113 protein-coding genes and 1 riboswitch (2 of these 114 only partly in view) are annotated in these 112,915 nt (G+C 68.7%); of the genes, 86 read left to right on the top strand and 27 right to left on the bottom strand.

Features of this window, described 5'->3' with window-relative positions:
* The 38 genes from EOV43_RS12315 to rplQ form a co-directional block, all read left to right on the top strand.
* A protein-coding gene (locus tag EOV43_RS12315) for an MFS transporter (RefSeq protein WP_128221551.1) crosses the window boundary here: on the top strand, positions 1-92 show its 3' portion. Its footprint begins 1,165 nt before the window's first position; the window shows 92 of its 1,257 coding nt (coding positions 1,166-1,257); its start codon lies beyond the left edge, outside the window; its stop codon occupies positions 90-92.
* 158 nt (positions 93-250) lie between these two features.
* A complete protein-coding gene (gene rpsL / locus EOV43_RS12310) occupies positions 251-625 on the top strand; it encodes a 30S ribosomal protein S12 (RefSeq protein WP_128221550.1) in 375 nt (124 codons plus the stop codon).
* Positions 625-1,095, top strand: a complete 471-nt coding sequence (rpsG, locus tag EOV43_RS12305) for a 30S ribosomal protein S7 (RefSeq protein ID WP_128221549.1) — start codon at positions 625-627, stop codon at positions 1,093-1,095. The genes rpsL and rpsG overlap by 1 nt, the downstream gene beginning before the upstream one ends.
* A 75-nt stretch (positions 1,096-1,170) precedes the next feature.
* Positions 1,171-3,285, top strand: a complete 2,115-nt coding sequence (gene fusA / locus EOV43_RS12300) for an elongation factor G (protein WP_128221548.1) — start codon at positions 1,171-1,173, stop codon at positions 3,283-3,285.
* A gap of 67 nt (positions 3,286-3,352) precedes the next feature.
* A complete protein-coding gene (gene tuf, locus EOV43_RS12295; protein ID WP_128221547.1) occupies positions 3,353-4,546 on the top strand; it encodes an elongation factor Tu in 1,194 nt (397 codons plus the stop codon).
* 190 nt (positions 4,547-4,736) lie between these two features.
* On the top strand, positions 4,737-6,002 hold the full coding sequence (gene ilvA / locus EOV43_RS12290; RefSeq protein WP_128221546.1) for a threonine ammonia-lyase IlvA: 1,266 nt from the start codon (positions 4,737-4,739) through the stop codon (positions 6,000-6,002).
* Between the two features lie 111 nt (positions 6,003-6,113).
* The gene (trmB, locus tag EOV43_RS12285) at positions 6,114-6,860 is read left to right on the top strand and encodes a tRNA (guanosine(46)-N7)-methyltransferase TrmB (RefSeq protein WP_128221545.1); all 747 of its coding nucleotides are present in this window, start codon (positions 6,114-6,116) and stop codon (positions 6,858-6,860) included.
* A gap of 480 nt (positions 6,861-7,340) precedes the next feature.
* Positions 7,341-7,649 (top strand): 30S ribosomal protein S10, encoded by a 309-nt coding sequence (gene rpsJ / locus EOV43_RS12280; protein WP_008360994.1) that lies wholly within the window; start codon positions 7,341-7,343, stop codon positions 7,647-7,649.
* Positions 7,650-7,659: 10 nt separating this feature from the next.
* The gene (rplC, locus tag EOV43_RS12275) at positions 7,660-8,319 is read left to right on the top strand and encodes a 50S ribosomal protein L3 (protein WP_128221544.1); all 660 of its coding nucleotides are present in this window, start codon (positions 7,660-7,662) and stop codon (positions 8,317-8,319) included.
* A gap of 2 nt (positions 8,320-8,321) precedes the next feature.
* Complete coding sequence (rplD, locus tag EOV43_RS12270; protein WP_128221543.1) at positions 8,322-8,945, top strand: 50S ribosomal protein L4; 624 nt, start codon at positions 8,322-8,324, stop codon at positions 8,943-8,945.
* The gene (gene rplW / locus EOV43_RS12265) at positions 8,942-9,247 is read left to right on the top strand and encodes a 50S ribosomal protein L23 (RefSeq protein WP_128221542.1); all 306 of its coding nucleotides are present in this window, start codon (positions 8,942-8,944) and stop codon (positions 9,245-9,247) included. The genes rplD and rplW overlap by 4 nt, the downstream gene beginning before the upstream one ends.
* Before the next feature lie 35 nt (positions 9,248-9,282).
* Positions 9,283-10,119 carry a 50S ribosomal protein L2 gene (gene rplB / locus EOV43_RS12260; RefSeq protein WP_128221541.1) on the top strand — a complete coding sequence of 279 codons (837 nt, stop codon included), beginning with the start codon at positions 9,283-9,285 and terminating at the stop codon, positions 10,117-10,119.
* Positions 10,120-10,124: 5 nt separating this feature from the next.
* Positions 10,125-10,406 carry a 30S ribosomal protein S19 gene (gene rpsS / locus EOV43_RS12255; protein WP_128221540.1) on the top strand — a complete coding sequence of 94 codons (282 nt, stop codon included), beginning with the start codon at positions 10,125-10,127 and terminating at the stop codon, positions 10,404-10,406.
* Positions 10,407-10,441: 35 nt separating this feature from the next.
* Positions 10,442-10,861, top strand: a complete 420-nt coding sequence (gene rplV, locus EOV43_RS12250; RefSeq protein WP_128221539.1) for a 50S ribosomal protein L22 — start codon at positions 10,442-10,444, stop codon at positions 10,859-10,861.
* Complete coding sequence (rpsC, locus tag EOV43_RS12245; protein ID WP_128221538.1) at positions 10,861-11,676, top strand: 30S ribosomal protein S3; 816 nt, start codon at positions 10,861-10,863, stop codon at positions 11,674-11,676. The genes rplV and rpsC overlap by 1 nt, the downstream gene beginning before the upstream one ends.
* Positions 11,677-11,681: 5 nt before the next feature.
* The gene (rplP, locus tag EOV43_RS12240) at positions 11,682-12,101 is read left to right on the top strand and encodes a 50S ribosomal protein L16 (protein ID WP_128221537.1); all 420 of its coding nucleotides are present in this window, start codon (positions 11,682-11,684) and stop codon (positions 12,099-12,101) included.
* Positions 12,101-12,349, top strand: coding sequence for a 50S ribosomal protein L29 (gene rpmC / locus EOV43_RS12235; RefSeq protein ID WP_128221536.1), 249 nt, complete (start codon positions 12,101-12,103; stop codon positions 12,347-12,349). Before rplP ends, rpmC begins: the two co-directional genes overlap by 1 nt.
* Positions 12,346-12,606, top strand: a complete 261-nt coding sequence (gene rpsQ, locus EOV43_RS12230; protein WP_128221535.1) for a 30S ribosomal protein S17 — start codon at positions 12,346-12,348, stop codon at positions 12,604-12,606. Before rpmC ends, rpsQ begins: the two co-directional genes overlap by 4 nt.
* 104 nt (positions 12,607-12,710) lie before the next feature.
* The gene (rplN, locus tag EOV43_RS12225; RefSeq protein ID WP_128221534.1) at positions 12,711-13,079 is read left to right on the top strand and encodes a 50S ribosomal protein L14; all 369 of its coding nucleotides are present in this window, start codon (positions 12,711-12,713) and stop codon (positions 13,077-13,079) included.
* On the top strand, positions 13,079-13,444 hold the full coding sequence (gene rplX, locus EOV43_RS12220; protein ID WP_128221533.1) for a 50S ribosomal protein L24: 366 nt from the start codon (positions 13,079-13,081) through the stop codon (positions 13,442-13,444). The genes rplN and rplX overlap by 1 nt, the downstream gene beginning before the upstream one ends.
* A 1-nt stretch (position 13,445) precedes the next feature.
* Complete coding sequence (gene rplE, locus EOV43_RS12215) at positions 13,446-13,997, top strand: 50S ribosomal protein L5 (protein ID WP_128221532.1); 552 nt, start codon at positions 13,446-13,448, stop codon at positions 13,995-13,997.
* Position 13,998: 1 nt separating this feature from the next.
* A complete protein-coding gene (locus EOV43_RS12210; protein ID WP_011757321.1) occupies positions 13,999-14,184 on the top strand; it encodes a type Z 30S ribosomal protein S14 in 186 nt (61 codons plus the stop codon).
* A gap of 101 nt (positions 14,185-14,285) precedes the next feature.
* Positions 14,286-14,693 carry a 30S ribosomal protein S8 gene (gene rpsH / locus EOV43_RS12205; RefSeq protein WP_128221531.1) on the top strand — a complete coding sequence of 136 codons (408 nt, stop codon included), beginning with the start codon at positions 14,286-14,288 and terminating at the stop codon, positions 14,691-14,693.
* A gap of 27 nt (positions 14,694-14,720) precedes the next feature.
* Entirely contained in the window at positions 14,721-15,263 is a 543-nt protein-coding gene (gene rplF, locus EOV43_RS12200; RefSeq protein ID WP_128221530.1) for a 50S ribosomal protein L6, read from the top strand.
* 3 nt (positions 15,264-15,266) lie between these two features.
* Positions 15,267-15,650 (top strand): 50S ribosomal protein L18, encoded by a 384-nt coding sequence (rplR, locus tag EOV43_RS12195; protein WP_128221529.1) that lies wholly within the window; start codon positions 15,267-15,269, stop codon positions 15,648-15,650.
* A 28-nt stretch (positions 15,651-15,678) separates the two neighbouring features.
* Complete coding sequence (gene rpsE / locus EOV43_RS12190; RefSeq protein ID WP_128221528.1) at positions 15,679-16,281, top strand: 30S ribosomal protein S5; 603 nt, start codon at positions 15,679-15,681, stop codon at positions 16,279-16,281.
* A complete protein-coding gene (gene rpmD, locus EOV43_RS12185; protein ID WP_128221527.1) occupies positions 16,281-16,463 on the top strand; it encodes a 50S ribosomal protein L30 in 183 nt (60 codons plus the stop codon). The genes rpsE and rpmD overlap by 1 nt, the downstream gene beginning before the upstream one ends.
* 2 nt (positions 16,464-16,465) lie before the next feature.
* A complete protein-coding gene (rplO, locus tag EOV43_RS12180) occupies positions 16,466-16,909 on the top strand; it encodes a 50S ribosomal protein L15 (protein WP_239022113.1) in 444 nt (147 codons plus the stop codon).
* Positions 16,910-17,246: 337 nt separating this feature from the next.
* Positions 17,247-18,548, top strand: coding sequence for a preprotein translocase subunit SecY (gene secY, locus EOV43_RS12175; RefSeq protein ID WP_128221525.1), 1,302 nt, complete (start codon positions 17,247-17,249; stop codon positions 18,546-18,548).
* A 1-nt stretch (position 18,549) separates the two neighbouring features.
* Complete coding sequence (locus tag EOV43_RS12170) at positions 18,550-19,122, top strand: adenylate kinase (protein ID WP_128221524.1); 573 nt, start codon at positions 18,550-18,552, stop codon at positions 19,120-19,122.
* A 7-nt stretch (positions 19,123-19,129) separates the two neighbouring features.
* A complete protein-coding gene (gene map / locus EOV43_RS12165; RefSeq protein WP_128221523.1) occupies positions 19,130-19,954 on the top strand; it encodes a type I methionyl aminopeptidase in 825 nt (274 codons plus the stop codon).
* A gap of 257 nt (positions 19,955-20,211) precedes the next feature.
* Positions 20,212-20,433, top strand: coding sequence for a translation initiation factor IF-1 (gene infA, locus EOV43_RS12160; protein ID WP_026145687.1), 222 nt, complete (start codon positions 20,212-20,214; stop codon positions 20,431-20,433).
* Between the two features lie 29 nt (positions 20,434-20,462).
* Entirely contained in the window at positions 20,463-20,576 is a 114-nt protein-coding gene (gene rpmJ, locus EOV43_RS12155; RefSeq protein WP_004008316.1) for a 50S ribosomal protein L36, read from the top strand.
* Positions 20,577-20,758: 182 nt separating this feature from the next.
* The gene (gene rpsM / locus EOV43_RS12150) at positions 20,759-21,130 is read left to right on the top strand and encodes a 30S ribosomal protein S13 (RefSeq protein WP_128221522.1); all 372 of its coding nucleotides are present in this window, start codon (positions 20,759-20,761) and stop codon (positions 21,128-21,130) included.
* Between the two features lie 67 nt (positions 21,131-21,197).
* Entirely contained in the window at positions 21,198-21,593 is a 396-nt protein-coding gene (rpsK, locus tag EOV43_RS12145) for a 30S ribosomal protein S11 (RefSeq protein ID WP_128221521.1), read from the top strand.
* Positions 21,594-21,643: 50 nt separating this feature from the next.
* Complete coding sequence (gene rpsD, locus EOV43_RS12140) at positions 21,644-22,252, top strand: 30S ribosomal protein S4 (protein ID WP_128221520.1); 609 nt, start codon at positions 21,644-21,646, stop codon at positions 22,250-22,252.
* A gap of 119 nt (positions 22,253-22,371) precedes the next feature.
* Complete coding sequence (locus EOV43_RS12135) at positions 22,372-23,388, top strand: DNA-directed RNA polymerase subunit alpha (RefSeq protein WP_128221519.1); 1,017 nt, start codon at positions 22,372-22,374, stop codon at positions 23,386-23,388.
* A 182-nt stretch (positions 23,389-23,570) separates the two neighbouring features.
* Positions 23,571-24,056 carry a 50S ribosomal protein L17 gene (rplQ, locus tag EOV43_RS12130; RefSeq protein WP_128221518.1) on the top strand — a complete coding sequence of 162 codons (486 nt, stop codon included), beginning with the start codon at positions 23,571-23,573 and terminating at the stop codon, positions 24,054-24,056.
* Positions 24,057-24,156: 100 nt separating this feature from the next.
* Here the strand turns inward: rplQ and EOV43_RS12125 are convergent, their stop codons facing one another.
* Positions 24,157-24,720 carry a TIGR03086 family metal-binding protein gene (locus EOV43_RS12125; RefSeq protein WP_164878671.1) on the bottom strand — a complete coding sequence of 188 codons (564 nt, stop codon included), beginning with the start codon at positions 24,718-24,720 and terminating at the stop codon, positions 24,157-24,159.
* Between the two features lie 101 nt (positions 24,721-24,821).
* Between EOV43_RS12125 and truA the strand changes: the two genes are divergently transcribed.
* The 3 genes from truA to EOV43_RS12110 are packed head-to-tail and all read left to right on the top strand — an operon-like array spanning position 24,822 to position 27,777.
* On the top strand, positions 24,822-25,673 hold the full coding sequence (gene truA / locus EOV43_RS12120) for a tRNA pseudouridine(38-40) synthase TruA (protein ID WP_128221517.1): 852 nt from the start codon (positions 24,822-24,824) through the stop codon (positions 25,671-25,673).
* A 33-nt stretch (positions 25,674-25,706) separates the two neighbouring features.
* Positions 25,707-26,342: a class I SAM-dependent methyltransferase gene (locus tag EOV43_RS12115; protein ID WP_164878672.1), complete on the top strand. Its 636-nt coding sequence runs from the start codon at positions 25,707-25,709 to the stop codon at positions 26,340-26,342.
* Positions 26,343-26,346: 4 nt separating this feature from the next.
* Positions 26,347-27,777 (top strand): FAD-dependent oxidoreductase, encoded by a 1,431-nt coding sequence (locus EOV43_RS12110; protein WP_128221516.1) that lies wholly within the window; start codon positions 26,347-26,349, stop codon positions 27,775-27,777.
* A gap of 31 nt (positions 27,778-27,808) precedes the next feature.
* Here EOV43_RS12110 and EOV43_RS12105 read toward each other — a convergent pair whose 3' ends face one another.
* The 4 genes from EOV43_RS12105 to EOV43_RS12090 all read right to left on the bottom strand — a co-directional run bounded on the left by EOV43_RS12105 (position 27,809) and on the right by EOV43_RS12090 (position 32,310).
* On the bottom strand, positions 27,809-29,119 hold the full coding sequence (locus EOV43_RS12105) for a cytochrome P450 (RefSeq protein ID WP_128221515.1): 1,311 nt from the start codon (positions 29,117-29,119) through the stop codon (positions 27,809-27,811).
* Positions 29,120-29,193: 74 nt separating this feature from the next.
* Positions 29,194-30,435, bottom strand: coding sequence for an acyl-CoA dehydrogenase family protein (locus EOV43_RS12100; protein ID WP_128221514.1), 1,242 nt, complete (start codon positions 30,433-30,435; stop codon positions 29,194-29,196).
* Positions 30,435-31,547 carry a phosphotransferase family protein gene (locus EOV43_RS12095; RefSeq protein WP_128221513.1) on the bottom strand — a complete coding sequence of 371 codons (1,113 nt, stop codon included), beginning with the start codon at positions 31,545-31,547 and terminating at the stop codon, positions 30,435-30,437. The genes EOV43_RS12100 and EOV43_RS12095 overlap by 1 nt, the downstream gene beginning before the upstream one ends.
* 10 nt (positions 31,548-31,557) lie before the next feature.
* Complete coding sequence (locus EOV43_RS12090; protein WP_128221512.1) at positions 31,558-32,310, bottom strand: SDR family oxidoreductase; 753 nt, start codon at positions 32,308-32,310, stop codon at positions 31,558-31,560.
* 74 nt (positions 32,311-32,384) lie between these two features.
* Between EOV43_RS12090 and EOV43_RS12085 the strand changes: the two genes are divergently transcribed.
* Complete coding sequence (locus EOV43_RS12085; RefSeq protein ID WP_239022112.1) at positions 32,385-33,017, top strand: TetR/AcrR family transcriptional regulator; 633 nt, start codon at positions 32,385-32,387, stop codon at positions 33,015-33,017.
* A 145-nt stretch (positions 33,018-33,162) separates the two neighbouring features.
* Here the strand turns inward: EOV43_RS12085 and EOV43_RS12080 are convergent, their stop codons facing one another.
* Both EOV43_RS12080 and EOV43_RS12075 read right to left on the bottom strand, forming a co-directional pair.
* Positions 33,163-34,743 (bottom strand): S1C family serine protease, encoded by a 1,581-nt coding sequence (locus EOV43_RS12080; RefSeq protein WP_128221511.1) that lies wholly within the window; start codon positions 34,741-34,743, stop codon positions 33,163-33,165.
* Positions 34,744-34,921: 178 nt separating this feature from the next.
* Entirely contained in the window at positions 34,922-36,256 is a 1,335-nt protein-coding gene (locus EOV43_RS12075) for a citrate synthase (RefSeq protein ID WP_128221510.1), read from the bottom strand.
* Positions 36,257-36,583: 327 nt separating this feature from the next.
* Here EOV43_RS12075 and rplM point away from each other — a divergent pair, with 327 nt between their 5' ends.
* The 3 genes from rplM to glmM all read left to right on the top strand — a co-directional run bounded on the left by rplM (position 36,584) and on the right by glmM (position 39,104).
* Positions 36,584-37,027, top strand: coding sequence for a 50S ribosomal protein L13 (rplM, locus tag EOV43_RS12070; protein ID WP_128221509.1), 444 nt, complete (start codon positions 36,584-36,586; stop codon positions 37,025-37,027).
* A gap of 27 nt (positions 37,028-37,054) precedes the next feature.
* Positions 37,055-37,567 carry a 30S ribosomal protein S9 gene (gene rpsI / locus EOV43_RS12065; RefSeq protein WP_128221508.1) on the top strand — a complete coding sequence of 171 codons (513 nt, stop codon included), beginning with the start codon at positions 37,055-37,057 and terminating at the stop codon, positions 37,565-37,567.
* Positions 37,568-37,760: 193 nt separating this feature from the next.
* Positions 37,761-39,104 carry a phosphoglucosamine mutase gene (glmM, locus tag EOV43_RS12060; protein WP_128221507.1) on the top strand — a complete coding sequence of 448 codons (1,344 nt, stop codon included), beginning with the start codon at positions 37,761-37,763 and terminating at the stop codon, positions 39,102-39,104.
* A gap of 119 nt (positions 39,105-39,223) precedes the next feature.
* Here the strand turns inward: glmM and coaA are convergent, their stop codons facing one another.
* Positions 39,224-40,219, bottom strand: a complete 996-nt coding sequence (gene coaA, locus EOV43_RS12055) for a type I pantothenate kinase (protein ID WP_128221506.1) — start codon at positions 40,217-40,219, stop codon at positions 39,224-39,226.
* Here coaA and glmS point away from each other — a divergent pair.
* From glmS to tsaD, 10 genes are all read left to right on the top strand, one after another.
* Complete coding sequence (gene glmS, locus EOV43_RS12050; RefSeq protein ID WP_128221505.1) at positions 40,218-42,062, top strand: glutamine--fructose-6-phosphate transaminase (isomerizing); 1,845 nt, start codon at positions 40,218-40,220, stop codon at positions 42,060-42,062. The two genes, coaA and glmS, sit on opposite strands and share 2 nt — an antisense overlap.
* A 21-nt stretch (positions 42,063-42,083) precedes the next feature.
* Positions 42,084-42,452 (top strand): holo-ACP synthase, encoded by a 369-nt coding sequence (locus EOV43_RS12045; RefSeq protein WP_128221504.1) that lies wholly within the window; start codon positions 42,084-42,086, stop codon positions 42,450-42,452.
* Positions 42,453-42,572: 120 nt separating this feature from the next.
* On the top strand, positions 42,573-43,343 hold the full coding sequence (locus EOV43_RS12040) for a hypothetical protein (RefSeq protein ID WP_128221503.1): 771 nt from the start codon (positions 42,573-42,575) through the stop codon (positions 43,341-43,343).
* A gap of 31 nt (positions 43,344-43,374) precedes the next feature.
* Positions 43,375-44,811 (top strand): NAD(P)H-hydrate epimerase, encoded by a 1,437-nt coding sequence (locus tag EOV43_RS12035; RefSeq protein ID WP_128221502.1) that lies wholly within the window; start codon positions 43,375-43,377, stop codon positions 44,809-44,811.
* 5 nt (positions 44,812-44,816) lie between these two features.
* Positions 44,817-46,055 carry an alanine racemase gene (gene alr / locus EOV43_RS12030; protein WP_128221501.1) on the top strand — a complete coding sequence of 413 codons (1,239 nt, stop codon included), beginning with the start codon at positions 44,817-44,819 and terminating at the stop codon, positions 46,053-46,055.
* A gap of 27 nt (positions 46,056-46,082) precedes the next feature.
* The gene (locus EOV43_RS12025; RefSeq protein WP_128221500.1) at positions 46,083-47,264 is read left to right on the top strand and encodes an alpha/beta fold hydrolase; all 1,182 of its coding nucleotides are present in this window, start codon (positions 46,083-46,085) and stop codon (positions 47,262-47,264) included.
* Between the two features lie 131 nt (positions 47,265-47,395).
* A complete protein-coding gene (gene tsaE / locus EOV43_RS12020) occupies positions 47,396-48,331 on the top strand; it encodes a tRNA (adenosine(37)-N6)-threonylcarbamoyltransferase complex ATPase subunit type 1 TsaE (protein WP_128221499.1) in 936 nt (311 codons plus the stop codon).
* A gap of 56 nt (positions 48,332-48,387) precedes the next feature.
* Positions 48,388-49,026: a tRNA (adenosine(37)-N6)-threonylcarbamoyltransferase complex dimerization subunit type 1 TsaB gene (tsaB, locus tag EOV43_RS12015; RefSeq protein WP_128221498.1), complete on the top strand. Its 639-nt coding sequence runs from the start codon at positions 48,388-48,390 to the stop codon at positions 49,024-49,026.
* Complete coding sequence (locus tag EOV43_RS12010; protein ID WP_128221497.1) at positions 49,023-49,556, top strand: GNAT family N-acetyltransferase; 534 nt, start codon at positions 49,023-49,025, stop codon at positions 49,554-49,556. Before tsaB ends, EOV43_RS12010 begins: the two co-directional genes overlap by 4 nt.
* Positions 49,549-50,625 carry a tRNA (adenosine(37)-N6)-threonylcarbamoyltransferase complex transferase subunit TsaD gene (tsaD, locus tag EOV43_RS12005; RefSeq protein WP_128221496.1) on the top strand — a complete coding sequence of 359 codons (1,077 nt, stop codon included), beginning with the start codon at positions 49,549-49,551 and terminating at the stop codon, positions 50,623-50,625. The genes EOV43_RS12010 and tsaD overlap by 8 nt, the downstream gene beginning before the upstream one ends.
* Positions 50,626-50,959: 334 nt before the next feature.
* On the opposite strand, the gene EOV43_RS12000 is transcribed toward tsaD, so the two are convergent.
* Complete coding sequence (locus tag EOV43_RS12000) at positions 50,960-52,168, bottom strand: class I SAM-dependent methyltransferase (RefSeq protein ID WP_422386142.1); 1,209 nt, start codon at positions 52,166-52,168, stop codon at positions 50,960-50,962.
* A gap of 236 nt (positions 52,169-52,404) precedes the next feature.
* Between EOV43_RS12000 and groES the strand changes: the two genes are divergently transcribed.
* The 4 genes from groES to EOV43_RS11980 all read left to right on the top strand — a co-directional run bounded on the left by groES (position 52,405) and on the right by EOV43_RS11980 (position 56,402).
* A complete protein-coding gene (gene groES, locus EOV43_RS11995) occupies positions 52,405-52,701 on the top strand; it encodes a co-chaperone GroES (RefSeq protein WP_128222305.1) in 297 nt (98 codons plus the stop codon).
* 104 nt (positions 52,702-52,805) lie between these two features.
* Positions 52,806-54,443, top strand: a complete 1,638-nt coding sequence (gene groL / locus EOV43_RS11990) for a chaperonin GroEL (RefSeq protein WP_128221494.1) — start codon at positions 52,806-52,808, stop codon at positions 54,441-54,443.
* Between the two features lie 214 nt (positions 54,444-54,657).
* Complete coding sequence (locus tag EOV43_RS11985) at positions 54,658-55,776, top strand: S-(hydroxymethyl)mycothiol dehydrogenase (protein ID WP_128221493.1); 1,119 nt, start codon at positions 54,658-54,660, stop codon at positions 55,774-55,776.
* Complete coding sequence (locus tag EOV43_RS11980) at positions 55,773-56,402, top strand: MBL fold metallo-hydrolase (protein ID WP_128221492.1); 630 nt, start codon at positions 55,773-55,775, stop codon at positions 56,400-56,402. Before EOV43_RS11985 ends, EOV43_RS11980 begins: the two co-directional genes overlap by 4 nt.
* A 92-nt stretch (positions 56,403-56,494) precedes the next feature.
* On the opposite strand, the gene EOV43_RS11975 is transcribed toward EOV43_RS11980, so the two are convergent.
* Positions 56,495-58,078, bottom strand: coding sequence for a hypothetical protein (locus EOV43_RS11975; RefSeq protein WP_128221491.1), 1,584 nt, complete (start codon positions 58,076-58,078; stop codon positions 56,495-56,497).
* A gap of 173 nt (positions 58,079-58,251) precedes the next feature.
* Between EOV43_RS11975 and guaB the strand changes: the two genes are divergently transcribed.
* The 6 genes from guaB (at position 58,252) to guaA (ending at position 68,208) form a co-directional block, all read left to right on the top strand.
* Positions 58,252-59,754: an IMP dehydrogenase gene (gene guaB, locus EOV43_RS11970; protein ID WP_128221490.1), complete on the top strand. Its 1,503-nt coding sequence runs from the start codon at positions 58,252-58,254 to the stop codon at positions 59,752-59,754.
* Between the two features lie 127 nt (positions 59,755-59,881).
* On the top strand, positions 59,882-60,988 hold the full coding sequence (locus EOV43_RS11965; protein ID WP_128221489.1) for a GuaB3 family IMP dehydrogenase-related protein: 1,107 nt from the start codon (positions 59,882-59,884) through the stop codon (positions 60,986-60,988).
* 140 nt (positions 60,989-61,128) lie between these two features.
* Positions 61,129-62,841: a glycerol-3-phosphate dehydrogenase/oxidase gene (locus EOV43_RS11960; RefSeq protein ID WP_128221488.1), complete on the top strand. Its 1,713-nt coding sequence runs from the start codon at positions 61,129-61,131 to the stop codon at positions 62,839-62,841.
* An 85-nt stretch (positions 62,842-62,926) separates the two neighbouring features.
* Positions 62,927-64,543: a succinic semialdehyde dehydrogenase gene (locus EOV43_RS11955; RefSeq protein ID WP_128221487.1), complete on the top strand. Its 1,617-nt coding sequence runs from the start codon at positions 62,927-62,929 to the stop codon at positions 64,541-64,543.
* A 3-nt stretch (positions 64,544-64,546) separates the two neighbouring features.
* Positions 64,547-66,289, top strand: coding sequence for a GMC oxidoreductase (locus EOV43_RS11950; protein WP_128221486.1), 1,743 nt, complete (start codon positions 64,547-64,549; stop codon positions 66,287-66,289).
* A gap of 344 nt (positions 66,290-66,633) precedes the next feature.
* The gene (gene guaA / locus EOV43_RS11945; RefSeq protein ID WP_128221485.1) at positions 66,634-68,208 is read left to right on the top strand and encodes a glutamine-hydrolyzing GMP synthase; all 1,575 of its coding nucleotides are present in this window, start codon (positions 66,634-66,636) and stop codon (positions 68,206-68,208) included.
* A 91-nt stretch (positions 68,209-68,299) separates the two neighbouring features.
* Here the strand turns inward: guaA and EOV43_RS11940 are convergent, their stop codons facing one another.
* A complete protein-coding gene (locus tag EOV43_RS11940) occupies positions 68,300-69,127 on the bottom strand; it encodes an NYN domain-containing protein (RefSeq protein ID WP_128221484.1) in 828 nt (275 codons plus the stop codon).
* 100 nt (positions 69,128-69,227) lie between these two features.
* Between EOV43_RS11940 and EOV43_RS11935 the strand changes: the two genes are divergently transcribed.
* Complete coding sequence (locus tag EOV43_RS11935; protein WP_128221483.1) at positions 69,228-69,782, top strand: hypothetical protein; 555 nt, start codon at positions 69,228-69,230, stop codon at positions 69,780-69,782.
* Between the two features lie 3 nt (positions 69,783-69,785).
* On the opposite strand, the gene EOV43_RS11930 is transcribed toward EOV43_RS11935, so the two are convergent.
* Complete coding sequence (locus EOV43_RS11930; protein ID WP_128221482.1) at positions 69,786-70,196, bottom strand: phage holin family protein; 411 nt, start codon at positions 70,194-70,196, stop codon at positions 69,786-69,788.
* A gap of 9 nt (positions 70,197-70,205) precedes the next feature.
* The gene (locus EOV43_RS11925) at positions 70,206-71,330 is read right to left on the bottom strand and encodes an ATP-binding protein (protein ID WP_128221481.1); all 1,125 of its coding nucleotides are present in this window, start codon (positions 71,328-71,330) and stop codon (positions 70,206-70,208) included.
* A 182-nt stretch (positions 71,331-71,512) separates the two neighbouring features.
* On the opposite strand from EOV43_RS11925, the gene EOV43_RS11920 reads away from it, so the two are divergent.
* The 4 genes from EOV43_RS11920 to EOV43_RS11905 all read left to right on the top strand — a co-directional run bounded on the left by EOV43_RS11920 (position 71,513) and on the right by EOV43_RS11905 (position 76,517).
* Complete coding sequence (locus EOV43_RS11920) at positions 71,513-72,211, top strand: GAP family protein (RefSeq protein WP_164878673.1); 699 nt, start codon at positions 71,513-71,515, stop codon at positions 72,209-72,211.
* 95 nt (positions 72,212-72,306) lie between these two features.
* Positions 72,307-74,925: a LuxR C-terminal-related transcriptional regulator gene (locus EOV43_RS11915; RefSeq protein WP_128221479.1), complete on the top strand. Its 2,619-nt coding sequence runs from the start codon at positions 72,307-72,309 to the stop codon at positions 74,923-74,925.
* A 158-nt stretch (positions 74,926-75,083) separates the two neighbouring features.
* Positions 75,084-76,025, top strand: a complete 942-nt coding sequence (locus EOV43_RS11910; protein ID WP_128221478.1) for a DUF1214 domain-containing protein — start codon at positions 75,084-75,086, stop codon at positions 76,023-76,025.
* A gap of 24 nt (positions 76,026-76,049) precedes the next feature.
* On the top strand, positions 76,050-76,517 hold the full coding sequence (locus EOV43_RS11905) for a hypothetical protein (RefSeq protein ID WP_128221477.1): 468 nt from the start codon (positions 76,050-76,052) through the stop codon (positions 76,515-76,517).
* 54 nt (positions 76,518-76,571) lie between these two features.
* On the opposite strand, the gene EOV43_RS11900 is transcribed toward EOV43_RS11905, so the two are convergent.
* The 3 genes from EOV43_RS11900 to EOV43_RS11890 all read right to left on the bottom strand — a co-directional run bounded on the left by EOV43_RS11900 (position 76,572) and on the right by EOV43_RS11890 (position 80,132).
* The gene (locus EOV43_RS11900) at positions 76,572-78,347 is read right to left on the bottom strand and encodes a SulP family inorganic anion transporter (protein ID WP_128221476.1); all 1,776 of its coding nucleotides are present in this window, start codon (positions 78,345-78,347) and stop codon (positions 76,572-76,574) included.
* Between the two features lie 54 nt (positions 78,348-78,401).
* Positions 78,402-79,190: an HdeD family acid-resistance protein gene (locus EOV43_RS11895; RefSeq protein ID WP_128221475.1), complete on the bottom strand. Its 789-nt coding sequence runs from the start codon at positions 79,188-79,190 to the stop codon at positions 78,402-78,404.
* Between the two features lie 126 nt (positions 79,191-79,316).
* Entirely contained in the window at positions 79,317-80,132 is an 816-nt protein-coding gene (locus EOV43_RS11890) for a hypothetical protein (RefSeq protein WP_128221474.1), read from the bottom strand.
* 601 nt (positions 80,133-80,733) lie between these two features.
* Between EOV43_RS11890 and EOV43_RS11885 the strand changes: the two genes are divergently transcribed.
* Positions 80,734-81,795: a substrate-binding domain-containing protein gene (locus EOV43_RS11885; RefSeq protein ID WP_128221473.1), complete on the top strand. Its 1,062-nt coding sequence runs from the start codon at positions 80,734-80,736 to the stop codon at positions 81,793-81,795.
* Between the two features lie 19 nt (positions 81,796-81,814).
* On the opposite strand, the gene EOV43_RS11880 is transcribed toward EOV43_RS11885, so the two are convergent.
* The 4 genes from EOV43_RS11880 to EOV43_RS15875 form a co-directional block, all read right to left on the bottom strand.
* On the bottom strand, positions 81,815-83,710 hold the full coding sequence (locus EOV43_RS11880) for an AMP-dependent synthetase/ligase (RefSeq protein ID WP_128221472.1): 1,896 nt from the start codon (positions 83,708-83,710) through the stop codon (positions 81,815-81,817).
* Positions 83,711-83,919: 209 nt separating this feature from the next.
* Entirely contained in the window at positions 83,920-84,960 is a 1,041-nt protein-coding gene (locus EOV43_RS11875) for an LLM class F420-dependent oxidoreductase (protein ID WP_128221471.1), read from the bottom strand.
* 273 nt (positions 84,961-85,233) lie between these two features.
* Positions 85,234-85,539: a hypothetical protein gene (locus EOV43_RS11870; protein ID WP_128221470.1), complete on the bottom strand. Its 306-nt coding sequence runs from the start codon at positions 85,537-85,539 to the stop codon at positions 85,234-85,236.
* Positions 85,540-85,541: 2 nt separating this feature from the next.
* The gene (locus tag EOV43_RS15875) at positions 85,542-86,975 is read right to left on the bottom strand and encodes a PspC domain-containing protein (RefSeq protein ID WP_128221469.1); all 1,434 of its coding nucleotides are present in this window, start codon (positions 86,973-86,975) and stop codon (positions 85,542-85,544) included.
* Positions 86,976-87,149: 174 nt separating this feature from the next.
* Between EOV43_RS15875 and EOV43_RS11860 the strand changes: the two genes are divergently transcribed.
* From EOV43_RS11860 to pcrA, 4 genes are all read left to right on the top strand, one after another.
* Positions 87,150-88,445: an ATP-binding protein gene (locus EOV43_RS11860; protein ID WP_239022110.1), complete on the top strand. Its 1,296-nt coding sequence runs from the start codon at positions 87,150-87,152 to the stop codon at positions 88,443-88,445.
* Positions 88,445-89,101, top strand: coding sequence for a response regulator (locus EOV43_RS11855; protein ID WP_128221467.1), 657 nt, complete (start codon positions 88,445-88,447; stop codon positions 89,099-89,101). The genes EOV43_RS11860 and EOV43_RS11855 overlap by 1 nt, the downstream gene beginning before the upstream one ends.
* Before the next feature lie 42 nt (positions 89,102-89,143).
* Positions 89,144-89,503: a hypothetical protein gene (locus tag EOV43_RS11850; protein ID WP_128221466.1), complete on the top strand. Its 360-nt coding sequence runs from the start codon at positions 89,144-89,146 to the stop codon at positions 89,501-89,503.
* A gap of 157 nt (positions 89,504-89,660) precedes the next feature.
* Positions 89,661-92,165: a DNA helicase PcrA gene (gene pcrA / locus EOV43_RS11845; RefSeq protein ID WP_128221465.1), complete on the top strand. Its 2,505-nt coding sequence runs from the start codon at positions 89,661-89,663 to the stop codon at positions 92,163-92,165.
* A gap of 16 nt (positions 92,166-92,181) precedes the next feature.
* On the opposite strand, the gene EOV43_RS11840 is transcribed toward pcrA, so the two are convergent.
* Both EOV43_RS11840 and EOV43_RS11835 read right to left on the bottom strand, forming a co-directional pair.
* Entirely contained in the window at positions 92,182-92,820 is a 639-nt protein-coding gene (locus EOV43_RS11840) for a hypothetical protein (RefSeq protein WP_128221464.1), read from the bottom strand.
* 223 nt (positions 92,821-93,043) lie between these two features.
* Positions 93,044-94,174, bottom strand: coding sequence for a M23 family metallopeptidase (locus EOV43_RS11835; RefSeq protein ID WP_128221463.1), 1,131 nt, complete (start codon positions 94,172-94,174; stop codon positions 93,044-93,046).
* 404 nt (positions 94,175-94,578) lie between these two features.
* On the opposite strand from EOV43_RS11835, the gene sucC reads away from it, so the two are divergent.
* Together sucC and sucD are read left to right on the top strand one after the other, a co-directional pair.
* Positions 94,579-95,745 carry an ADP-forming succinate--CoA ligase subunit beta gene (gene sucC / locus EOV43_RS11830; protein WP_128221462.1) on the top strand — a complete coding sequence of 389 codons (1,167 nt, stop codon included), beginning with the start codon at positions 94,579-94,581 and terminating at the stop codon, positions 95,743-95,745.
* Positions 95,746-95,762: 17 nt separating this feature from the next.
* A complete protein-coding gene (gene sucD, locus EOV43_RS11825; protein WP_128221461.1) occupies positions 95,763-96,644 on the top strand; it encodes a succinate--CoA ligase subunit alpha in 882 nt (293 codons plus the stop codon).
* 191 nt (positions 96,645-96,835) lie between these two features.
* Here sucD and EOV43_RS11820 read toward each other — a convergent pair whose 3' ends face one another.
* A complete protein-coding gene (locus EOV43_RS11820; protein WP_128221460.1) occupies positions 96,836-98,710 on the bottom strand; it encodes an RNA polymerase sigma factor in 1,875 nt (624 codons plus the stop codon).
* Between the two features lie 142 nt (positions 98,711-98,852).
* Here EOV43_RS11820 and EOV43_RS11815 point away from each other — a divergent pair, with 142 nt between their 5' ends.
* The 5 genes from EOV43_RS11815 to EOV43_RS11795 all read left to right on the top strand — a co-directional run bounded on the left by EOV43_RS11815 (position 98,853) and on the right by EOV43_RS11795 (position 104,538).
* On the top strand, positions 98,853-100,799 hold the full coding sequence (locus EOV43_RS11815) for a cell division protein PerM (RefSeq protein WP_128221459.1): 1,947 nt from the start codon (positions 98,853-98,855) through the stop codon (positions 100,797-100,799).
* A 9-nt stretch (positions 100,800-100,808) separates the two neighbouring features.
* A complete protein-coding gene (gene purN / locus EOV43_RS11810) occupies positions 100,809-101,435 on the top strand; it encodes a phosphoribosylglycinamide formyltransferase (protein WP_128221458.1) in 627 nt (208 codons plus the stop codon).
* 8 nt (positions 101,436-101,443) lie between these two features.
* A riboswitch (ZMP/ZTP riboswitch) is annotated at positions 101,444-101,533 on the top strand.
* A gap of 29 nt (positions 101,534-101,562) precedes the next feature.
* Complete coding sequence (gene purH / locus EOV43_RS11805; RefSeq protein WP_128221457.1) at positions 101,563-103,188, top strand: bifunctional phosphoribosylaminoimidazolecarboxamide formyltransferase/IMP cyclohydrolase; 1,626 nt, start codon at positions 101,563-101,565, stop codon at positions 103,186-103,188.
* A 26-nt stretch (positions 103,189-103,214) separates the two neighbouring features.
* The gene (locus tag EOV43_RS11800; RefSeq protein ID WP_128221456.1) at positions 103,215-104,075 is read left to right on the top strand and encodes a bifunctional methylenetetrahydrofolate dehydrogenase/methenyltetrahydrofolate cyclohydrolase; all 861 of its coding nucleotides are present in this window, start codon (positions 103,215-103,217) and stop codon (positions 104,073-104,075) included.
* Between the two features lie 49 nt (positions 104,076-104,124).
* Positions 104,125-104,538, top strand: coding sequence for a DUF3017 domain-containing protein (locus EOV43_RS11795; protein WP_128221455.1), 414 nt, complete (start codon positions 104,125-104,127; stop codon positions 104,536-104,538).
* A gap of 20 nt (positions 104,539-104,558) precedes the next feature.
* On the opposite strand, the gene EOV43_RS11790 is transcribed toward EOV43_RS11795, so the two are convergent.
* Both EOV43_RS11790 and EOV43_RS11785 read right to left on the bottom strand, forming a co-directional pair.
* Positions 104,559-105,020 carry a hypothetical protein gene (locus EOV43_RS11790; protein WP_128221454.1) on the bottom strand — a complete coding sequence of 154 codons (462 nt, stop codon included), beginning with the start codon at positions 105,018-105,020 and terminating at the stop codon, positions 104,559-104,561.
* A gap of 75 nt (positions 105,021-105,095) precedes the next feature.
* The gene (locus tag EOV43_RS11785) at positions 105,096-106,097 is read right to left on the bottom strand and encodes a malate dehydrogenase (protein ID WP_128221453.1); all 1,002 of its coding nucleotides are present in this window, start codon (positions 106,095-106,097) and stop codon (positions 105,096-105,098) included.
* Positions 106,098-106,255: 158 nt separating this feature from the next.
* Here EOV43_RS11785 and EOV43_RS11780 point away from each other — a divergent pair, with 158 nt between their 5' ends.
* Complete coding sequence (locus tag EOV43_RS11780; protein ID WP_128221452.1) at positions 106,256-107,002, top strand: hypothetical protein; 747 nt, start codon at positions 106,256-106,258, stop codon at positions 107,000-107,002.
* 42 nt (positions 107,003-107,044) lie between these two features.
* On the opposite strand, the gene EOV43_RS11775 is transcribed toward EOV43_RS11780, so the two are convergent.
* Both EOV43_RS11775 and EOV43_RS11770 read right to left on the bottom strand, forming a co-directional pair.
* Positions 107,045-107,806, bottom strand: a complete 762-nt coding sequence (locus EOV43_RS11775; RefSeq protein ID WP_164878675.1) for a spermidine synthase — start codon at positions 107,804-107,806, stop codon at positions 107,045-107,047.
* A gap of 64 nt (positions 107,807-107,870) precedes the next feature.
* Positions 107,871-108,650 carry an MIP family channel protein gene (locus EOV43_RS11770; RefSeq protein ID WP_128221451.1) on the bottom strand — a complete coding sequence of 260 codons (780 nt, stop codon included), beginning with the start codon at positions 108,648-108,650 and terminating at the stop codon, positions 107,871-107,873.
* Between the two features lie 160 nt (positions 108,651-108,810).
* Between EOV43_RS11770 and EOV43_RS11765 the strand changes: the two genes are divergently transcribed.
* The 3 genes from EOV43_RS11765 to trpS all read left to right on the top strand — a co-directional run.
* Positions 108,811-111,000 carry an NADP-dependent isocitrate dehydrogenase gene (locus EOV43_RS11765; protein WP_128221450.1) on the top strand — a complete coding sequence of 730 codons (2,190 nt, stop codon included), beginning with the start codon at positions 108,811-108,813 and terminating at the stop codon, positions 110,998-111,000.
* 155 nt (positions 111,001-111,155) lie between these two features.
* The gene (locus tag EOV43_RS11760) at positions 111,156-112,451 is read left to right on the top strand and encodes an MFS transporter (protein ID WP_128221449.1); all 1,296 of its coding nucleotides are present in this window, start codon (positions 111,156-111,158) and stop codon (positions 112,449-112,451) included.
* A gap of 127 nt (positions 112,452-112,578) precedes the next feature.
* Positions 112,579-112,915: the 5' end (the start) of a tryptophan--tRNA ligase gene (trpS, locus tag EOV43_RS11755; protein ID WP_128221448.1), read on the top strand. Its footprint extends 713 nt past the window's final position; only the first 337 of its 1,050 coding nucleotides appear in the window; it begins with the start codon at positions 112,579-112,581; its stop codon lies beyond the right edge, outside the window.

Here is a 112,915-nt window from a genome sequence, read left to right as displayed (position 1 = left end):
CGGTGGTCGGTGTTCTCGTGGCCGCGGTCCTTTACCAGATCGCTGCGAAGTCGCGTAAGCCCATTTTGACCCCTGCGACAGCCAGCGAGTAGCCTCGGTATCTGTGTCTGGCATATCCAGACCCCGCGCGCGCCCGGATGCCTCTTGGCCCTGATCGCACGCTGATCTCAGGCACATGCAACAAGCAACAACTCCGAGCCCGGCAAAGTGCCGAGCCGTGAAGAGTCAACAAAGAAGGGGAACCACCAAGGTGCCCACCATTCAGCAGTTGGTCCGCAAGGGCCGCCAGGACAAGGTGTCCAAGAACAAGACGCCTGCCCTCAAGGGTTCGCCGCAGCGCCGTGGCGTCTGCACCCGCGTCTACACCACCACCCCGAAGAAGCCGAACTCCGCCCTTCGCAAGGTCGCCCGCGTGCGCCTTTCGTCCGGCGTCGAGGTCACCGCTTACATCCCGGGTGTGGGCCACAACCTGCAGGAGCACTCCATCGTGCTCGTGCGCGGTGGTCGTGTGAAGGACCTTCCGGGTGTCCGTTACAAGATCATCCGCGGAACCCTTGACACCCAGGGTGTCAAGAACCGCAAGCAGGCTCGTAGCCGCTACGGCGCGAAGAAGGAGAAGGCCTAATGCCTCGTAAGGGTCCCGCCCCCAAGCGTCCTCTCGACGTCGACCCGGTCTACGGTTCGCAGATCGTCACCCAGCTCGTCTCGAAGGTCCTCCAGGACGGTAAGAAGCAGGTTGCCCAGCGCATCGTGTACACCGCCCTCGAGGGTTGCCGCGAGAAGACCGGCACCGACCCGGTCCTGACCCTGAAGCGCGCGCTCGACAACGTCAAGCCCGCCATCGAGGTCAAGTCCCGCCGCGTCGGTGGCGCCACCTACCAGGTCCCGGTTGAGGTCAAGCCCAACCGCCAGACCACGCTGGCGCTCCGCTGGCTCGTCGGCTACGCCGCCGACCGCCGCGAGAAGACGATGGCTGAGCGTCTCATGAACGAGATCCTCGACGCCTCCAACGGCCTCGGTGCCGCTGTGAAGAAGCGTGAGGACACTCACAAGATGGCCGAGTCCAACAAGGCCTTCGCTCACTACCGCTGGTGATCATTCGGGGCGCACGTCTACGGACGTGCGCCCCGAACCCGCCAACCGCAATCTTCTCGAAGGAACTGAACTTCAGTGGCCGTTGACATCACCACGGACCTCTCCAAGGTCCGCAACATCGGCATCATGGCCCACATCGATGCCGGTAAGACCACCACCACCGAGCGCATCCTCTTCTACACCGGTATCAACTACAAGATCGGTGACACGCACGAGGGCTCCGCCACGATGGACTGGATGGAGCAGGAGCAGGAGCGTGGCATCACGATCACCTCTGCTGCGACCACCTGCTGGTGGAACAACCACCAGATCAACATCATCGACACCCCGGGTCACGTCGACTTCACCGTCGAGGTGGAGCGTTCGCTCCGCGTCCTCGACGGCGCCGTTGCCGTGTTCGACGGTGTTGCGGGCGTCGAGCCCCAGTCGCAGACCGTGTGGCGTCAGGCCAACAAGTACTCGGTTCCGCGCATGTGCTTCATCAACAAGCTCGACCGCACCGGTGCTGACTTCTACTACGTCCTCAGCACCATCGTGGACAAGCTGAAGGCCACCACTGCTGTTCTCCAGCTGCCGATCGGCGCCGAGGGCGACTTCATCGGCGTCGTCGACCTGGTTGAGCAGAACGCCAAGGTCTGGCGCGGCGAGACCGTCCAGGGTGAGGACTACGTCGTCGAGGAGATCCCCGCGGACCTCGTCGAGAAGGCTGCCGAGTACCGCGAGAAGCTCATCGAGACCGTCGCCGAGACCGACGACGTCATGATGGAGCGCTACCTCGAGAACGGTGACGACTTCACCGTCGAGGAGCTCAAGGCTGCCATCCGTCGTGCCACCCTGGCTGGCGACATCAACCCGATCCTCACCGGTACCGCGTTCAAGAACAAGGGCGTCCAGCCCCTGCTCGACGCCGTTGTCGACTACCTCCCGTCGCCCCTCGACGTCGAGGCCATCGTCGGCCACAAGCCGAACGACGAGGAGGTCGAGGTCCTGCGCAAGCCGGCCGACGACGAGCCCCTCTCGGCCCTGGCGTTCAAGATCGCTGCTGACCCGCACCTGGGTCGTCTGACCTTCGTCCGCGTCTACTCGGGCAAGCTCGAGGCCGGCGGCACCGTGCTCAACGCGTCCAACGGTCGCAAGGAGCGCATCGGCAAGGTCTACCAGATGCACGCCAACAAGCGCGAGGAGATCGCGTCGGTCGGTGCTGGCCAGATTGTCGCCGTCATGGGTCTCAAGGACACCAAGACCGGCCACACCCTGTCCGACAACGCCAAGCCGGTCGTGCTCGAGTCGATGACCTTCCCCGCTCCGGTGATCGAGGTCGCCATCGAGCCGAAGACGAAGGGCGACCAGGAGAAGCTGGGCACCGCCATTCAGCGTCTCTCGGACGAGGACCCCACCTTCACCGTCAAGACGGACGAAGAGACCGGTCAGACGATCATCGCCGGTATGGGTGAGCTTCACCTCGAGGTCCTCGTCGACCGCATGAAGCGCGAGTTCCGCGTCGAGGCGACCGTCGGCAAGCCGCAGGTTGCCTACCGCGAGACCATTCGCCAGAAGGTTGCCGGTCACGGTTACACCCACAAGAAGCAGACCGGTGGTTCGGGTCAGTTCGCAAAGGTCGTCATCGACCTCGAGCCGAACATCAACCCCGAGACCGGTCTGGGTGCTGGCTACGAGTTCGTGAACGCCGTTTCCGGTGGTCGCGTTCCCCGCGAGTACATCCCGTCGGTTGACCAGGGCGGCCAGGAGGCCATGGCCTTCGGTGTTCTCGCCGGCTTCCCGATGGTGGACGTCAAGTTCACCCTCCAGGACGGTCAGTACCACGACGTCGACTCCTCGGAGCTCGCGTTCAAGATCGCTGGAAACCAGGCGTTCAAGGAGGCTGCGCGCAAGGCCAAGGCCGTGCTGCTCGAGCCCATGTTCGCCGTTGAGGTCACCACCCCGGAGTCGTTCCTCGGCACCGTCATCGGTGACATCAACAGCCGTCGCGGCCAGATCCGTGCACAGGAGGAGCGCTACGGCGACATCGTCGTCCAGGCCCTCGTCCCGCTGTCCGAGATGTTCGGGTACGTTGGAGACCTGCGGTCCAAGACCTCGGGTCAGGCCTCGTACTCGATGGAGTTCGACTCGTACGCCGAGGTTCCCTCGAACATCGCCGACGAGATCATCAAGAAGGTCCGCGGCGAGTAATTCGCCCCGGATCCTCGGCAGTACCACACCATTCACGAGTCAGTAACAACAACAGGAGGAGCCACCAGTGGCTAAGGCGAAGTTCGAGCGGACCAAGCCGCACGTGAACATTGGCACCATCGGTCACATTGACCACGGAAAGACGACGCTCACCGCGGCGATTTCCAAGGTGCTTCACGACACCTACCCGGACCTGAACGAGGCGTCGGCTTTCGACACCATCGACAAGGCTCCCGAAGAGCGCCAGCGCGGCATCACGATCTCGATCGCTCACATCGAGTACCAGACCGAGTCGCGCCACTACGCGCACGTTGACTGCCCCGGTCACGCTGACTACATCAAGAACATGATCACCGGTGCCGCGCAGATGGACGGCGCGATCCTGGTGGTTGCCGCGACCGACGGTCCCATGCCCCAGACGCGTGAGCACGTGCTGCTCGCTCGCCAGGTTGGCGTGCCGGCCATGGTTGTTGCGCTCAACAAGTGCGACATGGTCGACGACGAGGAGCTCATCGAGCTCGTCGAGATGGAGGTGCGCGAGCTCCTCAGCGAGTACGACTTCCCGGGCGACGACGTCCCGGTTGTCCGCATCGCCGCACACCCCGCCCTCATGGGCGAGGAGAAGTGGGCCGACACGATCCGCGAGCTCATGGCAGCCGTGGACGAGTACATCCCGCAGCCGCAGCGCGCCACCGACCAGCCCTTCCTGATGCCCGTTGAGGACGTCTTCACGATCACCGGTCGTGGAACCGTCATCACCGGTCGCATCGAGCGCGGCATCGTCAAGGTCGGCGAGGAGGTCGAGATCATCGGCATCCGCGAGGCCTCGCAGAAGACCACCGTCACCGGTGTCGAGATGTTCCGCAAGCTCCTCGACGAGGGCCAGGCTGGCGAGAACGTCGGTCTGCTCCTCCGTGGCACCAAGCGCGAGGACGTCGAGCGCGGCATGGTTGTTGTCCACCCGGGCACCACCACCCCGCACACCGAGTTCGAGGCTTCGGTCTACATCCTGTCGAAGGAGGAGGGTGGCCGTCACACCCCGTTCTTCAACAACTACCGCCCGCAGTTCTACTTCCGCACCACGGACGTGACCGGTGTCGTTACCCTCCCCGAGGGCACCGAGATGGTCATGCCGGGCGACAACACGGAGATGAACGTCGTTCTGATCCAGCCCATCGCCATGGAGGAGAACCTCAAGTTCTCCATCCGCGAGGGTGGCCGCACCGTTGGTGCCGGTCGCGTCACCAAGATCACCAAGTGACGTTCTGATTCAGAACTGATCTAGCTCGTCCCCGGACGAGTGATCACGCTCAGGGCCCCGAACTTCGGTTCGGGGCCCTGAGTCATTTCCAGGCGACGCCCAGGCGTGAGCGTGACGCGACGCCGTCACACTGATCGTGTACTGATATACGATTAAACAGTTTTGTGACCTCAGTTCTACGGTTCGGTGTATGAGCACCGTTGAGTTGACCGCTGCCGGAGTCGAACGCGCCGCCGAGGTCCTCGACGGAATCATTCACACCACGCCGCTCGAGTTCAGTCAGCGCCTCAGTGACAAGGTCGGTTCGCCGGTCCTGCTCAAGCGCGAGAACCGTCAGGTCGCCCGCTCGTACAAGACGCGCGGCGCCTACCACGCCATCTCCGGGCTCACCCCTGAGGAACGAGATCGAGGTGTCGTCTGCGCGTCGGCCGGCAACCATGCCCAAGGTGTGGCTTTCGCCTGTGCGCAGCTCGGTATCAAGGGCCGCATCTACGTCCCGGGCAACACCCCGCGCCAGAAGCGCCAGCGCATCCTCAGCCTCGGCGGCGAGCACGTCGACCTGATCGTCACCGGTTCCACCTTCGACGCCGCCGCGGCCGCCGCTGCCGAGGACGCCGCCGAGACCGGTGCCGTCTTCGTGCACCCCTTCGACGCCGTGCCGACCATCCTGGGTCAGGGCACCGTCGCTCTCGAAGCGATCACCCAGGCCGAGGCGATGGGCCACACCGTCCACACCGTCGTCGTTCCCGTCGGAGGAGGCGGGCTGCTCTCCGGCATCGCCGTCTGGATCAAGGAGCGTCGACCCGACGTCCGGATCATCGGCGTCGAGCCGGCCGGGGCTGCCTCCATGACCGCTGCCCTCGCTGCGGGGGAGCCGGTCAAGCTCTCCAGCATCGACACCTTTGTCGACGGCGCCGCCGTCGCACTGGCGGGAATGACCACCTTTGCCGTCGTCCGCGACCTCGTCGACGAGATGCACACCGTCGAGGAGGGTGCGATCTGCACCGAGATGCTCGAGCTCTACCAGGTCGAGGGTGTCATCACCGAGCCTGCAGGAGCGATGGCCAGCACCTACGCCCTGGAGCTCGCCGGCCAGGTGCCCGCCGACCAAGCAGTGGTGTGCATCGTGTCGGGCGGCAACAACGACGTCTCCCGTTACGGGGAGATCGTCGAGCGATCCGCCCTGCACGAGGGACTGCGTCACTACTTCATGGTGACCTTCCCCCAGGAGCCCGGTGCGCTCCGTCACTTCCTGGAGAAGGTGCTGGCCGACGGAGAGGACATCGTCCTGTTCGAGTACGTCAAGAAGAACAACCGTGAGACCGGCCCGGCGCTTGTGGGCATCGAGCTCGACAGCGCCGACCTCCTGCCCGGCCTGCTGGCCCGGATGGCGGAGAGCCCGATGGGCATCGAGCAGGTCGAGCCCGGTTCGCCGCTGTTCTCCTTCTTCTCCTGAGCAGGTCCCCGAACCCTGAGATCGCGTCGCCACCGGCTGGTTCCGGAGGCGGCGCGATCGTCTTCTCCACCGACTTGGGGTCGGGGGAGTGGCTGCGTACGCTTGATGATCGTGTCTGACTCCGTGCGCCCCGCCCGCCCCCACCAGAAACTGACCGAGGACGGTCGGCGTCTCGCCGAGGTCCTGAGCTACTCCCGACGCGGCAGCCGCTTCACTCCGAAGCAGGCAGAAGCGTGGGACGCCCACCACGAGGCCTGGGTCATTCCCGACGAGGCCGTCGACGTCAACGACTTCGACCTCGACGCCTGGTTCGGTCGCAAGGCCCCTCTCGCCATCGAGATCGGTTCGGGCGTGGGCGAGGCGACCGCGGCCCTGGCTGCCTCGCGTCCCGACATGAACGTGCTCGCGCTCGAGGTGTGGGTGCCCGGTGTGGCCGACTCCCTGCGTCGCCTCGACGAGGCCGGAGTCAACAACGTCCGGTTCTGCTCGATCGACGCGGTCTGGTTCTTCGAGAACATCCTGGGTCCCGACGCGATCACGGAGCTCTGGACGTTCTTCCCTGACCCGTGGCACAAGAAGAAGCACAACAAGCGTCGTCTGGTGAACCCGGCGTTCGCTGACCTCGTCTCCCGTCGACTGGTCCCGGGAGGGGAGTGGCGCCTCGCCACCGACTGGCTCGAGTACGCCGAGCAGATGCAGGAAGTCCTCGACGCCTCGCCCTCCTTCGCCGGCGGAGTCGTCCCGCGCTGGGACGAGCGCCCGGTGACGAAGTTCGAGCGCAAGGGGCTGGCCAAGGACCGCGTCATCACCGACCTCCTCTACCGCACTGTGGCCGCGCCGCAGGGCGAGCAGGCCTGAGCCTTCCGGGCTGACCGGATCCGGACGGGCGTCGGTGGGTGTTCGGCACCCGCCGACGTCTCGGTGATCGAGATCACGGCCATTTCTCGGCCCCGATTTGGCTTCCGGGCAGCCTCGATGACAAACTGATCAAGTTGCTCCGGCGGGTCGCCGGGGTACCGCACAACTTTGACTCCTGAATCGCGTCTCCCGATAGCCCTCTTGGCTGTTGAGTTTCCTGACTTTGGCGTCCTTGCGTGTGTAGTACCACCCTGAGCCATCAGGACCGAGACCCGATCGGCCCACCGAACCCTGGTGGGTGCCACAGACAGTCAGTCGAGACCTTCGGTCGTTCGTTGCGAAGCATTCGCGACACGCCCGACCGCGGGGGTCGATGATGACGAGGAGAGCAAGGCGGTGCGGACCCACCCGGGACCCGCGTCGAAAGACAGATATGGACGCGGCGCCCCCAGGGGTGCGAGAGAAGGACGAGAGAGACCTATGGCGGGACAGAAGATCCGCATCAGGCTCAAGGCCTATGACCACGAGGTGATCGACACCTCGGCGCGCAAGATCGTGGACACCGTCACCCGTACGGGTGCAAAGGTCGCCGGCCCCGTGCCGCTGCCGACCGAGAAGAACGTGTACTGCGTCATTCGCTCGCCCCACAAGTACAAGGACTCGCGCGAGCACTTCGAGATGCGCACGCACAAGCGCCTCATCGACATCATCGACCCGACCCCGAAGACGGTCGACTCGCTGATGCGTCTCGACCTGCCTGCCGGTGTCGACATCGAGATCAAGCTCTGAGGTCTGAGACATGAGTGCTTTCGAACGTAACGTGAAGGGCCTGCTGGGCACGAAGCTCGGCATGACCCAGTTCTGGGACGAGAACAACAAGCTCGTTCCCGTCACCGTTGTCGCAGCGTCGACCAACGTCGTGACCCAGGTTCGCACCCCCGAGACTGATGGCTACAACGCCATTCAGGTCGGCTTCGGTGAGATCGAGGCCCGCAAGGTGAACAAGCCGGAGTCCGGCCAGTTCGCCAAGGCTGGCGTGACCCCGCGTCGCCACGTGGTTGAGATCCGCACCGCGGATGCAGCCACCTACACCGCTGGCCAGGAGCTGGCCGTCGAGACCTTCGCCGCTGGCGATGTCATCGACGTGACCGGTACCTCCAAGGGTAAGGGCACCGCTGGTGTCATGAAGCGCCACGGTTTCGCCGGTGTCGGCGCCTCCCACGGTGCTCACCGCAACCACCGCAAGCCCGGTTCCATCGGCGCCTGCGCCACCCCGGGTCGCGTCTTCAAGGGCACGCGCATGGCTGGCCGTATGGGTAACGACACCGTCACCACCCAGAACGTCACCGTGCACGCCGTGGACGTCGAGAAGGGCCTGATCCTGCTCAAGGGTGCCGTTCCCGGCAACAAGGGCGGTCTCGTGGTGCTGCGTTCCGCTGCCAAGAAGACGGAGGCCTGAGCATGGCTACCAAGACCGTTAAGGTTGCCCTTCCCGCCGAGATCTTCGACGTCGAGGTCAACGTTCCGCTGATCCACCAGGTCGTCGTCGCCCAGCAGGCTGCTGCCCGCCAGGGAACGCACAAGGCCAAGTCCCGCGGCGAGGTTCGCGGTGGTGGACGCAAGCCGTACAAGCAGAAGGGCACCGGCCGCGCCCGTCAGGGCTCGACCCGCGCTCCGCAGTTCGCCGGTGGTGGCGTCGTGCACGGTCCCGTGCCGCGCGACTACTCGCAGCGCACCCCCAAGAAGATGAAGGCCGCCGCTCTCAAGGGCGCCCTGTCGGACCGCGCCCGTAACGGCCGCGTCCACGTCGTCAACGAGCTCGTCAAGGGTGACAAGCCCTCGACCAAGGCCGCCATCGTGGCGCTGACCGCTCTCACCGAGCGTTCGCGTTACCTGGTCGTCCTCGAGCGCACCGACACCGTCACCTGGCTCTCGCTGCGCAACGCGCCGCAGGTCCACATCGTTGCTGTTGACCAGGTCAACACCTACGACGTGCTGGCTTCCGACGACGTCGTGTTCACCAAGGGTTCGTACGAGGCCTTCGTCGCCGGCAAGACCAAGACCGCCGAGGAGGACACCAAGTGAGCACCCTGTACAAGGACCACCGCGACGTCCTGTTGGCCCCGGTCGTGTCCGAGAAGAGCTACTCGCTCCTCGACGCGAACAAGTACACGTTCCTCGTGCACCCGGACTCCAACAAGACCGAGATCAAGATTGCCGTTGAGAAGATCTTCAACGTCAAGGTCTCTTCGGTGAACACGATCAACCGCAAGGGCAAGACCCGTCGCACCAAGTCTGGTCTGGGCAAGCGCAAGGACACCAAGCGCGCCATTGTCAGCCTCGCCGAGGGTCACCGCATCGACATCTTCGGAGGTCCGGTCTCCTGACCGGATCTGTGAAGGCGAAGAAATAAGGACAGACTATGGCTATCCGCAAGTACAAGCCGACTACCCCGGGCCGTCGTGGCTCCTCGGTGGCCGACTTCGCTGAGATCACCCGGACCACGCCGGAGAAGTCGCTGACGCGCCCGCTGCCGAAGACCGGCGGCCGCAACAACCAGGGACGCATCACCACGCGTCACAAGGGTGGCGGTCACAAGCGTGCCTACCGCATCATCGACTTCCGTCGTTACGACAAGGACGGCGTGCCGGCCAAGGTCGCTCACATCGAGTACGACCCGAACCGCACCGCCCGCATCGCGCTCCTGCACTTCGCAGACGGCGAGAAGCGCTACATCATCGCGCCCAAGGGTCTGACCCAGGGCACCGTGATCGAGTCCGGCGTCAACGCCGACATCAAGGTTGGCAACAACCTGCCGCTGCGCAACATCCCGGTTGGTTCCACCATCCACTGCATCGAGCTCCGCCCCGGTGGCGGCGCGAAGATCGCCCGCTCCGCCGGCATCTCCGCCCAGCTCGTCGCTCGTGAGGGCACGAAGGCCACCCTTCGCATGCCGTCCGGTGAAATGCGTTTCGTCGACGTTCGCTGCCGCGCCACCATCGGTGAGGTCGGCAACGCCGAGCAGTCGAACATCAACTGGGGCAAGGCCGGCCGCATGCGCTGGAAGGGCGTCCGCCCGACCGTGCGTGGTGTCGTCATGAACCCGGTCGACCACCCGCACGGTGGTGGTGAGGGCAAGACGTCCGGTGGACGTCACCCCGTCTCCCCGTGGGGCAAGCCCGAGGGTCGCACTCGCAAGCGCAAGGCCAGCGACTCCCAGATCATCCGTCGCCGCAAGTCCGGCAAGGGTAGGAAGTAAGTCATATGCCTCGTAGCCTGAAGAAGGGCCCCTTCATCGACGGCCACCTCCTCAAGAAGGTGGAAGCCGAGAACGAGAAGGGCACCCAGAACGTCATCAAGACCTGGTCGCGCCGTTCGATGATCCTGCCGAACATGATCGGTCACACGATCGCCGTGCACGACGGTCGCAAGCACATCCCCGTCTTCGTGACCGACTCCATGGTCGGCCACAAGCTGGGCGAGTTTGCCCCGACCCGCACCTACCGCGGGCACGTGAAGGAAGACCGGAAGGGTCGCCGTCGCTGACGCGGCGCGATCTAGGAAACTGGAGATAACGAGCAATGAGCGTTACTGAGCGTGTGCGCACCAGCGCCCGTCGCGAGTCGCTGCTCGGCGACCAGCCGGGCGCCTTCGCGAGCGCGCGATTCGTGCGAATCACCCCGATGAAGGCTCGCCGTGTCGTTGACATGGTTCGCGGCCTTCCCGTCGACGAGGCCCTGGCGCTGCTGCAGTTCGCACCGCAGGCCGCCTCGGAGACCATCTACAAGGTGCTCGAGAGCGCCGTCGCCAACGCTGTGACCACGGAAGGCCTCAACAAGGCTGACCTGATCATCAGCAAGGCCACGGTCGACGAGGGCCCCACCATGAAGCGTTGGCGTCCGCGTGCGCAGGGTCGTGCGACCCGCATCAACAAGCGCACCAGCCACATCACCCTGGTTGTCCAGCCGGCTGATGTCGCCACGAACGGAAAGGGTGCCTGATGGGCCAGAAGATCAACCCGAACGGCTTCCGTCTCGGCATCAGCACCGACCACGTGTCGCGCTGGTACGCGGACAAGCTGTACAAGTCCTACGTTGGTGAGGACGTTGCGATCCGCAAGCTCCTCTCCAAGGGCATGGACCGCGCCGGCATCTCCAAGGTTGAGATCGAGCGCACCCGTGACCGCGTCCGTGTGGACATCCACACTGCGCGTCCCGGCATCGTCATCGGTCGCCGTGGCGCCGAGGCCGACCGCATCCGCGGTGAGCTCGAGAAGCTCACCGGCAAGCAGGTTCAGCTGAACATCCTCGAGGTCAAGAACCCCGAGATCGACGCTCAGCTTGTTGCCCAGGGTGTTGCTGAGCAGCTCTCTGGTCGTGTGCAGTTCCGCCGTGCCATGCGCAAGGCCATGCAGACCGCGATGCGTTCGGGCGCCAAGGGTATTCGTATCCAGTGCTCCGGTCGTCTGAACGGCGCTGAGATGTCGCGCACCGAGTTCTACCGTGAGGGTCGCGTTCCGCTGCACACCCTCCGCGCCGACATCGACTACGGCTTCTACGAGGCCAAGACCACCTTCGGTCGCATCGGTGTCAAGGTCTGGATCTACAAGGGTGAGGTGTCCGGTACTCGTGCCGAGCGCCAGGCCCAGCAGGCCGCTCGCGCCGGTGCCCCCGGCCGCGGTGGCCGTCCGGCCCGTGGCGGCGACCGCCCGAACCGTGGTTCGCGCGGCGACCGTGCTCCCCGCAACGAGGCTCCGGCCCAGGCTGAGGCTCCGGCCGCTGCCCCGGCCGAGGCTGCTACCGGACAGGAGGGCTGAGTTCCATGTTGATGCCCCGCCGCGTCAAGCACCGCAAGCAGCACCACCCCAAGCGGACTGGTGTTGCCAAGGGCGGTACCTCGCTGGCTTTCGGTGACTTCGGAATCCAGGCTGTCGAGGGTCACTACGTGACCAACCGTCAGATCGAGTCGGCTCGTATTGCCATGACTCGTCACATCAAGCGAGGCGGAAAGGTCTGGATCAACATCTACCCGGACCGTCCGCTGACCAAGAAGCCCGCCGAGACCCGCATGGGTTCCGGTAAGGGTTCGCCCGAGTGGTGGGTGGCTAACGTCAAGCCCGGCCGCGTCATGTTCGAACTTTCCGGTGTTTCTGAGGACATCGCTCGCGAAGCCATGCGCCGCGCGATGCACAAGCTCCCCATGAAGTGCCGGTTCATCTCCCGCGAGGCTGGTGAATTCTGATGAGCGACAAGCTTTCCGCCGTCGCCCTGGACGACCTGTCCGGTGCTGACCTCGAGGCCAAGCTGCGTGAGGCCAAGGAGGAGCTCTTTAACCTCCGTTTCCAGGCGGCCACTGGCCAGCTGGAGAACAACAGCCGACTGCGCACGGTCAAGAAGGACATTGCCCGGATCTACACCGTGGTGCGTGAGCGCGAGCTCGGTATTCGTACCGCCCCGGGTGCCGAGAACAAGGAAGAGGCAACCGCATGAGCGACGTGCGCAACGCCCGCAAGGTCCGCGAGGGCCTGGTCGTCAGCAACAAGATGGACAAGACGATCGTCGTCTCCGTCGAGGACCGTGTGAAGCACGCCCTCTACGGCAAGGTCATGCGCCGTACGTCCAAGCTCGCGGCTCACGATGAGTCCAACGAGTGTGGCATCGGTGACCGCGTCCTGATCATGGAGACCCGACCGCTGTCCGCGACCAAGCGCTGGCGCCTGGTCGAGGTCCTCGAGAAGGCCAAGTGATCCTTCGCCCCACCCGGCGAACCACGATTTCCAACCACTAGTTCGGCAAGGCTCGCCCGCCTGAGAAGGCGGGCGAGAACCGGCTCGACAACCAGGAGAAACCAATGATCCAGCAGGAGTCGCGACTCAAGGTCGCCGACAACACCGGTGCGAAGGAAATCCTTTGCATCCGTGTTCTCGGTGGCTCGGGTCGTCGCTACGCGGGTATCGGCGACACCATCGTCGCCACCGTTAAGGACGCGATCCCCGGTGGCAACGTGAAGAAGGGTGACGTCGTCAAGGCCGTCGTCGTGCGCACCAAGAAGGAGCGCCGCCGTTCCGACGGTTCCTACATCAAGTTCGACGAGAACGCCGCTGTCATTCTCAAGAACGATGGTGAGCCCCGAGGAACCCGCATCTTCGGCCCGGTGGGCCGCGAGCTGCGCGAGAAGAAGTTCATGAAGATCATCTCGCTCGCGCCGGAGGTGCTGTGATGGCTAAGAAGGCACCCAGCGTGAACATCAAGAAGGGCGACACCGTCAAGGTGATCGCTGGCAAGGACAAGGGCGCAACCGGCAAGGTCATTCGTGTCCTCCGCGAGGAGGAGCGTCTGGTCGTCGAGGGTGTGAACCGCATGAAGCGTCACACCAAGGTCGTCAACGACGGTTCGGGCAACACCGGTGGCATCATCACCGTTGAGGCTCCGATCCACGTCTCCAACGTGATGCTCGTCGAGGGTGACGGCGTCACCCGCATCGGTTTCCGTCGCGACGAGGTGACCAAGCGTCGCCCGGACGGTTCGACCTACCAGGCCGAGCGCAGCGTCCGTATCTCGCGCAAGACCGGTAAGGAGATCTGAGATGACTGAAACCCCGCGTCTCAAGACCCGCTACCGCGAGGAGATCCTCCCCGCGCTGCAGTCCGAGTTCGAGATCAAGAACGTCATGCAGGTCCCCGGCCTGACCAAGATCGTGGTCAACATGGGTGTCGGCGAGGCGGCTCGTGACTCGAAGCTCATTGAGGGTGCCATCAAGGACCTGACCGCGATCACCGGTCAGAAGCCGATGGTCACCAAGGCCCGCAAGTCGATCGCGCAGTTCAAGCTGCGCGAGGGCATGCCGATCGGCGCGCACGTCACCCTGCGCGGCGACCGCATGTGGGAGTTCCTGGACCGCCTGCTCTCGATTGCGCTTCCGCGTATTCGTGACTTCCGTGGTCTGTCTTCCAAGCAGTTCGACGGCCGTGGCAACTACACCTTCGGTCTCACGGAGCAGGTCATGTTCCACGAGATCGACCAGGACCGTATCGACCGTGTCCGCGGTATGGACATCACGGTCGTCACCACCGCCACCAACGACGACGAGGGCCGTGCGCTGCTGAAGCAGCTCGGCTTCCCGTTCAAGGAGAACTGACATGGCGAAGACTGCTCTGAAGGTCAAGGCGGCCCGTAAGCCGAAGTTCGCTGTCCGCGGTTACACCCGCTGCCAGCGCTGCGGTCGCCCGAAGGCCGTCTACCGCAAGTTCGGCCTGTGCCGTATCTGCCTGCGAGAGATGGCTCACCGCGGCGAGCTGCCCGGTGTGACCAAGTCCTCCTGGTGAACTCCCACCACCGCTGACCAAACAACCGCTGAAGGTCGTTCCTCTCCCTCACCTGGTGGGGGAGAGGGGCGAAACCACAGAGAGAAAGGGCCGATTAGGCCATGACCATGACTGACCCGATCGCAGACATGCTCACTCGTCTGCGCAACGCCAACCAGGCGTTCCACGACACGGTGTCGATGCCGTACAGCAAGCTGAAGGCTGGCGTCGCCGAGATCCTCAAGCAGGAGGGCTACATCGCCTCCTTCGAGGTCAAGGAGCCCACCGAGGGCGAGGTCGGCAAGACGCTGACCCTCACCCTGAAGTACGGCCGCAACCGCGAGCGCGCGGTTGTCGGACTTCGCCGTGTCTCCAAGCCCGGTCTTCGCGTCTACGCCAAGAGCACTGCTCTTCCCAAGGTCCTCGGCGGCCTCGGCGTTGCGATCATCTCCACCAGCCAGGGCCTCCTGACTGACCGCCAGGCGAACCAGAAGGGCGTGGGTGGGGAAGTCCTCGCCTACGTCTGGTAACGACGAGACCGAGAGAGGAAACAAGCAATGTCGCGTATTGGCAAGCTCCCCATCACGGTCCCGTCCGCCGTCGACGTTCAGATCGTCGGCGCCGAGGTGACCGTCAAGGGCCCCAAGGGCACCCTGTCCCACACCGTTCCCGCTCCCATCACCGTTGTGAAGGACGAGGACGGCACCCTGCAGGTCGAGCGTCCCGACGAGCACCGCGTTTCGCGTTCGCTCCACGGCCTCACCCGCACCCTGGTGAACAACATGGTCGTCGGTGTCACCGACGGCTACGAGAAGAAGCTCGAGATCGTGGGCGTCGGTTACCGCGTGCTCCCCAAGAGCCCGGTGCAGCTGGAGTTCCAGCTCGGCTACTCGCACCCGATCATCTTCGATGCTCCTGAGGGCATCACCTTCACCACGGACGGTCCGACCAAGGTCGCCGTCCTGGGCATCGACAAGCAGCTCGTCGGTGAGACCGCTGCGAAGATTCGCAAGCTGCGCAAGCCCGAGCCGTACAAGGGCAAGGGCGTGCGTTACGCCGGCGAGCAGATCCGCCGCAAGGTCGGAAAGGCTGGTAAGTGATCCATGGCTATCTCGCTTGACAACAACAAGCACACCGCTGCTCGCACGCGCTCGCGCCTGCGTCGTCAGCTGCGTGGCCGCAAGAAGATTGCCGGTTCCGCCGAGCGTCCCCGTCTCGTGGTGACCCGTTCCACCAAGCACATCACCGTGCAGGTCGTGGACGACACCGTGGGCAAGACCCTCGCGTACGCCTCCACCATGGAGGCTGACCTCCGCGCGAACGACGGCGACAAGACCGCCAAGGCCCAGCAGGTTGGCAAGCTCGTCGCCGAGCGTGCCAAGGCTGCCGGCGTCGACGCTGTCGTCTTCGACCGCGCTGGTAACAAGTACACCGGTCGCATCGCGGCCCTGGCCGACGCTGCCCGCGAGGGTGGCCTGGCGTTCTGACGCCGGACCAGAGAGAAAAGGAAATCTCATGAGCGGAGCTCAGCGCGGACAGCGCGGAGGCGAGCGCCAGTCCGGCGGTCGTAACCGTGACGGTCGTCGCGACCAGAACGCCGACAAGACTCAGTACATCGAGCGCGTCGTCGCCATCAACCGAGTTGCCAAGGTCGTGAAGGGTGGTCGTCGCTTCAGCTTCACCGCCCTCGTGATCGTCGGCGACGGTGAAGGCCTCGTGGGCGTGGGTTACGGCAAGGCCAAGGAAGTTCCCGCGGCCATCGCCAAGGGTGTCGAGGAAGCGAAGAAGCACTTCTTCAAGGTTCCCCGCATCCAGGGCACCATCCCCCACCCGGTCCAGGGTGAGAAGGCCGCTGGTGTGGTCCTTCTCCGTCCGGCCGCCCCCGGTACCGGTGTCATCGCCGGTGGTCCGGTGCGCGCCGTCCTGGAGTGTGCTGGCATTCACGACGTCCTGAGCAAGTCGCTCGGTTCGTCCAACCAGATCAACATCGTTCACGCGACCGTTGAGGCCCTTCGTCTCCTCGAGGAGCCCGAGGCTGTTGCTGCTCGCCGTGGTCTCACGGTCGAGCAGGTCACCCCGGCCGCGATCCTCAAGGCTCGTGCGGAGGTGGCTCACTGATGGCTCAGCTGAAGATTCAGCAGAACCGTGGCCTCGTCGGCCTGAAGCAGAACCAGCGCGAGACTCTTCGCACCCTGGGTCTGAAGCGAATCGGCGATGTCGTCGTCAAGGAAGACCGCCCGGAGATCCGTGGCATGGTCAACACCGTCCGTCACCTCGTGACGGTTGAGGAGGTGGAGTGACAGTGAGCGCTCTCAAGCTGCACCACCTTCGTCCCGCCCCGGGTGCCAAGACTGCCAAGACCCGTGTTGGTCGTGGTGAGGCATCCAAGGGTAAGACCGCTGGTCGCGGTACCAAGGGTACGAAGGCTCGTTACCAGGTTCCGGTCGCCTTTGAGGGTGGCCAGATGCCGATCCACATGCGTCTCCCCAAGCTGAAGGGTTTCAAGAACCCCTTCAAGGTGGAGTTCCAGGTCGTGAACCTGGACCGCATCCAGCAGCTGTTCCCCGAGGGTGGCACCATCACCGTCGAGGACCTCGTTGCCAAGGGCGCGGTTCGCAAGAACCAGCCGGTCAAGGTCCTGGGCCAGGGCGAGATCAGCGTTGCCGTTCAGGTGACCGCTGAGCGCGTCTCGGCTTCGGCCAAGGAGAAGATCGAGGCTGCCGGCGGCAGCGTCACGATCTCCTGACGTAGCGCATTGACGGAGCCCGTCGTGCAGATCCTCGGATCCGCACGACGGGCTCCGTCGCATTTGGGGGAGTAACCGGTGCATCAGGCCCGACTCAGCCCCGCGGGAACTGCGGGTGAGGTTGAATGCTGTGAGGGCTCCCGTCGTCACGGGAACCTTGGGGCCTGACCGTCCGTTCACAAGGCGGGGTCAGGTCGAAGCGGCCCCGCGCGAAGTGGCATGATCGACGTTGGTTCGTGCGTCTGCGGTCCGAGGTCATATCGTTCTCACGGTCTTGGCCGTGTCAAGACTCCGCCTCCGGCGGGCGTCTCCTAGTGCAAGCGAGAAGAGGTACAACGTGCTCGGCGCCTTCGCCAATGCATTCCGCACGCCCGACCTGCGGCGCAAGCTGTTGTTCGTGCTGCTGATCATCACGATCTTCCGTTTCGGCTCCCAGGTACCGGCACCGGGCGTTCACGTCTCGAACGTGCGTTCGTGCCTCAACCAGCTTGACGACGGTGGCATCTACGGGATGATCAACCTCTTCTCGGGCGGCGCGCTGCTCCAGCTCACGATCTTCGCGCTGGGCATCATGCCGTACATCACGGCCTCCATCATCCTGCAGCTCCTCGTCGTGGTGATCCCGCGACTCGAGGCGCTCAAGAAGGAGGGCCAGGCCGGCCAGGCCAAGATCACCCAGTACACGCGCTACCTGACGCTGGGCCTCGCGGTCCTCCAGGGAACCGGCATCGTGGCACTGGCGCGCTCCGGAGCCCTGCTGCAGGGGTGCGAGCTGCCCCTGCTGCACAGCGACAGCACCGCGACGTTCCTGATGATCGTCATGACCATGACCGCAGGTACGGCCGTCATCATGTGGCTCGGCGAGCTGATCACCGACCGCGGCGTCGGCAACGGCATGTCGCTGCTCATCTTCGCCCAGGTCGTCGCGACCTTCCCGTCGTCCCTGTGGGGCGTCAAGAAGGCCAACGGCGACGGCAACTGGGTGCCCTTCGGCCTCGTCATCCTGATCGGTCTCGCGATCATGGCCGGCGTCATCTTCATCGAGCAGGCCCAGCGCCGCATCCCGGTGCAGTACGCCCGACGCATGGTGGGCCGCAAGATGTTCGGTGGCTCCTCGACCTACATCCCGCTCAAGGTGAACCAGTCCGGCATCATCCCGGTCATCTTCGCCTCGTCGCTGCTGTACCTGCCGATGATGGCGGTCGGCTTCGGCGACCAGAGCGGTCCGGTCGCGGACTTCGTCCAGAAGCACTTCCAGACCGGTGCCGACCCGCTCTACATGGCAGTGTTCTTCCTCCTCATCCTCTTCTTCACGTATTTCTACGTCTCGATCACCTTCAACCCTGAAGAGGTCGCGGACAACATGAAGAAGTACGGCGGCTTCATTCCCGGGATCCGGGCAGGAAAGCCGACCCAGGACTACCTGTCCTACGTTCTGTCCAGGATCACCTTCCCGGGCGCCCTCTACCTCGGTCTCATCGCCTTGATCCCCCTCGTCGCCATCTCCGCCGTCGGTGCGGACCAGAACTTCCCGTTCGGTGGCACCTCCATCCTGATCATGGTGGGTGTCGCGCTCGACACGGTGAAGCAGATCGAGAGCCAGCTCCAGCAGCGCAACTACGAAGGGTTCCTCAGCTAAAATGCGCCTCATCATCATGGGCCCGCCCGGCGCGGGCAAGGGCACGCAGGCCACGTTCATCGCCCAGGAGTTCGGCATCCCCGCCATCTCCACCGGCGACATCTTCCGCGCCAACGTCTCCGCCGGCACCCCCCTCGGTGTCGAGGCGAAGCGCTACATGGACGCCGGCGAGTACGTGCCTGACTCGGTGACCAACTCGATGGTGCGCAACCGCATCGCCGAGGACGACGCCAAGGGTGGCTTCCTGCTCGACGGTTACCCCCGCACGGTCGCCCAGGTGGCCGAGCTGGACTCGATGCTGGCCGACGCCGGTCTCGAGCTGGACGGCGCCGTCGTCCTGACCGTGGACTCCGAGGCGATCGTCCAGCGTCTCCTCAAGCGCGCCACGATCGAGAACCGCGCCGACGACACCGAGGACGTCATCCGTCGCCGTCAGGAGGTGTACGGCGAGCAGACCGCTCCGCTCATCGACACCTACCGCGAGCGCGGCGCACTCGTCGAGGTCGACGGCATGGGCGAGGTCGACGAGGTCACCCAGCGTGTCTTCGCGGCCATCGAAGGTCTGAAGGGCTGATCATCTGATGGGCTTCCTCGACCGCCGGGTCCAGATCAAGACCCCCGAGCAGATCGCTGTGATGCGTCGCGCCGGCCTCGTCGTCGGCGAGACGCTGGAGGTGCTCCGCGCCGCTGTGCGTCCGGGCATCACCACGGGTGAGCTCGACGCGATCGCGGAGGACTCCATCCGCTCCAAGGGCGGCGTCCCGTCCTTCAAGGGCTACGGCGTCCCGCCGTTCCCGGCGAGCATCTGCGCCTCGGTCAACGACCAGGTCGTCCACGGCATCCCCGGTGAGCGTGTGCTCGCCGAGGGTGACGTGATCTCCATCGACTGCGGTGCGATCGTCGACGGTTGGCACGGCGACGCTGCCATCACCGTCGCGGTCGGTGCGATCCCCGCGGAGGTCCAGCACTTGCTGGACGTCTGTGAGGAGTCGATGTGGCGCGGCATCGCCGCGGCTCGCATCGGCGGTCGGGTCACCGACATCTCTCACGCCGTCGAGACCTACGTCCGTTCCCAGGGATCCTTCGGGATCCTGGAGGACTACACCGGTCACGGCATCGGCACCGAGATGCACATGTCGCCCGACGTGCCCAACTACGGCAAGCCGGGTCGTGGCCCGAAGTTGGTCCGCGGCATCGCCCTTGCGGTGGAGCCGATGATCGCCCTCGGCGACCAGGACACCTACGTCGAGGACGACGACTGGACGGTCTCGATGTCGGACGGCAAGTGGGCCGCCCACTTCGAGAACACGTTCGCCCTGACCGAGCACGGCGCCTGGGTCACCACCGCCCTCGACGGGGGAGAGGCCAAGCTCGCAGAGCTCGGTGTCCCCTTCGGCGGTCACTGAGCAGGAGCACGACCACAGATCACCGTCGTCTCGCCGGCCATCCTTCGGGTTGGCCGGCGATTCGATTTTGTTTGCAATCTGCGGCTAGGATGGCTAATCGGCCCAACGTGGGCACGTTCGACGCGCCCAACGGCTGCTCGTTTCTCCTCCGGGAGAAGTGGTAGGGGAGCGCCCGAACCGCCCACGAGGTCCACCGGTCACCCGACCGGGCGGTTCCCGGGTCACGGTAGACATCAGATCAACAGATTGTGGAGTACATGCCCAAGAAAGAAGGCGTGATCGAGCTCGAGGGCACCATCACGGAGGCCCTGCCTAACGCCATGTTCCGCGTCGAGCTGAGCAATGGCCACAAGGTGCTCGCCCACATCAGCGGCAAGATGCGCCAGCACTACATCCGTATCCTCCCCGAGGACCGCGTTGTCGTTGAGCTCTCGCCGTACGACCTCACTCGAGGTCGGATCGTCTACCGCTACAAGTAACAGCCGAACGATCCAGAAAGGCCCTCCCTGTGAAGGTCAACCCGAGCGTCAAGCCGATCTGCGACAAGTGCAAGGTCATTCGTCGTCACGGCCGCGTCATGGTCATCTGCGAGAACCCGCGCCACAAGCAGCGCCAGGGCTGATGAACGGGTGGCACTGCCACCCGCTCGCACTGCAACACCTTTGAAAATCGCGTTCGCTAGCTCGTGGTCCGCCACGGGTGAATCACCTCCGGTGCAACGGCCGGAGCCCTCACGAGGACCTGTCCTGGTGGTCGGGATGCGGCGTGACAGACACCGTTGCGAGAACCGAAAGGACGGCCATCATGGCTCGCCTTGCTGGTGTTGACCTTCCGCGCGAAAAGCGCCTGGAGATCGCACTCACCTACATCTACGGCATCGGTCGCACCCGTGCCAAGCAGCTCCTCGAGGCCACCGGCGTCGACGGTAACGCTCGCGTTCACACCGTCTCCGACGAGGACCTGGTCAAGCTCCGCGACGAGATTGACGCCAACTTCAAGATCGAGGGTGACCTCCGTCGCGAGGTCCAGGCGGACATCCGCCGCAAGATCGAGATCGGCAGCTACCAGGGTCGTCGCCACCGCATGGGCCTCCCGGTCCGCGGTCAGCGCACCAAGACCAACGCTCGTACCCGCAAGGGTCCGAAGCGCACCGTCGCCGGCAAGAAGAAGAAGTGATCACTGCCCTTCGGGTGCAGTGAACCTTTTTCACCAGCTTTTAGACCAGAACCTCAGGAGTATCTGAATGCCTCCCAAGAGCCGTGCGACGAAGATCCGTCGCAAGGAGAAGAAGAACATCGCTCAGGGCGAAGCCCACATCAAGAGCACGTTCAACAACACCATCGTCACGATCACCGACCCGACCGGTGCGGTGATCTCGTGGGCCTCTGCCGGCACCGTCGGTTTCAAGGGTTCCCGCAAGTCCACTCCGTTCGCCGCCCAGATGGCCGCCGAGGCCGCTGGTCGTCGTGCGATGGAGCACGGCATGAAGAAGATCGACGTCTTCGTCAAGGGTCCGGGTTCGGGCCGCGAGACCGCGATCCGTTCGCTTGGTGCCATCGGCCTTGAGGTCGGCACCATCCAGGACGTCACGCCCGCCCCGCACAACGGTTGCCGCCCGCCCAAGCGTCGCCGCGTCTGATCCTGACCTCGCGTCGGATCACACACTGGACTTCAAGGAGACTTTGAACCATGGCCCGTTACACCGGACCCATTACCCGAAAGTCGCGTCGTCTCGGCGTCGACCTCGTCGGCGGTGACGCTTCGTTCGAGCGTCGCCCGTACCCGCCCGGCCAGCACGGCAAGGGCCGCATCAAGGAGTCGGAGTACCTCCTCCAGCTCCGCGAGAAGCAGAAGGCCCGTTTCTCCTACGGCATCATGGAGAAGCAGTTCTACAACTACTACCAGGAAGCCTCGCGTCGCGCGGGCAAGACTGGTGACAACCTTCTCGTCCTGCTCGAGTCGCGTCTCGACAACGTGGTCTACCGTGCCGGCTTCGCCCGCACCCGCCGCCACGCTCGCCAGCTGGTCGTTCACGGCCACTTCCTGGTGAACGGCAAGAAGGTCAACATCCCGTCGTTCCAGGTCTCGCAGTACGACGTCATCGACGTCCGCGAGAAGTCGCTGGAGATGACCCCCTTCATCGTGGCTCGCGAGACCCACGGCGAGCGCGTCGTCCCGGCTTGGCTCGAGGCCCTGCCGACCCGCATGCGCATCCTGGTGCACAAGCTCCCGACCCGCGAGCAGATCGACCTGCCCGTCCAGGAGCAGCTCATCGTCGAGTTCTACTCGAAGAAGTGACCTGTTGAACCGGTGGTCGCCCCATGTGGGCGGCCACCGGTTCGCACCCCTGCAAGACCTCCTCGCCACTGCAGTTCGGATCCGTCAAATGGTGGGTGGATCCGGAAAGGAAAACATCAGTGCTTATCGCTCAGCGCCCGACCCTGTCGGAAGAGACTGTTGACGAGTTCCGCTCGCGGTTCGTGATCGAGCCGCTGGAGCCCGGCTTCGGTTACACGCTCGGCAACTCGCTGCGTCGCACCCTGCTCTCCTCCATCCCGGGAGCATCGGTCACCAGCATCAAGATCGACTCCGTCCTCCACGAGTTCTCCACCGTTGAGGGCGTCACCGAGGACGTCACTGAGATCATCCTCAACCTCAAGGGCCTGGTCGTCTCCTCGGAGCACGACGAGCCCGTCACCATGTACCTGCGCAAGTCGGGTGCTGGCGACGTCACTGCCGCGGACATCACCCCGCCGGCCGGTGTCGAGGTGCACAACCCCGAGCTGAAGATCGCCACCCTCGGCGACAACGGCAAGCTCGAGATGGAGCTCGTGGTCGAGCGTGGCCGCGGCTACGTCTCCGCTTCGCAGAACAAGGGTGCCGACAACGAGATCGGCCGCATCCCGGTCGACTCCATCTACAGCCCCGTGCTGAAGGTGACCTACAAGGTCGAGGCCACCCGAGTCGAGCAGCGCACCGACTTCGACAAGCTCGTCATCGACGTCGAGACCAAGCCGTCGATCCGTCCTCGCGACGCGATCGCCTCGGCCGGCAAGACGCTCGTCGAGCTCTTCGGTCTGGCCCGTGAGCTGAACGTCGAGGCCGAGGGCATCGACATCGGCCCGTCGCCGGTCGACGAGCAGCTCGCCGCGGACCTCGCCCTTCCGGTCGAGGACCTGCAGCTGACGGTTCGTTCCTACAACTGCCTCAAGCGCGAGGGCATCCACACCGTGGGTGAGCTCATCGGTCGCTCGGAGCAGGACCTGCTCGACATCCGCAACTTCGGTGCGAAGTCGATCGACGAGGTCAAGGCCAAGCTGGTCGAGATGGGTCTGTCCCTCAAGGACTCCGCCCCCGGCTTCGACCCGCACGCCGCTCTCGCTGCCTACTCCGACGACGACGACGCGTCGTACGTCGAGGACGAGCAGTACTGAGCATCCCGTCCGCTCACCTGAGCGGACAGCAGCACTGATCCACCTGGTGAGGACCCAGCCCCTGCATGGGGTTGGGTCCGCACCGGTTCGGCGGTCATCGACCGCCAGCCCTGCGGCAAAACGTGGCAGGGTCCGTCTACCTGGGTACCTCGTACGGCCCGGGAGAAGAAGGAGTAGCAGCAATGCCTACCCCCAAGAAGGGCTACCGCCTCGGCGGTTCCGCAGCCCACCAGCGTCTGATCCTCGCGAACCTGGCCACCCAGCTGTTCGAGCACGGTCGCATCACCACCACCGAGGCCAAGGCTCGCGTCCTTCGTCCGTTCGCGGAGAAGCTCGTCACCAAGGCCAAGAAGGGTGACCTGCACAACCGCCGCGAGGTCCTCAAGACCATCCGCGACAAGGGCGTCGTCCACGTTCTCTTCACCGAGATCGCGCCGACCTTCTCCGAGCGCCCGGGTGGCTACACCCGCATCACCAAGATCGGTCCCCGTAAGGGTGACAACGCGCCGATGGCTGTCATCGAGCTCGTGACCGAGGCCTACGCCCCGAAGGCCCCCAAGGCCAAGAAGGTCGAGGAGCCCAAGGTCGAGGCTCCCGCCGAGGTCGTCGCCGAGGAGACCGCTGAGGCTCCGGCCGAGGCTGCCGCCGAGGAGACCACCGAGGCCTGAGTCTTCTGACTCGTCTCGTGCGAAGGCCCGCCACCCCGTGAGGGGCGGCGGGCCTTCGTCGTACCCGGAGGTCGCGAGCGGCGCGGCTCAGCGACCGACCTCAGCGACCGAAGTGGGGGTCGCGGCCCAGGAAGGCCATCAAGCGGGTCAGCGGGTCGGCGTCGTCGGAGACCGGCTGTGCCGCCCCGAACTGACCCGAGGCGCGCAGCGTCGCCTCCTGCGCCTGCATGCCGGCGGACAGCCCCGCCACGTAGGGCTCGTCGAACGTGACCTCCTGGGCGGTGGCGCGTGCCAGGTCCCAGGTGTGCATGACGACGTCGGAGACGTAGAAGCGGGCAGTGGCCTCACCGAGCGACTGGCCCGAAGCCATCGGGTGGAAGAACGGCGACTCGGCCTGGGCGGGGTCGTCGAGGATGTTCTGCACCGCAGCGGTCTGCTCCACGAACGCCCCGACCGGGTCGACGGCAGGATCCACACGGCGGGTCCACCCGAACGGAGAACCGCCGTGGACGAAGTCGTGGAACCAGATCATGTGCTCGAGAAGACCCCGGACGTCCCACTCGGGCACCGGCGTGGCGGCCGTGAGGTCGCTGACCCCACCGGCCACGCGGATGAACTCGGCGGCGAACGTGTGGTGCTGCTGGGCAAGGGAAGGGGACTGCACTTCTACTCCTCTGGACGACTCCAGCCATCTTCCCACCCGCGAGGCCCGGAGCCGGGGTCGTGGAGTGCGTTCCGACAGGGCAGGAATGAGATCATGGACGCGTGCGCATCCGGATCGACCTCGCCTACGACGGCACCGACTTCTTCGGCTGGGCCACCCAGCCGAACCTGAGGACGGTGCAGGGAACCCTGGAAACCTCTCTCGCGACCGCTCTACGCCTGGACAGCGTCCGCGTCGTGGTGGCGGGCCGGACTGACACCGGCGTCCACGGACGCGGCCAGGTGGTCCACCTGGACGTCGACCGCGCGACGATCGAGGGATCGACAGGACGTTCCACCGACCCGCCGCTCGTGGCACTGCGTCGTCGCCTCAACGGGATCCTGCCCGCCGATCTCCGGATCAAGGAGATCGCCGAGGCGCCCGAGGGGTTCGACGCCCGTTTCTCCGCGATCTGGCGTCGCTACACCTACCGAGTCGTCGACCGGCCTGAGTTGGTGGACCCCCTGACCCGCAGGCACGTCCTGGCATGGCGTCACCCCCTCGACGTCGACGCCATGAACGCGGCGGCCGCACACCTCGTCGGCCTGAACGACTTCGCGGCGTTCTGCAAGAAGCGCGAGGGCGCCACGACCGTGCGCACCCTCAAGGAACTGCGCTGGACCCGGACGCCGGACGGCCTTCTGGAGGCCACCGTCGTCGCCGACGCGTTCTGCCACAACATGGTGCGCTCCCTGGTGGGCTGCATGCTGGCGGTCGGCGACGGACGCCGGCCGTCGGAGTGGGCCGCCCAGGTGATGACCGGTCGCGTGCGTGACCCCAGCATCGTCGTGGTGGCCGCCCACGGTCTGACGCTCGAGGAGGTCGGCTACCCCGAGGGGGCCGAACTCATCGCGCAGGCCGAACGGTCGCGTGCCAAGCGGGTGCTCCCGCCGCAGGCCCACGCCTGCCCCTGAACCACATCTGACGCAGCCCAAGGAGAGAGAACGATGAGTGACGACAAGGTCGCCCTGACCCAGGACCACTACTTCATCACCGACCCGAACGTGCCGTTCGAGCGTTACCCGTTCACCACCCAGGTGTGGGGCCACGAGCTGACCTTCAACTCCGGGTCGGGCGTCTTCAGCCGTGGCCACCTCGACCACGCCACCGCGATCATGCTCGACGCGATGGAGCCGCCCGCGATGGGCCAGTTCCTCGACCTGGGCTGCGGCTACGGTCCGATCGGCATCGCGATCGCCAAGGCTGTCCCGATCGCCCGCGTCATGGGCGTCGACGTCAACGAGCGTGCAGTGCTGCTGGCCAACGAGAACGCCAAGCTCAACGGCGTCGAGGGCACCTTCGCGGCCGCGACGCCCGAGAACATCCCCACCGACTACGTCTTCGACGAGATCTGGACCAACCCGCCGATCCGGATCGGCAAGGAGGCCTTGCACGAACTGCTCCTGACCTGGCTGCCGCGTCTGGCGCCCGGCGGCCGGATGATCTCCGTCGTGGGCAAGCAGCTCGGCGGCGACTCGCTGCAGCGCTGGCTCACCGAGCAGGGCTGGCCCACTGAGCGTCTGGCCAGCGAGAAGCGCTTCCGTGTCTTCGAGACGCGTCGCGCCTCCGACCTGGCGAACTGACTCGATGAACTCGACTCCTCAGGGCGCTCCTGCCCGCCTGCTGGTGATCGGGGCGGACGCCGCCGGCATGTCCGCAGCCCACCAGGCGCTGCGCACCGCACGCACCCTGGGCGTCGAGCTCGAGGTGGTCGCCCTGGAGGCGTCTGCCCACACTTCCTACTCTGCCTGCGGCATCCCCTACGTCGCCTCTGGCGAGGTCGGTGAGGTGACCCGGCTGGTCGCACGCACCGCCGAGCAGCACCGTGCCGCAGGGATCGACCTGCGGACCGGAGTCCGGGTCACCCGCCTCGACCTCGCCTCCCACACGGTGGAGACCGAGTCGCTCGACGGGACGCGCGGCACCCTCGCCTTCGACCACGTCATGGTCGCCACCGGTGCTGCACCGGTGACGCCGGCATGGGCACTGCACGACGGGCACCTGCTCGACGGGGTCCGCCACGCCAAGACCCTCGACGACGCCGCTGCCTGGGCGGCCGCGCTCGAACCCGGTCAACGGGCCGTCGTCGCCGGCGGTGGGTACATCGGTGTCGAGATGGCTGAGGCCGCGCTCCGGCGGGGCCTGCAGGTCACGATGCTGACCCGTTCCCGCGTCCTGAGCTCGTTCTCCGCCGAGACCACCGCCCGTGTCGCCGCCGCACTGCGCGCCGCCGGCGTCGACCTGCGTGAGCACTCCGAGGTGCGGGGACTGGCGCACGAGGACGGGCGCGTCACGGGCGTCGTGCTCGACGACGCCACGGTCGCTGCCGACCACGTCGTCCTCGCGATCGGCGTCGTTCCCGCCACGGGATTCATCGACGACGAGACGTTGCTGCACGGACGACGACGGGCCCTGCACCCCGACGCGTTCGGCCGGATCGACGCCGCGGACCAGTCGGGCATCGCGTGGTCGGCCGGCGACTGCTGCGAGGTGATCGCCGAGAGCGGCCACCGCACCTTCGCTCCGCTCGGCACCCACGCCAACAAGGCCGGACGCCAGGCGGGGGAGAACATCGTCCGCAGCATCGCTGGTCTCGAGCCCGTCGCCCGGTTCCCCGGAGCGCTGGGCACCTCCATCACCCGCTTCGCCCACGGCGACGTCCACGTCGAGATCGCCCGGACCGGCATCCTTGACGCCCAACTGAGCGACGCTGCCGCTGACCTGGCGTGGGACGCCGTCTTCCTCACCACCGAAGGCACCACTGCCACCGGGTACATGCCCGAGGCCCGACCGATCGCGGTCCGGGTCGGTGCCGACCGGACCACCCGTCGTCTGCTGTCGGTCGAGATCGTCGGTGGGCAGGGAGCTGGGAAGCGGATCGACACCGCTGCTGCGGTGCTCCACTTCGGTGGCACCGTCGACGACCTCGCCTGGATGGACCTCGCCTACGCCCCGCCGGTGGCGACGGCGTGGGAGATCGTGCAGATCGCCGCTCGCCGCCTCGCCGAACGTCTCTGAGACGACTCTGCGTGCTGCGCCCGACGTGGGATCAGGCCTGCAGGCGCACCGGCAGGGCCTCCACCGAGTAGACCGCGGAGAGCGGGGAGAAGACGAGCTCGTCGGGGGAGACCGCGAGCGAGAGATCGGGGAACTGCGTCGCGAGCGCACGCAGCGCCTGACGCAGCTCCATCCGCGCCAACTCGGCGCCGACGCAGCGGTGCAGACCGTGGCCGAAGGCAAGATGCCCGGCGCTCGGCAGGGTCGGGTCGAAGGAGTCCCCGGCAGCGTGCGCGGTGTCGTCACGGTTGGAACCGGCCAGACTGGTCAGCACCACGTCACCCTGACGGATCCGCACCCCGGCGAGAGTGAAGTCTCGGCGAGCGAAGCGGGGGAATGCCACCTGCACCGGGCACACATAACGGAGGAGTTCCTCGACGACGGCCGCGACCTCCTCCTCCGAACCGGTGCGGAGCAGGGAGTAGTACTCCGGGTTCTGGAGCAGGACGTAGGTGCCCAGTGACAGCATCGAGGCCGAGGTCTCGTACCCGCCGATGAAGACGCCGTCGGCGAGACCGCCGACCTCCACCGCGTCGAAGTCCCCGCCGTAGGAGTCGATGATTCCGGCGAGAAGACCGTCGGGGTGGATGGTGCGCTCGGTCTTCTGACGCTCGCACAGGTCGATCAGGAACTCACGGGTGCTCTTGGCCGCGTCGAAGCTGCCGACGCCGCCCTGGGAGAGGTCGAAGCGCGCGGCGCCCAGGGCCCGGAACGCGTCGCGGTCCACCTCAGGCAGGCCCAGGAGGTCGCAGATCACCTGGTAGGGGATCTGGAAACCGAACATGTCGACCAGGTCGACGACCGGTCCGGCCGCCGCCATGTCGTCGAGGGAACGCTTGACGACCTCGTTGATCGCGGGCTCCAGGCGTGCCAGACGACGCTTGGTGAACTCTGGGGTCAGCATTTTGCGCAGGCGGGTGTGGTCAGGGGCGTCGGTCATGCCCAGACCGCCGACCTGCTCGGCCGCACTCCGCGTGCGCTTGCCGAGCAGGTCACGCAGGTCGTTGCGCAGGTCGTCGGAGTTGACCAGCGTCTCGCGGGCGGCGTCGTCACCGGTGACGAGCCAGACGTCCATCCCGAGGATGCTGGCGACCTTGTGCACCGGCTCGGCGGCACGCACCTCGGCGAGCCGCGGCACCGGGTCCACGGCGTTGCGCTGCAGGACGAAGTGCGTGTGCTCGGGGAATCGCTTGATCGCCGAGAGGTCGATGCCGCCGCCGCCACGTGACAACTTAGACGCGATGCCGGCAGCGGTGCGGAGCACCACGCGACGAACGGAGGGCCCCCATGACTGACGCTTCATGGGTACATCCAACGCTCTTCTGGGCGGTGATGTGGGAGGAGTCGGCAGGTTTCGGTCTGCGAGACGACTCTTTCTCACCCCCGAGCAGCGGCCTGCCGCTTCAGTTCTGCCTTCGCCAACGAGTTCACGTGGACCTCGTCGGGGCCGTCCGCGAGACGCAACGTACGAACCCCGGCGTGCATCATCGAGAGCGGGAAGTCCTGGCTGACGCCCCCGGCGCCGTGGGCCTGGATCGCGTTGTCCAGGATCTTCTGGACCGTGCGTGGCACAGCGATCTTGATCGCCTGGATCTCGGTGTGTGCGCCTCGGGTGCCGACGGTGTCCATCAACCATGCTGTCTTCAAGGTGAGCAGACGCAGCTGCTCGATCTCGATCCGAGCGGTGGCGATCCAGTCCCGCACGACCCCCTGCTCGGAGATCGGACGTCCGAACGCGACCCGTTCGTCGACCCGGGCACACATCAGCGACAGGGCACGTTCGGCGATCCCGATGGTGCGCATGCAGTGGTGGATACGCCCCGGCCCCAACCGGGCCTGGGCGATCGCGAACCCGCCGCCCTCCTCACCGATCAGGTGGGAGGCCGGGACCCGGACGTCGGTGAAGACGAGTTCGGCGTGACCACCGTGCTCGTGGTCGTCCCAACCGAAGACCTCCATCGGCCGCAGCACCGTGAGACCGGGGGTGTCGCGGGGGACCAGCACCATCGACTGCTGGCGGTGCCGGGCCGCGTCGGGATCGGTCTTCCCCATCACGATGAACACGGTGCAGTCGGGGTTCATCGCTCCGGTGATCCACCACTTGCGGCCGTTGATCACGTACTCGTCGCCGTCGCGGGTGATCGAGAGTTGGACGTTGGTGGCGTCGGAGGAGGCGACGTCGGGTTCGGTCATCGCGAACGCCGAACGGATCTCGCCGGCCAGCAGCGGCGTCAGCCAGCGCTCCTTCTGCTCCGGCGTGCCGAAGAGGTGCAGCACCTCCATGTTGCCGGTGTCGGGCGCCGCGCAGTTCATCGCGACCGGCCCGAGGTTGGGGCTGGCCCCCGAGATCTCCGCCAGCGGGGCGTACTGCAGGTTGGTCAGGCCGGCACCCAGACCGTCGGGGTCGCTGCCGGCGGGGAGGAAGAGGTTCCACAGCCCCCGCGCACGGGCCTCGGCCTGGAGGTCGCGCACCACCTGGGTCCGGGTGAACGCGAAGCGGTCATCGAGTGCGTCGAGCTGCTCACCGAAGACCTTCTCCGACGCCAGGACGTGGGTGTCGAAGAAGTCGCGCATCTCCGCGACCAGGGCCTGGGTGCGGTCGTCGAAACCGAACTGCATCAGAGGGTCTCCTCTCCTCGGGCGGCGGCCAGTCCGGCGGCCAGCAGCGGCTCGACGGCGGTGCCGATGGTGGCGAAGCCGTCGCCGACGGTCTGGCCGTCGAGGTAGCGGCGGTTGATCCCCTCGAGGATCACGGCGAGCTTGAAGTGGGCCAGGCCCAGGTGGAACTGCATGGAGTGCGCGATCGCGTCGGAGTCGAGTCCGCGCAGCTGTGCGTACTTCTCGACGATCTCGGCTCCCGAGGGGTAGCCGGGGGCGTCGGCGACGTCACTGATCCCGAGAGCAGGCACCATGTGCGCCACCCGGTCGTAGACGAGCAGCAGCGCGAGGTCGGTGAGCGGGTCGCCCAACGTCGACATCTCCCAGTCGACGACGGCCTTGACCGGCTCGTCGTCGGTGGGCACGGCGAGGAGATTGTCGAGGCGGTAGTCGCCGTGGACGATCGAGGCACTGCGCGCGTCACGGTCGGCGTCGCCGGCGGGGACGTGGTCGAGCAGGTGCAGCAGCAGCGCGTCGGCGTCGGGGAGGTCGCGGGTGCGTGACCCCTCCAACTGCCGGCCCCACCGCTTCACCTGTCGGGTGAGGAAGCCTGCGGGCCGCCCGAAGTCGCTCAGGGCGACAGAGGCGGGATCGACGCCGTGCAGGTCGGCGAGGACCCGCACCATGGTGTCGCCCAGCCGGGCGGTGGTCTCGGGGGAGAAGCGCACCAGTTCGTCGACGCTGCGGTAGGGGACGCCCTCGACCTTCTCCATGACGTAGAAATTGGCGCCCATCACCGTCGGGTCGGTGCAGAGCCCGACGGTGCCTGGGACCGGTACTGCGGTGGGGGCCAGGGCGCTCATCACCCGGTACTCACGCGCCATGTCGTGGGCGGTGGCCTGGACGTGGCCGAGCGGGGGACGCCGCAGGATCCACTCGTGGGTGCCGTCGGAGACGGTGTAGGTGAGGTTGGACTTGCCGCCGGTGATCAGCTGGGCCGACCAGACGGTGGTGTCGTCGTGGTCGACCTCGGTGTCGCCGTGCGTGGCGAACCAGGCACCGAACGCGGCGAGGTCCAGTCCGGGGACGTCAGTGCCGGCCGATGCGTCGGCGGGCGGGGGTGGGGTGGTCATCAGGTCCTCCTCACACGCCACCGGTGAGCGTGAGCCCACCGTCGACGGTGACGGTCTGGCCGGTGATCCATCCGGCGTCGTCGGAGAGCAGGAACGCGACGGCGGCGGCGATGTCCTCCGGCGTGCCCAACCGCTTCATGGGGTAGGTGTCGGCCACCTCGGCCTCCTTGCCTTCGTACAGTGCTGCGGCGAAGCGGGTCTTCACCACCGCGGGTGCGACACCGTTGACCCGGACCACGGGCCCGAGTTCGACGGCCAACGACTCGGTGAGGCTGATGACGGTCGCCTTGCTGGCGCCGTAGAACGCGATCCCGTGCGCCGGCTTGAGGCCCGCCACGGAGGAGACGTTGACGACCGCACCGCCGTGCTCGGCCATCCACGCCCGGTGGGTGGCCTGGACCCAGGCCAGACCGGTGACGGCGTTGGTCTCGAGGATCTTGCGGGCCGCGTCGAGGTCGAGATCGACCAACGGGCCGTAGGCGGGGTTGATGCCGGTGTTGTTGACCAGGAGGTCGAGGCGTCCGAAGGTCTCCAGCGCCCGCTGCACCACCTCGTCACGGTGTGCGGCGTCCGCGGCGTTGCCGGCCACGCCCAAGGCCACCTCGGGTCCGCCGAGATGCGCGACGGCCTCGGCGAGGGCGTCCGCCTTCCGGGCCGTGATCACGACCTTCACGCCCTCGGCGACCAGGCGTTCGGCGATGCCGAGGCCGATTCCGCGACTCGCTCCGGTGACCACGGCGACCTTGCCGTCCAGTCCTCGCACGTTCCCTCCCCAGGGTGGTGGGCAGGTGGACCCGCCCGTGACTAAGCGCTCGCTCAGGGGCTACATTCCCACTCGTGAACGTCGACGTCAACGGTTCCGAGAGCACCACGACGGCCCCGTACGGTCTGGAGCTGAGCGGCGCCCGGGCGCGCCTCTACCACGCTGCCGTGGAAGCGTTCGCGGCCAAGGGGTTCCACGGCACGACCACCCGCGACATCGCCTCGCGGGCTGGCATGAGTCCGGCCGCGCTGTACGTCCACCACCGCTCCAAGGAGGAGGTGCTGCACCTGATCTCCTCCACCGGACACGCCCAGACCCTGGCGATCGTGGAGGGGGCGATCGCCTCGACGGATGACCCGGTGGCTGCGCTGGAGCGCCTCGTCGTGGACTTCGTCGAACACCACGCCGTCAACCACACCGTGGCCCGCGTCGTGAACTACGAGCTCACCTCGCTCTCGCCCGAGCACCTGCGTGAAGTACGTTCGATGCGGCGCTCGATGGACGCCCAGGTGCGCGCCCTGGTGCAGAGCGGCGTCGACGCCGGTGCCTTCACCGTCGGATCGGTCGCGATGACCGCGGCCGCGATCCTGTCGCTGGGGATCGACGTGGCCCGGTGGTTCGAGACCGATGCCGGATGGACTCCCCGTGACCTCGCGGAGCACCACCGTGCACTGGTGCTCCGGATGGTGGGCGTTCCCACCCGCTGACATGACGAGGGGCCGCCCACCGCATGCTGCGGTGGGCGGCCCCTCGCTCCTCGACACGTGACTGCTGAGGAGAGCCGATCGGTGGTGTGGCGCCAGCGTCGTCGGCTCGTACGACCCGTGGCGGGCCGAGATCTGGTTTACCTGGTCAGCGGCTCCAGGGGAAGGAGCCCCAGCCGCCGTTCGGCAACTGCTGCGGGCCGTTCTGCTCCGCACCCTGGTCGTCGGACTCGTCCTGCGGGGTCGAGGCGACCTGGCCTTCGTCGCTGGCCAGGGTCACCGACGCGGTGGCCTCCTTGCCGTCACGCAGGTAGGTGACGGTGACCTTGTCGCCGGGGCGGTAGGTGCGCACGGTCGCGACGAGGTCGTCGGAGGAGTCGATGACGTTGTCGTCGACCTTCGTGATGACGTCCTTCGCCTTCAGGCCACCCTTGGCCGCGGCGGAGTCCTCGGTGACCTTGTCGACGAGTGCGCCGATCTCGGCCGAGGCGCTGTCGGGGTTGGTGACCGTGATGCCCAGACGTGCGTGGGTGGGGGTCTCGCCCTTCGACATCTGGTCGATGATCGCCATCATCGGGTCCATCGGGATCGAGAAGCCCAGGCCGATCGATCCGGCCGAGGAGCTGTCGGTGGCTCCGGACCCGGCGGTACGGATCGAGGAGTTGATGCCGACCACCGACCCGGTCATGTCGACCAGCGGACCACCGGAGTTGCCGGGGTTGATCGCGGCGTCGGTCTGGATCGCGGGGTAGGTGGTGGAGTTGCCCGCGGAGTCCGCCGAACCGACGTTGACCGGGCGGTCCAGGGCGCTCACGATGCCCGAGGTCACCGTCGAGGTGAGACCGTACGGGGCGCCGATCGCGACGACCTGCTGACCGACCTGCAGGTTGGAGGACTTGCCGATGGTGGCCGGGGTGAGTCCGGAGACGCCCTCTGCCTGGATCACGGCGGTGTCGGTGAGCGGGTCGGTGCCGAGGATCTTCGCCTTCGCGCGGGTGCCGTCGTTGAACGCGACCCGGACGGTGGCGTCGGCGCCCATGCCGTCGACGACGTGGTTGTTGGTCAGGATCCGCCCGTCCTCGGAGAGCACGATGCCGGAGCCGGTGCCCGAGCCGCTCGAACCCGCGACCTCGATCTGCACGACGGAAGGCAGAACCTTCGCGGCAACGGACTCGACGGTGCCGGTGCCGGCGTCGGAACGGCCCTGGTCGATGACGTTGGCCGAGGACGAGGTGATTCCGGAGGTGGAGGACGCGTCGTCGTCGATGGCGTCGTAGAGCGCTGCGCCACCGAAACCGGCGACGGCACCGAGGACGAGGGAGCCCAGCGCGATACCGGCTGCGGCACCGCGGCGCTTCTTCGGGGCCTTCGCGGTGGCCTCGGCTGCGGCACGGGCCGCCTCACCCTGGCTGTACGGGTCCCAGGAGGTCCCCAGGACGGCGGTGTGCTCGACCGACTGCGTCACGGGCTGCGTCACGGGCTGGGGGCGTTGAGGGGCCGGAGCGGCGTGGGCCTGGGCGACCTGTGCTTCGGCGAGCGCGGCGGCGGCAGCGGCCGGCGGGATCACGCGGGGTGCCTGGGCCGTGGTGGCCGGCTGCGCGGCGATCGGTCGGGTCTCCTCGACGCCGTGCCGGTTCTGCTGGGGGGAGGCCTGGCCCTCGTCGCCGAAGTAGTTCGGCGGGGGAGTGGGCCGGTCCTGCGTCGGGTCGTACGGGGGCTGCTCGTTCATGACACCTACTCTGCCTCCCGAGGCTGGGAACTGCCTGAGAACGCGCTGGGCGATTCAGAAGAGTCACGCCCCGGGCATGTGCGCGCGGTGTGGGCGAGGCGTGGGTGCGGGCCGGAAATGCGGAACGCCCGCCGCGACGTGAAGTCGTGGCGGGCGTTCCGACCGAGCCGGGAGCCGATCAGGCCCAGCGCTCCGAGGCGGGGACGAAGTCCAGGCCGCGGTCGCCGGTGTAGATCTGCTTCGGGCGAGCGATCTTCTGCTCCTTGTCGGTGACGAGCTCGTTCCACTGCGCCAGCCAGCCCGGGGCACGGCCGATCGCGAACAGAACGGTGAACATCTCCGGCGGGAACTGCAGGGCCTCGTAGATGAGACCCGAGTAGAAGTCCACGTTCGGGTACAGACGACGCTTGACGAAGTACTCGTCGGACAGCGCGATCTTCTCGAGCTCCTGGGCGATCTCGAGGAGCGGGTTGACACCCGTGACCTCGAAGACGTCGTCGCAGGCCTTCTTGATCAGCTTGGCGCGCGGGTCGTAGTTCTTGTAGACCCGGTGGCCGAAGCCCATCAGGCGCTCTTCGCCGTTCTTCACGCCCTCGATGAAGGCGGGAATGTTCTCCTTGGTGCCGATGCGCTTGAGCATGCGGAGAACGGCCTCGTTGGCGCCACCGTGCAGCGGGCCGTAGAGGGCGCCGATACCGGCGGAGACGGCGGAGTACGGGTCGACCTGCGAGGAACCGACGGAGCGGACCGCGTTGGTCGAGCAGTTCTGCTCGTGGTCGGCGTGCAGGATCAGCAGGACGTCGAGGGCCTTGGCCAGACGCGGGTCAGCAGCGAACTTCGACTCCGACATCTTGAACAGCATCGAGAGGAAGTTCTCGGTGTAGTTCAGGTCGTTGTCGGGGTAGACGAACGGCTTGCCCTGAGCGTGGCGGAAGGCCCAAGCACCGAGAGTCGGCATCTTGGCGATCATGCGCACGATCTGCAGGTGACGGTTCTGCTCGTCGGCGATGTTGGTCGCCTCCGGGTAGAACGTCGAGAGAGCGCCGACGGACGCCATGAGCATGCCCATGGGGTGCGCGTCGTAACGGAAGCCCTGGACGAACTCCTTGACGTTCTCGTGGACGAAGGTGTGGTAGGTGATCTCGTGCACCCACTCCTCGTACTGCTCCTTCGTCGGCAGTTCGCCGTTGATGAGCAGGTAGGCGACCTCGAGGAAGTTGGACTTCTCAGCGAGCTGCTCGATCGGGTAACCCCGGTACTCGAGGATGCCCTTGTCGCCATCGATGTAGGTGATGGCACTGCGGCACGATGCAGTGTTGGTGAAGCCGGGGTCGTAGACCGCCAGGCCGGGCTCATCGGCGTCAACACGAATCTGACCCAGTTCGCCGGCGCGGATGGTGCCGTCGGTGATCTGGAGTTCGTACTCGGCACCGGTGCGGTTGTCGCGTACGGTGAGGGACTGGCTGGAAGCGTCGGCGGTGGCCGAGGCTTCGGTGGCCGGAACGTTCGTCACGTCGGCTCCTTAGCGCGGGTTGTTCACGTCTTCGGGTACTGGCCCAACCTAGTCGTCCCGTCCCGAACCACATAAGTCGGGGTCATTCCAGTGGGTTCCGAGGTGTCGACTTGACATCCCTTGAACTGGTGATTTGTTGCCCTCTCTCTGGGTGCGTACACTCGTAGGTCGCGACTCCTGCCGCGCCATGAAGACGCCCGGATCAACGTCCGGACGGCCGAACGGTGCAGACCCGGACTGTGTTCCGGGCAGTGTTCGTCAGAAGCCGTGTCAACACCTCCGGTCGGACTCCTCCGCCCGGTACCTACGAACGAGAAGGTTCTCGCCGTGCGCACGTACAGCCCGAAGCCCGCTGACATCCAGCGTGAGTGGCTCGTCATCGACGCTACTGACGTGGTTCTTGGACGTCTCTCCGTCCAGGCCGCCAACCTCCTGCGTGGCAAGCACAAGCCCACGTTTGCTCCGCACATGGACATGGGTGACTTCGTCATCATCGTCAACGCGGAGAAGGTTGCCCTTTCCGGCAACAAGAAGACCACCAAGATGTCGTACCGCCACTCGGGTTTCCCGGGTGGTCTGACCGCGACCCCCATTGGTGAGGTCCTCGAGAACGACGCTCGCAAGGCGATCGAGAAGGCTGTCTGGGGCATGCTCCCCAAGAACCGCCTGGGCCGCCAGATGCTCAAGAAGCTCAAGGTCTACTCGGGCCCTGAGCACCCGCACGCGGCCCAGCAGGCCAAGGCTTTCGAGATCTCCCAGGTCTCCCAGTAATTTCCGAAGGACGAGTGAGGATTTACCGTGGCTGAGACCACCGAGAACACCGTGACCGAGGTCGAGGAGACCTTCGAGACCAACGCTGAGGGCATCGCGTACTCGTCGGAGTCCGCTCCGTCCGAGGACGCTCCGCTTCGCGCTGCGACCATCGCCCCCGCTGCGGCCACCGGCCGTCGCAAGGAGGCTGTCGCCCGCGTTCGCATCGTCCCGGGCACCGGCGTGTGGACCATCAACGGTCGCACGATGGATGACTACTTCCCGAACAAGCTGCACCAGCAGATCGCCAACGAGCCGTTCGTCGCCCTGGGCGTCGAGGGCCGTTTCGACGTGCTGGCTCGCGTCCACGGTGGCGGCATCGCCGGTCAGGCCGGCGCCCTGCGCCTCGGCGTGGCCCGCTCGCTGAACGACGTCGACGTCGAGGCAAACCGCGCGACCCTCAAGAAGGCTGGTCTCCTGACCCGCGACGCTCGCGTCGTCGAGCGCAAGAAGGCCGGTCTCAAGAAGGCCCGCAAGGCTTCGCAGTTCTCCAAGCGCTGATCGAAGCTCCTCGCCCCTCGGGGCTGGGACAGGACACCCCGTCGTGGTTCGCCACGGCGGGGTGTTCCGCATTTCGTGGTCGTCGCCTCGTGGTCGCCGCGCGCATGTCACTCGGGCGCACCTCGTGAACGTGAGTGAACGGTGATCTCCCCGATGGGTCGAGGCCCGGGGTGCAGGACTATTCTCGTTGTCCATGGCACGACTCTTCGGCACTGACGGCGTTCGCGGTCTCGCGAACGACCAGCTCACCGCCCAACTCGCCCTCGACCTCTCCGTCTCGGCGGCCAAGGTACTGGGGGAGCGGAGCGCATCCGACGTCCGCCCGGTCGCCGTGGTCGGCCGCGACACCCGCGTCTCGGGACAGTTCCTCGAAGCAGCGGTGGTCGCAGGTCTGGCGTCCTCGGGCGTCGACGTCCTGCTGCTGGGCGAGCTGCCCACCCCGGGTGTCGCCCACCTGACCCGCACCCTCGGCGCGGACCTGGGCGTCATGCTCTCGGCCTCGCACAACGCGATGCCCGACAACGGCATCAAGTTCCTGCTCGCGGGCGGCATCAAGCTCGAGGACTCCCACGAGGACGCCATCGAGGCCGACCTCGGCGAGGAGCGCGAGTGGCCGATCGGTGCCGCGGTCGGGCGGGTCAAGACCCACCTCACCGCCGTCGACGAGTACGCCGCCCACCTGGTCTCCACGCTGAGTCGTCCGCTGGCCGGCGTGAAGGTCGTCGTCGACTGCGCCGAAGGCGCCGCTTCGGTGGTCGCACCGCAGGCCCTGCGTGACGCCGGCGCCGACGTCGTCGCGATCCACGCCTCGCCCGACGGCACCAACATCAACGACAACTGCGGCTCCACGCACATCGAGAACCTGCGCTCCGCAGTCGTCGCCAACGGCGCCGACGCCGGATTCGCGCTCGACGGCGACGCCGACCGCTGCCTCGCGGTGGACCACGAGGGCAACGTCGTCGACGGCGACCAGATCCTCGCGATCCTCGCGCTCGCGCTCAAGGAGCAGGGCCGCCTCGCCCACGACACCGTCGTGGCCACCGTCATGAGCAACCTCGGTTTCGTCCAGGCCATGGAGGCCAACGGCGTCACCGTGCACCAGACCAAGGTCGGGGACCGCTACGTCCTCGAGGCCATGAAGAAGCACGGCTTCAACCTCGGCGGTGAGCAGTCGGGCCACGTGATCCTCTCTGACCACGCCACCACCGGAGACGGCACGCTCACCGCGCTGCACCTGGTGGAGCGCATGGTCGAGACCGGCCGTTCCCTGCAGGAACTCGCCGCGGTCATGACCCAGCTCCCGCAGGTGCTCGTCAACGTCAAGGGCGTCGACAAGGCCCGCGCCGACACCGACCCGACGCTGGCCGCCGCAGTGATGGCCGAGGAGGCTGCTCTGGGCAGCCGCGGTCGGATCCTGCTGCGCCCCTCCGGCACCGAGCCGCTGGTGCGCGTCATGGTCGAGGCCCCCACCGACCTCGAGGCCAGCGACGTCGCCGACCGTCTGGCGAAGGTCGTCGCCGAGCAGCTCGCGCTCTGAGACCACGGCTCCCGCCCCGGGGAGCGAGAAGGGCCCGTCCGCCGATGCGGACGGGCCCTCTGTCGTCGTGCGTGTCGTTGCGCTGCGTGTCGTCGTGGGGCGCTGAGTGTGAGCGCGGCTCAGAGCTTGCGCAGGCGGACGTACCGGACCGAGTGGTCGGAGTCCTTGCGCAGCACCAGGTCGGCGCGTCCGCGAGTGGGCAGGACGTTGTCGCTGAGGTTGGGGCCGTTGATGGTGTCCCAGATCCGCTGCGCCTCGGTGACGGCCTCCTCGTGCGTGAGGGCGGCGTACTTGAAGAAGTAGGAGTCGGGGTCCTGGAAGGCCGTCTCGCGCAGTCTCAGGAACCGTTCGGTGTACCAGGTGCGAATGTCGTGGGTCGCGGCGTCGACGTAGACGGAGAAGTCGAAGAAGTCGCTGACCGCCAGCGAGGGACGTCCGTCGTCGCGGACGCGGGCCGGTTGGAGCACGTTGAGGCCCTCGACGATCACGATGTCGGGGCGGTTGACGATCACCTTCTCCTCGTCCACGACGTCGTAGACGAGGTGGGAGTAGGTGGGGGCCAGGACCTCGTCGCGACCCGACTTGATGTCGACGACGAACTTCAGCAGGGCACGCTGGTCGTAGGACTCAGGGAAGCCCTTGCGCTGCATCAGGCCGCGACGCTCGAGCTCAGCGTTGGGGTAGAGGAAGCCGTCGGTGGTCACCAGCGCGACGTTGGGGTGCTCGGGCCAGTGCGCCAGCATCTGCTGCAGCACACGGGCGGTGGTCGACTTGCCCACCGCCACCGAGCCGGCGACGCCGATCACGAACGGTGTGCGTGGCGGCTGACGGTGCTGCAGGAAGGCGGTCTGGCGCCGGTGCAGCTTGCCCGCGCTCTCGACGTACATCGAGAGCAGCTTCGACAGTGGCAGGTAGACCTGCTCGACCTCGCCGATGTCGAGGGAGTCGCCCAGGCCCCGCAACCGTGAGACCTCCGCGGAGGTCAACGGGCTGACGGTCTCGGGCGCCAGCGCCGCCCAGTCCGTACGGTTGAGCTCGACGTACGGTGAGGAGTCCTCGGAAATGGCCACGCAGATATTCTTGCAGCGCCGCTCCCCGATAGGATCACTGCCCATGTGCGGAATCGTGGGGTACGTCGGACAGAAGCAGGCACAGGACGTCGTGGTCGAGGGACTGCGCCGCCTGGAGTACCGGGGTTATGACTCGGCCGGGATCGCGCTGCCGAAGGACGGTCTGATCGTCTCGGACAAGCGCGCCGGCAAGCTCGCCAACCTCGAGGCCTCGATCGCCGCGACGCCGCTCCCCGCGGCCACCGCCGGCATCGGTCACACCCGCTGGGCCACCCACGGCGCCCCCAACGACCTCAACGCGCACCCGCACCAGGGCAGCCGCGGCCGTCTCGCGGTGGTCCACAACGGCATCATCGAGAACTTCGCCGAGCTCCGTGCCGAGCTGGTCGCAGCCGGTCGCACGATGCTGTCGGAGACCGACACCGAGATCGCTGCGCACCTGCTCGAGGCCGAGGTCGTCGCCGGCCACGACCTGACCACCGCGATGCAGAACGTCTGCCGTCGTCTGGAGGGTGCGTTCACGCTCGTCGCGATCGACGCCGCGCACCCCGACACCGTGGTCGCAGCACGTCGCAACTCCCCGCTCGTCGTCGGTCTGGGCGAGGGCGAGAACTTCCTCGGCTCCGACGTCGCGGCGTTCATCGACCACACCCGTGAGGCCCTCGAGCTGGGCCAGGACCAGGTCGTCACGATCTCCCGCGACGGCGTCAGGATCACCACGTTCGACGGGCAGCCGGCCGAGGGCAAGCAGTACCACGTCGACTGGGACCTCGCCGCCGCCGAGAAGGACGGCTACGACTGGTTCATGCGCAAGGAGATCTTCGAGCAGCCGCGCGCCGTGGCCGACGCCCTGCTGGGCCGTCGTGACGCCGAGGGCAAGCTCCAGCTCGACGAGATGCGGATCGACGCTTCCGAGCTGCAGGGCATCGACAAGATCATCATCATCGCTGCCGGCACCTCGTACTACGCGGGCATGGTCGCCAAGTACGCGATCGAGCACTGGACCCGGATCTCGGTCGAGGTCGAACTGGCCAGCGAGTTCCGCTACCGCGACCCGATCCTGACCCGCTCGACGCTCGTGGTCGCGATCAGCCAGTCCGGTGAGACCGCCGACACCCTGCAGGCGATCCGCCACGCGCGCGCCCAGCAGTCCAAGGTCCTCGCGATCTGCAACACCAACGGCTCCACGATTCCGCGCGAGTCCGACGGTGTCATCTACACCTACGCCGGCCCCGAGATCGGTGTCGCCTCCACCAAGGGCTACGTCACCCAGCTGGTCGCCTGCTACCTGCTCGCGCTGTACCTGGCCCAGACGAAGAACACTCTCTACGGCGACGAGATCAACGGCGTCATGGACCAGCTCGAGGCGATGCCCGCGCACGTCCAGACCGTCCTCGACGAGGCCGACAAGGTCTACCAGTTCGCCCGCGACCACGTGGACACGAAGTCGGTGCTCTTCCTGGGACGTCACGCCGGTTACCCGGTGGCGCTGGAGGGTGCGCTGAAGCTCAAGGAGCTGGCCTACATCCACGCCGAGGGCTTCGCCGCCGGTGAGCTCAAGCACGGCCCGATCGCGCTGATCGAGGAGGGCCTCCCGGTCTTCTGCATCGTTCCGCCGAAGGGCCGCGACCAGCTCCGCGAGAAGATGGTCTCCGCGATCCAGGAGATCCGTGCCCGTGGTGCGGCCACCATCGTCCTGGCCGAGCACGACGACGAGGCGATCACGCCCTACGCCGACGAGTTCATCCGTCTGCCCAAGGTGCCGGTGCTGCTCCAGCCGCTCGTCGCCGTCGTCCCGCTGCAGCTCTTCGCCTGCGAACTGGCCACCGCGATGGGTCACGACGTCGACCAGCCCCGCAACCTCGCCAAGTCCGTCACCGTCGAGTGACGTCCTGAGGCTCTTCCTTCCATGACGGTGCGCGGAATCGGCATCGACGTCTGTGACGTCGACCGGTTCCGCGCGTCGTTGGAACGTACCCCAGCGCTGCGCGACAAGGTCTTCACCCAGGCCGAGTCGACGCGTGACGGTGTCCTGCGTCCGATCCACTCCCTGGCGGCCCGGTTCGCGGCCAAGGAGGCACTCGCCAAGGCGTTGGGTGCCCCTGCCGGGTTGGAGTGGCACGACTGCGAGGTCGTGACCGAACCGTCTGGCCAGCCGCGCTTCGAGTTGCGCGGGACGGTGGCCGCACGCGCTGCCGAACTCGGCGTCAACAGTGTTCATCTCTCGCTGACGCACGACGCAGGGGTGTCCCAGGCGATGGTCGTTCTCGAAGGCTGACCTCTCCGCACGAGGTTCGTCAGGGGCCTGTTCACCTCCGGCGGGCTGGTGCAGGATCGAAGGACGGGGTTCGCCCCGTGCCGGGCTCCGGACGGGGCCAGTCCTAGGCCTCGGAGGTGCGTGGTGCACGAGTTGTGGCAGGCGGTGGCTCACGTCCGTGAGGTGCAGTCCGATCTCGAGGCCGGCCGGATCGACGTGCCCAACGCGGTGGAGGAGCTGACGGTCCGTGTGATCGAGGAGGCCTCCGAACGCGCGGTGCCGGCAGGTGACAGCACGGCGGAGGAGGTCGTCGGCCTCGGCTGGGGCGTCCTGGGCATGGCGATGCTCAACGCGGTCTCCTGCTTCGTGGGTCTGGACGCCGAACACGCACGTCCGGTCGACCTCGCAGGAGCGCTCGACGAGGCCGTCGCCGGTCTCGAAGTGCTGCCCGGAACTGGGATGGAGGACGCGCCCGGTCCGCCCTACACCGGGACCGAGCGGGTGATGGACGTTCGTGCCGCTCTGTACGCGACGAGGGCCCTGCGCGCTCGGCTGATGATCTCGCGCACCGACGTGGTCGACGGGGCCCGGGAGTTCGCCTGGATCCTGGGCAACCTCGGTGTCGACCGGTTGCAGGAGTCGGCCGTCGACGGAGCGGGGTTCCGGCCGGGGCGCTGGGACGGGGACGGATCGGGAGCTCCCGACGACGTGGGACTCACCGTCCACGGAGCCCACGCCGAACCTGCCGCACGTGGACGATGCCTCCTCGACCGCCGCAGTGCCGTCTCCCTGCGTCGGATGAACGACGAGATCGTGCTGGTGAGGATCGTCCTGGCTCCTGCCGAACAACTGCGCGCCATGATCGAGGTCCTGGACCGTGCGCTGCGGGTGCTGCGGCCCCTGTCTCGCTGACCTCCTCGGCGCGTCCGGTTAGCGTGAGCGCATGGTGAGCGCTCATCGTGTGGCCGACGTACGAGCCGCGGAGGACGTCCTGCTTCGTCGTGGGCCGGACGGTGCCCTGATGGCGCGTGCCGCGACTGGCCTGGCCGTCGTCGTCGCGGACCGGATCACGCGGGCCCGCGGGCGTCTGGCAGGTGCCCGGGTGCTGCTGGTGGTCGGTGCCGGCAACAACGGTGGCGACGCCCTGTTCGCTGGCGCCTGGTTGGCCCGTCGGGGAGCGGCGGTGCGCTGGCTGGCGCTGAGCGAGCACGTGCACACCGACGGTCTGGCCGCACTGCAGGCTGCGGGCGGTCGCGCCGCGGACCCGGAAGAACCCACCGGGTGGGCCGGATGGGCTGACGTGGCGCTGGACGCCGTCGTCGGGATCGGAGGCCGTCCGGGGTTGCGCAGCGAGGCCGCGGTCACGTTCGCGACGCTGGCGGCCCACGGGGTGCCGGTGATCGCCGTCGACCTGCCCTCCGGCGTCGACCCCGACACCGGTGAGACCCCCGACCTTCACGTCCGTGCCGAGGCGACCGTCACCTTCGGCACCCACAAGGTCGCCACCCTCGTCGACCCCGCGGCCCGCGCCTGCGGTGAGGTGCACCTGGTCGACATCGGGCTGGACGAGACCCTCCCCGAGGACGCCGAGATCGGAGTCTGGGAGGCCGCGGACGTCGCCGCCGCACTCCGGGTCCCGTCAGCGGGCGACCACAAGTACACCCGTGGTGTCGTCGGTGTGCGAGCTGGTTCGGCGCAGTACCCCGGCGCCGGGGTGCTCTGCGTCGCCGGCGCGGCCGTCGGGCTGGCCGGGATGGTCAGGTACGTCGGCGACGACGCCGTGACCGCCGAGGTGCGCCGTCGATTCCCCGAGGTCGTCGGTGCGGGACGCGTCCAGGCCTGGGCGGTCGGGTCCGGAGGCGGAGACGGTGCCCGCGCAGCGTTGCAGGCAGCGCTGGCGGACGGGGTGCCGGTGGTCGTCGACGCCGACGCCGTCATCCATGCCCGCGACCTGTTTGCCCCCGGACACGGCCACGACGTCGTCCTGACTCCCCACGCCGGAGAACTCGCCGTCCTGCTCGACGCAGATCGCGCCGACGTGGAGGCCCGCCCGCTCCACCACGCCCGGGCGGCGGTCGCTCGGCACGAGGTGACGGTCCTGCTCAAGGGGGCACGCACCCTCGTCGTCACGCCGCAGGGCCGGTCCTGGGTCAACACCACCGGCAACCCGTGGCTGGGCACCGCCGGGTCCGGTGACGTGCTCGCGGGGCTCGTCGCAGCCCTGGCCGCCACCGGTCTGCCACTGCCCGACGCCGCCGCGATGGGGGCCTGGCTGCACGGACGCGCCGCAGAAGAGTTGGGCGGCCCGTTCACTGCGGGTGACCTGCCTCACGCGATCCGCGAGGTGTCGCGTGCTCTGATGGCGAGGGTGGGAGAGTAGAGACCATGAGCGCCACCGCACCGCACCCCACCCGCCGCGTCTCCACGCCGGGATCGGCGCCGGGATCGGACGAGGGAGCGGTTCAGGGCACCGGCCCCGGGGCAGCGGGCGCGCGCGCCGAGATCGTCGTCGACCTCGACGCGATCGAGCACAACACCCGCGTCCTCTCCGCCCTCGTCGCACCGGCCGCCTTCATGGCCGTGGTCAAGGCCGACGCCTACGGCCACGGCATGCTCGAAGTGGCTGCCGCAGCGCGTCGTGCCGGAGCGCCCTGGCTGGGCGTGGCCACCGCCGAGGAGGCGCTGACGTTGCGTGCCGACGGCGACACCGGACGCCTCCTGTGCTGGGTCTTCGCCCCCGGAGACGACTACACCGCCGTCCTGGACGCCGACGTCGACGTCGCGGTCTACACCCCCGCGCAGGTCGCGCAGGTCGCAGAGACCGCCGAACGTCTGGGATGCGTGGCCCGCGTCCACCTCAAGATCGACACCGGCCTCTCCCGCGGCGGTGCCCGCGAACCGGAGTGGCCGGCCCTCGTCGCCGCCGCCAAGAAGGCCCAGGACGCCGGATCGCTGCACGCGGTCGGGGTCTGGTCACACCTGGTGGCCAGCGACGAGCCCGAGAACCCCGTCACCGACCTGCAGGCAGCCGTCTTCGACCGTGCCGTGGCCGTCGCGGAGCAGGCAGGACTGGCTCTGGAGGTCCGTCACGTCGCCAACTCCGCCGCCGCCGTGCTGCGCCCGGAGCTCCGGCACGACCTCGTCCGTTGCGGCATCGCCCTGTACGGACTCGACGCCGCCCCCGGCGTCATGCCGGCCATCGGCCTGCGCCCTGCGATGACGGTCCGTGGTCGCCTCGCGATGGTCAAGGAGATTCCCGCCGGCCAGGGCGTCTCCTACGGGCACGCCTGGACCGCCGGCCGCGCCACCACCCTCGGGCTGGTCCCGGTGGGCTATGCCGACGGCATCCCGCGCGCTGCGTCCCCGGGGGCCGAGGTCTGGGTGGACGGCAGGCGTCGTCCGGTCCGCGGCAAGGTCTGCATGGACCAGATCGTCGTCGATCTCGAGGGCGACACCCCCGCCGCAGGCAGCGAGTTCGTGCTCCTCGGGCCGGGGACGCACGGCGAACCGACTGCCGACGACTGGGCTGCAGCAATCGGCACCATCAACTACGAGGTCGTGAGCAGACTGGGCGGACGGCTCGTTCGGCGTCATGTCGGAGGGTCCGCGACGTCCCACCGTTGAGAGACCGTCCACTGAGAGGGGCCACCGATGAGCATCAGAGGTAGAGCACTGCGGGTCGCGGCCGGGTCGTTGGGCCTGGCGGCGGGAGCCACCGCGAGTGCGGTCGCCTACCAGCGGGTGCAGGCCAGCCTCCGGGAGGGCGAGATGCCGGCGGCGGAGAACGTGCCGCAGCCGGGCGTCGACAACCCCGACCTGCTCTTCGGTGGGAACCACGACGCCGAGGACGGCCTGACGTTCGGCAGCCTGCGCGGTCAGGTGCTCAACGTCGTCACCGAGGACGGCATCGACCTGCACGTCGAGGTCGACGAGGTGGACCCCGCACTCGCCGGGGAGTCCGGATGGCCCGAGGACGTCACGGTCGTCTTCGCCCACGGATTCACCCTCAACCAGGACGCCTGGCACTTCCAGCGCCGACATCTGCGCGGCCGGGTCCGCACCGTCTTCTACGACCAGCGATCACACGGTCGTTCGGCGCGTTCGGCGCCCGAGCACTGCACGATCGAGCAGCTGGGCCGCGACCTCGAACGCGTCATCGCGACCACCTGTCCGGGGCGGGCGGTGGTGGTGGGCCACTCGATGGGCGGCATGACGGTGGTCTCCCTCGCTGCGCAGTTCCCCGACCTGTTCGGGGAGAAGGTCGTGGGCGCCGCACTGGTCGCCACCACCGCGGGCGGCATGGACCCGGGACGCATCCTCTTCCCGCTCGCGCCGGTGGGTGCACTGACCAGCGGGGCGGTGAACCGGGCCGTCAAGGTCCTGGACCGTGGCCACGGGTTCGTCGACCGGCTCCGTTCCTCAGGGATCCCGTTGGCCCGTCGCATCACCGACCGCTACTCCTTCGGTGACGAGGTGCCGCGCAGTTGGGCCGAGTTCGTCTTCGACATGATCGACGCCACGCCGTTCGAGGTGGTCGCTGCGTTCTACCCGACGTTCGTCTCCCTGAACCTCTTCGAGAACCTCGACGGCTTCACCAAGGTGCCGGTGACGATCGTCGGTGGCACCGCCGACCGGCTCACCTCGATCGGCCACCAACGCAAGCTGCACGCCCGGATCCCCGGCTCGGAGCTCTACGAGGCTCACGGCGCAGGGCACATGGTGTTGATGGAGCGTCACAGCGACGTCGACCGCGAACTCGACCACCTGATTACCCGAGCTGCACCCCCGGCGCGCGAGAATGGACGCAGCAGGCGCCCCGGGCGCGCCGGCTGACCACACCAGGTCCTTGCACGTCCCCCTCTCCGGCGCGCGCCGGAGGACCGGGCACGGACCACCTGCCCGGGACGACGAAGGAGCTTCCGCTGAACGCCATCACCACCGACCTGTCGGCTCCGTCCGTCCCCGTGCTCACCCGTCGGGTGGGAGCGGAGGCGGCTGCCGAGGTGCACGCGTGCATCCTCGCGGCGTTCGCGTCCCGACCTCCCCTGGACCCGCCGACCGCCGCGCTCGGCGACTCCGACGCCGAGGTCGCTGCGATGCTCGGCCGCGCCAACGGCATCGTGGCCGTCCAGGACGGCCGGATCGTCGGCAGCCTGATCCTCGACGTCCGCGACGACGTCGTGCACCTGCGGCGGGTCTCGGTGCGTCCCGACGCCCAGGGCCACGGCGTCGCCTCCACCCTGGTGCAGGCTGCCGTCGAGGCGTGCCCCGCGCAGCGCACGATGGTGGTGCTGGCCCGCGAGGAGATCGCGTCCAACGTCGTCTTCTGGGAGCACCACGGTTTCGTGGAGCACTCCCGCACATCCCCGCACGTCGAGCTGCACCTGGCCCTGCCCGAGCGCCACGTCGTCACCGACGCGTACGCGATGCGCGACCTCGGCGAGAACGTCGGACGCCTGCTGGAGCGCGGCGACCTGTTGGTCCTCACCGGTGGCCTCGGCGCTGGGAAGACCACCTTCACCCAGGGCCTGGGCGAGGGCCTCCAGGTCCGGTCCGGCATCACCTCGCCCACCTTCGTGATCGCCCGCGTCCACCCCTCGCTGGTGGACGGTCCGGCGCTGGTCCACGTCGACGCCTACCGCCTCGGCGGCGTCGACGAGCTCGACGACCTCGACCTCGACACCTCCTTCGACGACGCCGTCACCGTGGTCGAGTGGGGAGCCGGCGTGGCCGAGGGACTGGCCGACCGTCGGCTCGAGGTGACCGTGACCCGCGCCGTCGGAGAGATGGACATCGCCGAGACCGCTGCCCAGGACGACGCCGACGCCGCAGCCGACGTCGAGGGTCTCGAGGACCTCGACCCGCGCGTGGTGACGCTCACGTGGGTGCGCTCGGCCTGAGCGCGCCCCTCGCCGCGGACTGACGCCGAGGCGCGCAGCAGAAGTAACCTCGAAGCATGCTCATCGCCTTCGACACCGCGACCCCGCTGGTCACGGTCGCACTGCACGACGGCACCTCGGTGGTCGCCGAACGCTCCTCCGAACGCCCCATGAAGCACGGCGAACACCTGCAGCCGATGATCGACGAGGTGGTCCGCGAGGCCGGTCTGACCCCGGCCGACCTGACCGCGATCGCCGTCGGTGCCGGGCCCGGACCGTTCACCGGCCTCCGGGTCGGTCTGGTCGCGGCCCGCACGATGGGCTTCGCCCTCGACATCCCGGTCTACGCGGTCTGCTCCCTCGACGTCCTCGCGATCGAGGCCTTCGACTCCGGCGTCGTGGAGGGTGACTTCCTGGTCGCCACCGACGCACGGCGCAAGGAGGTCTACGTGGCCTCCTACTCCGCCGGCGTCCGCGTCGACGGCCCTGCCGTCCTGAAGCCTGCCGACGCCGCGACCACGCTGCCCGTGGTCGGTGAGGGCGCGCACCTGTACCCCGAGGCGTTCCCGAACGCCGTGGGTCCGCTGATGCCCTCAGCCGGTTGGTTGGCCCGCGCGGTCGCCGGTGAGCGTGCTGAACTGCTCGACCCCGACCCGCTCTACCTGCGTCGTCCTGACGCCGTGGTGTCGCCCAAGGCGACGCGCTCGCTGCTGTGAGCGGCGCTGCTGTGTCCGGCGTGCGGCTGGTTTCTCCGGCCGACGTCGACGAGGTCCTGGTGGGGCTCGTCGCGCTCGAGGCTGAGCTGTTCGACGACGCCTGGGACGCCGACGCACTGCGTGACCTGGTGGCCGGCTACGGCCGCCGCCTGCACGTCGTGGGCGGCCGTGCACCCCAGGGCCCGGTGTCCGGCTACGTCCTCACCCAGACCTTGGGCGACTTCGTCGACCTGCTCCGGATCGGCGTCGTCCCCGCGGCACGACGTGGGGGAGTGGCGCTGGCTCTGCACCACGCCGCCGCCGCGGACGCCCGCACCGAGGGCGCCGAACGCGTGCTGCTCGAGGTCAGCGAGGCCAACACCGGCGCCCGCGCCTTCTACACCCGTCTCGGGTACGTCGAGATCGACCGACGTCCCGGCTACTACCGCGACGGCTCGGACGCACTCGTCCTGGAGTTGCCGCTCGACGAGAACGACACGTACGACGAGACCCGCATGCCCGCGGGCGAGGGAGACTTGACCCATGAGTGACGTACTGGCCCCCGGAGAGGTCCGCACCGACGGACCGCTGGTCCTCGGCATCGAGACCTCCTGCGACGAGACCGGCATCGGCATCGTCCGTGGTCACACGCTGCTGGCCGACGCGGTCGCGACCAGCGTCGAGGAGCACGTCCGCTTCGGTGGCGTCGTCCCCGAAGTCGCGAGCCGTGCCCACCTGGAGGCGATGGTTCCCACGATCGAGCGTGCCTGCGAGACCGCCGGGATCAAGCTCGCCGACGTCGACGCGATCTCGGTGACGTCGGGTCCCGGCCTGGCCGGTGCGCTGCTCGTCGGCGTCGCGGCCGCGAAGTCGCTGGCCTGGAGCCTCGGCAAGCCGATCTACGGCGTCAACCACCTCGCCGCGCACGTCGCCGTCGACCAGCTCCAGCACGGCGCGTTGCCGGAGCCGGCCCTGGCGATGCTGGTCTCGGGTGGCCACTCCAGCCTGCTCAAGGTCACTGACATCACCCTCGGCGTCGACCCGATGGGTGCCACCATCGACGACGCCGCCGGCGAGGCGTTCGACAAGGTCGCGCGCCTGCTCGGCCTCGGTTTCCCCGGTGGCCCGGTGATCGACCGCACCGCGCAGTCCGGCAACAGCGTCGCGATCCAGTTCCCGCGTGGCCTCACCGCCAAGCGCGACCTGGAGCGTCACCGTTACGACTTCTCGTTCTCCGGCCTCAAGACCGCCGTGGCCCGCTGGGTCGAGGCGAAGCAGCGCGCCGGTGAGCACGTCGACGTCGCCGACGTGGCCGCGTCGTTCCAGGAGGCCGTGTGTGACGTCTTGGTCCGCAAGGCGCTCGACGCCGCGGTCACCGAGGGCATCGAGCACATCGTGATCGGGGGCGGAGTCGCCTCCAACACGCGTCTGCGGGCGATGGCCACCGAACGCGCCGCCGCGAAGGGCATCACCGTCCGTGTCCCGCGTCCGGGCCTGTGCACCGACAACGGCGCGATGGTCGCCGCGCTCGGCGCCGAGATGGTCGCGCGTGGTCGCACGCCTTCCCTGCTCGATCTGCCGGCCGACTCCTCGCAGCCGGTGACGCAGGTCCTGGCCTGACGTTTCCCCGTCCTGTGGGGCGCCCCACAGCGTGTCCTACTACTCATTGTCGTAGATCGGGTGTACGGTTCACCTGTCGCTGCCGGTTGACTGGCCGTACGCGATGGACACTCGGCCACCGCATCGTCGCGGAGTCGGTGGTCACCCTTCGGGTACGCGGAGGGAGTCACACTCAGGGTCCGGACCGCTCCACGAGGTCCCGGGCCCTGAGTGCATTCAGGGGTCGGTGCGCCCGAGGGTTGCCACACATCCCCGCACGACCCCTCGGGACGTCATAGGAATCGAGGGCCATGGGCCCCGATCCCTATGACGTCCGGCAGCGCGCGGTGGGGGATCAGGCCGGGCGGACCAGCAGCACGCGACCCACGCCGGCGATCCGAGTGACGACGATCGTCGCCTCCTCGGAGCCCTTGAGCTGAAGGCGCTTGCGCAACTGCTCCGGCACGACGTCGACGCCGCGCTTCTTGATCGTCAGGCGTCCGACGTTGCGTTCGGCCAGGGCGGCCTTGAGCTGCTTCTCCCGGTAGGGGAGTTCGTCCATGACCTCGTAGGACTTCATGAACGGGCCCGCGAAACCGGCATCGGAGGTCACGTAGGCGATGTGTTCGTCGAGCAGTCCGCCCTCGGTCATCGCGGCCACGGCGGTGACGAGTCCGGCGCGGATCACGGCGCCGTCGGGCTCGTAGAGCCAGCGGCCGACCTCGCGGACCGGACGCGGTTCGCCCTGGTAGGGGTCGTCCTCCTCGGTCAGGGTGGCGAGTCCGCCGGCGGAGGAGATGACGGTGGCGCGACGGGAAGCGGTGGCCAGACGCGGCGACCACAGGGCGGCCTCCTTCACCTCGCCGTCCTCGGAGACCCACTCGGCCTCGACGCCGTCGGGCACGAGGTCGTGGCCGATGCCGGGGGCGACCTTCACGACAGCGGTCGCAGCCCGACGCTCGGCCAGCAGGTCCTGGACGAACGGCCACGGCGGGGTCCAGCCGTTCTCGTCGAAGACGCGTCCTCGGGCGCCTCGGCGGGCCGGATCGGCGAACGCAGTGCCGAAGCCAGACAGGTCCAGGCCCGTGCCGTCGGCGACCTGGACGGCACCTTCCAGTCCCAGAGCGTCGAGATTGGCGCGGGCCACGGCCACGCGAATCGGGTCGAGGTCGACGCCGGCCGCGGTCATCCCGGCACGGGCGGTCGCGATCAGGTCGCCACCGATCGAGCAGCCCAGGTCGATGACGCTGGAGGGCTGAGCAGCGGCCAGACGCCCGGCGCGATGGGCCGCGACCCGCCAGCGCGTGGCCTGCTCGAGGCCGTCAGGGGTGAAGTACATCTTCAGGGCGTCCTCGCCGAACTTCGCGACGCCCTTCACTCGCAGGGACACCTGGGTCATGGCGGCGGCGGAGCGCTCGGGGTCGGGCTCGACCTTGCGGACCGCGGCGTTCGCGGCCAGAGCGTCCCCGCTCGCGTCGGCGAGGGCGTGCGCTGCCGTCTCCAGCAGGCGCTGCCCGTCGTCGGTGAGCAGCCAGGCGAAGGTCTCGAGTTCCACGAGGCACATCCTCGCACCTGCCCGGGCCCGGCGCGTCGCCCGCGGAGCGCGGAGACTTCGACGGGAGTTTGCAGGGAGGTTCTGGCACTCGGTTTGAGTGAGTGCTAACGTCTGAATTGGCACTCTCGCCATGAGGGTGCCAATCGCCGTACAGGCCTGCGACCCCCGCGACGGCGCGGGCCTGACATCGGTGGCAGACATCCCTGCACACACAGACATACGTGGAGAAAGTGGAGGTCGACATCGTGTCGGTCAACATCAAGCCCCTCGAGGACCGGATCGTCGTCAAGGCCCTGGAGGCCGAGCAGACCACGGCTTCCGGCCTGGTCATCCCGGACACCGCCAAGGAGAAGCCGCAGGAGGGCGAGGTCGTCGCCGTCGGTCCCGGCCGCTTCAACGAGTCCGGCACCGAGCGCATTCCGCTCGACGTCGCGCTGGGTGACAAGGTCATCTTCAGCAAGTACGGCGGCACCGAGGTCAAGTACGCCGGCCAGGAGTTCCTCATCCTGTCCGCTCGCGACATCCTCGCGATCGTTTCCTGATTTCCACGTGGACGGGCGTCACGCAGGCCAGGCACCGGTGACGGTGCCGCCGCGTGGCGTCCGTTCGCGCATCCACTCGCACTTCGTCTGAGGAGCACCACTGCATGCCCAAGATTCTTGAGTTCGACGAGAACGCCCGCCGCTCCCTCGAGCGCGGCGTCGACGCGCTCGCCAACGCCGTCAAGGTGACGCTCGGTCCCAAGGGCCGTTACGTCGTCCTCGACAAGGCGTGGGGCGCACCCACCATCACCAACGACGGCGTCTCCGTGGCCCGCGAGATCGAGCTCGACAACCCGTTCGAGAACCTCGGTGCGCAGCTCACCAAGGAGGTCGCCACCAAGACCAACGACGTCGCCGGTGACGGAACCACCACCGCGACCGTCCTGGCCCAGGCCATGGTCCACGAGGGCCTCAAGGCCGTCGCCGCCGGCGTGAACCCGATGGGTCTCAAGCGCGGCATGGACCTCGCTGCGGCTGCCGTCGGCGAGGAGCTCCGCAAGGCCGCCCGTGAGGTCGAGACCCGCGAGGACATGGCGAACGTCGCCACGATCTCCTCGCGTGACTCCCAGATCGGCGAGATCCTGGCCGAGGCGTTCGACAAGGTCGGCAAGGACGGCGTCATCACCGTCGACGAGTCCAACACCATGGGCACCGAGCTCGAGTTCACCGAGGGCATGCAGTTCGACAAGGGCTACATCTCCCAGTACTTCGTCACCGACCCCGAGCGCATGGAGGCCGTCCTCGACGACGCCTACGTGCTCCTGGTCCAGGGCAAGGTCTCCTCGGTCGCCGAGCTCGTCCCGGTGCTGGAGAAGGTCATGGCGACCGGCAAGCCGCTCTTCATCCTCGCCGAGGACGTCGACGGCGAGGCGCTCTCCACCCTCGTCATGAACAAGATCCGCGGCACCTTCAACTCGGTCGCCGTCAAGGCTCCCGCGTTCGGTGACCGTCGCAAGTCGATCATGCAGGACATCGCGATCCTCACCGGTGGCCAGGTCGTCGCCGCCGAGGTCGGCCTCAAGCTCGACACCATCGGTCTCGAGGACCTCGGTCGCGCCCAGCGCATCGTCGTCACCAAGGACAACACCACCATCGTCGACGGCGGCGGCGTTGCTGCTGACGTCGAGGCCCGCGTCGCCCAGATCAAGAACGAGATCGAGGCGACCGACTCCGAGTGGGACCGCGAGAAGCTCCAGGAGCGTCTCGCCAAGCTCGCCGGCGGCGTCTGCGTGATCAAGGTCGGCGCTGCCACTGAGGTGGAGCTCAAGGAGAAGAAGCACCGCATCGAGGACGCCGTCTCCGCGACCCGCGCCGCGATCGAGGAGGGCATCGTCGCCGGCGGTGGCTCCGCGATCATCCACGCCGTCGAGGTGCTCGAGGGCGACCTCGGCCTCACCGGTGACGAGGCCGTCGGTGTCCGCATCGTCCGCAAGGCTGCCGACGAGCCGCTGCGCTGGATCGCCGAGAACGGTGGCGAGAACGGCTACGTCGTGACCACCAAGGTCCGCGAGGGCGGCAAGACCGAGGGCAAGGAGTTCGGCTACAACGCCGCGACCGAGACCTACGGCAACCTCGTCGCCCAGGGTGTCCTCGACCCGGTCAAGGTGACCCGTTCGGCTCTCGTGAACGCGACCTCCATCGCCGCGATGCTGCTGACCACCGAGACGCTCATCGTCGAGAAGCCCGCCGACTCCGACGAGGCCCCCGCCGCTGGCGGTCACGGCCACGGTCACGGTCACTGATCACACGCTCCACGCACGGAGGCCCGTCACCCCTGAGTTCGTCTCGGGGGTGGCGGGCCTCCTGCCGTTGCGGCCCACGCCCTCGCCGCCACGGGACGTCATCACATCTGGTCGCCCCGGCGACCAGATGTGATGACGTCCCGTGGGGTGCTCGGAGGGAGGGACATGACAGGCTGGTGGCCCCGTCACCCCGAACTGAAACGGAGTCCACTGCATGCAGCAGGTCAAGGCCGTCGTCGCTCTCGAGAAGGACGCTCCCGTCAGCGTCGTCACCATCAACGTCCCGGCCCCCGGCCCGGGTGAGGCAGTCGTGAAGGTGCAGGCCTGCGGCGTGTGCCACACCGACCTCCACTACCGTCAGGGCGGCATCAACGACGAGTTCCCCTTCCTGCTCGGCCACGAAGCCGCAGGCATCGTGGAGTCCGTCGGTGAAGGCGTCACCGACGTCGCGCCCGGAGACTTCGTCGTCCTCAACTGGCGTGCGGTCTGCGGCAACTGCCGTGCCTGCAACCGCGGCGAGCAGCAGTACTGCTTCAACACCGCCAACGCGACCCAGAAGATGACGCTGGCCGACGGCCCGATGGCCGGCACCGAGTTGTCGCCGGCCCTGGGCATCGGAGCGTTCGCGGAGAAGACCTTGGTCGCTGCCGGTCAGTGCACCAAGGTCGACCCGACCGCTCGTCCGGCAGCCGTGGGCCTGCTGGGCTGCGGCGTGATGGCAGGCCTGGGTGCCGCCATCAACACCGGCAACGTCGGCCGTGGCGACACCGTCGCCGTCATCGGTTGCGGTGGCGTCGGGATGGCCGCGATCGCCGGTTCCGCGCTCGCGGGTGCGGCGAAGATCATCGCCGTCGACATCGACGACCGGAAGCTGGAGCAGGCCCTCACCATGGGTGCCACCCACACGGTCAACTCGAAGAACACCGACCCGGTCGCCGCGATCAAGGAGATCGTCGGCGCGAACGGTGCCGAGGGTGCTGACGTCGTGATCGAGGCCGTCGGCCGTCCCGAGACCTGGGAGCAGGCCTTCTACGCCCGCGACCTGGCCGGCACCGTCGTCCTGGTCGGAGTCCCGACGCCGGACATGAAGGTCCCCTCGATCCCGCTGATCGACGTCTTCGGTCGTGGCGGCTCGCTGAAGTCCTCCTGGTACGGCGACTGCCTGCCCAGCCGCGACTTCCCGATGCTCACCGACCTGTACCTGCAGGGTCGCCTCGACCTCGACGCGTTCGTCACCGAGGAGATCGGCATCGACGACGTCGAGGCCGCGTTCACCAAGATGCACCACGGCAGCGGTGAGCAGAGCGTGCTCCGTTCGGTCGTGATCCTGTGACCGCCGCTGCTGGCAAGGTTCGCGTCGACCACGGCGTCGTCTCCGGCACGTTCTCCCTCGACGGGGAGACCTTCGACGTCGACAACAACGTCTGGGTCGTCGGTGACGACTCCGAGTGCATCGTCATCGACGCTCCCCACGACGTCGACGCGATCATGGCGATCGTCGGCGACCGCACCGTGAAGGCGATCGTCTGCACCCACGCCCACGACGACCACGTCCGCGTGGCTCCGGCGCTGCGCGAGCGGGTCACCGCGCCGATCCTGCTGCACCCGGCCGACAAGGTCCTCTGGGACCTCACCCACACCGAGAACCTCTGGGACGTCGACCTCGCCGACGGCCAGGAGATCACGGTGGCCGGCACCACCCTCAAGGTCCTCCACACCCCGGGCCACGCCCCCGGTGCGGTCTGCCTCTACGCCGAGGAACTGGGCTGCGTCTTCACCGGCGACACCCTCTTCAACGGTGGCCCCGGTGCCACGGGCCGTTCGCACAGCGACCGTCCCACCATCGAGGCCTCGATTCGCGCGACGTTGTTCGCGCTGCCCGAGGAGACCGTCGTCCACACCGGTCACGGTGACGACACCACCATCGGTGCGGAGGCTGCGGCCCTGGGCCGCGACTGAGCCCAGTGCGGCGCTCGCCGCATCCCCCGCTCGACGACGACGGCCCGCCACCCTCACCGGTGGCGGGCCGTCGTCGTACGGCGTGGCGAACCTCAGCGCAGGCGCGACGGCGTCGTGCAGTCGAGGTCGAACGGTGCCACCGGAGCAGCATCCACGTGACGCATCAGCCGGACCTGACCGCAGGTGCCGGGCACGGTCCGGTAGTTCTCCTTCAGGACGTCGTGGATGTGGTCGCGCCCCAACCCGTTCCACGACCCCAGCGGGATCTGGATCGCGAACCACTCCGGGGCGTCGGGGCCTGCCAGCAGTGTCTTCAGTTGCGCGAGCTCGGGGTCCATGGTGCGCATCGGGAGCGACCACAGGTGCATGTAGGGCGAGGGCAGTCCGCTGGCCCACTGCAGGTCGGCGCGGCCGGCGTAGACGGTCATCGTGTCGCCCGGCGCCGAGGCTGCCGCGATGGCGTCGCCGTTGAGGTCTTCGGCCGGCGGTGCACCGTTCCACACGTGCGTCCAGGTCCAGACGGTCAAGGAGAAGACCGCCATCACGACGGCGTACGCGGACAGTGCGGTGGGCAGGTGGCGACGGGCGAGGCGCCAGTGGGCCGGGGGAGCGTCGACGGTGCGGGCGGCGGCCGCGAGCAGGACGCAGGCCCAGAGCAGGACCGTGGACGGGATCAGGGTGAACAGGTACGCCGACCAGAAGCTGCCGCTGAGCCCGACGACGACGCAGTCCAGGAGCAGGGTCGCGGCGGCGGCCACCGTCAGGGCCCGGAACCGTCCCCACGCCAGCCAGGAACCCAGCAACGCCCAGACGGTCGCGATGCCGAGGCCGCAGACCAGGAAACGTTCCACGAGCTGGCCGGCACGACGTTGGTTGCTCGCGCTCGGGGTCTCCATGATCACCGCGGAGGCGTCGGAGCGGAACGACATCACGGCGTACTCGAGCACCGACAGGTCCACGCCGGCGGCGACGGCCCACGCGACGGTGGCGACGACGGGGACCAGCGCGCCGACTCCGAGCCCGGCCGCCAGGCCGAGCGCGCGATGCCAACTGATCTCTCGCAGCAGGAGCAGTACGACACCGAGTACACCGGCGAGGACGAGGGAACTGAACAGGCTCTGCTTGAGCCCCACCGAGACCATGCCGAGCACCCCGGCGGCGAAGGCCAGCAGGACGGCGTCGCGGCCTCGTGCGGCGCGCACCGCACGCAGCGTCAGCACCATCCCGGCGAGGATCAGGGGGACGCCCAGGAGTTCGCCCTTCGCGGCGATGGCGTCGATCTGGGGGGAGACGAGCGCAGCCGCGGTGAGCCATGCGCAGACCAGCGCGACCCGTTCGACGGCGCGCTCCGGCACCGACGGGCCGTCGGCGCGTGCGTGGCGTGCGACCTCGCGCACGAGCGCGACCGTCAGGAGCACCGCGGCTGCGGCGCCCAGCGCGCCCAACCAGCGCAACGCGTAGGGGCCACCGACGGCGTCGACGGCCTTGATCAGTGCGATCAGTAGTGGGGGGCGGTCCACGAAGTAGGGGCCGTAGAGGCTGTCGGCGGTGGGAGCCCAGGACCGGGCGACCATCAGGAAGCCCGATTCGTCAGGACGGAGCGGCCAGAACAGGCCGTTGTAGCGGCCCAGGAACGCGAGCAGCACGGCGCCGACGAGCAGCACGCGTGACCTCATGTGCTTCTCCGATCTCAGCGGGGGGCAGGGGCGCCCGCGCTGACATTAGAGGGTGGATGGTGATCTGGCCCGCTTCGTCCGCGGCGGGTCGGCGGTGAGGCGCGCCACCTGCCGGGCAGGAATGAAGGCCTCCCGTTCGGGGTTCTCGGTACGTGACCACTAACATTGGCGGGGTGGAGATCCCGGAGAAGTTCGCAACCCTCGGCCTGACCTACGACGACGTCCTGCTGCTGCCCGGTGAGTCCGACCTGGCGCCTGACGAGATCGACACGACGACGCGCCTGACGCGCGAGATCAACATCAAGGTCCCGCTGCTGTCCGCTGCCATGGACACCGTCACCGAGTCGCGGATGGCCATCGCCATGGCGCGCCAGGGCGGTATCGGTGTGCTGCACCGCAACCTGTCGATCGAGGACCAGGCCTACCAGGTCGACCTGGTCAAGCGCACCCAGACGGGCATCATCTCGAACCCCGTCACGATCGGTCCTGACGCGACGCTGGAGGAGCTCGACCGCATTTGTGGCGAGTACCGCGTCTCGGGACTGCCGGTCGTCGACGAGTCGCACAAGCTGCTCGGCATCATCACCAACCGCGACCTGCGTTTCACGCCCGTCGCGGAGTGGGCCGGCACCAAGGTGCACGAGATCATGACCAAGATGCCGCTGATCACCGGTCCGACCGGCATCGACCGCGAGGAGGCCAACTCCCTGCTGCGTGCGCACAAGCGTGAGCGCCTGCCGCTCATCGACCCCGACGGCACCCTGACCGGTCTCATCACCGTCAAGGACTTCGTCAAGGGCGAGCAGTTCCCCAACGCTTCCTACGACAACGACGGTCGCCTGCTCGTCGGTGCCGCCATCGGTTACTTCGGTGACGCCTGGGAGCGTGCCGGTCGCCTGATCGAGGCCGGCGTGGACGTCCTCGTCGCCGACACCGCCCACGGCCACGTGCACCTGTTGCTCGACATGGTCAAGCGCCTCAAGACCGACCCGGCCACCAAGCACGTCCAGGTCATCGGCGGCAACGTCGCGACCCGTGCCGGTGCGCAGGCGTTCGTCGACGCCGGTGCTGACGCGATCAAGGTCGGCGTCGGTCCGGGCTCGATCTGCACCACCCGCATCGTCACCGGTGTCGGTGCCCCGCAGGTTTCGGCCGTCTACGAGGCCTCCCTGGCCGCCAAGCCGGCCGGTGTCCCGGTCATCGCCGACGGTGGCATGAAGCACTCCGGTGAGATCGCCAAGGCGCTCGTCGCCGGTGCCGACTCGGTCATGCTCGGCTCGCTGCTGGCTGGTTGCGAGGAGTCGCCCGGCGACCTCGTCTTCGTCAACGGCAAGCAGTTCAAGGCCTACCGCGGCATGGGTTCGCTCGGCGCGATGTCCTCGCGTGGCAAGAAGTCCTACTCCAAGGACCGCTACTTCCAGGCCGAGGTCAAGAGCGACGACCAGCTCGTCCCCGAGGGCATCGAGGGCCAGGTCGCCTACCGCGGTCCGCTCCAGGCCGTCTCCCACCAGCTGATCGGTGGCCTGCACCAGTCGATGTTCTACGTCGGCGCACGCACCGTTCCGGAGCTGCAGGAGAAGGGCCAGTTCGTCCGCATCACCGCTGCCTCGCTGAAGGAGTCGCACCCGCACGGCGTGCAGATGACCGTCGAGGCGCCCAACTACAGCGGCTTCTGAGCCGTACTCGCAGAGCCGACCGGCCGGGTGGTGTGAACCTCCCGGCCGTTCGGCTTGTCGAACACTCGCGGCGCCGACCCACCGCACAGCGGCCCACCGGCGCCTCACCCATGGAAGACTGAGAGACGTGACCGAGATCGAGATCGGCAAGAACAAGCGCGCACGCCGCGCGTACGCATTCGACGACGTGGCGATCGTGCCGTCGCGCCGCACCCGGGACCCGAAGGAGGTCTCGACCGCCTGGCAGATCGACGCCTACCGCTTCGACATCCCCGTGCTGGCCGCGCCCATGGACTCCGTCATGTCGCCGGCGAGCGCGATCGAGTTCGGCCGCCTCGGTGGCCTGGGCGTGCTGGACCTCGAGGGCCTCTGGACCCGCTACGAGGACCCGACCCCGCTGCTCGAGGAGCTGGGTCAGCTCCGTGGCGTCGAGGCGACCCGTCGTCTGCAGGAGCTCTACGCCGAGCCGATCAAGGCCGAGCTCATCACCGCTCGTCTCAAGGAGATGCGCGAGGCCGGCGTGACTGTCGCCGGTTCGCTCTCGCCGCAGCGCACCAAGGAGTTCGCCCCGGCCGTCGTGGCTGCCGGTGTCGACATGTTCGTCATCCGCGGCACCACGGTCTCGGCCGAGCACGTCTCCTCGGAGTCGGAGCCGCTGAACCTCAAGGAGTTCATCTACGAGCTCGACGTCCCCGTCATCGTCGGTGGCTGCGCCACCTACACCGCCGCGCTGCACCTGATGCGCACCGGTGCTGCCGGTGTCCTGGTCGGCTTCGGTGGCGGTGCCGCGCACACCACCCGCTCGGTCCTGGGTGTCTCCGTCCCGATGGCCACCGCCGTCTCCGACGTCGCCGCTGCCCGCCGCGACTACATGGACGAGTCGGGCGGCCGTTACGTCCACGTCATCGCCGACGGTTCGATCGGCACCTCCGGTGACATCGCCAAGGCGATCGCCTGTGGCGCGGACGCCGTCATGATCGGTTCGCCGCTGGCTCGTGCCACCGACGCTCCCGGTCGCGGTTTCCATTGGGGCTCCGAAGCCACCCACCGTGAGCTGCCGCGCGGTCAGCGCGTCGAGTTCGAGCCGGTCGGCACGCTGGAGCAGATCATGGTCGGCCCGTCGCACGTCGCGGACGGCACCATGAACCTGATCGGTGCGCTGCGTCGTTCGATGGCGACCACGGGTTACACCGAGGTCAAGGAGTTCCAGCGCGTGGAGGTCGTCGTCCACTGACGACACCGAACGCCTGACGACGCCGTCACCCCGCTCGGGGTGGCGGCGTCGTCGCGTCCCAGGAGTGAGCGGGAGGGGCGACCGGGAGGGCGAGAAAAGTCGTTCACCCACGAGACACCTCGGGCTGACACACTGGGGTGATGAGCCGTCAGATCGCGCTGAACCCTGACTCCCGTTCCGCTGCCCTGGCCGCGATGTCCGAGGGCGACCTCGACGTCCTCGTGGTGGGCGGGGGAGTGGTCGGCGCGGGGGCTGCGCTGGATGCCGTCACCCGTGGCCTCGAGGTGGGGCTGATCGAGCAGCGCGACCTCGCCTCGGGCACGTCGAGCAGGTCGTCGAAGTTGGTCCACGGCGGCCTGCGCTACCTGGAGATGTTCGACTTCGCCCTGGTCAAGGAGGCGTTGGAGGAACGCGGTCTGCTGCTCACCCGGCTCGCGCCGCACCTGGTGCGGCCGGTGCCGTTCCTGTACCCGCTGGCCAAGGCCTATGAGCGCCCGTACGTCGGCTCGGGGATCGCGCTCTACGACGCGATGGCGATGGCAGGCAGGTACGACACCGGCGTCCCGCGGCACAAGCACCTCTTCCGCAAGCAGCTGGAGCGGATCGCGCCCGACATCCGCACCGATGAGCTGCACGGTGCGATCCAGTACTACGACGCCCAGGTCGACGACGCCCGGCTGGTGATGACGATCGCCCGCACGGCAGCCAACAACGGCGCGCACGTCGCGACCCGCACCAAGGTCACCGGCTTCCTGCGCGAGGACGGACGCGTCGTCGGGGTCAGCGCCCGGGACCTGGAGAACGGTGTCGACTTCGAGGTCCGGGCCCGCACCGTCATCAACGCAGCCGGGGTCTGGACCGACCAGATCCAGGAGATGATGGGCGGCGAGGGTGCGCTCGACGTCGACGCCTCCAAGGGCATCCACCTCGTCGTCCCGCGTGATCGGATCCGCTCCGAGGCCGGGTTCATCACGAAGACCAAGTACTCGGTGCTCTTCGTGATCCCGTGGGGCCGGCACTGGATCATCGGCACCACCGACACCCCGTGGGACCTCGACCTCGCGCACCCGGCGGCGTCGCGCACCGACATCGACTACCTGCTCGCCGAGGTCAACCAACTGCTCAAGGTGCCCCTCGACCACGACGACGTCGAGGGCGTCTACGCGGGCCTGCGTCCGCTGCTCAAGCCGATGCGCAAGGCCGGCGAGGAGGCCGAGACCACCAAGCTCTCGCGCGAGCACACCACTGTCTCCCCGGTCCCGGGGCTGGTGCTGATCGCCGGCGGCAAGCTGACCACCTACCGGGTGATGGCGCGCGACGCCGTCGACGTCGCGACCGAGTCGTTCGAGCACGTCCGGCCCTCGATCACGGACCGGGTGCCGTTGGTGGGTGCCTACGGGTACGAGGCCCGCACCAACCAGCGGGTCGCGATCGCGCGTTCCTCCTGCCTCGACGTCGGGCGGGTCGACCGGCTGCTGGGTCGCTACGGCGGGCTGGTGGACGAGGTGATGGCGCTGGTGGCCGAGCGTCCCGAACTGGGGGAGCCGTTGGAGCACGCCGACGAGTACCTGGCTGCGGAGGTCGTCTACGCGGTGACGCACGAGGGAGCCCGTCACCTCGACGACGTGCTCGCACGCCGGACCAGGATCTCGATCGAGACGTTCGACCGTGGCACCCGCAGCGCCCGCCGGGTGGCGGAGCTGATGGCGACAGAGCTCGGTTGGGACGAGGCGGAGACGGAGGCGGAGGTCGACCACTGGCTGCGTCGGGTGGAGGCCGAACGCCTCAGCCAGTCCAAGGCCACCGACACTGAGGCCGACGAGGCCCGGGTGCAGGCGCCCGACATCGTCTGAACCCCGTTTCCAGGCCTCTGGGCAGGGGTTTTATTCACCTACCGTGGGGTAGCCGCTGCGTCCTGGGTCACATATTCTCGCCGGTATGACGCCGAGCCAGAACCCCTCCGGTCCTCTCACCGACGGACCGCGTGACCCTGAGCACGACCCGAGCGCCACCTGGGCTCTGGAACCGGAGTACGTCGAGGCGCTGCTGGGCAGGGTGCCGAGCACGTCCGGGCGCACCCACCAGCACTTCTCGCCGCTGGACGGACGGCCCATCGCCACCGTTCCGCAGAGCGATCCGGCCGACGTCGAGGAGGCGTTCGACCGGGCACGTGCCGCGCAGCGCGCCTGGGCCCTGGTCTCCGTCGACGACCGGCAGCGACTGCTGCTGCGTCTGCACGACGTGATCCTCGACCACCGTGACGAGATCTGCGACCTCGTGGTGCTGGAGTCGGGCAAGGCCCGCAAGGACGCGTTCCTCGAGGTCGCGCACCTGGCGATGACGGCGCGTTACTACGGCCGCACCACCGAACAGCACCTGCGCACCACCCGGGTGCCGGGCATGTTCCCGGTGCTCACCCACGTCCAGGTGAACCGCTCGCCCAAGGGTGTCGTCGGGATCATCTCGCCGTGGAACTACCCGTTCACGCTGGCGCTCTGCGACGGCATCCCGGCGCTGGCCGCAGGCAACGCGGTGGTCGCCAAGCCCGACGCCCAGACCATTCTCACCGCCCTGCTAGGCGCGCGTCTGCTCAAGGAGGCCGGTTTCCCGGCCGACCTGTGGCAGGTCGTGGCCGGCCAGGGAGCCGACGTCGGGACGCCACTGATCGCCCAGGCCGACTACGTCTGCTTCACCGGCTCCACGAAGACCGGCAAGGTGATCGCCACCCAGTGCGCCGAGCGTCTGATCGGGTGTTCGCTCGAACTGGGCGGCAAGAACGCGATGGCCGTCCTGCACGACGCCAACATCGAGCGAGCTGCCGAGGGTGCGGTGCGTGGAGCGTTCTCCAACTCGGGCCAGCTCTGCATCTCGATGGAGCGCATCTACGCCCACGCGTCGGTCTTCGACCGTTTCGTCGAGCGGTTCGTGGCCCGCACGCAGGCCCTGACGCTGGGCGCGTCGCTGGGCTGGGAGGTCGACATGGGCACGCTGATCAGTGCCCAACAGCTCGCCACCGTCCAGGCCCACTTCGACGACGCGGTCGCGAAGGGCGCCACCGTCCTCACCGGCGGCAAGCACCGTCCTGAGCTGGGCCCCTACTACTTCGAACCGACGATCCTCACCGGCGTCACGCCCGACATGACCTGCTACGCCACGGAGACGTTCGGTCCGCTCGTGGCGATCCACTCCTTCGCGACCGAGGACGAGGTCGTCGACGGCATCAACGAGGGCCGCTACGGCCTCAACGCCTCGGTCTACACCCGCGACGGACGCCGGGGCCGGGCGCTGGGAGCCCGGATCAAGGCCGGCACGGTCAACGTCAACGAGCCCTACGGCGCCGCGTTCGGTTCGCTGGCCGCCCCGATGGGCGGGATGCGTGAGTCCGGCATCGGCCGTCGCCAGGGTGCCGAAGGCATCTGGCGCTACACCGAGACCCAGTCGGTGGGCACCCAACGCCTGGTGGCGATCACTCCGCCGCTGGGCCTGAGCGAGGAGACGTACGCGAAGGTGATGACCACCGCACTGCGCATGTTGAAGAAGGTCGGGCGGGCCTGACGCATGGAAACCCCGAAGAAGCACTACGACGTGCTCGTCATCGGGTCGGGGTTCGGTGGGTCGGTCAGTGCACTGCGTCTGAGCGAGAAGGGGTACTCCGTCGGGGTGCTCGAGGCGGGAGCCCGCTTCTCCGACGACGACTTCCCCGACACCTCCTTCGACCTGAAGCGCTACCTGTTCCTCCCAGCGGCCGGCCTGTACGGCATCCAACGCATCAGCCTGCTCCGTGACTGTCTGATCCTCGCCGGAGCCGGCGTCGGCGGCGGCTCGTTGGTGTACGCCAACACGCTCTACGAGCCGCTCGACGCGTTCTACCGGGACCCGCAGTGGGCCCACATCACTGACTGGAAGCGCGAGCTCGCCCCCTACTACGACCAGGCCAAGCGGATGCTGGGCGTCGTCACCAACCCGTGGCGCACCCCGTCGGACGACGTCATGGAGAAGGTCGCCCAGGAGATGGGCGTGGGGGAGAGCTTCCACGCCACCCCGGTGGGCGTCTTCTTCGGCCGCCCCGACCAAGCACGAGGCACCGAGGTCGAGGACCCGTTCTTCGGCGGGGCCGGTCCGAAGCGTCGCACCTGCACCGCGTGCGGTGAGTGCATGACGGGCTGCCGTCACAACGCCAAGAACACCCTCGTCAAGAACTACCTGCACCTGGCCGAGAACCTCGGCGCGCAGGTGCACCCGCTCACCACCGTCACCCGGGTGCGCCCGCGCAGCGAGGCGGACGGCGGCGGGTACGAGGTCACAGCGCGCTGGACCAAGGCCAAGCTGTCACGCCTGGGGCGTGGGCGGCACGGGGCGACGAAGACGTTCACCGCCGACCAGGTCATCTTCTCCGCGGCGTCGTTGGGCACCCAGAAGCTGCTGCACCAGCTGAAGGTCTCCGGCGACCTCCCGCACGTCTCCGACCGGCTCGGGGTGCTGACCCGCACCAACTCCGAGGCGATCCTCGGGGCGATCGCACCCAAGGACTCCGGCGTCGACTACTCCTACGGGGTCGCGATCACGTCGTCGTTCCATCCCGACGACGAGACCCACGTCGAACCGGTGCGCTACGGCAAGGGCTCCAATGCGATGGCGATGCTCCAGACCGTCCTCGCCGAGCCGAAACCGGGGGAGAAGCGGGTCTGGACCTGGGCCAAGGAGATGTGGGCCCACCGGTCGAAGGCCCGTGACCTCTACGACCTCAGACACTGGTCCGAACGTGCGGTGATCGCACTCGTGATGCAGACCCGCGACAACTCGATCACCACCGTGCCGGTCCGCACCCCGTTCGGGACGCGGATGTCGAGCATCCAGGGCCACGGCGAACCCAACCCGTCGTTCATCCCGCAGGGGTACGAGGCTGCCCGTCGCTCGGGCGAGGTCATGGGTGGGACGCCTGGCGGCACCATCGGCGAACCGTTCGACCGCCCGATGACGGCCCACTTCATCGGTGGCTGCGCCATCGGCGACTCCCCGGAGGCGGGCGTCGTCGACCCGTACCAGCGGATGTTCGGCCATCCCGGTCTGCATGTCGTGGACGGGTCGGCGATCTCGGCCAACCTGGGAGTCAACCCGTCGTTGACGATCACCGCCCAGGCGGAGCGTGCGATGGCGTTCTGGCCCAACAAGGGGGAGTCGGACCCGCGTCCGGCGCTGGGGGAGCCCTACCGGTCGATCGCCCCGGTAGCCCCGATCTCTCCGGCCGTTCCGGAGGCCGCCCCTGGCGCTCTCAGGTTGCCGATCGTGGAGGTCAGGTGACCTGCTCACCCACGTGGGGTGTCAGGTAGGTCACAAGAGGCCAAAACTTGGTCGCAATTCAGGGTTTCTTTACCTTGTTTGGGTGACAACGCTGGCTGTCTGAGAGATAGTTGACGTGCTGCCGGTCCGGGCTTCTCTCCCTCCCTTTTGATGCCCGGACTGTCGTCCCGACGCAGACTTAGATCCGCGAGGACGATCAGGACCCGACCAACCCTCCCTCCCGGTCGGGTCCTGATGCTATTTCCGGGGGAAGAGCACCGCTGACGTGCGGTGTGACCGAGCCGTCGCCCTCGGCGGACGCCCGAAGGTGAGGCGAACGGCCCTCGGCCGATAGGATCAGGGGCATGTCTGCGACCTCTGAGCACGATCTTGTTCTCGTGGTCGACTTCGGTGCCCAGTACGCCCAGCTGATCGCCCGCCGAGTCCGCGAGGCGCGCGTCTACTCCGAGATCGTGCCGCACACGCTGCCGGTCGAAGAGATGCTGGCGAAGAAGCCGAAGGCGATCATCCTCTCCGGAGGCCCCTCCAGCGTCTACGCCGAGGGTGCCCCGTCGATCGACACCTCGCTGTTCGAGGCCGACCTGCCGGTCTTCGGCATGTGCTACGGCTTCCAGCTGATGGCCCAGGGCCTCGGTGGCACCGTCGACAACAACGGCTACCGCGAGTACGGCCGCACCCCGGTCACCATCTCCGAGCCGGGCACGCTGCTGGCCGACATGCCGGTGGCCCACAACGTGTGGATGTCGCACGGCGACTCCGTCTCCCAGGCCCCTGAGGGCTTCACCGTCCTCGCCTCGACCGAGGGCACCCCGGTGGCCGCGTTCGAGAACGTCGAGCGTGGCTTCGCCGGTGTCCAGTGGCACCCCGAGGTGCTGCACTCCGACCACGGCCAGCGCGTCCTGGAGCACTTCCTCTGGAACATCGCCGGCTGCCGCAAGACCTGGACCATCGGCAACATCGCCGAGGAGCAGATCGCGCGGATCAAGGAGCAGATCGGCGAGACCGGTCGCGCCATCTGTGGCCTGTCCGGTGGTGTCGACTCCGCCGTCGCGGCCGCCATCGTCACCAAGGCCATCGGTGACCGCCTCACCTGCGTCTACGTCGACCACGGCCTGATGCGCAAGGACGAGACCGAGCAGATCGAGCGCGACTTCGTTGCTGCGACCGGCGCCAAGCTCGTCGTCGTCGACGCCGAGGAGCAGTTCCTGACCGCTCTGGCCGGTGTCTCCGAGCCCGAGGCCAAGCGCAAGATCATCGGCCGCGAGTTCATCCGCACCTTCGAGAAGGCGCAGGCCGACATCATCGCCGCCGCCCCCGAGGGCACCACCGTCGGCTTCCTGGTCCAGGGCACCCTGTACCCGGACGTCGTCGAGTCGGGCCACGGCTCCGGCACCTCGACGATCAAGTCGCACCACAACGTGGGTGGCCTGCCCGAGGACATGGAGTTCGAGCTCGTCGAGCCGCTCCGCACCCTCTTCAAGGACGAGGTCCGCGCGGTCGGTGCCCAGCTGGGTCTGCCGCAGGAGATCGTCAAGCGTCAGCCGTTCCCGGGCCCCGGCCTCGGTATCCGCATCATCGGTGAGGTCACCAAGGACCGCCTCGACCTGCTGCGTGAGGCCGACGCGATCGCCCGCGAGGAGCTCACCAAGTCGGGTCTCGACGACACGATCTGGCAGATGCCGGTCGTGCTGCTCGCCGACGTCCGTTCGGTCGGCGTCCAGGGCGACGGCCGCACCTACGGTCACCCGATCGTGCTGCGTCCCGTCACCTCCGAGGACGCCATGACGGCTGACTGGGCACGCCTGCCCTACGAGCTGCTCGAGCGCATCTCGACCCGCATCACCAACGAGGTCAAGGACGTCAACCGTGTGACGGTCGACATCACCTCGAAGCCCCCGGGCACCATCGAGTGGGAGTGATCCACTCCTGATGCGACGGCCCCCGTACTCCTACGAGTACGGGGGCCGTCGTGCGTCCGGGGGAGCGCAATGCGGACCAACAGAGTCGAGGTCACTTCTTCGTCGTGCGCACCTCGACGGGGCCGCCGCCCGTCCCCGGACGACGCACCTCGAAGAAACCCACGGCGGTGACGAGGTCGACGAGCTTGGCGTAGCCCCAGTTGCGGGGGTCGAAGTCGGGGGACTGCTTGGCTGCGGTGCTCCCGACCGCGCCCAGGTTGGCCCACCCGTCGTCGTCGGAGGCCGAGGCCACGGCACCACGCAGCAGCCGCACCAACGAGGTGTCGCTGCGGAGTTCCTTGGTGGTGCGACGCCCGGTCGGTGCCTTGGGAGGTGCCTGGTGTGCGGGAGGGGCATCCGTGCGGGCCGGGGACCGTCCGGGTGCCTTGATCGCGGGCGTCTCCTCGGCGGTGGGGGCGTCGGTGTGCGCATCGGTCTGCACCCCGAGGACGTCGACGTAGATGAACCGGTCGCAGGCGGCGCGGAACGCCTCGGGGGTGCGGCGCTCTCCGACGCCGTAGACCGTCTTGCCGGACTCACGCAGCCTCGCCGCCAACCGGGTGAAGTCGGAGTCGGAGGAGACCAGCACGAACCCGTCGAGACGGTCGCCGTAGAGCAGGTCCATGGCGTCGATGATCAACGCACTGTCGGTGGAGTTCTTCCCCTTCGTGTAGGCGAACTGCTGCATCGGCTGGATCGCGTGCCGGTTGGCGGCCTCCTTCCAACCACCCAGTTGCGGGGTCGTCCAGTCGCCGTAGATCCGCCGTACCGTGGCAGTCCCGAGTGTGGCGACCTCCTCCATCAAGGCGTCGCACTTGCTGGGCTGGGCATTGTCGGCGTCGATGAGGACGGCCAGCCGCCCGTCGGTCGGGAAGGTCATGGCGGCACTCTAGGCACTGGTGCGGCGTGGCGACGTCCGTCCGGAATGTTCCTGAGCGGTCATGCCTGCACGAACTTGTCCGATCACGGACAATGGACCCATGGCTTCCCCCGTCACGTCCCCTGATGTCCTGCCGTCCCCCGGGCAGGCGGTCCTGATCCGCTTCGACGACCGCGACACCGTCGTCTGGTGGGGCAAGGGTGAAGGGGACCGCGAGATCCTCGCCGCCCACGACGGCCGTCTCCTCACCTGGGACACGGTCGAGGAGGCAGTCTCGTTCGCCGGCGACGCCGACTGGAAGATCGACTGGGACTCCGGCATCGACTCGGAGCAGAACACCCTGATGGACTTCACCGGCGCCCAGCGTCGCCTCGAGAACGACCGTCACCCCGTGGAGCCGCACTCCGCGATGGACCTGTGGAACTTCGCCACCGACGTCTCCCACACCCTCGGCATCCCGTTCCACGACTCCGGGACGATGGCCGACATCTGCCACGAGAAGATCACCAAGGCGACCGTCCCCTACGCCTTCGGCCTGGACGAGTACGCCCTGAAGTGGACCCCCGCCGAGTTCAAGGTGGTGCGTCGGATCATGGCTGACGCCGTCCACGTCGTGCGTACCGGCCTGGGCCGCGAGAGCACCCGCCCGGCCTGATCCTCAGGCCCGGCGTGCGGCCCGTCGCGGCCGGGCTTTCTCCACGCCTGCCTTCACCAGCGCCCACGGCAGCAGCAGGGAAGCGATCGCGGTCACGACCCACACGATGACGGTGGCCGCGATCCACGTCCCGATTCCGCCGGAGATGGTCAGGGCGTCCCCGAACAGGGTCGCGACCACCAGTGCGATGAACGTCGACACCAGACTGGTGCCGCCCAGCAGCACCGGCGCCTTCGTGGCCGCCACCTTCGTGACGAACGGCGTCAGGACGCTCTGCACGATTGCGTAGAGCACCACCATCACGACGAAGCCCGAGGCGCTGACGTCGACCCCGTCGACGACCTGGTCGGCGGCCAGCAGACCGATGGCTGCCGCGGCCAGGAACAGGGCGGCGCTGATCAGGAGTCGGATCATGGGAGCTCCTCAGGCAGGAGGGGTGGGAGAAGGGTGCGCGTCGGTGAGGCGCACGGGCGGGACCTTGACGTCGGAGCCGCCCTGACGGGTGAGCCGGTCGGCCATCTGCACCCGGGTGGGGCGCGGCGCGAACCCACCGGAGAACAAGGCCTGGCCCTGCGTGGAGGTGGGGGAGGCGTCGAGCAGCTCGGGCGGCACCCCGCCGAAGAACTCCGCCAGATGGGCCAGGTCGGCCGGGGCGTTCGTCTTCAACAGAGCGAGGTTGTCGCACTGCGACAGCACCTGAGGGTGGATCTTCGAGGGGCGCTGGGTGGAGAGCAGCAGCCACAGCCCGTACTTGCGGCCCTCGGCGGCGATCTGGACCAACCGTTCCACCAGCGCCTTCGCCAGTGGCGTCGTCGGTTCGGCCGGGCACAGGTTGTGTGCCTCGTCGATCACGATCAGCAGTGGCCGTCGTCGTTCCCGGTCCCGCCACAGGGAGTCGAGGACGGCCAGCGCAGTCGCCGCGCCCTCGTCGGCGATCCGGAACCCGCCGATGTCGGCGACCACCAGGTCTGGCCGCTCGTCCACGACCCGCTCCAGTCCCACGGCGCCGCGCGCCCAGACGTCCCAGTCCGGGATCCCGAGGTTGGTCATGCGGCGCAGCAGCGCCCGACGGGCGGGTTCCTCGGAACCGGCCAGGGCCTCCAGCATCGCGGGGCCGTCCTGGGGTCCGAACTCACTCTCCAGCTGGCGCAGGACGTGGAACTCCTCGGCGTCGGCGACCGGGTCGAGGCGGAGCACGGCGGCCCGGGACGCGACGTCCATGTCGGCGATCCGCACCACGAGGTCGTACATCCCCAGGCCGGTGCGCCGGTGGACGCGGACGTCGAGGGCCCGGATGCGTGCCGCGGTCTGCGGGGGAGTCTCCGGCACCGGGTCACCGAGGTGGACGAAGTCGGAGTTGGGGTCCAGCACCAGCACCGGGAGGCCGGTCTGCAGGAGGAGCTGTTCGAGGACGACGCCCAACGCGTACGTCTTGCCCGAGCCCGACTGCCCGCACCAGAACGTGTGTCGGTTGAAGCGCGAGCCGTCCAGTGTGAACGGTTCGCCGGTCGCGAGATCGGTGCCGACGGTCAGCGGAAGGCCGGTCATGGAACTCCTCGGGTCACGGGGTGTCTGGTGCTCCGAGTCTCGGCCGACGGTGGGTCGGTGCGGGTCGGGTGCCGCCGAGACGTGCGTGGTGCGGCGGTCGTTTCACCCCGTCAGGATGAATGCGTGCGTGGGCACACGTCGGGCAGGGCGAGCGGGCCCCTTGACCCACCACGATGAGGGCCGTGGACCCGACAGAGATGGACGCCGCCGGTAGGACGCCGGGCCTGGCCGAGGTGATCGGTGCGGTGCTGCCGCACGCGGTGGGAATCGCTCTCAGCCCGGTGCCGGTGATCGCCGTGGTGCTGCTGCTGATGTCACCGCGGGCGCGTACGGCAGCCCCGGTCTTCCTTCTCGGTTGGATCGTCGGGGTGAGTGTCCTCGCCGTGGTGGCGTCCCTGCTGTCGGAGGTGACGACCCCGGAGGGCGCTGCCGGCACTCCCGCCGCCGTGACCCGGATCGTGCTGGGGGCCCTGCTGCTGGCGCTCGCGGTCAGGACGCTGCGTCGTCCCGGCGGCGACGACGCGCTACCGGGTTGGATGGCGGCCGTCGACAGCCTGCCCCTGGCGCGCGCTTTCGCGCTCGCGGCCGCCCTGGCTGCCCTCAATCCCAAGAACATCGGTCTCGGCCTGGCTGCGGCCGACGCGCTGAGCAGCAACGGCGCCCCTCTCGCCACGACCGCAGCCGGTGACGTCGCCTTCGTGCTGGTCGCCTCGGCCTCGGTGGGGCTACCGGTGCTGCTCCAGGTGCTGGCGCCGAGTCGTACCGCGGTGCCGTTGCAGAGGTTGAAGAAGTGGCTGGTCGCGTACAACAACGTGGTGGTCGGCACACTGCTGGTGGTCTTCGGGATGATCATCGTCGGCAACGGAATCACCGGCCTCTGAGCCGTTGTTGCGGCTTGTACTCCGACAAGCAACGATGTGACAACGAGTGGTTGAGATCACGTTTCGTCGTCACGTGAGTGATTAGCGTCATGTTCATGGACGTGGGGGGACACAGCACCGAGAACACGCAGACCGTCGCACCGCCGACAAGCGGAGGAATGGCCGTCCCGTGGTCAGCCCTCCGTGCACCCGAACCGGGGAACTGGTTCGTTCCCAGAGGTCGCCTCGACGAACTGCTCGACGCCGCGGCCGTGCGGCACGAGGTGATCGAGGTGGTAGCGCCGGGAGGGTTCGGCAAGACGACGGCGCTGGCGCACTGGGCCGCGCACCGCAGTGCTCCGACGGCCTGGGTGTCGGTCAACAGCCACACCCGCAACCCCCAACGCCTCGCCAGCGGGATCAGCCGGTCGCTCGCGGACGCGGTCCGGGGACGTCCCGGGTTCGAGCAGCTCGCCGGCTCGGTAGGCGACGTGGGCACGGCGGCCGGCGCCGTCACACGGTGGATCGAGGCACTCGAGAGGGCACCCGAGCGGGTCGTCCTCATCGTCGACGACGTCCATCACGCTCCCGGCATTCTCGACCACGGACCACTGGCGCTGCTCCTCGACGCCGCCCCACGCAACCTCTGCGTCGTCGTCACCTCCCACACCCCGGACCCCTCCCTCGTCCGGCGCAGGGTCGCGGGCATGATCGGGCTGGTCACCTCCGACGAACTCCGCATGACCCGCGACGAGGTGCTGTCGGTCTCCCGCGCGCTGGACCGCGAGCTCGACGCCGACGTCATCGAGAGCATCCACACCGGTACGGGAGGCTGGCCGGTCGCGGTGGGGCTCGAACTCCTCGCGCCCGGCGTCGTCCTCCCGATGGCCGGGGAGCCGATGCGCGACTACATCCAGCACGAGATCCTCGCCAAACTCCCCGCCGACCTGGTCACCCTCGTGCTCAGCACCTCGCTGCTGGAACGCTTCGACACCGAGGCGGCACGTCAGGTCTCCGGACTGCCCGAGACGCAGGCACTGCTCGGTGAACTCCTCGACCGCGGCCTCTTCCTGACCCGCGTCTCCGACCGCACCGGTCGGGTCAGCTACCGCTGGCACGCCCGAGTCGCCCGGGAATGCCGCGAGCTCTTCCGTGCCTCCCGTCCCAGCGATTTCGTGCAGGGCGCCCGTGCTGCGGTGCAGGTGCTCTGGCACGACGACCCGGTCGCGGCCCTCGACGTCGCCTGCTGCGCCGACCAGGTGGACCTGGTCCGGGCACTCCTGGGAGATCACTGGCTCTCCCTGCTCGTCGAGGGAGACCTCGCGGTGCTCCGCGACAGCATCGCTGCGCTCGACCCTGACCAACGGGGGGAGACCGTCGTCCTCGTGCTCGAGGCAGCCCTCGCCCAACTGGGTGGCGACCACGAACTGGCCGCGATGCTCGTCGACAGTGCTCGGGCAGCTGCCGTCCCCGGCGTCGCACGGGACCGGTTGGCCCTGGCCCAGATGAGCCTGATGGGGGCCAACGAGGGTAATGAGCTGGAGCGCGCCTGCGACGAGGTCCGTGACCTCCTGCGCACCGACGTCGTCCCGGGGCGCCCCGAGCACGCTGTCACCGTCTTCCTGCTCGGGTGGGCCGAACTGCGTTTGCGCCGGGCACCGCTGCGGGCCCTGGACCTGCTCCGGACCTCGGCCCGTCTCGCCTCTGAGGCTCATGCGTCGGTCCTGGAACGCCGGGCCCGCGCCAACGCCGGGTTCGCGGCCGCTTTCCTGGGCGACTTCGAGGCGGCGGAGGAGGAACTCCGGACCTTGGGCGGACGCAAGGTGGCCGGCGCGGACATCTGGGAGGTCTACGACGGCGGCCTCACCGACTTCACCGAAGGGTGGATCGGGTTCTGGCGCGGCGACCTGACCATCGCGGAACAGAAGTTCGGCGCTGTCATCGCCGACCACGGCCGGGTCGCCTACGCCCCCCTCGCCCGGGTGCTCCAGGTCTGGGTGGCCTGCTCCATCGGTGACCCGCGACGGATCCGTCGGGCCGACCAAGCCCGCCGCGACATCCCCGACGCCGACGCACACGGCGTCCCGTGGGCCCACTACGCGCTCGTCGCACGAGCCAAGATCCTGGTCGCGCAGGGAGCTGGAGCCTCCCAGGTGGTGCCACTGCTGCGGCAGGCAGCCGACCGCGCCAACGTGCCGGTGATCGCGCTGGAGTCCGCGGTGATGCTGCACCGCATGGGCCAACTCGGGGACACCGTCGACGCGCTGCGCAGGCTCTCCCCGCTGGAGCGGCAGCCGCTCTACGTCCAGACCGGTGCCCTGGTCGTGAACGCGCTCGTGCAGCGCCGCCGCGGCGAGACTGAATCGGCCCACCGGCTGCTGGAACGCGCCCTCGACCTGGGAGCTCCGGCCAGACTCGGCCGGGCCTTCGACCTCACCCAGCCCGGGCTCAGGCCGCTGCTCGCAGCCCACGCGGCCCGCGGCACCGCTCACCCCGAGTACGTGGCGCACTGCCTGGCGGGCAACACCAGCGTGGACGCCTCCTCGCCGGTGGGCGGACTCTCCTCGCGCGAACGCGAGATCCTGGAGTACATGCGCGGCACCCTCACCAATGCCGAGATCGCCGCAGCGCTGCACGTCTCGGTCAACACCGTGAAGACCCACCAGCGCTCCATCTACCGCAAGTTCAACGTGGCCACGCGTCGTGAAGCGGTCCGTCTGGCCGACGCGACCTGAGCCCCTCCACCACCTGCGTCGTGGTCCGCACGAGGGGCTCATGCCGTGGGGGTGAAAGCGATCGTCGTGGCCAGTGACCGGCAGCCCCGTGAGGGGCACCGGACCTAGCGTCGGAGCAGGCCGGTCCCGGCGCTCAGCACACGATCCCAGGGGGTTCCATGGCAGTGAAGGTCAACGTCGACAACTTCGTCGTCGCGGAGACGGCGCGGATGTTCGAGGACCTGCAGCGCGAGGCCGGCGGGGTCAACGCCTTCAACCACGTGCGCACCCCCAGCCCCGTCGACAACCAACTGGTGGTCCGGCTCAACCGGGACACCCTCTACAGCTTCGGCGTCGTCGACCTGCGTGGCGGAGCCACTCTCACCGTGCCCGAGGTCGGCCAGCGGTACGTCTCGGTGATGGTGGTCGACGAGAACCACTTCGTCACCGAGGTCCTGCACGAGGCCGGTACCCACACCCTCGACGAGGAACGCCACGGCTCCCGGTGGGTCTGTCTCGCGGTCCGCGTCCTGGCTGACCCCGCCGACGCCGCCGACCTCGACGAGGTGCACCGGATCCAGGACGCCTGCGTGATCACGGCCGCCTCCGCCGAACCGTTCGTCGGCCCCGAGTACGACGCCACCAGCTTCGACGCCACCCGCAGCCACCTGCTCGAACTCGCCAACGGCCTCAGCGGCTTCGACCACATGTTCGGCAGACGCGAGGAGGTCCAGCCGGTGCGACACCTGCTCGGCTCCGCCGCCGGATGGGGAGGACTGCCGTCCTCGGAGGCCCAGTACGTCGGTGTCCTCGGGCCGGGGGAGGGAGGCTACGAGCTGCGTCTGGCCGACGTCCCGGTCGACGGCTTCTGGTCGATCTCGATGTACGACTCAGCCGGTTTCTTCGTCCCCAACGACCGCAACGCCTACAGCGTCAACGACATCACCGCGGTGAAGGACGCCGACGGCGGCGTCACCGTCCGGTTCGGTGACTTCCCCGACGACGTCCCCAACGTCCTCCCCACACCGGAGGGCTGGAACTACCTGGTCCGGCTCTACCGTCCCCGCCCCGAGATCGCCGACGGGACGTGGCAGTTGCCCGCCCCGGTCCCGGTCGACTGACCCGTCCCACCACTGGAGGTAGTGATGCAGCACACCGTTCACGACACGTCCCGTCCCGATCCACGGCCCCGCGCGGTCCACCGTGCCGTGGGTGCGATGGCCGTGCTCACCCTGGCGTTCGGCTTGAGCGCCTGCGGCTCGGACGACGAGAAGTCGGCGGAGAACAAGGCCGAGGCGTGCGGCGACGCCGAGACCCTGCGCTCCACGATCGAGTCCGCCCGAGCGAACCTCTCCTCGACCTCCACCGTCGACGAGTGGCGCACCGCCAAGGAAGCGATCGAGAAGGGCGTCGACCGTCTCGAGGACTCCTTGGAGAAGACCAACGAGGACGCGTGGAAGAAGGTCGACGACGCGTGGGACGACTTCACCGACGCCCTGGACGACGTCCCCGACGACGCCACCGTCCCCGAAGCGGGCCAGACGCTGGTCGACGAGGTGCAACGTCTCCAGGACGCCCGCGCCTCGGCGCTCTCCGGCCTCGACTGCGGCTGAAGGACCTGACTCTGACTCGTGCCTGAGCGGGTCAGCGGCGAACCGACTCCGACCTCACCGGTCGGGGTCGGTTTCGTCGTCCGGAGTCAGAGGGCCAGGAGCGAGAGAGTCAGGAGCCAGTGCGGCTCGGTTGGTGGGGTGCCGCACGAGGTCGTCGAAGAGTCCGAGACGGGTCAGTCGCCGTGACAGCGGGTCGCCGATCCGGGTCAGTTCCACTCGAACACCGCCTCGGGTGACTGCCGCGACGCACGCGGAGAGCCGCTCGGCTCCGGTGACGTCGACGTCGGAGGTGACGCTGAGATCGAGCAGGATCCGGGTCACGTCCTCGCGGGCTGCCACAGCACGCACCTGTTCGTCGAGGGCGTCGGCGTTGGCGAAGTGGATGCTGCCACCGATCCGCAGCACCACACTGCCGTCGACCACGTCGCTGCCCGCAGAGCCACCGGTGCCGGAGGTGGAGGTGGAGCCGTGGCCGGAGTCAGAGCCGGACTCAGTGGGATGGCCGTCGGTGCGGGGATCCACCAGGACGACCCCGGGACTGCTCGACGAGCGGCGCACCAAGTTGAGCAGGGCCAGGAAGAACGCCACCGACAGCCCGGCGACCGGCCCCAGCACGAGCACTCCCAGCAGGCACACCACCGCGACGGTGCACTCGTCGGGGGACCGCCGGGCCAGATCAGCCAAGGTGCCGATCCCCAGGAGCTCGAGGACGGCGACAGCGACCGTCGCACCGATCGCGGGGGAGGGGACCAGTGCGAGCAGGCCGGTGCCGAAGGCCAGCAGCAGCACCGAGACCACCGCCAGCACCACCAGAGGAAGCTGGGTCCGGGCACCGGCCTCGTCCATCGCTGCGGTGCGGGACGTCGAGGAGCCGATCGTGAACCCGCCGCTGAGGCCGGAGCCGATGTTCGCGGCGCCGAAGGCGGCAAGGTCCCGGTCGAGGTTCACCGGGTGGTGGTGAGTCAGGGCGTAGCTGCGGGAGACGAGGAGACCCTCGGCCATGGTCACGGCGGTGAGGGCGCAAGCGGCCGGGAACAGCGCCACCCAGGCCGACCAACCCACGGCGGGGAACGCGAACGACGGGAGCCCGGACGGCACCTCGCCCAGCACCGAGACGCCGTGATCGGCGAGTCCCAGCGCAGCGGTCAGGACGGTGGTGCCCACCATCACCACCAGCGCCCACGGGAAGCGTCGTCGCCATCGTCGTCCGCCGAGAAGGACGGCGAGACAACCCAGCGAGAGCAGCACGGACGTCAGGTGGGTGCCCTCGAGGGAGGAGACGAGCTCGCCCACCTGGGGGAAGAACCCCTCCCGTTCGAGCTTGAGGCCCAGCATCTTGGCCACCTGCCCCAGCATCACCTGCGCGGCGAGGCCTGCGATGAACCCCACCAGAACCGGCCGCGACAGGTACCGGCCCACGAAACCCAACTTGAGCTTGGCGCAGACCAGGAACAGCAGACCGCCCAACACTGCCTGCGCGGCAGCGAGGACGGCGAGGTCGTCGGTGCCGGCCGCGGCGCCGGTCCCCACCAAGGAGGCGCCGACCATCGCGGCAGCGGCGGCGTCGGGGGCCACCACCACCTGTCGGGTCGAGGCCAACAGGGCGAACAGCAGGGACGGGACGATCAGGGCGTACAGACCCGACGACGGTGGAAGTCCGGCGATCTGGGCGTAGCCGATGTTGAGCGGAACCGAGATCGCCACCAACGTGAGCCCGGCGAGCAGTTCGCGAGCCGCGTTGGAGCGGTTCAGTCCCGGGAGCAGTCGGACCCTGCCCCTGGGGTCGGGGTGTCGTCGTTCGCCGGAACGTTCCGGCCCAGCGGCGCTCACCGTCGTCCTGTCGCTTGCGCTGTCGCCCTCACCCGGTGCTCAGCGGCATGCCGGTCAGGAGGTGGCCGGACGGGCCGGCGGCTCGGGGAGGTCGTCGGGGAGGTCGGTCGTTGCCTCAGGGGAGACCCCGGGGTCCAGTCCGGGAGCCACTTCGGACGCGACAGGCGACGGGGTGGGTGACGGGGCGTCGGTGGGGACCGGAGCAGTGTGGCGGCCGGGCGTCGTGGCACGTGTGGCAGGGGCCCCCGACGACCGTGCCATGGCGGCGCCCCACCCGGAGCCGTCGGCAGTCAGGTCGACGGCCTCGGGGCGGTTGCCGTGGCTGCGGAGCACGAGTCCGGCGATCAGGGTGGTGATGCCCCAGATCATCGCCAGGACTCCGAAGACGATGATCAGCGAGACGACACCGCGGCCGGGGTTGAGGAAGAACAGGATGCCGAGCACGATGTCGAGCACGGCGGAGGCGGCCAGCATGAGGCGGGCCTGCCACGGGTTGGGGCGGAGCACCGAGACCAGCTCGACGACACCGCGGGCCAACAGCCAGATGCCGAGCAGCCAGGTGAGGATGCCCAGGGTGTAGAACGGCCGCAGGATCGCGAAGACGGCGGCCAGCAGGGCGACGACGCCGATCACGATCCCGAGGACGCGGGCCCAGGCCGGGGCGCCACGGGAGAACGCCGCCGTGAACGAGGCGGCCGAGTCCAGCAGTGCCCAGGCTCCCCACAGGAACGCGAACGCCACTGCGGTGCCGGCGGGGAAGAAGATCGCGGCGATGCCGAGCAGCAGGACGAGCGCTCCCTGCCCGACGAGCCACTTCCACGACAGCCGCACCGAGGTATCCATGCCTCGGAACGTAGCCCCGTCCGGACCCGTCGTGGACGGCCTGCGAGCCCGTCGTCGGGCATCTCACCCAAGCAGGATGAGCACCGCCCGGCGGGGGTTCGTCGGCGCGCGGGGAGCCGCGGCGGGTCAGCTCAGGGCGAAGGCGACGACGGCGTCCCCCTGCTCGGCGCCGGCCGCGAGCGCCCACCCGACCCTGCTGCCGAGCGGCACGGAGACGACGGTGCGGTGGGTCACCGTCTCGCCCGCGTTCACCGTGCCGTCGTGCAGCGAGCGGTTGCTCGCGACGGAGAGGGCTTCGTCGTCGCTGGTGGCGGTGTGGGTGAGCCCTGCTGCGGTGTGGACCCGACGCAGCGAGTCGAGGGGGCGGGTGTCGAGGGGCTCCGAGGTCGCGTTGGTCCACGACGACGTGAGCTGGCAGAACTCCGTCCCTGCAGCGGCCGGGGTGCGCGTGGCCGAGGCCTCGGACCCACGCGGCTCGATCTCGATCCACGGCACCCCGCACAGGCCCATGACCATCTTCACCTCGTAGCCCTGGACGGTCGCGGTTCCACCCATCGGCGTGGCGACGGCGGTTGCTGCGGCGATCGCAGTGAGCGGCAGGTCGGTGCTCGAGACGGCAGCGCGGGACGACGTCCCGGGGACGGCGTCGGAAGGCGAGGTGAGCTGCTGGTGCACCGCGAGATGCCCCACTGCCCCCAGGGCGAAGGGCAGCACGAGAGCGGTGGCCAGGTAGATCCCTGCCACCTGTCGGCGCACGCTGACGGCCCCCGCGACGCCCAACGCCAGGAGGACGGCGCCCACGGCGAGGTCGCCCCACCACCAGTCGAGCGTGCTCTGCGTCAGCGCGTAGTGAACACCCACCGCGAGCGCCGACAGTAGCGGTGCGAGCAGGACGAGGAACGTCGACCGGGGCGTCGCCGTTGCCCCGATGGAGACCGACACGGACGGATCCGCGCTCACGGGCCGGGTCGCGGGTTCTGCGTCGAGGAGATCGCTGAGCGACACCTCACCGTGCGGGCGCGGGGAAGCGGTTGGGGGTACCTGCGGTTCGTCGGCGAAGGGGTCCGTGGGCTGGGCGGCCCGGGGCGAGGACGACGCGAGCTCGCCACCCCGTCCGTCGGCCTGTCGGGGGATCGATGCCAGGGAGGTGAAGCCGTTGGGTGGGGTGGGAGGAGCACCGGCGGTGCCGGGCGTCCCGAAGGGGAGGTGGCCCGGAGGCGCGGGCGGCGGAGGCTCGAGGGGCAGTCCGATGGGTGGGTCGTTCCTGTTGCTCACGTTGTTCCCCCGAGGTCTTCGAGCCACCCGCGGTCCCGGGCGCTGCCCGAACGCTAGAGGTGAGCATGAGCGCCAGCGCTCGCGTCCCGACCGGCGGTCCGGGGACGCCGGCGGTGCGCGGAGGAACGGTGGCGCACGCCTCCGTACCCCGCCGAGCACGGGGCAATCTCCCTCACATGGGGGACGGGCCGCGTGGACGGGTCACGTTCCGGGAACGTCCGCCGCCGTCGCGGTCCCGGGGCCCGGGAATCTGACAGGATCGTGAGCCATGCACCTGCTCGGCACACGGACCGCACTGGCCCTGACCGCGATGTTCGCAGCAGCAGGGGCCAGCGGTTGCTCCGGTGACGACCCTGCGTACGTCGGGTTCCTGCTCGCCTCCGACGAGGGCCAGCGCTGGAGCGAACTCGACGAACCAGCCTTCCGCGCCGAGCTGGAGGAGCTCTGCATCGGCTGCGTCTACCAGACCCGCAACGCCGAAGGGAGCGCCGAGCGTCAGGCCGAGCAGTTCTCCGAACTCGTCGACGCCGGCGCGAAGGTGGTCGTCCTCAACGCCGTCGACGCCGCGGCTGCAGCCACTCTCGTCACCGAGCACCCGGACGTCTCCGTCATCGCCTACGACAGGTTCGTCGAGGGTGCGGCCCACTTCGTCTCCGTCGATGCTGCCGTGGCCGGCACGCTGGCTGCAGAGACTGCACTCGACGCGGTGGCAGCGAAGAAGCCCTCCGGGGCATCGGCGTCGGTCCTGGTGCTGAGGGGCCCCGCCGACGACCCGGACGCGGAGGCGCAGGCGGCAGCGGTCAACGACGTGCTCACCTCCCGCGGAGCCACCGTCCGTGCCACCCTCACCCCCACCACCCGGGCGGGGACGGAGGCCACCGCCTTCGTGCGGGCGAACGCGTCCGCCGTGGGCAAGGTCGACGCCGTCATCGGGGGCGACGACGGCCAGGCCGCTGGGGTGGTCTCTGCGCTCAGCGACCTCGGGGTCACGGGCGACGCCTGGCCCTACGTCACCGGGCGCGACGCCGACCTCAGTGCCGTGCGCCGCGTCGTGGCAGGAAAGCAGGGCATGACAGTGCACACGCACCCCACCGAGATGGCCGAACAGGCGGCCGCTCTCGCCGTCGACCTGCTGGCCGGCGACGACCCCCGCGACAATCCCGACCTCGACGTCGTCGACCACCGGGGAGTCGCCTCAGTCATCCTCACCCCCGGCCCGGTCACGCGGACGACGGTGGCGAACACCGTCGTGCGTGACCGGACGTGGAGCATCGAGCAGATCTGTGCCGGTGACGTCATGGACCACTGTGCCGAGCTCGGCCTGTACTGAGCCGGATCGTTGAGCGGGGTCAGAGGTTCCCTGAGGCCTCGGCCTGCACATAGAGACGATCGATCGCCTCGGCGTACTTGGAGTGCACGACGCGTCGCTTCAACTTCAACGACGGGGTCAGCTCCTCCGACTCGGCCGTCCACTCGGTCCCGAGCAGCTCGAACGCCTTGACCTGTTCGGGCCGGGAGAGTCGGGCGTTCGCGGCGTCCACGGCCGCGCGGACCATCGTGATGATCTCCGGGCGGGTGGCGAGGTCGGCGAGGTCGGTGAAGGCCAACCCCATCCGCTCGGCCACGACCGGGGCGACCTCACCGTCCAACGTCAGCACCGCGACCAGGAACGGGCGGGAGTCGCCGTACACCAAGGCGTGCCCCACCAGCGGCGACTCCTTGAGGAGGTTCTCGACGTTGGACGGGGCGACGTTCTTGCCGTGGGAGGTGATGATGAGTTCCTTCTTGCGATCGATGATCGAGAAGAAGCCATCGGCGTCGAGGGTCCCGATGTCGCCGGTGTGCACCCAGCCGTCAGCGTCGTAGAGCGTCGCCGTCGCCTCGGGGTTGCGGTGGTAACCGGGGGTGTTGACCGGTCCCCGGACCAGGACCTCGCCATGGTCGCCGAGCTTCACCTCCATGCCCGGCGTCGGGCGTCCGACCGAACCGAGCCGGAACGCCCCTGGACCGTTGACGGTCACGGCCCCGCACGTCTCGGTCATGCCGTAGACGTCGTAGACCTTGAGCCCCAGACCGGCCATGAACTTGGCGGTCTCCAACGGCATCGGTGCCGAGGCCGAGGCACACCACACGGCGCGGTCCAGACCCAGCAGAGCCTTGAGGAACCCGAGGATCGCGGCGTCGGCCTGCTCGTAGGCGCTCTGGATCTCCGGCGTCATCACGCCTCCGGTCTCCTGCGCCTGCACCCATGCCAGCCCCGCCGCCATGGCGCCCTGCACCATCGCGACGTTCTCGGGGTCGGGGTCAGCCGCGAGCTTCGCGCGGATCCCGGTCTGGATCTTCTCCCACACCCGAGGGACGCCGAAGAACGCCGTGGGGTGCACCTCGCCGAGCGTGGCGAGGAGCTGGGCGGGGTCGCCGATGCAGTACTGGTGGTTGCCCAGCAGGGTGGGACCGTAGACGCCCAGCACACGTTCGGCGATGTGGGCCAGCGGCAGGTAGGAGACCTGGACCTGCTGGGCCCCGACGAGGCCGGCCGCCTCCATCGTCGAGTACGCCTCGTAGAGCACGTTCGTGTGGGTCAGGGCGACACCCTTGGGGTTACCGGTGGTGCCGGAGGTGTACAGGATCGTGGCGGTGGAGTCGGCGGTGACCGTCGTGAGGGCGTCGTCGAGGTACGACGCGTCGTCGCGACGATGGGCGGCCCCGGCAGCGGCGAGTTCGCCCCAGGTCAGGAAGGTGTCGCCGTCGGGGAGGTCGTCCTCCTCGATCACGACGACGATCGTGTCGGGGCGGTCGGCGAGCACGTGGGCCCAGCGGGCGAGGTGATCGGCGTTCTCGAGCACCGCCAGCGTCGTGCCGGAGTGCTCGGCGACGTAGGAGACCTGTTCGGGCGACAGGGTGTTGTAGATCGACATCGGGACGGCGCCGGCATGCACGGCCCCGATGTCGGCCAGGACGTGTTCGATCCGGTTGGTGGCCATGATCGCGACCGGGTCTCCGGGGGCGACGCCGAGGGCGACGAGCCCTGCAGCCACGTCAAGGGCGCGTTCCCGGGTCTCGGCCCAGGCAAGGGTGCGCCACCCGGCAGGCCGGCCCTCGACGGGCTCTGTGGGAACGTGGTGGCGGTCGGAGTAGGCCGGCTGCTCGGGCCAGCGTCGAGCGGTGTCGGCGAGGGCATCGACGAGACTGCGGCCCTCGAGCTTGGCGAGGATGCGTGCGCGTTCGGTCAGTACGTCGGTCATTTTCTCCCTCTCGTGGACCTGGCACCCACTCTCGTGACGTCGTTGATTTCCGTGAACCCCTGAGCGGTCTCGTTCCGATATCAGACGCTACTCATCAGTTCCGGGGGGCAGGTGTCACATTCGGGGGCTCTCGTGGACGCGGCGAGGCCCCGCGAACTGGTGCTCGCGGGGCCTCGCCATCGGTCCTGGCGACAGGGTGGGGTCCAGGGTCAGGCGATGAGTTCCTTCATCCGTGCGATCGTGGCGACCGGGTCCGGGCCGGCCGGGGTGATGTTGAGGTTGGTGACGCCGGACTCGCGGAACGCAGCGATCCGCTCCTTCACGTAGCCCTCGGGCCCGACGAAGTTGGCTGCCTCCAGCCATTCCTGCGGCACGGCGGCCGCGGCCTCGTCCTTCTTGCCGTCGAGGTAGAGGTCCTGGATCTCCTTGGCGGCGTCCTCGTAGCCGTAGGCCACCGCGACGTCGTTGTAGAAGTTCTTGCCGCGTGCGCCCATGCCGCCGACGTAGAGCGCGAACATCGGGCGGACCAGGTCGAGGGCCTTCTTGACCTCCTCGCCCTCGCCGATCGCGACCACGCCACCGGCCAGGACCTCCAGCGGGCCCAGACCCTCCTGGCGCTTGGTCTTGCCTGCTTCCAGGGACTTGCCCCACACCAGGTGTGCCTTCTCGGGGTGGTAGAGGTGCGGGATCCAGCCGTCGGCGATCTCGGCGGTCTGTTCGACCGACTTCTCGCCCAGCGCGGCGATGTAGATCGGGATGGAGTCGCGTTCGGGACGGGTCAGGAGCTTCAGTGCCTTGCCCAGCCCGGTGACGGCGCCGTGTTCCTTGTCCAGTGGCAGGTGGAACTCGCCCTCGTTGGTGAGGGGTTCACGCTTGAGGCCACGACGCACCAGGTCGACGATCTCGCCGGTACGGGCCAGCGGCTTGCGGTAGGGAACGCCGTGGAAGCCCTCGATCACCTGAGGACCCGACGCGCCGAGGCCGAGGATCGCGCGTCCGCCGGAGACGTTGTCGAGACCGGCGGCGGTCTGCAGCAGGGCGCCGGGGGTGCGGGAGTAGATGTTGAGGATCGCCGAGCCGATCTCGATCCGTTCGGTCTTCGCCGCGAGGTAGCCCATCAGTGTGGGGGAGTCGAAGCCGTACGCCTCGGCCACGAAGACGGCGTCGAGACCGGCCTGCTCGTAGGAGACGACGGTGTCGGCTGCCTCGCGGGGGTTGCCGGCGTACTGCAGGAAGGTGGAGAGCTTCACGGTGACCTCGATCCGGATCGCTGGGTGCTGGACGCAGCGAAGGATGCTGCGCGCGGGTGCACGGCCAATCGGGCTGTGCAACGAGTTGCAACCTAGCGAGGTCGAGGGCTCTTGGGAAGGGGTGCATCCGGCGCTCGCCGGTCGGTGCCTGCGCTGTGCTGCCCGCGCAATTGTCGGATTGATGCGGTGACACGCCGGCGGCGCGGCATCAATCCGACAATTGCGGCAGCGAGCGAGTGAGCGGGGTGGGCGGTGCGAGAGCGCGAGGTGGGCTCAGGGGTGAGTGCGTCGTCGTGACCCCAGCACGGCCGCCACCAGACCCGCGCCACCCGCCACGAGCCACGGAACTGGCAGCAGCCAGCGCAGGTCGTCGGTGGGGAGCACCTCGGTCGTGGCCAGACCCCACACCACCAGGAGGCCGGCCAGCACCAGACCCCACACGAGGTGGTTGACGTGCAGTGGGTGGAGACCCCCGGTGGATTCCTGCAGGGCGACCGGTTCGTCGACGTCGCTCAGGACGTCGTCGAGGAACACCGTGTGCTGGGGATCCTGGTGGTGCTGGTGGTCGGGTGCGTTCATCGTCAGTTCTCCTCGAGTGCGTCAGGGGTGGGGGCCGTGGCAGGGACGGAGGCGGGGGCGGGGGCATCCGCCTCGCGGACGATCACCTCGCCCACTCCCAGGTCGACCGTGAGCCAGAAGACCTCGGAGCCCTCGTGGTCGTCGGTCAGGTAGGAGGCGTCCGTCCGGGCGACGCCGAGCCCGGCGCCGGTGTTGCCGAACACCCGTGCCTCGCCGACGCCGACGTTGGTGACCACGTCCACCCCGACTCCGCCGGGGACCACGATCTCGATCTCGCCGACGCCCCCGGCCACCGCGATCTCCCGGCCCACCAGTGCGGAGGGGTTGCGGACCGCGCTGAGGTCCAGGACGAAGGTGCCGGCCTTGAAGTCGTACGAGTCCAGGACGTCGCCGGACGTGGCCGGGACGAGGTGGACGTCAGTGCGCGGGTACTGCTCGACGGAGCTCATCGACGCGGTGGTCACGCCGGCGACGACACCGAGGGCGATCAGGCCCCCGGCGCGTCCCCAGAACGACCCCAGCAGCAGACCCGCAGCGGCCAGGGCGGTCACCAACGCCGGGTAGGCGGAAGCGGGGACGTCGACGCCGGAGAGCTGCACGCAACCCAGGAACCCCACCCCGAGGGCCGCGAGCGCCAGGACGATCCAGAAGAGCACCGGGCCACGACGACGCGGGTCGTCACGGCGAGACTGCCGCAGAGGACGAGGGGCTCGGGCCGGGGGCACGACTCCGGCGTACGGCGCGCCGTACGGTGCGGGCTGTGGGGCGGGCTGTGGGGCGGGCTGTGGAGCGGGCTGTGGGGCACCAGCGGAAGGAACGGGACCGTAGGTGGTGAGCGGGACGGTCACGTCCGGTGTCGCCTGCGGTTCGGCCGCCTGACCGAACTCGCTCGGTCGGGCGAACTCGTCCGGCTGGCGGAACGCATCCGGCTGGCGGAACTCGTCCGGCTGGCGGAACTGGGCCACCTTCGCATCAGCGTCCGGTCGGGAGGAGTCGCGCATCTTGCCGAACAGGAACCCTCCGGCGGCGAACAGCGCCAGGATCCACGGCCAGGGGGTGCCGGAGATGCCCCAGCCGCCGACGAGTGCCAGGGCCGCCAGGACGACCACGACGACCAGCGCCCTGTCGCGGCGGCGGGCGTCGAGCGCCACGGTCGCACGGTCGGTGCTCTCTTCGGGGACCACCAGCCAGAGACCGAGGTACAGCACGATCCCGGCGCCACCGAAGATCGTCAGGACGACGAAACCGATCCGCAGCAGCAGCGGGTCGACGTCGAGGTGACGGGCCAGACCACCGGCCACGCCGGCCACGGTGCGGTCGTCGCGGGAACGTCGCAAGCGACGGACGTCCTTGACGTCGTCCCACGTGACGCGGGGGCCGGCCTCGCCGGGGTGCTGGCCGGTGTGTCCGGCAGCGGGAGGGATGTTCGTGTCCATGGCTCAAGCCTGCGCCGTCGACGCGGCCAGCGGTATCGGGGACGACCCCGGTCCGACCCCGGTCCGACCCCGGTCCGTGCCGGGGAGCCAGCCCGTGCACCCGGGGGTCGGTTCAGGGTGCGACCGGGGTCGCCCCTCATGGATCCCGTCGCGGGCGGCTGCGACGATGGGTCCGTGACCACCCAGGAACTGCACCCACCGCTCGGCGCTCGTCGGATGACCCGCGCGAGTGCCGAGACGTGGCTCGGGGGTGTCGCCTCCGGTCTCGCGGCGCACCTGGGCGTGCCGGTGCAGTGGGCCCGCATCGGGTTCGTCGTCGCGATGCTGTTCAACGGAGCCGGTCTGGTCCTCTACGGCGCGCTCTGGATGTTGGTCCCCTCCGACGCCTCGTTCGAGCGGTCCACGCCCGGACTGGAGGGGGCGTCCCGTCAGGGACGTCGTCCGATGGCGCAGCGCCTGCTCGGCGACGTCGGTCCCGTCGGGTCGCTGGTGGTGGCGGGCATCGGTCTGATCCTGGCGTTGCAGGTGATGCTCGGGTCGTTCTCGGTCCTGGTGCCGTTGCTGGTGGCCGGGCTGGGCGTGGCGTTGTTGTGGCGTCAGGCTGACGAGGCGCAGAAGCAGCGCTGGTTCGACGTCGACGGTCGGATCGACCCGGTCCGTGCCGTCATCGGTGCCGACACCCGCGCCGGATGGGCCCGGATCGCCGCGGGTGCCGCGCTGGTGCTGGTCGCGGTCTCGATCTTCGCGGTCGGCAGTTCGGGCCTGGCGATGGCGCGCGAGGTGTGGATCGCGACTGTGCTCGGCATCGTCGGTGTCGTCGTGGTCGCCGCGCCCTGGCTGCTGCGGCTGGCTTCCGACCTGGGTGCCGAACGCGCCGAACGCATCCGCACCCAGGAGCGTGCCGACATGGCTGCACACCTGCACGACTCCGTCCTGCAGACCCTCGCGCTGATCCAGCGCAACGCCTCCGACCCGACCCAGGTGACCCGGTTGGCGCGCCGTCAGGAACGCGACCTGCGGGCCTGGCTCTACACCGGCGACTCCCTCGACGACGCCACCCTCGCCGGAGCGTTGCGTGACCTCGCGGCGAAGTTCGAGGACGACCACGGCCTCGTCGTCGACCTCGTCGCCGTGGGTGACTGCGACGTCGCGACGGTGGTCCGTCCGGTGGTGCAGGCGGTCGGTGAGGCACTCACCAACGTCGTCAAGCACGCAGGGGTGGAGCGGGTCGACGTCTACGCCGAGTGCGGTGCGCACGAGGTGGAGGTCTTCGTCCGCGACCGCGGTGTCGGTTTCGACCCGGCGGGTGTGGCCGCCGACCGGATGGGGGTCAGTGGCAGCATCATCGGCAGGATCGAACGGCACGGCGGACGGGCCAGCGTCCGCTCGACGCCCGGGGACGGCACCGAGGTGCGGATCGTGGTCCCGCTCGCCCCTGTCACCAGCCCCACCCACGAGGAGAAGAACTGATGGACGCCCCCGTCAAGGTCCTGGTCGTCGACGACCACGCGATGTTCCGCACCGGAGTGCGCGCCGAGCTCGGGCAGACCGGCGTGGGTCGGGTCGAGGTGGTCGCCGAGGCCGAGGACGTCGACACCGCGGTCGCAGCGGTCGCGGCAGCACGTCCCGACGTGGTGCTGCTCGACGTGCATCTCCCCGGCGGTGGTGGCGTGGAGGTGATGCGCCGGACCGCACACCTGCCCGACGCCCCGCGCTTCCTCGCGCTCAGTGTCTCCGACGCCGCCGAGGACGTCATCGGGACCATCCGTGGCGGCGCCCGCGGCTACGTCACCAAGACGATCACCGGTCCCGAGCTCGTGGACGCGATCGGTCGGGTCGCGGAGGGCGACGCGGTCTTCTCGCCGCGCCTGGCCGGGTTCGTGCTCGACGCCTTCGCCGGGTCGGTGCCGGTGGCGGCCGTCGACGAGGACCTCGACCGGCTCTCCGAACGGGAACGCGAGGTGATGCGGCTGATCGCCCGCGGCTACGCCTACAAGGAGGTCGCCAAGGAGCTGTTCATCTCGGTCAAGACCGTCGAGACCCACATGAGCGCGGTGCTCCGCAAGCTCCAGCTCTCCTCGCGTCACGAACTCACCAAGTGGGCCTCGGACCGCCGCCTGCTCTGAGCGGTGCGGACCTTGATCGGGTCGCCCGGTAGATTCCGCCGCATGGACATCCTGCGGCTCGTTCTCCTCTTCGTTCACCTGCTCGGCTTCGCTGCCCTCCTCGGTGGTCTGCTCATCCAGGCCCGCGAGCCGGAGAAGAAGGTCACCTGGCTGATGCGCGACGGTTCCGGCCTGGCCCTGGTCGCCGGTCTCGCGCTCGTCGGTGTCCTCGAGGCCGGCGACGCCGACGTCAACCACATGAAGATCGGGATCAAGCTCCTCCTGGCCCTGGTCGCCACCGCACTGGTGATGGCCAACCTGCGCAAGCCGAAGATCTCCAACGGTCTCTACGGCGTGATCCTGCTCGCCACGGTCGCCGCGATGGGCGTCGCGGTCTTCATGAGCTCCCCGCACACCTTCTGATCCCACCTCACCACACCCCTCTTCTCCGGACGGCGTCGCAGCCTGGCTGCGACGCCGTCCGTCGTTCCCGGGCAGAGTCGTCGGGGGCTGAGTCGTCGGGGCGTCGGCCGCGTCTCGGGACCCGCAGTGTCGGTGCCGGGCCGTAGGCTTGATCCCGATGAGCAACCCCTTCATGATCCCCGGACTCGAACACCTCTCCGCCGCGAAGGACGACGCTCCCGAACGCCCTGCGGCGTCCGGGTGGGCCCCGTCCGACAGTGCTGGCCACGAGGCTCCGGTGCGTACCCGTGCGGCCACTCCGGAGGAACTGCTGGAGGGCCTCAACGAGCCCCAGCGTGAGGCCGTGGTGCACGCGGGCAAGCCGCTGCTCGTGGTCGCCGGCGCCGGCTCGGGCAAGACCCGCGTGCTGACCCGCCGGATCGCCTGGACGGTCGCGCAGCGTGGCGCCCACCCGGGCTCGATCCTCGCGATCACCTTCACCAACAAGGCTGCCGCCGAGATGCGCGAGCGCGTCGAGGAACTGGTCGGCCGTCGGGCCCGGTTGATGTGGGTCTCGACGTTCCACTCGGCCTGCGTGCGGATCCTGCGCAAGGAGGTCGACAAGCTCGGCTTCACGTCGTCGTTCACCATCTACGACTCCTCCGACTCCAAGCGTCTGATGACGATGGTGCTCAAGGAGCTCGAGCTCGACCCGAAGAAGTACCAGCCCAACGCGGTGCTCAACTGGATCAGCGACCGCAAGAACGAACTGGTCGACGTCGACGAGGCCGCGAAGTCGACCACCAACGCGTTCGAGGAGACCTACGTCAAGGCGTACCGCGCCTACCAGGCGCGTCTGCGCGCAGCCAACGCGATGGACTTCGACGACCTGATCATGGCCACCGTCGGCCTGTTCCGGGCGTTCCCCGACGTGCGTGAGTTCTACCGTCGCCGGTTCCGTCACGTGCTGGTCGACGAGTACCAGGACACCAACCATGCCCAGTACGCGCTGATCCACGAGCTCTGCGCGGACCCGAAGCTGACCGCCGAGGGCGACCTCGTGGGCGGAGCCTCGGCGGGCGGCGGAATCGGCCCGGCCGAGCTGATGGTCGTCGGTGACGCCGACCAGTCGATCTATGCGTTCCGCGGTGCCAACATCCGCAACATCCTCGACTTCGAGAACGATTTCCCCGACGCCTCCTCGATCCTGCTGGAGCAGAACTACCGCTCCACCCAGACGATCCTCGCCACCGCCAACGCGGTCATCAGCAACAACAAGGGCCGCAAGCCCAAGCGTCTGTGGACCGACTCCGGCGACGGCGAGAAGATCGTCGGCTGGGTCGCCGACGACGAGCACGGCGAGGCCCGGTTCGTCTCCGACACCATCGACAAGCTCGTCGACGCCGGTGACGCCCGTCCGGGCGACGTCGCGGTCTTCTACCGGACCAACGCGCAGTCGCGGGTCTTCGAGGAGATCTTCATCCGCACCGGCCAGCCCTACAAGGTGGTGGGCGGTACGCGCTTCTACGAGCGCAAGGAGGTCCGTGACGCGCTGGCCTACCTGCGGATGCTCGCCAACCCGGCCGACGAGGTCTCGCTGCGCCGCATCCTCAACGTCCCCAAGCGTGGCATCGGTGACCGTGCCGAGGCGGTCGTCGCGTTCCACGCCGAGCGGGAGCGGATCACGTTCTTCGAGGCGCTGCTGCAGGCCCACCGCGCGGAGGGCATCGCGACGCGGTCCCTCAACGCGATCCGCGGCTTCACCGACATGGTCGTCGAGCTGCGCCAGATGGTGGAGGCCGGCGAGCGAGCCGACGTCATCCTGGAGACCGTCCTGGACCGCTCGGGCTACCTCGCCGAGCTGGAGGCCTCCGACGACCCCCAGGACGGCACCCGGGTGGAGAACCTCGCCGAATTCGTCGCCGTGGCGCGCGAGTTCGCCGAGGACCCGCAGGCCGGCCCCTCGGCGGACCCCGACGACGTCGAGGCCGGCACGGTGACGCCGGGCCTGACGGACTTCCTGGAGCGGGTGGCGCTGGTCGCCGACTCCGACCAGATCCCCGACGCCGACGACGGCGAGGGCGTGGTCACGCTGATGACGCTGCACACCGCCAAGGGTCTGGAGTTCCCGGTCGTCTTCCTGACGGGTCTGGAGGACGGTGTCTTCCCGCATCAGCGCTCCCTGGGCGACTCGACCGAACTGGAGGAGGAGCGTCGCCTGGCCTACGTCGGCGTGACACGTGCTCGCGAGCGTCTCTACCTGTCCCGGGCTGCGGTCCGCTCGGCCTGGGGAGCCCCGTCGCACAACCCGCCGTCGCGGTTCCTCGACGAGTTCCCCGTCGACCTGGTGGAGTGGAAGCGCTCCGAGGCCGCGCCGAGCCGGTGGGGGTCGAGCGGCAGCAGTGCTGTGCAGGGCCGAGCCGGTTCGACCGGTTCGTTGACGGACGCCGGACGCGGCAACTTCTCCTCCGCCGCGATGCGTCTCGACGCTGCGACCAAGTCGAAGAAGACCCGCGAGATCCCGTCGCTGTCCTCCGGCGACCGGGTCCTGCACGACTCCTTCGGCATGGGCACCGTCGTCGGCGTGGAGGGGCAGGCCGAGAAGTCGGTCGCCTCGGTCGACTTCGGATCCCAGGGCGTGAAGCGGCTGCTGCTGCGCTATGCCCCGCTCGAGAAGCTCTGAGAGGAGCGGAGGGGAGTCAGTGGACTCCCCAGTCACTGATCAGCCACTCGCCGTCGACGTTCTTGAGCTTCATCAGGCTCGGCGAGACGGTGCCCTGGCTGTCGGTGATGGAGAGGCGGACGCTGGCAGTGGTGTCGGTCTCGTCGACGCCGTAGCTGCGGATGCTGGGCGGGTCGAGGAAGGAGTCGCCCACGCCGGCCACGTACTCCTCGCACGTGCCACCGGCCTTGACCATCCCGGTCCTCTCGGCGGAGGAGACCAGTGACTTGCGAGCCTTGGGGGTGAGCAGGTCACAGGCCGCGGCGTCACCGTCGTAGAGGTGGGCCTGGAAGCGCATCGCGACCACGGTGGACGAGGTCGCGGGGACCGGGGTCTGCGTGGCCTCGTCGCCCCCACTCGCCACGGGGGCGGCGTCGGGAGCGTCGGACTCCTGGGGATCTTCGGGTGCCTCGTCCTCGACGGGTGCCTCGTCCTCGACGGGTGCCTCGTCCTCGACGGGTGCGTCGTCGACCTCGGAGCCCGCGGGGGCGGTGCCGGTCGGGAGGGGGTCGTACTCCTGGAACTCGGTCGAGCCGCAGGCGGTGGCCAGAGCGACGACGAGGGCGCTGAGGGACAGGGCAGCGCCGGCACGACGCGACGTGGTGCGCAGAGGCATGGACCTACTCCGGGGGAGGGGCGGGGGAGGGACGTCGCCGGTGGGACGGCCGGGGAGACCGCGAACCAGTCGCGTATCTCGATAGATCATATATGCGGGCGGTTCGCGGTGGGCCCTGCTCCGGGGACTGCTCGTGCCTTTCTTCCCTGACGACGCGAGGCCCCCGTCCCGGAAGGGACGAGGGCCTCGTGGTCTGACAGGGTCTGGTCGGCCCGCAGTGCGATCAGGGAGTGACGCCGTGCGCCTGCAGGACGCTGCGCGGGTCGACGGCGTCGCCGCCACCCGGGTGCACCTCGAGGTGCAGGTGGGGGCCGGTCGAGTTGCCGGTGGTGCCCAGCGAGCCGATGACCTGACCGCCGACGACCTTGTCGCCCACGGAGACCTTGTAGGCGCTCTGGTGGCAGTACCAGATCTCGGTGCCGTCCTCGAGGGTGAGGATCGTGCGGTAGCCGTAGGCCCCGGCTGGAGCGGTCTCGGTGATCGTGCCGTTGGCCACGGCGAACAGGTCCTGGCCGTGGGGGCCGGCGAAGTCCAGGCCCGTGTGCACGCTGCGCCACAGGTAGCTGGAGAGGCCGAAGGTGGCCGAGATCCGGTAGTTGGCGACCGGGATGTGCCACTGGTTGGCCTCGATCTTGGCCGCCTGCTGGTTGGCGCGGACGTTGATCGAGGCGAGGGTCTTGCTGCGCTTGGCAGCGATCGCCTCGGCCTTGGCCAGCAGTGCGGCCTCGTCCTCGGCGGCAGCGGCGTCACGCCGGCTGTCCCTGGAGATGACGGCGTCGCGCTCAGCCAGTGCCTCGGCGGCAGCCTTGGCGACGTCGGAGGTGGCTCCGCTCGCGGTGGCAGTGGCCTTCGCGGTCTCGGGGCCGGAGAGCTGCGGTGTGATGATCGCGCCACCCACCGAGAGGGCGAGTGCTGCGATGCCCGCGATCACCGGGACGGACGGCTTGGTCCACACGCGCGAGGCGGTGGTGGAGCGGGTGCGAGGGGCCGCGGTGCGGGACGCGCGGCGGCGCCCTGGCTCGACGTGGCCCTGCGTGGGGGAGACGGTGTCCTTGAGCGGTGCGGCGGCTTCGGCGGAGATCAGCGCGGAGACTGCCGCGGCGCGGCGGCGACCCGGGCTGGTGGCTGCCGGGGTCGTGGCTCCGGACGTCGTCCCGGCGTCGGTCTCGACGCTGGAGGGGGGGATGTTGGTGGTGTCCGCGTCGGTCCCTGAAATGTCGCTCACCCGGCTCGCCGGGGCGGCAGCCCTGCGGGCTCCGCCCGGAATGGCGTTCCGGGTGTCGGTGGACGGACGGGAGGCGCGACCGGCCGAGGCTGTGCGGCGCAGTCCGCGTTCAGCTCGATGGTTACCCATGCGTTGTGCACCTCGTCGGTTCGGGGGTGGGGCTGTGTCGCCAGTACGGCAACTCGGCCGACTGTAACGGAGATCGACGCGGGGTCGGTATCTGTCGTGGACCAATTGTCCGCCCTTTACCCAACTCGGTGCAGGCGAACGGACGTTTTCGGCAGCACCCGGCATCAACCTCCCGAACAGGGGTGCGGCATGTCACCCAAACGCCCCATCTGTTGACGCACGTCACGCGAGCCACACGGGCCACACCTCGTGTGACCTCAGGCACATGCACCCCTTTGGGGGGGTGCTGGGGTCGCCGTCCGGTCCCATCACGGTTTAGTCTCGCCGAGTTGGAACGCGCCCCCTGGGTCACTCATGGCTCGGGGCTGCCCGCGCGCTCGCGTACCTAGAGGATTGGGTGGATCGTGGACCTGATGGAGTACCAGGCGAAGGAACTCTTCGCCAAGCATGGAGTGGCTACCACCCTCGGCAAGGTCGTGGAGACCGCCGAGGACGCCAAGGCTGCCGCTGAGGAGATGGGTGGCGTCACCGTCATCAAGGCCCAGGTCAAGGCCGGCGGCCGTGGCAAGGCCGGTGGCGTCAAGATCGCCAAGACCGCTGACGACGCGTACGAGTACGCCAAGGCGATCCTCGGCATGGAGATCAAGGGACTGACGGTCAACCGCGTCCTGGTCACCCCCGCGACCCCGCCGGTGGAGGAGTACTACTTCTCCTTCCTGCTGGACCGCGCCAACCGTGGCCACCTCTGCATCGCTTCCGTCGAGGGTGGTGTCGAGATCGAAGAGGTCGCGAAGACCAACCCCGAGGCCGTGCGCCAGATCCGCATCGACGCCCTTGAGGGTGTCACCCCGGAGAAGGCCGCTGCGATCGTCGACGAGGCCAAGTTCCCCGCCGAGCTCCGCGACCAGGCCATCGAGATGGTCCAGAAGCTGTGGAAGGTGTACGTCGACGAGGACGCGACCCTCGTCGAGGTCAACCCGCTGGCCCGTCTGGCCGGCGACCGCCTCGAGGCTCTCGACGGCAAGGTGTCCCTGGACGAGAACGCTTCGGAGTTCCGTCACCCGCACCACGCTGACTTCGAGATCCGCGAGGAGGCCGACCCGCTCGAGGCGAAGGCCAAGGACCTCGGTCTCAACTACGTCAAGCTCGACGGCCAGGTCGGCATCATCGGTAACGGTGCTGGTCTCGTCATGTCGACCCTCGACGTCGTTGCCTACGCCGGCGAGAACCACGGCGGCGTCAAGCCCGCCAACTTCCTCGACATCGGTGGCGGCGCGAACGCCCAGGTCATGGCCAACGGTCTCGACGTCATCCTGAACGACGAGCAGGTCAAGTCCGTGTTCGTCAACGTCTTCGGTGGCATCACCGCGTGTGACGAGGTCGCGAACGGCATCAAGGGTGCCCTCGAGATCCTCGGCGACAACGCGACGAAGCCGCTCGTGGTCCGTCTCGACGGCAACAACGTCGAGCAGGGTCGCGCGATCCTGGCCGAGCTGAACCACCCGCTCGTGACCGTGGTGGACACCATGGACGGTGCGGCCGACAAGGCCGCCGAGCTGGCGAACGCCTGAGACAAGGAGAACTTGAAATGACTATCTTCCTGAACAAGGACTCCAAGATCATCGTCCAGGGCATCACCGGTGGCATGGGCTCCAAGCACACCGACCTGATGCTCCAGGCCGACTCGAACATCGTCGGTGGCGTCAACGCCCGCAAGGCCGGCACCACGGTCGAGCTCAACGGCAAGACCCTCCCGGTCTTCGGCACCGTCGAAGAGGCCATGAAGGAGACCGGCGCCAACGTGTCCGTCGCCTTCGTTCCCCCGGCCTTCACCAAGGCTGCCGCGATCGAGGCCATCGACGCCGAGATCCCGCTGCTCGTCGTGATCACCGAGGGTGTGCCGGTCCAGGACACCGCCGAGGTGTTCCAGTACCTGCAGGGCAAGAAGACGCGCATGATCGGCCCCAACTGCCCGGGCATCATCTCGCCCGAGGAGTCCCTGGCCGGCATCACGCCGCACACCATCGCCGGCAAGGGTCCGATCGGCCTCGTGTCGAAGTCGGGCACCCTGACCTACCAGATGATGTACGAGCTGCGTGACTTCGGTTTCTCGACCGCCATCGGCATCGGTGGTGACCCGATCATCGGCACCACGCACATCGACGCCCTCGAGGCCTTCGAGAACGACCCGGAGACCAAGGCGATCGTCATGATCGGCGAGATCGGTGGAGACGCCGAGGAGCGCGCTGCCGCTTACATCGCTGAGCACGTGACCAAGCCGGTCGTCGGCTACGTCGCTGGCTTCACCGCTCCCGAGGGCAAGACCATGGGCCACGCCGGCGCCATCGTCTCCGGCTCCTCGGGCACCGCGCAGGCCAAGAAGGAGGCCCTCGAGGCCGTTGGCGTCAAGGTCGGCAAGACGCCGTCCGAGACCGCCGCCCTCATGCGCGAGGTCATGAAGAACCTCTGAACCTCAGCACGGGTCACTGACCCGTCCCGGTTCTGACTCGACAGCCCCCGACCACACGGTCGGGGGCTGTCGTGCGTCCGGGGGACGTCGTCGTTGGCACGTGCGCAGGGACGGTCGCCGTGGCCGAAGTGAACGCGAGCCCGACGGCAACGCGCAGCAGGTGGGACCGGTCTCGCGTCCCGGGGACGACGTCAGTCGGTGGTGGCGGCCGAGGTGTCCAGGCGGGTGAGACGCTCCTGGGCCCGTGCGGCCAGCGCGATGAAGTCGTCGCGCGACATGGCCAAGTCGCGCACACCCACGAAGGTGATCTGGGCGACGTGCTGCCCGTTGCGAACGACGGCCATGCGGTACTTCACCGCGGCGGAGTCGCCGGTGGCGATCTCGAAGTCCCAGGCCTTGATCGAGCCGCCGCTCACGGGCAGGTTGGCCAGGGAGCGGACCTCGGTGCCGAGCTCGTCGGCACAGCCGTTGACCTTCGCGTCGACCTTGGTGATGAGCTTCTTCGCGGCCTCGCTGGAGGCAACGGTGGCGGCGCTCTCGGTGACGCCGAGCGCTCCGGGCTTCTTGACCTCGACGAGGACGAACTGACGGCTGAGTGCGCCGGTCGCGCCGTTCGCGGCGAAGTCGATCCGGTCGCAGCGGGTCACCGACGTGGTGGCCTCGACCTTCGTCGGGGTGAGACCCACCCAGGGGCCGGGCGCGGAGTCGACGGGCGGGAGGTCCCACTCGCTCACCATGCCGGGGACGTCGCCGGCGGCCGGCACGATCTTGCTCTTCAACGTGGGAGGCGCGGCACAGGTGCTGGTGCCTTCCGTGCCGCAGCCGGCGTTGACGGCGGCGGCGAGCAGCAGGGCTGCCTTCTCGTCCGACCCCTGGCCGGAGGGCACGTCGGAGACGGTGGTGGTGACGGTGCTGCCACTGCGAGCGACGCCGACGCGGACGGTGCGGCGGTCGTCGCCGTAGTCACGGAAGGTGAAGAGCTCGGCGCTGTCCCCGACGCCGACGACGCGGTGGAACGCGTACAGCTGGGTGCGGGGGTCCTTGCAGGCAGCCATCCATCCGTGGACGGTGGCGAAGGTCCTCTCGGCGGTCTTGTCGTCGACCGACATCTCCACCATCTCGACGACGCGGTCGTTCGTGGTGGCAGTCGTGGACTTCTTGCTCCCGGATCCCTTCTTCTGCACGGGGGTTCCGGTGAAGGTGCGCACCCAGGCCTGGCCGGCGGTGTCGGCGAACCGTTCTTGCTGGCACGGCAGGACGATGCCCTGGTCTGCGTCGTCGGTGTTGCGGTGGGTGGCGGTCTCGGCCCAGGTGACCTTGGGCGAGATCCGGGTGAGCTGCTCCTTCTCCAGGAGCACCGAGTCCTCCAGGAGCGGGAGCGCGGGGTCCTCGCTGGCTGCGGGACGTCGTTCGAAGTCCTGTGCGCCGAGGTTCACCTCGCGGGCCTCGCCCTGGGTGACGATCGTGCCGCTGGTGACGACCAGGGCGACGGTGCCGAGCACGGCGGCGACGGTGTGGGCCCGACGGCGGGTGGTCCCGGTGCGGCGCACGATGCTGGATCGCGGCCATCGGCCGGTGGCGGTGGTGCGCAGCTCTGCGAGCAGCGCGGGGATCTCCCCGACGCTGCAGCCGCGGGTCTCGGCGAAGGTCGTGCTGGCCTTCTCGACGAGCTCCTCGGCGGCGGGGACGGTGACGCCGATCTCGCGGGCCGCCTCGGTGACGGGCACGGGGGAGAGGTGGGTCAGGACCAACGCCTTGCGCTGGGGCGTCGTCAGCGAGTCGAGGACCGCGAGGGTGTCGGCGACGTCGCCGGGGAGGTTCTTCTCCTTGTGCCACGGCCGGACGGAGTGGCGGGCCCGGGCACGCTTCCACACCTGGGGGCGCAGCCAGGCGACCTGGTCCTCGACCTTGCGGACGGTGTTCCAGTGGTGCCAGGCCACGGCGCACGCATCGCGGACGGCTGCTCGGGAGACCGCGAGGTCGCCGGTGAGGGCGTACGCCTCGACGAGGAGGTCGTCCCGGACCTCTTTGTAGAGGTCGTCGAAGTCGTCCTGGTGGCTGCTCATGACGTGCCCACCCTACGAGGTGGTGGTGCGCGCCGCACCTCGTGTCCCGCCTCGGAGCAGGAGTCGGGGCCGGGCCGGGTCGTGACGACGGCGGCGTGGCACGCGCCGCGACGGGGTGGCGTCGGGCGATGATGGGTGTGACATGAGCGCCTCCTTCCCCACGTCGACCCGTCCACAGCTCCCCGCTCCGGGGGGCTCTTCGTCACGTCCTGCGGCGGTGCGGGGGGAGGGATTCTCCGCCCAACGTCCGCATCGTCCGACTGCTCTGCTCGGTCTGCTGGCCGGTGCCGGTGCGGCGCTGCTGGGGATCGTGGTGTGTGCCGTGATCGGCCTGGTCGGCTGGTACCTCTCCGACGCCGGTGGGCACGGCGCACCTCGTGAGGGTGTCGCGGCGGGCACCCGGGCCTGGCTCGTGGGCCACGGTGCCGGTCTCGAGGTCAACGGTGTGGCGATCACGCTGCTCCCGCTCGGGATCACCCTCATGGCCGCCTGGCTCTCCTGGCAGGCGTCACTGCGGCTGGGGGAGGCGGTCTGGAACCACGGCCCCGACGAAGCGCGGCGTGGCGACGGCGAACGCGACTTCACCGTCCTGCTCGCCACCGGCGGCTTCACTGCCGGCTACCTCACGGTGGCCGTCCTGGCGTTGTCCGCCGTCTCGTCGCCGCAGTGGCAGGGATCGGTCGCGGGCGTGGTCCGGTGGTCGTTGCTCTTCGGAGTGGTGGTGGCGGGTGCCGGTGTGCTCCTCGGGTCGGGGCGTGTCCGGTGGTGGGCCGAGCGGGTCCCGGTCGCTGCTCAGGACGCCTTCGCCGGGGCGTGGGAACTGTTGCGGGCCTGGTTCGCGGTGAGCGCGCTGCTGTTCGTGGTGGCCATGGTCGTGGGTTACCCCGACGCCGCCGAGATCGTGCGCAGCCTGGGCACGTCCCCCTCGGAGACGACGATGTTGGTGCTGGCCTGTGTGGTGCTGCTGCCGCAGGCGGTGCTGTGGTCGAGCGCGTTCCTGCTGGGCCCCGGTTTTCAGGTGGGCACCGCGACCGCGGTCGCTCCCTCGGGTGTGGTGCTCGGTCCGCTGCCGCTGGTGCCGATCCTGGGTGCGTTGCCCGACGACGGCCCTGCGCCCGGCTGGTGGGCCGTGCACCTGGCGGTGCCGGTGCTGCTGGCTGCCGCGCTGATGGTGCGACGTCAGGTGACGTTGCGGATCACGGGCTGGACGCACGCTGCGGTCGCCGGTCTCGGGGCTGGTCTGCTGGCCTCGATCGTCCTGGCCGTGCTGACGGCGATGGCTGACGGTGCTGCTGGACCCGGCCGGATGGCCGAGGTCGGCGTGAGCGGCACGACGGTGCTGGTCGCTGCGGCGCCGCTCTTCTGCCTCGGGACGCTGCTCGGGGCGTTGGCCGGGACCTGGTGGGTGCGCCGTGGCGGTGTGCCGGTGGATCCGTCGGAGAGCGTCGTGGGGGAGCCGAGCGCGGAGGATGCGCAGGAGACGCCGGTCGATGAGACGCCGGAGCCAGAGAGCGCCGCCGAGCCGGAGCGCGACGTCGAACCTGCTGCTGAACCCGAACTCGAGGCCGAGCTTGCGGTCGAGGACGAGCCTGCCGCCGCGGAGCCCACGGACGCTGAGCCCACGGACGCTGAGCCCACGGACGCTGAGCCCACGGACGCGGAGCCCACGGACGCGGAGCCCACGGACGTCGAGCCCACGGACGCCGAGCCCACGGACGCCGAGGAACTCAGTCACGAACTCGCCCAGGAGCACGCGCTGGTCGAGCAGACCAACAAGGTGCCGGTGGTGACCGCTCCGCTCGCCGACGAGGACGCCGCCGACGCGGAGACCGACGCCGCCGAGCCGGAACCGGAGCCCGAGCCTGCGGCGGAGCCCGAGCCTGAGCCCGACCCTGAGACCGAGGTCGCGGCAGAGATCGACGTGCCGGACGACGTCGAGGCCACGGCCGAGCACCGGATGGTCGTCCACGAGGACGCCGAGTCGGGCCCAGACCGGGACGACGCCCCGGACGCAGAGGCCGACGGTGAGGCCGACGTTGAGGAAGACGTCCGGACGGGCACCGACGAGCCCGAGGAACGTCAGCCCTAGACTCACGTCGTGCCCAAGCCGACTCACACTCCTGCCCGTCTCGTCGTTCTGGTGTCCGGTTCGGGCACCAATCTGCAGGCCATCCTGGATGCCTGCGAGGACCCGGCCTACGGCGCGCAGGTCGTCGCCGTCGGTGCCGACCGTCACGACATCGAGGGGTTGGCCCGCGCCGAGCGCAAGGGCATCCCGACCTTCGTGAAGCGCCTGGGCGACCACGACTCCCGTGACGCGTGGGACCGCGCCCTCACCCGCGCCGTTGCCGGCTTCGAGCCCGACCTCGTCGTCCTGGCCGGCTTCATGAAGCTCGTCAGTGCTGAGTTCCTGGCTGCCTTCCCGCAGGCCGTCGTCAACACCCACCCGGCGCTCTCGCCGTCGTTCCCCGGGACGAAGGGCCCCGCCGACGCCCTCGCGTACGGCGTCAAGGTCACCGGGTGCACGCTGTTCGTCGTCGACCCGGGCGTCGACACCGGCCAGATCATCGCGCAGAGCGTCGTGCCGGTCGAGGACGACGACACCGTGGAGACGCTGCACGAGCGGATCAAGGTCGCCGAGCGCGTCATGCTCGTCGACAACGTGGGACGTATGTCACGCGAGGGTTGGAGCGTCGACGGTCGTCGCGTCCGCCTCGGCATCTGAGCGTTACACTTTCTTCACACGACTGGCGCAGGTGGGCAACCACCGGGGAGTGGCCCCGAACGGGGTACTGACGAGCATCGACCGCCTGGGTGCTCTCTCCACGTGACAACCACCCCGAGGAGAAGCAGTGTCTTCCGTTCCCACCGCCCACGACTACAGCGCCGACAAGCAGGTCCCGATCAAGCGGGCCCTCGTCTCGGTCTTCGACAAGACCGGTCTCGACGAACTGGTCAAGGGCCTGCACGAGGCCGGCGTCGAGCTCGTCTCGACCGGTGGCTCCGCCGCCCTGATCGAGAGCCTCGGCCTGCCCGTCACCAAGGTGGAGGAGCTGACCGGCTTCCCCGAGTGCCTCGACGGTCGCGTCAAGACCCTGCACCCGCGCGTCCACGCCGGTGTGCTGGCTGACCGCCGCATCCAGAACCACATCGACCAGCTCGACGAGCTCGGTGTCGAGCCCTTCGACCTCGTCGTCGTGAACCTGTACCCGTTCGCCGCGACCGTCGCCGCCGGCGGCACGGTCGAGGAGATCATCGAGAAGATCGACATCGGCGGCCCGACGATGGTCCGCGCCGCCGCCAAGAACCACCCCAGCGTCGCGATCGTCACCGACGGTGCCGACTATGCTGCCGCGCTCGCCGCAGCCCGCAACGGTGGCTTCACCTACGCCGAGCGCAAGGCTCTGGCGCTCAAGGCGTTCGTCCACACTGCTTCCTACGACACCGACGTCGCCACCTGGATGGGTTCCGTCCTGGTCGACTCCTCGGTCAACGACGAGGGCGTCGCTGACGGCTTCGCCGCCTGGACCGGCTCGACGTTCACCAAGCAGAACACCCTGCGTTACGGCGAGAACCCGCACCAGAAGGCCGCCATCTACACCGACGGTTCGGGCACCGGCCTCGCCGGCGCGCAGCAGCTGCACGGCAAGGAGATGTCGTACAACAACTACGTCGACACCGACGCCGCCCGTCGCGCCGCGAACGACTTCGACGGCCCGGCCGTCGCGATCATCAAGCACGCCAACCCCTGTGGTGTGGCCACCGCCGACGACATCGCGACCGCCCACGCCCAGGCCCACGCCTGCGACCCGGTCTCCGCGTTCGGTGGCGTCATCGCCTCCAACCGCCCCGTCTCGGTCGAGATGGCCAAGCAGGTCGCCGAGGTCTTCACCGAGGTCATCGTCGCCCCGGGCTACGAGGACGGCGCCGTGGAGATCCTCCAGGCCAAGAAGAACATCCGCATCCTGGTGTGCGGCACCGAGAACGCGACCGAGCTCGAGACCCGTCCGGTCTCCGGCGGTCTCCTCGTCCAGGAGGCCGACCGCTTCCAGGCCGAGGGCGACGACCCGGCCAACTGGACCCTCGCGACCGGTGAGGCGGCCGACGAGGCCACCCTCGCCGACCTCGCCTTCGCGTGGAAGGCCGTGCGCGCCGCGAAGTCCAACGCCATCCTGCTCGCCAAGGACGGCGGCTCGGTCGGCATCGGCATGGGCCAGGTCAACCGCGTCGACTCCTGCAAGCTGGCCGTCGAGCGCGCCAACACCCTCGCCGAGGACGGTGCTGAGCGCGCCCGCGGTTCCGTGGCTGCCTCCGACGCCTTCTTCCCGTTCGAGGACGGCCCGCAGATCCTGATCAACGCCGGCGTCAAGGCGATCGTGCAGCCCGGCGGTTCGGTGCGCGACGCACTGACCATCGAGGCCTGCAAGGCCGCGGGCGTCACCATGTACTTCACCGGCACCCGCCACTTCTTCCACTGATCTCACCGAGAACCGGAGGCAGACACATGACTGCACGCAAGCTCGACGGCACCGCCACGGCGGCCGCGATCAAGGAAGAGCTCCGCGGCCGCATCACCGCGCTCAAGGAGCAGGGCATCGTTCCCGGCCTCGGCACGATCCTGGTCGGCGACGACCCGGGTTCGCGGTGGTACGTCGGCGGCAAGCACAAGGACTGTGCGGAGGTCGGCATCGAGTCGATCCGCATCGACCTGCCCGAGACCGCCACGCAGGAGGAGATCGAGGACGCTGTCCGCAGTCTCAACGAGAACCCCGCCTGCACCGGCTACATCGTCCAGCTGCCGCTCCCGCGCGGTCGCGACGAGAACCGCGTCCTGGGTCTGATCGACCCCGCCAAGGACGCCGACGGCCTGCACCCCACCAACCTCGGTTGGCTGGTGCTCGGCAACGAGGCCCCGCTCCCGTGCACCCCGTTCGGCATCGTCGAGCTGCTGCGTCGTCACGACGTCAACATCAACGGTGCCGAGGTCGTGGTCGTGGGCCGTGGTGTCACCGTGGGCCGCCCGCTGGGTCTGCTCCTGACCCGCCGCAGCGAGAACGCCACCGTCACCCTGTGCCACACCGGCACCGTCGACCTCGCCGAGCACGTCCGCAAGGCCGACATCGTCGTTGCCGCCGCGGGTGTCCCCGGCATCATCACCGGCGACATGATCAAGCCTGGCGCTGCCCTGCTCGACGTCGGTGTCAGCCGCGTCGACGGCAAGATCGCCGGCGACCTGGCCGACGACGTCTGGGAGACCGCTGGTTTCGTCTCCCCGAACCCGGGCGGTGTGGGTCCGATGACCCGCGCGATGCTGCTCGCCAACGTGGTCCAGATCGCCGAGAAGCAGGCTGCCCAGCAGTCCTGACAGCGCGGCGCTTCGGCCTGATCCTGCCCCGTGCAGCAGACTGTTCACCATGCATGAAGCCGACGACCTCCCTGACACCCCCGTTCCGGGAGTCGGTGGGGAGGTCGTCGGCGTTCCGCAGCACGCCCCGACGACGGCGACCACCGGCCTGACGCCCGCAGAGGCACGTCACGCCGACGTCTCCTCGCGCTGGTTCCCCGAGACGCTCGGCGGCGTCGTCTACCTGGTGATGCTGCTCGGTGCCGTGGCCGCGGTGCTCGTGGTGGTCCTGGTGGACTGGCGCACCGGAGTGCGGATCTTCGCCGGCGTCCACGTCGTGGCTGCGCTCGCGCGACTGGTGCTTCCGGCCAGCACCGCCGGCATGCTGGCCGTGCGTTCACGAGCCACCGACGTCGTCCTGCACGTCGTGGTCGCCGGTGTCATGGTCTTCCTGGCGGGTTCGATTCCCGACCAGCCCCTCTGACCGCGCGCACCACCCGGCTCTCAGCTGACCTCTCTGCCCAGACTGATCGGGCGTCCGTCAAGCGGCTCCCAGCCCTGCGGCACGGCGGCCCATCCCTGAGGCACGGTCGCGTCGTCGCGGACGCAGTCGGTGCGCACGTGGTCAGGATCGGTGCGGTTGATCTTCAGGGCGTAGACCTCGGTCCAGCCCCAGCGCTGGTGACAGCTCAGCGGTCGATTGCCGAAGACGTCGGCGCTCCACCCCGGCTCGGGTGCGTCGTCCTGCGCGATGCAGGCGCTCCCTCCCGCGGCGGAGACGACCGGGATCTCGCCGTCGGCGCAGACCCACTCGTCCAGCAGAGGCGTGCCGGAGGCCTCCAGCCACGCAACGCCACCGGCGAGTGCCAGGAGCGGCACCGTGGCGAGCGCCGTGAACCATCGGTGTCCCCGACGACGTCGGAGCGCGGCTGAGGTCGGGGTGGGGCGGTCGTCCTGCGGCGTCATGCCCTCCAGTCTGGACACGACAGCAGGAGTGCGGATGAGCGCACGTACTCAGATCAGGCCCGGATCAGACCCGGATCAGATCAGACCCAGCGCCTGCACGGCGTCGCGTTCCTCGACCAGCTCGGCCACCGAGGCGTCGATCCGTTCCCGGGACAGGTCGTTGAGGTCCAGCCCCTCGACGATCTCCCAGTCGCCATCCGTGCAGCGCACCGGGAACGACGAGATCAGTCCCTCGGGGACGCCGTAGGCACCGGGGGAGGCGACGGCCATCGAGACCCAGTCGTCCTCACGGCCGGGGGAGCCGGTGCCGAAGAGCCAGTCCCGAGCGGCGTCGATCGTCGCGGAGGCGGCCGAAGCTGCCGAGGAGCTGCCCCGGGCCTCGATGATCGCCGCGCCTCGCTTGGCGACGGTGGGGATGAAGTCGTCGACAATCCAGGCGTCGTCCCCGACCGCCTCAGCGGCGCTGCGGTCACCGACGCGGGCGTGGAACAGGTCGGGGTACTGCGTGGAGGAGTGGTTGCCCCAGATCGTCATCCGGGAGACCTCGGTGACGGGAACCCCGACCTTCGACGCGACCTGGGCGATCGCCCGGTTGTGGTCGAGGCGGGTGAGCGCGGAGAACCGCGAGGCCGGAACGTCGGGGGCGTTGCGCATCGCGATCAGGGCGTTGGTGTTGGCCGGGTTGCCGGTCACACCGATCCGGACGTCGTCGGCCGCGACCGCGTTGAGGGCCTTGCCCTGGGCGGTGAAGATCGCCCCGTTGGCCTCCAACAGGTCGCCACGTTCCATCCCGGGGCCGCGCGGGCGGGCCCCGACCAGCAGTGCCAGGTTCACGCCGTCGAAGACCTTCTCGGCGTCCGAGCCGATCTCCACCCCGGCCAGGGTGGGGAACGCACAGTCGTCGAGCTCCATCACGACGCCCTCGAGGGACTTCAACGCCGGTTCGATCTCCAGCAGTCGCAGTTCGACGGGGCGGTCCCCGGCGAGTGCGCCGGAGACCAGACGGAACAGCAGGTTGTAGCCGATCTGACCGGCGGCACCGGTCACGGCCACCTTGAGGGGAGACTGCTGGGACACGGGGACTCCTCGGGGCTGGGCTCCAGATCTGTGGGTGGCAGACCTGTGGTGCTGGGACGGGAGTGGTGCTGTGCTTCGACTGTAGACCCGTTGTCCAGCGTCCTGGGGCGTTCGCGTGCGGTTGCGGCGCGGTTGCACGCGTCGTGCATGCTTGCGGGGTGACTGACCGGACGGAGCTCCCGCCTGCTCGCCGCCGTCGTGTGTCCACGACGCTGCGCGTCATCGCTGCCGGCGTCGTCGTGCTGTTCGTCGTGGCGTTGTTCTGGGCAATCCGCGTCGGGTCGCCGAAGGTGGCACCCACGTCGGGCGTCGACGGTCTGGACGTGCCGTGGAGTTCACCCGCTGCGGACCACTTCGTCGACGAAATCACCCACCCGTGGCTTCCGCTCACGCCCGGCGCACGGTGGGAGTTCGCCGTCGAGGTCGAGGACCGGCCCCTGACCCTCACCGTCGACGCCGCCACGGAGGTCGTCGAGGGGATCACCGCGACGGTCCTGCGTCAGGGTGAGGACTGGACGGCGCACGTCGCGCAGGACGTCGACGGCAACGTCTGGCTGCTCGCACTGGCGGTGCCCGGTGACACGGAGCGGTCCTGGAGCATCGCCGCCGGCGCTCCGGCCGGGCTCGTGCTCCCAGCTGAGCCCCGTCGCGCGGACGGTCATGCCGTCGCTGCACCGCACGGCGAGGTGACGCTGCGGCTCAGCGTCGAGGGGCCCACGAGCAGACCGGTCGAGACGGGGTCGGGGACCTACGACGACGTCCTCGTGCTGGCGCTCGCCACCGTGCCGCGCGATCCGGGGGAGTACACCCGGGAATGGACCGTTGACCTCGCCCGTGGCGTCGGCCCGGTGATGGTCTCTTCCCACGCCGACGGCGTGGCGACGCTGGAGGCCCACACCGACTGAGCCTGCTCAGTCCGCTGCTCAGTCCGTCGCCCAGGCCGTTGTTCAGGGCCGCGGACGGCCGCCACCGAACGAGTCGCGCACCGCGGTGCCGGTCAGCACCCGGTACTCGCCGGGGGAGAACCGGCCGAACGGTTCGTCCGGCAGGGCCCCTGCTGCGACCAGGACATTGCCGGGACGCTTCGCCTTGAACGTCGACGTCTCGGCACCGACGGCGATTCGTGGTGCCCACCCGTCGACGGTGCTGGACAGCGCCTCGAGACCGGCGACCACGTCGCGCACCAGCGTGAACGGTGCCCGATCGGTCAGGTTGGCCACGAAGACCCCGCCCGGAGCCAGCACCCGGACGACGTGCCCCAGGAACTCCGCACCGGTGAGGTCGACCGGTACCTGCGCGCCGTCGAAGGCGTCCAGGACGACGAGGTCGAGGGAGTCCTCACGCACGGTGCCGATCCCGGTGGCCCCGTCGACGGTGCGGACCTTGATCCCGCTGCGCGGCGGCAGCGGTGCCTCGGCCCGGACCTGCTCGACGACCTGGGCGTTGGGTTCGAGCACGATCTGCGACGAGCCCGGACGACGGACGTGGACGTAGCGCGGCAGGTTCATCGCGGCCCCTCCGACGTGGAGCACTGCGAGGCGTTCCTGCGGCAGGCGTCCGCCGGGGAGTGCGTCGATCAACGCTGCGATCCGTCGCATGTAGTCGAAGGAGAGACGCGTGGGGTCGGAGAGGTCGACGGCCGACTGCTGCATGCCGTCGAGTTCGAGGACGTAGACGTCAGGGGAGGTGCTGCTCTGCTTGCGGGCCACCCGGAGACGCTACGACGCCCCGGCCGGAAAACCGGCCGGGGCGTCGTCGGAAGAACGAGGTGGGTCAGTTGGAGCGGTCGAGGTCCTCGAAGGGCTCCTCGGGTGTGTTCTCGTCGAACGCCGGGTCCTTGCCGAACATGAACGCGTAGCTGACGCCTGCGATCGCGGCACCCACGAGCGGTGCGACGAAGAAGACCCAGACCTGACTGAGGGCGTCGCCGCCGGCGAACAGCGCGGGACCGAACGAGCGGGCCGGGTTCACCGAGGTGCCGGTGGCCGACATCGAGGCGAAGTGGATCAAGGTCAGCATCATGCCGATCGCGGCCGGCGCCAGCACGGCGGAGACCTCGGTGCGGGAGTCGGTGACGGCCAGGATCACCCAGAGGAAGACAGCGGTGAGCAGCGCCTCGATCACGAGGGCGCCGCCGAGGCTGATGCCGATCGCGGAGGCGTCGCCGAAACCGTTGGCCCCCATGCCCATGGTGTCGACGTCGTAGTTGTCGCTGGTGCCGAGGATGAAGAACAGAGCAGCACCGGCGAGGACACCGCCGACGATCTGGGAGATCCAGTAGAGCGGGACGGCCGACCACGAGAGGCGACCGGCGACGGCGGCACCGAGGGTGACGGCCGGGTTGAAGTGGCCACCGGAGATCCGGCCGACCGCAGAGGCCATCACCAGGACGGTGAGACCGAAGGCGAGGCCGGTGGTGACGTAGTGGGACGGGTGCGCGGCTTCGTTGAAGGCGCCGGTCATGACGGCGGCTCCGACGCCGAAGAAGACGAGCACGAAGGTGCCGAGCACCTCGGCGGCGACCTTGTGGCCGGTCGTGGGCTGTGAGTTCATGGGAAGTGCCCTCTCTTGTCAGGTTCCCGGGGGTGGGGCATGCGTGGTGGCTCCACAGTCTCACCGGACGTGCACCGGGACCGTCAAGGGTGAAGGGTTCCCGCGTGTCGGGTATCTTGACGTCAAGCAATCCATGAGCCGACAAGGAGTCGCTGCCACCATGGCCAAGATCATTTACACCCACACCGACGAGGCGCCGCTGCTCGCGACGTACTCGTTCCTCCCCATCGTCGAGGCGTTCTCCGCCAAGGCGGGGGTCGAGGTCGAGACCCGCGACATCTCCGTCGCCGCCCGCATCCTGGCCCAGTTCGGTCTGGCCGACGACGCTCTCGCCGAGCTCGGTGCCCTGGCCACCACGCCTGAGGCCAACATCATCAAGCTGCCGAACATCTCGGCCTCGATCCCGCAGCTCAAGGCTGCGATCGCCGAGCTGCAGGCTGCTGGCTTCGACATTCCGGACTACCCGGACAACGCCAGCACCCCCGAGGAGCTCGAGCTCCGCGCGAAGTACGACAAGGTCAAGGGTTCCGCCGTGAACCCGGTCCTGCGCGAGGGCAACTCCGACCGCCGCGCCCCCGCGTCGGTCAAGAACTACGCCAAGAAGCACCCGCACCGCATGGGCGAGTGGTCGACGGAGTCGAAGACCAACGTCGCCACCATGGGTGAGCACGACTTCAAGTCGAACGAGAAGTCGGTCACCATGCCGGCCGACGACGTCCTCGACGTCGTCCTCACCACCGAGGCCGGCGAGAAGATCGTCCTCAAGCAGGGTCTGAAGGTCCTCGAGGCCGAGGTCATCGACGCCTCCGTGCTCGAGGTCGCTCACCTCAACGCCTTCCTGCGCAACGCGATCGCTCGCGCCAAGGCCGAGGGCGTCCTGTTCTCCGCGCACCTCAAGGCCACGATGATGAAGGTCTCCGACCCGATCATCTTCGGTCACGTCGTCAAGGCGTTCTTCGCCGACGTGTTCGCCACCTACGGTGACGACCTCGCCGCTGCCGGCCTCTCGGCCAACGACGGTCTGGGCACCATCTACCCGGGTCTCGAGAAGCTCGCCAACGGCGCCGAGATCAAGGCTGCCTTCGAGAAGGCCATCGCCGAGGGCCCCGCTCTCGCCATGGTCGACTCCGACAAGGGCATCACCAACCTCCACGTCCCCTCCGACGTCATCATCGACGCCTCCATGCCCGCGATGATTCGCGCCGGCGGCATCATGTGGAACGCCGAGGGCAAGGAGCAGGACACCCTCGCGGTGATCCCGGACTCCTCCTACGCGGGCGTCTACCAGGTCGCGATCGACGACTGCCGCAAGAACGGCGCTCTCGACCCGTCCACGATGGGCACCGTCCCCAACGTCGGTCTCATGGCGAAGGCTGCCGAGGAGTACGGCTCGCACGACAAGACCTTCGAGATCCCGGCTGCCGGTACCGTCGAGGTCATCAACGCCGCGGGCGAGGTCCTCCTCTCCCACGACGTCGCCGAGGGCGACATCTGGCGCGCCTGCCAGACCAAGGACGCCTCCATCCGCGACTGGGTGAAGCTCGCCGTCACCCGCGCCCGCGCGTCGCAGACCCCCGCCATCTTCTGGCTCGACGAGGCCCGCGGCCACGACGCCCAGCTGATCGCCAAGGTCAACACCTACCTGGCCGACCACGACACCGAGGGCCTGGACATCCGCATCCTGACCCCGGAGCTGGCCACCGCCTTCACCCTCGAGCGCATGCGCAAGGGCGAGGACACCATCTCGGTGACCGGTAACGTCCTGCGTGACTACAACACCGACCTCTTCCCGATCCTCGAGCTCGGCACCTCGGCGAAGATGCTCTCCGTCGTCCCGCTGATGAACGGTGGCGGTCTGTTCGAGACCGGCGCCGGTGGTTCGGCCCCGAAGCACGTCCAGCAGCTCGTCAACGAGGACTACCTGCGTTGGGACTCGCTCGGCGAGTTCTTCGCTCTGGTTCCGTCCCTCGAGCTCTACGCCGAGCAGTCCGGCAAGCCGGGCGCCAAGGTCCTCGCGACCACGCTCGACAAGGCCACCGAGACGTTCCTCAACGAGGACCGCTCCCCGGGCCGCAAGCTGGGCACCATCGACAACCGCGGTTCGCACTTCTACCTGGCCTTCTACTGGGCCCAGGAGCTGGCTGCGCAGACCGAGGACGCCGAGCTGGCTGCCGCTTTCGCCCCGCTCGCCGCGCAGCTCGCGGAGAACGAGGAGAAGATCGTCGCCGAGCTCGTCGCCGTCCAGGGCAAGCCCGCCGACATCGGTGGCTACTACCGCCCCGACGCCGAGAAGACTGCCGCTGTCATGCGTCCGTCGGCCACCTTCAACGCCGCCCTCGCCTCGCTCTGATCCAGAGTGACGAGGCGTTCGTGAAGAGCGTCTGAACCACCCGCAGGGCCCCGGTCTCACCGCCGGGGCCCTGCGGCCATTTCAGGGCCGGGCACTCGTGACGTCGTCGTGACGAATCGGTGATCGACGCGCCCAAGGACGAGACTGGTCCACCTATGAACGTTTCTTCACCGAGCACCGACGCGGCCACCGACGCGAGCACTGCCCCGACCTCCGCCGACCCCGCCGTCGACCCGGCTGCCGGGTCGACGCCCCCGCTGACGTCGACGGGTGACCCCTACGACAGCCGCCGCTTCGTGCTCGCCGTCCTGGCCCTCGCGGTCGGTGGTTTCGCCATCGGCACCACCGAGTTCGTCTCGATGGGTCTGCTGCCGCAGATGGCTCGCGCCACCGACGTGTCGATCCCGTCGGCCGGTCACGCGATCAGTGCCTACGCGATCGGCGTCGTGATCGGCGCCCCGACGATGGCGGTGCTGGGGGCACGCTGGCCGCGTCGTAACGCGCTGCTGGGTTTCATGGCCCTCTTCGCGGTCGGCAACATCGCCACGGCCCTGGTCTCCTCCTACGACGGTCTGCTGCTGGCCCGTTTCGTCGCCGGTCTGCCGCACGGTGCGTACTTCGGTGTCGCCTCGCTGCTCGCGGCCTCGATGGCCCGACAGGGACGCGAAGGACGTGCGGTCGCGACCGTCATGATGGGCCTCTCGGTCGCCAACCTGCTCGGTGTCCCGATGGCCACGTGGCTGGGACAGACGATCGGTTGGCGCGCGGCCTACTGGGTGGTCGCCGCACTCGGCCTGTTGACGTTCGCGTTGGTCGTGGCGTGCATCCCGCGACGTCCCGGCGACGCCACCGCGTCGTGGCGCACCGAGCTGGGCGTCTTCAAGAAGCCGCAGGTACTGATCACGTTGGTCGCCGGTGCGGTCGGTTTCGGCGGCATGTTCGCCGTGTACTCCTACGTCGTCCCGACGCTGACCGAGGTCGGTGGGCTCGACGAGTCCGCGGCTCCGGTCTTCCTGTTCGTCTTCGGTCTGGGCATGGTGCTGGGCACCTGGCTGGCCGGCGAGATGTCGTCGTGGTCGATCTTCGGGTCGCTCTTCGTCGGCTCGATCGGTCAGGGTCTGTGCCTGCTCGCGTTCGCCGCGTTCGCAGCGTCGGGCTGGTGGACGTTGCCGCTGGTCATGGGCATCACGACGTTCGGTTCGATCCTGGTGGTCAACCTGCAGGTGCGACTCATGTCGGTGACCTCGGAGGCCCCCACCATCGGTGCCGCGATGAACCACGCCGCGCTCAACATGGCCAACGCGCTCGGTGCCTGGCTGGGTGGTCTCGTGATCGCTGCTGGCTGGGGCTACCGCGCGCCCGGCGTCGTCGGTTTCGGGTTGGCTGCGGTCGGTGCGTTCGTGCTGTTCGCCTCCTGGGGCCTGGAGCGCCGCACCCGCGCCGTCCTCTGACCTGCGGACCCCACCGTTCTGAGTCGTCGAACGGGCTGTTCCACGACTCGAACCGGTGGGGTGCGGGTGCCGGGTGGGCCCGGACTCGGTTCGCGACCTCGTGGGGAGGCCTGAGAGGATGGGTTCCATGTCCTCCGAGCTCACCCCCGCAGCAGACGGAAAGCCCACTGCGCGTCCGCGCATCCTTTCCGGCATCCAGCCCACCGCCGACTCGTTCCACTTCGGCAACTACCTGGGTGCGCTGCGTCAGTGGGTCAACCTGCAGGACGACTACGAGAACTTCTTCTTCATCGCCGACCTGCACGCGATCACCGTCGAGCAGGACCCGAAGGTGCTGCGTGAGCGCACCCGTCGCTCCGCGGCCCAGCTGGTGGCCATGGGCATCGACCCGGCCAAGTCGGCGATCTTCGTGCAGTCCCACGTCCCCGCGCACGCCCAGCTCGGCTGGGTGCTGCAGTGCATGA

Source organism: Nocardioides yefusunii (genome assembly GCF_004014875.1).
In the GTDB taxonomy this organism is placed as follows: Bacteria; Actinomycetota; Actinomycetes; order Propionibacteriales; family Nocardioidaceae; genus Nocardioides; species Nocardioides yefusunii.
This window is presented reverse-complemented; position numbering and strand designations above follow the sequence as displayed.

Coding starts and splice junctions, on each gene's coding strand:
- rpsS (WP_128221540.1), top strand. CDS start 10,125: ATGCCTCGTAGCCTGAAGAAGGGCCCCTTCATCGACGGCCACCTCCTC.
- rplR (WP_128221529.1), top strand. CDS start 15,267: ATGGCTATCTCGCTTGACAACAACAAGCACACCGCTGCTCGCACGCGC.
- rplX (WP_128221533.1), top strand. CDS start 13,079: ATGGCTAAGAAGGCACCCAGCGTGAACATCAAGAAGGGCGACACCGTC.
- tsaB (WP_128221498.1), top strand. CDS start 48,388: ATGCTCATCGCCTTCGACACCGCGACCCCGCTGGTCACGGTCGCACTG.
- rplQ (WP_128221518.1), top strand. CDS start 23,571: ATGCCTACCCCCAAGAAGGGCTACCGCCTCGGCGGTTCCGCAGCCCAC.
- map (WP_128221523.1), top strand. CDS start 19,130: ATGGGCTTCCTCGACCGCCGGGTCCAGATCAAGACCCCCGAGCAGATC.
- EOV43_RS11840 (WP_128221464.1), bottom strand. CDS start 92,820: ATGCCTCTGCGCACCACGTCGCGTCGTGCCGGCGCTGCCCTGTCCCTC.
- rpsM (WP_128221522.1), top strand. CDS start 20,759: ATGGCTCGCCTTGCTGGTGTTGACCTTCCGCGCGAAAAGCGCCTGGAG.
- EOV43_RS12035 (WP_128221502.1), top strand. CDS start 43,375: ATGGTGAGCGCTCATCGTGTGGCCGACGTACGAGCCGCGGAGGACGTC.
- infA (WP_026145687.1), top strand. CDS start 20,212: ATGCCCAAGAAAGAAGGCGTGATCGAGCTCGAGGGCACCATCACGGAG.
- EOV43_RS11790 (WP_128221454.1), bottom strand. CDS start 105,020: ATGACGCCGCAGGACGACCGCCCCACCCCGACCTCAGCCGCGCTCCGA.
- sucD (WP_128221461.1), top strand. CDS start 95,763: ATGACTATCTTCCTGAACAAGGACTCCAAGATCATCGTCCAGGGCATC.
- EOV43_RS12115 (WP_164878672.1), top strand. CDS start 25,707: ATGAGTGACGACAAGGTCGCCCTGACCCAGGACCACTACTTCATCACC.
- alr (WP_128221501.1), top strand. CDS start 44,817: ATGAGCGCCACCGCACCGCACCCCACCCGCCGCGTCTCCACGCCGGGA.
- rpsJ (WP_008360994.1), top strand. CDS start 7,341: ATGGCGGGACAGAAGATCCGCATCAGGCTCAAGGCCTATGACCACGAG.
- EOV43_RS11935 (WP_128221483.1), top strand. CDS start 69,228: ATGGCTTCCCCCGTCACGTCCCCTGATGTCCTGCCGTCCCCCGGGCAG.
- rpmD (WP_128221527.1), top strand. CDS start 16,281: ATGGCTCAGCTGAAGATTCAGCAGAACCGTGGCCTCGTCGGCCTGAAG.
- rpsQ (WP_128221535.1), top strand. CDS start 12,346: ATGAGCGACGTGCGCAACGCCCGCAAGGTCCGCGAGGGCCTGGTCGTC.
- EOV43_RS12105 (WP_128221515.1), bottom strand. CDS start 29,119: ATGAAGCGTCAGTCATGGGGGCCCTCCGTTCGTCGCGTGGTGCTCCGC.
- rpsH (WP_128221531.1), top strand. CDS start 14,286: ATGACCATGACTGACCCGATCGCAGACATGCTCACTCGTCTGCGCAAC.
- tsaD (WP_128221496.1), top strand. CDS start 49,549: ATGAGTGACGTACTGGCCCCCGGAGAGGTCCGCACCGACGGACCGCTG.
- rplB (WP_128221541.1), top strand. CDS start 9,283: ATGGCTATCCGCAAGTACAAGCCGACTACCCCGGGCCGTCGTGGCTCC.
- EOV43_RS12210 (WP_011757321.1), top strand. CDS start 13,999: ATGGCGAAGACTGCTCTGAAGGTCAAGGCGGCCCGTAAGCCGAAGTTC.
- rpmC (WP_128221536.1), top strand. CDS start 12,101: ATGAGCGACAAGCTTTCCGCCGTCGCCCTGGACGACCTGTCCGGTGCT.
- ilvA (WP_128221546.1), top strand. CDS start 4,737: ATGAGCACCGTTGAGTTGACCGCTGCCGGAGTCGAACGCGCCGCCGAG.
- EOV43_RS11815 (WP_128221459.1), top strand. CDS start 98,853: ATGAGCGCCTCCTTCCCCACGTCGACCCGTCCACAGCTCCCCGCTCCG.
- coaA (WP_128221506.1), bottom strand. CDS start 40,219: ATGGGCAGTGATCCTATCGGGGAGCGGCGCTGCAAGAATATCTGCGTG.
- EOV43_RS12095 (WP_128221513.1), bottom strand. CDS start 31,547: ATGACCACCCCACCCCCGCCCGCCGACGCATCGGCCGGCACTGACGTC.
- EOV43_RS11895 (WP_128221475.1), bottom strand. CDS start 79,190: ATGGATACCTCGGTGCGGCTGTCGTGGAAGTGGCTCGTCGGGCAGGGA.
- EOV43_RS12080 (WP_128221511.1), bottom strand. CDS start 34,743: ATGAACGAGCAGCCCCCGTACGACCCGACGCAGGACCGGCCCACTCCC.
- glmM (WP_128221507.1), top strand. CDS start 37,761: ATGGCACGACTCTTCGGCACTGACGGCGTTCGCGGTCTCGCGAACGAC.
- rplD (WP_128221543.1), top strand. CDS start 8,322: ATGGCTACCAAGACCGTTAAGGTTGCCCTTCCCGCCGAGATCTTCGAC.
- rpsE (WP_128221528.1), top strand. CDS start 15,679: ATGAGCGGAGCTCAGCGCGGACAGCGCGGAGGCGAGCGCCAGTCCGGC.
- EOV43_RS11925 (WP_128221481.1), bottom strand. CDS start 71,330: ATGACCGGCCTTCCGCTGACCGTCGGCACCGATCTCGCGACCGGCGAA.
- EOV43_RS11930 (WP_128221482.1), bottom strand. CDS start 70,196: ATGATCCGACTCCTGATCAGCGCCGCCCTGTTCCTGGCCGCGGCAGCC.
- EOV43_RS11800 (WP_128221456.1), top strand. CDS start 103,215: ATGACTGCACGCAAGCTCGACGGCACCGCCACGGCGGCCGCGATCAAG.
- rplN (WP_128221534.1), top strand. CDS start 12,711: ATGATCCAGCAGGAGTCGCGACTCAAGGTCGCCGACAACACCGGTGCG.
- groL (WP_128221494.1), top strand. CDS start 52,806: ATGCCCAAGATTCTTGAGTTCGACGAGAACGCCCGCCGCTCCCTCGAG.
- EOV43_RS12025 (WP_128221500.1), top strand. CDS start 46,083: ATGAGCATCAGAGGTAGAGCACTGCGGGTCGCGGCCGGGTCGTTGGGC.
- EOV43_RS11985 (WP_128221493.1), top strand. CDS start 54,658: ATGCAGCAGGTCAAGGCCGTCGTCGCTCTCGAGAAGGACGCTCCCGTC.
- EOV43_RS11820 (WP_128221460.1), bottom strand. CDS start 98,710: ATGAGCAGCCACCAGGACGACTTCGACGACCTCTACAAAGAGGTCCGG.
- EOV43_RS11795 (WP_128221455.1), top strand. CDS start 104,125: ATGCATGAAGCCGACGACCTCCCTGACACCCCCGTTCCGGGAGTCGGT.
- EOV43_RS11950 (WP_128221486.1), top strand. CDS start 64,547: ATGGAAACCCCGAAGAAGCACTACGACGTGCTCGTCATCGGGTCGGGG.
- EOV43_RS11885 (WP_128221473.1), top strand. CDS start 80,734: ATGCACCTGCTCGGCACACGGACCGCACTGGCCCTGACCGCGATGTTC.
- rpsC (WP_128221538.1), top strand. CDS start 10,861: ATGGGCCAGAAGATCAACCCGAACGGCTTCCGTCTCGGCATCAGCACC.
- EOV43_RS11855 (WP_128221467.1), top strand. CDS start 88,445: ATGGACGCCCCCGTCAAGGTCCTGGTCGTCGACGACCACGCGATGTTC.
- rplE (WP_128221532.1), top strand. CDS start 13,446: ATGACTGAAACCCCGCGTCTCAAGACCCGCTACCGCGAGGAGATCCTC.
- EOV43_RS11880 (WP_128221472.1), bottom strand. CDS start 83,710: ATGACCGACGTACTGACCGAACGCGCACGCATCCTCGCCAAGCTCGAG.
- guaA (WP_128221485.1), top strand. CDS start 66,634: ATGTCTGCGACCTCTGAGCACGATCTTGTTCTCGTGGTCGACTTCGGT.
- rpsG (WP_128221549.1), top strand. CDS start 625: ATGCCTCGTAAGGGTCCCGCCCCCAAGCGTCCTCTCGACGTCGACCCG.
- EOV43_RS12110 (WP_128221516.1), top strand. CDS start 26,347: ATGAACTCGACTCCTCAGGGCGCTCCTGCCCGCCTGCTGGTGATCGGG.
- rpsK (WP_128221521.1), top strand. CDS start 21,198: ATGCCTCCCAAGAGCCGTGCGACGAAGATCCGTCGCAAGGAGAAGAAG.
- EOV43_RS11760 (WP_128221449.1), top strand. CDS start 111,156: ATGAACGTTTCTTCACCGAGCACCGACGCGGCCACCGACGCGAGCACT.
- EOV43_RS12100 (WP_128221514.1), bottom strand. CDS start 30,435: ATGCAGTTCGGTTTCGACGACCGCACCCAGGCCCTGGTCGCGGAGATG.
- rplF (WP_128221530.1), top strand. CDS start 14,721: ATGTCGCGTATTGGCAAGCTCCCCATCACGGTCCCGTCCGCCGTCGAC.
- pcrA (WP_128221465.1), top strand. CDS start 89,661: ATGAGCAACCCCTTCATGATCCCCGGACTCGAACACCTCTCCGCCGCG.
- EOV43_RS12000 (WP_422386142.1), bottom strand. CDS start 52,168: ATGTGCCTCGTGGAACTCGAGACCTTCGCCTGGCTGCTCACCGACGAC.
- EOV43_RS11835 (WP_128221463.1), bottom strand. CDS start 94,174: ATGGGTAACCATCGAGCTGAACGCGGACTGCGCCGCACAGCCTCGGCC.
- EOV43_RS11940 (WP_128221484.1), bottom strand. CDS start 69,127: ATGACCTTCCCGACCGACGGGCGGCTGGCCGTCCTCATCGACGCCGAC.
- EOV43_RS11765 (WP_128221450.1), top strand. CDS start 108,811: ATGGCCAAGATCATTTACACCCACACCGACGAGGCGCCGCTGCTCGCG.
- EOV43_RS11910 (WP_128221478.1), top strand. CDS start 75,084: ATGGCAGTGAAGGTCAACGTCGACAACTTCGTCGTCGCGGAGACGGCG.
- EOV43_RS11905 (WP_128221477.1), top strand. CDS start 76,050: ATGCAGCACACCGTTCACGACACGTCCCGTCCCGATCCACGGCCCCGC.
- EOV43_RS12170 (WP_128221524.1), top strand. CDS start 18,550: ATGCGCCTCATCATCATGGGCCCGCCCGGCGCGGGCAAGGGCACGCAG.
- EOV43_RS11915 (WP_128221479.1), top strand. CDS start 72,307: ATGGACGTGGGGGGACACAGCACCGAGAACACGCAGACCGTCGCACCG.
- glmS (WP_128221505.1), top strand. CDS start 40,218: ATGTGCGGAATCGTGGGGTACGTCGGACAGAAGCAGGCACAGGACGTC.
- EOV43_RS11960 (WP_128221488.1), top strand. CDS start 61,129: ATGAGCCGTCAGATCGCGCTGAACCCTGACTCCCGTTCCGCTGCCCTG.
- rplV (WP_128221539.1), top strand. CDS start 10,442: ATGAGCGTTACTGAGCGTGTGCGCACCAGCGCCCGTCGCGAGTCGCTG.
- rplP (WP_128221537.1), top strand. CDS start 11,682: ATGTTGATGCCCCGCCGCGTCAAGCACCGCAAGCAGCACCACCCCAAG.
- EOV43_RS11870 (WP_128221470.1), bottom strand. CDS start 85,539: ATGAACGCACCCGACCACCAGCACCACCAGGATCCCCAGCACACGGTG.
- EOV43_RS11975 (WP_128221491.1), bottom strand. CDS start 58,078: ATGAGGTCACGCGTGCTGCTCGTCGGCGCCGTGCTGCTCGCGTTCCTG.
- EOV43_RS11955 (WP_128221487.1), top strand. CDS start 62,927: ATGACGCCGAGCCAGAACCCCTCCGGTCCTCTCACCGACGGACCGCGT.
- EOV43_RS11850 (WP_128221466.1), top strand. CDS start 89,144: ATGGACATCCTGCGGCTCGTTCTCCTCTTCGTTCACCTGCTCGGCTTC.
- rplC (WP_128221544.1), top strand. CDS start 7,660: ATGAGTGCTTTCGAACGTAACGTGAAGGGCCTGCTGGGCACGAAGCTC.
- EOV43_RS11770 (WP_128221451.1), bottom strand. CDS start 108,650: ATGAACTCACAGCCCACGACCGGCCACAAGGTCGCCGCCGAGGTGCTC.
- EOV43_RS15875 (WP_128221469.1), bottom strand. CDS start 86,975: ATGGACACGAACATCCCTCCCGCTGCCGGACACACCGGCCAGCACCCC.
- rpsD (WP_128221520.1), top strand. CDS start 21,644: ATGGCCCGTTACACCGGACCCATTACCCGAAAGTCGCGTCGTCTCGGC.
- EOV43_RS12045 (WP_128221504.1), top strand. CDS start 42,084: ATGACGGTGCGCGGAATCGGCATCGACGTCTGTGACGTCGACCGGTTC.